This window comes from Brevibacillus sp. B_LB10_24 (assembly GCF_046036945.1).
Classification (GTDB): domain Bacteria; phylum Bacillota; class Bacilli; order Brevibacillales; family Brevibacillaceae; genus Brevibacillus_C.
Window position 1 is genome coordinate 1 of sequence record NZ_JBJQOQ010000020.1, and the last position, 90,960, is coordinate 90,960.

84 protein-coding genes, 2 pseudogenes and 2 riboswitches are annotated in these 90,960 nt (G+C 51.8%); of the genes and pseudogenes, 28 read left to right on the top strand and 58 right to left on the bottom strand.

Annotated features, from left to right (window positions below; all coding sequences use genetic code 11):
- Positions 1-113 precede the first annotated feature (113 nt).
- Complete coding sequence (locus tag ACI7RC_RS17365) at positions 114-452, bottom strand: ArsR/SmtB family transcription factor (RefSeq protein ID WP_408109475.1); 339 nt, start codon at positions 450-452, stop codon at positions 114-116.
- A gap of 176 nt (positions 453-628) precedes the next feature.
- Here ACI7RC_RS17365 and ACI7RC_RS17370 point away from each other — a divergent pair, with 176 nt between their 5' ends.
- On the top strand, positions 629-901 hold the full coding sequence (locus ACI7RC_RS17370) for a hypothetical protein (RefSeq protein WP_408109476.1): 273 nt from the start codon (positions 629-631) through the stop codon (positions 899-901).
- 30 nt (positions 902-931) lie between these two features.
- Here the strand turns inward: ACI7RC_RS17370 and ACI7RC_RS17375 are convergent, their stop codons facing one another.
- The 18 genes from ACI7RC_RS17375 to rnjA form a co-directional block, all read right to left on the bottom strand.
- Complete coding sequence (locus ACI7RC_RS17375; RefSeq protein WP_408109477.1) at positions 932-1,474, bottom strand: GerMN domain-containing protein; 543 nt, start codon at positions 1,472-1,474, stop codon at positions 932-934.
- 18 nt (positions 1,475-1,492) lie between these two features.
- Positions 1,493-3,157 (bottom strand): N-acetylmuramoyl-L-alanine amidase, encoded by a 1,665-nt coding sequence (locus ACI7RC_RS17380; RefSeq protein ID WP_408109478.1) that lies wholly within the window; start codon positions 3,155-3,157, stop codon positions 1,493-1,495.
- Positions 3,158-3,340: 183 nt separating this feature from the next.
- Complete coding sequence (locus tag ACI7RC_RS17385) at positions 3,341-3,907, bottom strand: hypothetical protein (protein WP_408109479.1); 567 nt, start codon at positions 3,905-3,907, stop codon at positions 3,341-3,343.
- Between the two features lie 4 nt (positions 3,908-3,911).
- On the bottom strand, positions 3,912-4,172 hold the full coding sequence (locus ACI7RC_RS17390) for a hypothetical protein (RefSeq protein WP_408109480.1): 261 nt from the start codon (positions 4,170-4,172) through the stop codon (positions 3,912-3,914).
- A 102-nt stretch (positions 4,173-4,274) separates the two neighbouring features.
- Positions 4,275-5,873, bottom strand: a complete 1,599-nt coding sequence (locus tag ACI7RC_RS17395; protein WP_408109481.1) for a peptide ABC transporter substrate-binding protein — start codon at positions 5,871-5,873, stop codon at positions 4,275-4,277.
- Positions 5,874-6,047: 174 nt separating this feature from the next.
- On the bottom strand, positions 6,048-6,899 hold the full coding sequence (locus ACI7RC_RS17400; RefSeq protein WP_408109482.1) for a MetQ/NlpA family ABC transporter substrate-binding protein: 852 nt from the start codon (positions 6,897-6,899) through the stop codon (positions 6,048-6,050).
- Positions 6,900-6,938: 39 nt separating this feature from the next.
- Entirely contained in the window at positions 6,939-7,613 is a 675-nt protein-coding gene (locus tag ACI7RC_RS17405; protein WP_408109483.1) for a methionine ABC transporter permease, read from the bottom strand.
- Between the two features lie 3 nt (positions 7,614-7,616).
- Positions 7,617-8,630 (bottom strand): methionine ABC transporter ATP-binding protein, encoded by a 1,014-nt coding sequence (locus ACI7RC_RS17410; protein ID WP_408109484.1) that lies wholly within the window; start codon positions 8,628-8,630, stop codon positions 7,617-7,619.
- Between the two features lie 72 nt (positions 8,631-8,702).
- Positions 8,703-8,817, bottom strand: a riboswitch (SAM riboswitch).
- A 98-nt stretch (positions 8,818-8,915) separates the two neighbouring features.
- Positions 8,916-9,821, bottom strand: coding sequence for an LCP family protein (locus ACI7RC_RS17415; protein ID WP_408109556.1), 906 nt, complete (start codon positions 9,819-9,821; stop codon positions 8,916-8,918).
- A gap of 209 nt (positions 9,822-10,030) precedes the next feature.
- The gene (locus tag ACI7RC_RS17420; RefSeq protein ID WP_408109485.1) at positions 10,031-10,282 is read right to left on the bottom strand and encodes a hypothetical protein; all 252 of its coding nucleotides are present in this window, start codon (positions 10,280-10,282) and stop codon (positions 10,031-10,033) included.
- Between the two features lie 70 nt (positions 10,283-10,352).
- A complete protein-coding gene (locus ACI7RC_RS17425; RefSeq protein WP_408109486.1) occupies positions 10,353-13,142 on the bottom strand; it encodes a calcium-translocating P-type ATPase, SERCA-type in 2,790 nt (929 codons plus the stop codon).
- A 116-nt stretch (positions 13,143-13,258) separates the two neighbouring features.
- Positions 13,259-13,525: a hypothetical protein gene (locus tag ACI7RC_RS17430; protein ID WP_408109487.1), complete on the bottom strand. Its 267-nt coding sequence runs from the start codon at positions 13,523-13,525 to the stop codon at positions 13,259-13,261.
- 7 nt (positions 13,526-13,532) lie between these two features.
- Positions 13,533-14,939: a radical SAM protein gene (locus ACI7RC_RS17435; RefSeq protein ID WP_408109488.1), complete on the bottom strand. Its 1,407-nt coding sequence runs from the start codon at positions 14,937-14,939 to the stop codon at positions 13,533-13,535.
- Entirely contained in the window at positions 14,932-15,693 is a 762-nt protein-coding gene (locus ACI7RC_RS17440) for a prolipoprotein diacylglyceryl transferase (protein ID WP_408109489.1), read from the bottom strand. Before ACI7RC_RS17440 ends, ACI7RC_RS17435 begins: the two co-directional genes overlap by 8 nt.
- A 122-nt stretch (positions 15,694-15,815) precedes the next feature.
- Positions 15,816-16,700 carry an aldo/keto reductase gene (locus ACI7RC_RS17445; RefSeq protein ID WP_408109490.1) on the bottom strand — a complete coding sequence of 295 codons (885 nt, stop codon included), beginning with the start codon at positions 16,698-16,700 and terminating at the stop codon, positions 15,816-15,818.
- A 68-nt stretch (positions 16,701-16,768) separates the two neighbouring features.
- Positions 16,769-19,360, bottom strand: a complete 2,592-nt coding sequence (locus tag ACI7RC_RS17450; protein WP_408109491.1) for an Ig-like domain-containing protein — start codon at positions 19,358-19,360, stop codon at positions 16,769-16,771.
- Positions 19,361-19,611: 251 nt separating this feature from the next.
- Positions 19,612-20,043, bottom strand: a complete 432-nt coding sequence (locus ACI7RC_RS17455) for a BrxA/BrxB family bacilliredoxin (RefSeq protein ID WP_408109492.1) — start codon at positions 20,041-20,043, stop codon at positions 19,612-19,614.
- 81 nt (positions 20,044-20,124) lie between these two features.
- The gene (gene rnjA, locus ACI7RC_RS17460) at positions 20,125-21,777 is read right to left on the bottom strand and encodes a ribonuclease J1 (RefSeq protein ID WP_408109493.1); all 1,653 of its coding nucleotides are present in this window, start codon (positions 21,775-21,777) and stop codon (positions 20,125-20,127) included.
- 240 nt (positions 21,778-22,017) lie between these two features.
- Here rnjA and ACI7RC_RS17465 point away from each other — a divergent pair, with 240 nt between their 5' ends.
- Complete coding sequence (locus ACI7RC_RS17465; protein WP_408109494.1) at positions 22,018-24,042, top strand: methyl-accepting chemotaxis protein; 2,025 nt, start codon at positions 22,018-22,020, stop codon at positions 24,040-24,042.
- Between the two features lie 70 nt (positions 24,043-24,112).
- On the opposite strand, the gene pstB is transcribed toward ACI7RC_RS17465, so the two are convergent.
- From pstB to ACI7RC_RS17485, 4 genes are all read right to left on the bottom strand, one after another.
- The gene (gene pstB, locus ACI7RC_RS17470) at positions 24,113-24,880 is read right to left on the bottom strand and encodes a phosphate ABC transporter ATP-binding protein PstB (protein ID WP_408109495.1); all 768 of its coding nucleotides are present in this window, start codon (positions 24,878-24,880) and stop codon (positions 24,113-24,115) included.
- Positions 24,881-24,893: 13 nt separating this feature from the next.
- Positions 24,894-25,784 carry a phosphate ABC transporter permease PstA gene (gene pstA, locus ACI7RC_RS17475; RefSeq protein ID WP_408109496.1) on the bottom strand — a complete coding sequence of 297 codons (891 nt, stop codon included), beginning with the start codon at positions 25,782-25,784 and terminating at the stop codon, positions 24,894-24,896.
- A complete protein-coding gene (pstC, locus tag ACI7RC_RS17480; protein ID WP_408109557.1) occupies positions 25,781-26,683 on the bottom strand; it encodes a phosphate ABC transporter permease subunit PstC in 903 nt (300 codons plus the stop codon). The genes pstA and pstC overlap by 4 nt, the downstream gene beginning before the upstream one ends.
- Positions 26,684-26,919: 236 nt before the next feature.
- Positions 26,920-27,858, bottom strand: coding sequence for a phosphate ABC transporter substrate-binding protein (locus tag ACI7RC_RS17485; protein ID WP_408109497.1), 939 nt, complete (start codon positions 27,856-27,858; stop codon positions 26,920-26,922).
- A gap of 198 nt (positions 27,859-28,056) precedes the next feature.
- Between ACI7RC_RS17485 and ACI7RC_RS17490 the strand changes: the two genes are divergently transcribed.
- A complete protein-coding gene (locus ACI7RC_RS17490; RefSeq protein ID WP_408109498.1) occupies positions 28,057-28,398 on the top strand; it encodes a YmaF family protein in 342 nt (113 codons plus the stop codon).
- Between the two features lie 94 nt (positions 28,399-28,492).
- Entirely contained in the window at positions 28,493-29,698 is a 1,206-nt protein-coding gene (locus ACI7RC_RS17495) for a chromate transporter (RefSeq protein WP_408109499.1), read from the top strand.
- A 44-nt stretch (positions 29,699-29,742) separates the two neighbouring features.
- Here ACI7RC_RS17495 and ACI7RC_RS17500 read toward each other — a convergent pair whose 3' ends face one another.
- From ACI7RC_RS17500 to ACI7RC_RS17515, 4 genes are all read right to left on the bottom strand, one after another.
- Entirely contained in the window at positions 29,743-30,801 is a 1,059-nt protein-coding gene (locus ACI7RC_RS17500; RefSeq protein ID WP_408109500.1) for a YheC/YheD family endospore coat-associated protein, read from the bottom strand.
- A gap of 179 nt (positions 30,802-30,980) precedes the next feature.
- Positions 30,981-31,292, bottom strand: a complete 312-nt coding sequence (locus ACI7RC_RS17505; protein WP_408109501.1) for a rhodanese-like domain-containing protein — start codon at positions 31,290-31,292, stop codon at positions 30,981-30,983.
- Positions 31,293-31,374: 82 nt separating this feature from the next.
- The gene (locus tag ACI7RC_RS17510) at positions 31,375-32,382 is read right to left on the bottom strand and encodes a cytochrome d ubiquinol oxidase subunit II (protein ID WP_408109502.1); all 1,008 of its coding nucleotides are present in this window, start codon (positions 32,380-32,382) and stop codon (positions 31,375-31,377) included.
- Between the two features lie 16 nt (positions 32,383-32,398).
- Entirely contained in the window at positions 32,399-33,736 is a 1,338-nt protein-coding gene (locus ACI7RC_RS17515) for a cytochrome ubiquinol oxidase subunit I (protein ID WP_408109503.1), read from the bottom strand.
- A 202-nt stretch (positions 33,737-33,938) separates the two neighbouring features.
- Positions 33,939-34,047, top strand: a riboswitch (SAM riboswitch).
- Positions 34,048-34,137: 90 nt separating this feature from the next.
- On the opposite strand from ACI7RC_RS17515, the gene ACI7RC_RS17520 reads away from it, so the two are divergent.
- Complete coding sequence (locus ACI7RC_RS17520; protein WP_408109504.1) at positions 34,138-35,424, top strand: homocysteine synthase; 1,287 nt, start codon at positions 34,138-34,140, stop codon at positions 35,422-35,424.
- Between the two features lie 57 nt (positions 35,425-35,481).
- On the opposite strand, the gene ACI7RC_RS17525 is transcribed toward ACI7RC_RS17520, so the two are convergent.
- From ACI7RC_RS17525 to ACI7RC_RS17565, 9 genes are all read right to left on the bottom strand, one after another.
- Positions 35,482-36,273, bottom strand: a complete 792-nt coding sequence (locus ACI7RC_RS17525; RefSeq protein ID WP_408109505.1) for a hypothetical protein — start codon at positions 36,271-36,273, stop codon at positions 35,482-35,484.
- Positions 36,274-36,362: 89 nt separating this feature from the next.
- The gene (locus tag ACI7RC_RS17530) at positions 36,363-37,058 is read right to left on the bottom strand and encodes a TasA family protein (protein ID WP_408109506.1); all 696 of its coding nucleotides are present in this window, start codon (positions 37,056-37,058) and stop codon (positions 36,363-36,365) included.
- A 105-nt stretch (positions 37,059-37,163) separates the two neighbouring features.
- Positions 37,164-37,721, bottom strand: coding sequence for a signal peptidase I SipW (gene sipW, locus ACI7RC_RS17535; protein WP_408109507.1), 558 nt, complete (start codon positions 37,719-37,721; stop codon positions 37,164-37,166).
- A 1,870-nt stretch (positions 37,722-39,591) separates the two neighbouring features.
- Positions 39,592-40,743 (bottom strand): HD-GYP domain-containing protein, encoded by a 1,152-nt coding sequence (locus tag ACI7RC_RS17540; RefSeq protein WP_408109508.1) that lies wholly within the window; start codon positions 40,741-40,743, stop codon positions 39,592-39,594.
- 34 nt (positions 40,744-40,777) lie between these two features.
- Entirely contained in the window at positions 40,778-41,404 is a 627-nt protein-coding gene (locus ACI7RC_RS17545) for a response regulator (protein WP_408109509.1), read from the bottom strand.
- Positions 41,397-42,956 carry a sensor histidine kinase gene (locus ACI7RC_RS17550; protein WP_408109510.1) on the bottom strand — a complete coding sequence of 520 codons (1,560 nt, stop codon included), beginning with the start codon at positions 42,954-42,956 and terminating at the stop codon, positions 41,397-41,399. The genes ACI7RC_RS17545 and ACI7RC_RS17550 overlap by 8 nt, the downstream gene beginning before the upstream one ends.
- Before the next feature lie 337 nt (positions 42,957-43,293).
- Complete coding sequence (locus tag ACI7RC_RS17555) at positions 43,294-44,394, bottom strand: citrate synthase (RefSeq protein WP_408109511.1); 1,101 nt, start codon at positions 44,392-44,394, stop codon at positions 43,294-43,296.
- 103 nt (positions 44,395-44,497) lie between these two features.
- Complete coding sequence (locus tag ACI7RC_RS17560) at positions 44,498-45,403, bottom strand: LysR family transcriptional regulator (protein ID WP_408109558.1); 906 nt, start codon at positions 45,401-45,403, stop codon at positions 44,498-44,500.
- Positions 45,404-45,417: 14 nt separating this feature from the next.
- Positions 45,418-46,518 (bottom strand): NAD(P)H-dependent flavin oxidoreductase, encoded by a 1,101-nt coding sequence (locus ACI7RC_RS17565; RefSeq protein WP_408109512.1) that lies wholly within the window; start codon positions 46,516-46,518, stop codon positions 45,418-45,420.
- A 140-nt stretch (positions 46,519-46,658) separates the two neighbouring features.
- On the opposite strand from ACI7RC_RS17565, the gene ACI7RC_RS17570 reads away from it, so the two are divergent.
- Positions 46,659-47,246: a hypothetical protein gene (locus ACI7RC_RS17570; protein WP_408109513.1), complete on the top strand. Its 588-nt coding sequence runs from the start codon at positions 46,659-46,661 to the stop codon at positions 47,244-47,246.
- Positions 47,247-47,892: 646 nt separating this feature from the next.
- Entirely contained in the window at positions 47,893-49,005 is a 1,113-nt protein-coding gene (locus ACI7RC_RS17575) for a copper amine oxidase N-terminal domain-containing protein (RefSeq protein ID WP_408109514.1), read from the top strand.
- Between the two features lie 62 nt (positions 49,006-49,067).
- Here ACI7RC_RS17575 and ACI7RC_RS17580 read toward each other — a convergent pair whose 3' ends face one another.
- Together ACI7RC_RS17580 and ACI7RC_RS17585 are read right to left on the bottom strand one after the other, a co-directional pair.
- A complete protein-coding gene (locus tag ACI7RC_RS17580) occupies positions 49,068-51,281 on the bottom strand; it encodes a M56 family metallopeptidase (protein ID WP_408109515.1) in 2,214 nt (737 codons plus the stop codon).
- 34 nt (positions 51,282-51,315) lie between these two features.
- Entirely contained in the window at positions 51,316-51,717 is a 402-nt protein-coding gene (locus ACI7RC_RS17585) for a BlaI/MecI/CopY family transcriptional regulator (protein WP_408109516.1), read from the bottom strand.
- A 188-nt stretch (positions 51,718-51,905) separates the two neighbouring features.
- Here ACI7RC_RS17585 and ACI7RC_RS17590 point away from each other — a divergent pair, with 188 nt between their 5' ends.
- The 3 genes and pseudogenes from ACI7RC_RS17590 to ACI7RC_RS17600 form a co-directional block, all read left to right on the top strand.
- Positions 51,906-52,112 (top strand): helix-turn-helix domain-containing protein, encoded by a 207-nt coding sequence (locus ACI7RC_RS17590; RefSeq protein ID WP_408109517.1) that lies wholly within the window; start codon positions 51,906-51,908, stop codon positions 52,110-52,112.
- 241 nt (positions 52,113-52,353) lie between these two features.
- Positions 52,354-53,844 carry an Ig-like domain-containing protein gene (locus ACI7RC_RS17595; protein WP_408109518.1) on the top strand — a complete coding sequence of 497 codons (1,491 nt, stop codon included), beginning with the start codon at positions 52,354-52,356 and terminating at the stop codon, positions 53,842-53,844.
- Between the two features lie 187 nt (positions 53,845-54,031).
- Positions 54,032-54,175: pseudogene (locus tag ACI7RC_RS17600) on the top strand (Tn3 family transposase); the annotation flags it as partial.
- Positions 54,176-54,225: 50 nt separating this feature from the next.
- Here the strand turns inward: ACI7RC_RS17600 and ACI7RC_RS27820 are convergent.
- From ACI7RC_RS27820 to ACI7RC_RS17615, 4 genes and pseudogenes are all read right to left on the bottom strand, one after another.
- Positions 54,226-54,402 (bottom strand): annotated as a pseudogene (locus ACI7RC_RS27820) (IS91 family transposase); the annotation flags it as partial.
- Positions 54,403-54,614: 212 nt separating this feature from the next.
- The gene (gene clpP / locus ACI7RC_RS17605; protein WP_408109519.1) at positions 54,615-55,202 is read right to left on the bottom strand and encodes an ATP-dependent Clp endopeptidase proteolytic subunit ClpP; all 588 of its coding nucleotides are present in this window, start codon (positions 55,200-55,202) and stop codon (positions 54,615-54,617) included.
- Between the two features lie 35 nt (positions 55,203-55,237).
- Complete coding sequence (locus ACI7RC_RS17610) at positions 55,238-55,531, bottom strand: hypothetical protein (RefSeq protein ID WP_408109520.1); 294 nt, start codon at positions 55,529-55,531, stop codon at positions 55,238-55,240.
- Positions 55,532-56,125 carry a winged helix-turn-helix domain-containing protein gene (locus ACI7RC_RS17615; RefSeq protein ID WP_408109521.1) on the bottom strand — a complete coding sequence of 198 codons (594 nt, stop codon included), beginning with the start codon at positions 56,123-56,125 and terminating at the stop codon, positions 55,532-55,534. It abuts the gene before it with no gap.
- Positions 56,126-56,371: 246 nt separating this feature from the next.
- Between ACI7RC_RS17615 and ACI7RC_RS17620 the strand changes: the two genes are divergently transcribed.
- Positions 56,372-57,958 (top strand): acetate--CoA ligase, encoded by a 1,587-nt coding sequence (locus ACI7RC_RS17620; RefSeq protein WP_408109522.1) that lies wholly within the window; start codon positions 56,372-56,374, stop codon positions 57,956-57,958.
- 374 nt (positions 57,959-58,332) lie between these two features.
- Here the strand turns inward: ACI7RC_RS17620 and ACI7RC_RS17625 are convergent, their stop codons facing one another.
- The 8 genes from ACI7RC_RS17625 to ACI7RC_RS17660 all read right to left on the bottom strand — a co-directional run bounded on the left by ACI7RC_RS17625 (position 58,333) and on the right by ACI7RC_RS17660 (position 65,654).
- Positions 58,333-59,085 (bottom strand): fumarylacetoacetate hydrolase family protein, encoded by a 753-nt coding sequence (locus tag ACI7RC_RS17625; protein ID WP_408109523.1) that lies wholly within the window; start codon positions 59,083-59,085, stop codon positions 58,333-58,335.
- A gap of 98 nt (positions 59,086-59,183) precedes the next feature.
- A complete protein-coding gene (locus ACI7RC_RS17630; protein ID WP_408109524.1) occupies positions 59,184-59,990 on the bottom strand; it encodes a sugar phosphate isomerase/epimerase family protein in 807 nt (268 codons plus the stop codon).
- Positions 59,987-61,195: a UxaA family hydrolase gene (locus ACI7RC_RS17635; RefSeq protein WP_408109525.1), complete on the bottom strand. Its 1,209-nt coding sequence runs from the start codon at positions 61,193-61,195 to the stop codon at positions 59,987-59,989. Before ACI7RC_RS17635 ends, ACI7RC_RS17630 begins: the two co-directional genes overlap by 4 nt.
- A gap of 2 nt (positions 61,196-61,197) precedes the next feature.
- The gene (locus ACI7RC_RS17640) at positions 61,198-61,506 is read right to left on the bottom strand and encodes a UxaA family hydrolase (RefSeq protein ID WP_408109526.1); all 309 of its coding nucleotides are present in this window, start codon (positions 61,504-61,506) and stop codon (positions 61,198-61,200) included.
- A gap of 52 nt (positions 61,507-61,558) precedes the next feature.
- Entirely contained in the window at positions 61,559-62,833 is a 1,275-nt protein-coding gene (locus ACI7RC_RS17645) for a TRAP transporter large permease (protein WP_408109527.1), read from the bottom strand.
- The gene (locus ACI7RC_RS17650; RefSeq protein WP_408109528.1) at positions 62,830-63,318 is read right to left on the bottom strand and encodes a TRAP transporter small permease; all 489 of its coding nucleotides are present in this window, start codon (positions 63,316-63,318) and stop codon (positions 62,830-62,832) included. The genes ACI7RC_RS17645 and ACI7RC_RS17650 overlap by 4 nt, the downstream gene beginning before the upstream one ends.
- A 93-nt stretch (positions 63,319-63,411) precedes the next feature.
- Entirely contained in the window at positions 63,412-64,455 is a 1,044-nt protein-coding gene (locus tag ACI7RC_RS17655) for a TRAP transporter substrate-binding protein (protein ID WP_408109529.1), read from the bottom strand.
- Between the two features lie 23 nt (positions 64,456-64,478).
- Positions 64,479-65,654, bottom strand: coding sequence for a M20 family metallopeptidase (locus ACI7RC_RS17660; protein WP_408109530.1), 1,176 nt, complete (start codon positions 65,652-65,654; stop codon positions 64,479-64,481).
- Positions 65,655-65,848: 194 nt separating this feature from the next.
- On the opposite strand from ACI7RC_RS17660, the gene ACI7RC_RS17665 reads away from it, so the two are divergent.
- The 6 genes from ACI7RC_RS17665 to ACI7RC_RS17690 all read left to right on the top strand — a co-directional run bounded on the left by ACI7RC_RS17665 (position 65,849) and on the right by ACI7RC_RS17690 (position 72,367).
- A complete protein-coding gene (locus ACI7RC_RS17665) occupies positions 65,849-67,459 on the top strand; it encodes a PucR family transcriptional regulator (protein WP_408109531.1) in 1,611 nt (536 codons plus the stop codon).
- A gap of 240 nt (positions 67,460-67,699) precedes the next feature.
- The gene (locus ACI7RC_RS17670; protein ID WP_408109532.1) at positions 67,700-68,410 is read left to right on the top strand and encodes a FadR/GntR family transcriptional regulator; all 711 of its coding nucleotides are present in this window, start codon (positions 67,700-67,702) and stop codon (positions 68,408-68,410) included.
- 20 nt (positions 68,411-68,430) lie between these two features.
- Positions 68,431-69,546 (top strand): polyamine ABC transporter substrate-binding protein, encoded by a 1,116-nt coding sequence (locus ACI7RC_RS17675; protein ID WP_408109533.1) that lies wholly within the window; start codon positions 68,431-68,433, stop codon positions 69,544-69,546.
- A 19-nt stretch (positions 69,547-69,565) separates the two neighbouring features.
- Positions 69,566-70,666, top strand: a complete 1,101-nt coding sequence (locus tag ACI7RC_RS17680; protein WP_408109534.1) for an ABC transporter ATP-binding protein — start codon at positions 69,566-69,568, stop codon at positions 70,664-70,666.
- Entirely contained in the window at positions 70,633-71,571 is a 939-nt protein-coding gene (locus ACI7RC_RS17685; RefSeq protein WP_408109535.1) for an ABC transporter permease, read from the top strand. Before ACI7RC_RS17680 ends, ACI7RC_RS17685 begins: the two co-directional genes overlap by 34 nt.
- Before the next feature lies 1 nt (position 71,572).
- Positions 71,573-72,367 carry an ABC transporter permease gene (locus ACI7RC_RS17690; protein ID WP_408109536.1) on the top strand — a complete coding sequence of 265 codons (795 nt, stop codon included), beginning with the start codon at positions 71,573-71,575 and terminating at the stop codon, positions 72,365-72,367.
- Positions 72,368-72,494: 127 nt separating this feature from the next.
- Here ACI7RC_RS17690 and ACI7RC_RS17695 read toward each other — a convergent pair whose 3' ends face one another.
- The 4 genes from ACI7RC_RS17695 to ACI7RC_RS17710 are packed head-to-tail and all read right to left on the bottom strand — an operon-like array spanning position 72,495 to position 76,462.
- Positions 72,495-74,108 carry a DHA2 family efflux MFS transporter permease subunit gene (locus ACI7RC_RS17695; protein ID WP_408109537.1) on the bottom strand — a complete coding sequence of 538 codons (1,614 nt, stop codon included), beginning with the start codon at positions 74,106-74,108 and terminating at the stop codon, positions 72,495-72,497.
- An 11-nt stretch (positions 74,109-74,119) separates the two neighbouring features.
- Positions 74,120-75,358, bottom strand: a complete 1,239-nt coding sequence (locus tag ACI7RC_RS17700) for an efflux RND transporter periplasmic adaptor subunit (RefSeq protein WP_408109538.1) — start codon at positions 75,356-75,358, stop codon at positions 74,120-74,122.
- A gap of 10 nt (positions 75,359-75,368) precedes the next feature.
- Positions 75,369-76,028, bottom strand: a complete 660-nt coding sequence (locus ACI7RC_RS17705) for an efflux RND transporter periplasmic adaptor subunit (RefSeq protein WP_408109539.1) — start codon at positions 76,026-76,028, stop codon at positions 75,369-75,371.
- On the bottom strand, positions 76,025-76,462 hold the full coding sequence (locus tag ACI7RC_RS17710; protein WP_408109540.1) for a MarR family transcriptional regulator: 438 nt from the start codon (positions 76,460-76,462) through the stop codon (positions 76,025-76,027). Before ACI7RC_RS17710 ends, ACI7RC_RS17705 begins: the two co-directional genes overlap by 4 nt.
- A gap of 191 nt (positions 76,463-76,653) precedes the next feature.
- Between ACI7RC_RS17710 and ACI7RC_RS17715 the strand changes: the two genes are divergently transcribed.
- From ACI7RC_RS17715 to ACI7RC_RS17735, 5 genes are all read left to right on the top strand, one after another.
- Complete coding sequence (locus tag ACI7RC_RS17715) at positions 76,654-77,295, top strand: GDSL-type esterase/lipase family protein (protein ID WP_408109541.1); 642 nt, start codon at positions 76,654-76,656, stop codon at positions 77,293-77,295.
- A 119-nt stretch (positions 77,296-77,414) separates the two neighbouring features.
- The gene (locus ACI7RC_RS17720) at positions 77,415-78,206 is read left to right on the top strand and encodes a DUF4931 domain-containing protein (RefSeq protein ID WP_408109542.1); all 792 of its coding nucleotides are present in this window, start codon (positions 77,415-77,417) and stop codon (positions 78,204-78,206) included.
- Between the two features lie 75 nt (positions 78,207-78,281).
- Positions 78,282-78,971 carry a metal-dependent hydrolase gene (locus ACI7RC_RS17725; protein ID WP_408109543.1) on the top strand — a complete coding sequence of 230 codons (690 nt, stop codon included), beginning with the start codon at positions 78,282-78,284 and terminating at the stop codon, positions 78,969-78,971.
- Between the two features lie 214 nt (positions 78,972-79,185).
- Positions 79,186-79,887: a response regulator transcription factor gene (locus ACI7RC_RS17730; protein ID WP_408109544.1), complete on the top strand. Its 702-nt coding sequence runs from the start codon at positions 79,186-79,188 to the stop codon at positions 79,885-79,887.
- Entirely contained in the window at positions 79,868-81,262 is a 1,395-nt protein-coding gene (locus tag ACI7RC_RS17735; RefSeq protein ID WP_408109545.1) for a sensor histidine kinase, read from the top strand. The genes ACI7RC_RS17730 and ACI7RC_RS17735 overlap by 20 nt, the downstream gene beginning before the upstream one ends.
- 43 nt (positions 81,263-81,305) lie before the next feature.
- Here ACI7RC_RS17735 and ACI7RC_RS17740 read toward each other — a convergent pair whose 3' ends face one another.
- Positions 81,306-82,103, bottom strand: coding sequence for a sensor histidine kinase (locus ACI7RC_RS17740; protein WP_408109546.1), 798 nt, complete (start codon positions 82,101-82,103; stop codon positions 81,306-81,308).
- A 179-nt stretch (positions 82,104-82,282) separates the two neighbouring features.
- Between ACI7RC_RS17740 and ACI7RC_RS17745 the strand changes: the two genes are divergently transcribed.
- The 5 genes from ACI7RC_RS17745 (at position 82,283) to ACI7RC_RS17765 (ending at position 85,518) form a co-directional block, all read left to right on the top strand.
- Positions 82,283-82,909 carry an SCO family protein gene (locus ACI7RC_RS17745; RefSeq protein WP_408109547.1) on the top strand — a complete coding sequence of 209 codons (627 nt, stop codon included), beginning with the start codon at positions 82,283-82,285 and terminating at the stop codon, positions 82,907-82,909.
- Between the two features lie 45 nt (positions 82,910-82,954).
- Positions 82,955-83,854 (top strand): cytochrome c oxidase assembly protein, encoded by a 900-nt coding sequence (locus ACI7RC_RS17750; protein ID WP_408109548.1) that lies wholly within the window; start codon positions 82,955-82,957, stop codon positions 83,852-83,854.
- A gap of 29 nt (positions 83,855-83,883) precedes the next feature.
- Positions 83,884-84,504 (top strand): SCO family protein, encoded by a 621-nt coding sequence (locus tag ACI7RC_RS17755; protein ID WP_408109549.1) that lies wholly within the window; start codon positions 83,884-83,886, stop codon positions 84,502-84,504.
- Positions 84,505-84,506: 2 nt separating this feature from the next.
- Entirely contained in the window at positions 84,507-85,016 is a 510-nt protein-coding gene (locus ACI7RC_RS17760) for a FixH family protein (protein WP_408109550.1), read from the top strand.
- 88 nt (positions 85,017-85,104) lie between these two features.
- Positions 85,105-85,518, top strand: a complete 414-nt coding sequence (locus ACI7RC_RS17765) for a thioredoxin family protein (protein WP_408109551.1) — start codon at positions 85,105-85,107, stop codon at positions 85,516-85,518.
- A gap of 77 nt (positions 85,519-85,595) precedes the next feature.
- Here the strand turns inward: ACI7RC_RS17765 and ACI7RC_RS17770 are convergent, their stop codons facing one another.
- Positions 85,596-86,333: a gamma-glutamyl-gamma-aminobutyrate hydrolase family protein gene (locus tag ACI7RC_RS17770; protein WP_408109552.1), complete on the bottom strand. Its 738-nt coding sequence runs from the start codon at positions 86,331-86,333 to the stop codon at positions 85,596-85,598.
- A 98-nt stretch (positions 86,334-86,431) separates the two neighbouring features.
- Complete coding sequence (gene ytaF / locus ACI7RC_RS17775) at positions 86,432-87,064, bottom strand: sporulation membrane protein YtaF (RefSeq protein ID WP_408109553.1); 633 nt, start codon at positions 87,062-87,064, stop codon at positions 86,432-86,434.
- 130 nt (positions 87,065-87,194) lie between these two features.
- On the opposite strand from ytaF, the gene ACI7RC_RS17780 reads away from it, so the two are divergent.
- The gene (locus ACI7RC_RS17780) at positions 87,195-87,878 is read left to right on the top strand and encodes a DUF1232 domain-containing protein (protein WP_408109554.1); all 684 of its coding nucleotides are present in this window, start codon (positions 87,195-87,197) and stop codon (positions 87,876-87,878) included.
- A 98-nt stretch (positions 87,879-87,976) separates the two neighbouring features.
- On the opposite strand, the gene mgtA is transcribed toward ACI7RC_RS17780, so the two are convergent.
- Positions 87,977-90,634 carry a magnesium-translocating P-type ATPase gene (gene mgtA, locus ACI7RC_RS17785; RefSeq protein WP_408109555.1) on the bottom strand — a complete coding sequence of 886 codons (2,658 nt, stop codon included), beginning with the start codon at positions 90,632-90,634 and terminating at the stop codon, positions 87,977-87,979.
- Positions 90,635-90,960: the final 326 nt, after the last annotated feature.

Genomic DNA, 90,960 nt, shown 5'->3' on the forward strand with positions numbered 1-90,960 from the left:
TACACGTTTTATATTCAACAAAAAAGCCTGTAGCTCCTGTTCCTTACGGAACTTTGTCTACAGGCTGAGGTGAAGCTAGCGCTTCACCTTTCTGCTTCTTTCTGCTTTTACCTTTAATACACTACACTGACATTATGGCGTTCCGCATTTGCCACTACGTGTTTCAAATCAGGAAGTTGCTCTAATATCAGTTCCATCATCGGTTGACACTCGTTGCTGACAGAATAAAATACCCAAGGCCCTTTTCGCGTTTCCTTCACTAATCCCTGCATTCTCAATTTTGCCAAATGTTGGGAAACAGATGGCTGAGAAGCTTGCAAAATCTCTACCAAGTCACGCACACAAAGCGATTTAGCATGCAATAGCGCCATAATCGTAAGTCGGGTCTTATCTCCAAGGAGTTTAAACAATTCTGCCATCAACAGTATTTGCATCATGTCCGTGGAATCCATATTCCTCCCCGCCTTTATTTCATATTTCTGCTACCCATTATTCTATACGAAAAACCTGGATCGGAACAAGGCCTTTCCAAGATACTCCGGCACTGCCTGTATATTACGCATCAGGCAAATGGATTTCCGGGTAACGGATGCCCCCTTGGGGAAAACTTTACGAAAGGAGTGATCGGATGCTGAAAATTGTCGTGGTAGAACCAGGTCAGACAGCGGTCGTACGGGAAGTGGAGCACGGAGTCGACTCGTTGAAAGAGATTGTTGGCGACTTCAAGTCAGAGAGGTTTGGCCATTATCATCTGCTCCGGAACCCGAGTCCCGGCGCTTCCGGCCCATTTGTCATCACCAAAATAGAAACCGACGGAGACGGCGAGGCTGGGGCATTCAGTTCCTTGACAAACGAGGATGTGAGAAACATTCGCAGGCAGCTTGAAGAGACAAGCGGCTAGCCGAAAAGCAGGCTAACCGCTTGTTTTTGCTTAGTCGCGTGTTATAGGGTCATCAATACTGACATGGCCCATCAGCGATTCCGCAGGTTTTCCATCCACCAGAATGCGGATTTTCTCCACCTCGGAAAACTGGAACAGCGTCTGTTTTAACGCGTCGATCGCAAATGCTTCTCCTCCAGAACCGAGATTGTACTGGTTGTCCCCTTTAGCGTCGATCGTCAGCACTCCGTCCTTAAAGGAAAGGGAATGGTAAGCGAAATTTTTCCAAAGCGGAAAATGGCCTTCTTCATCCGACTCCCCGAGCAATGCAATGGCGGCCTCGTACTTCTCCGTATCATCACTGTAATTGACCACTCGCTCTTCCGTCACCAGCTTGGTTAGATCGCTGTCCGAATAGTAGACGGTCAGCTTGGTAGAAGCGCCCTGTATCTCCTGTACCGGCGAATTAGGATTGCTTGGCTCCTGCTCCACCTGATTCGTCTCAGAAGGAGGAACAGCCTGTTTTCCCGATCCGCAAGCAGTCAGCAGAAGGGCTAGAGCAAACAGGAAAAAGAAACTGCTTAAGCGTCTCATAACAACCTCCAACTACTCCTATTTATTTTTTTCGTAATATTCTCGGATTGCCGCAGCCAGTGCCCGTGCCACTTGATCCTGAAACTTCGGATCCATTAACTTTGCGTTTTCCACGCTATTGGTCAAAAATCCGGTTTCGGTCAGTACTGCAGGCATTTTCGTATTTTTGATCACGTAGAATCCCGACGTCTGAACGCCGCGGTTAGGAAACTGGGTTGCCCCGATCAGGTGGCGGTGAACGATTTCAGCCAGCTGCTTGCTGTTGGCATTGTAGTAATACGTCTCCGTTCCCCTCGTTTGCGGCTGGAACGAGTTGGCGTGAATCGACAGGAAAACGTCGGCATCGTAGTCATTTGCAATCTGAACGCGCTCGCTCAGTTCCAAGAAGACGTCTGTTGAACGCGTAGCGACAACCTGAAACTCGGGATACTGTTTCAGCAGTTCCACGACCCGGTTCGCCACGGCGAGGTTGTAATCCTTCTCCTTATTTCCGGCTATGCCCAATGCACCCGAATCGTGTCCGCCGTGGCCGGCGTCGACGACGATGAGGAAGCCTGATTTTCCGAAGAGGGAGATGCCGAGTCCGTTATCATTCTGCTCAAGCTTGTAGGTGGCTTTCCGGTCCAGTTCGATGACTACCCTGACCGTGTAAGGGGCGTCGCTGTATTGGCTGTAGCGAATGCTTTTAATCAGAGGCGGCAGCGCCGGTTCGGCTGAAGTGCCAGCGGTCTGTTGAACCTCCTGTTCTGCCTCGTAGCCGGGATCATCTGTTGTTTCTGCAGAATCCGCTGCCGGCGCTGCATCGTCTTTTCCTGCCTGGTAGGCTACTCCCACCCCGTCTGCCTGCAATTCTTCCTCCAACTCGTCGGACAGGATAGCATTAGGCAAATCGATCACAATCCTGCGCGGATCCGTCAAGGTAAGGGTTTTGGGGGTGCCGGATTTAGCGATGTCGAGCCGCACTTTCTCGCCATCCACGGCAATCGCGTCGAGGCGGCTCAACCGTTCTACCTTTACCGAATTCCGCTCTTCATCCCAGTCTATTTTTGCTCCAAGCAGCCCTTGGACCTCGGATAGAGAGGCTGTGACGACAGAATCGATCGTCTTGCGGGACGAGAGTTTTTTTACATCCGGCACGATACCCAACTGTTGGGCTATCTTCTCTACCGGCAGATACAGTTGTCCGTCCCATTTGAATGACTTCATCGTATTCGTTACATTCAATCCGTTGATCTGCAGCGAAATCGGCTGATTGACCACAACGGTCTGCGATTCGTTGTCCCATCCAACGGTTGAACCGAGTGCTTCGCCGACAAATCGCAGCGGCAGCAGCATCCGGTCCTTATGTAAAAGTGGCGGGGCATCCAATTGTACGGTTTTTCCATTGACGGTTGCTTGCTTTTGGTTGAGCCTGAGAACCAACTGATTGTTTCCCTTGTTGACGGTAGCGGTAAAGCTCTCTTGGTCCCAGTCGACCTCTGCTCCCAAACCCTCGGCAATCACCCGGATCGGCACCAGCGTCCTGTCGTTTTGCATGATCGGCGGGACCTCGGGTTGTACCAGATTCCCTTCGATCATCAGGCGAATCTGATCCGCCCCTGAGTTGGCAGCCGCAGCGGTCACACCGGGGATGATGAACAACAAGCTGAGAAATACAAACAGCGGCGCAACATACTTCCTCATTCCTGTCCTCCCTTATTTCTTGATGATCTATACTCAACACGCATAAGCGGGATTACCAGTCGTCGGATTTTGTCAGTTACATAACATTAGACGCCGCTTGTCCAAAAAAGTTTTCTAGTAGTTTAGGACTAAAAATAACGAAAAAAGAAGACCTGCTGCGGTGAGCGGTCCTCTTATCAGGGTTCAGGCCCTTCTGCGCCGGCTTTCGGCGGGTTCTGGCAGCGCTTTGGTTTTCAGCAGTTTCAGCCCGCCATTGGCGATGAACTGCTGAATCATGTTCATCACCACCGGATTGGAGAGAAGCTTCATTGATTCTGCTACTTTCATTTTTTTCAGCTGTGGGACCGTCTCGACCAACTGCGGCAAAAGCGGCAGCAGGTCTTGAATCGGCAGAGCTGTTTTTGGCGGTTCCTCCACCGTTATCGGAGTCTTTTTTCTGCGCCCTAACGAGCCCCGCCCGCCAGACTGCACCGGTTTGAACCTGGAGACAATCTCTTTTACCTCTCCGAGCTCCTGACGCAGCGAGCTCATCTCCGCACTCAGCTGCTCCTGGCGGCTTGACTGAACCTCGTTCATCTGCTGCAGCGTATTCATAATCTCTTCATACGTGGGCTTCGGCCTGTTTGCCGCCATTTTTGGCTGCTTTGCCTTTGCTGCGGGCTGCTTTGCCTTTGCTGCAGGCGGTTTTACTTTTGCTGCAGGCGGTTTTACTTTTGCTGTGAGGGGTTTTGTCTGTGCCGTGGTGTTCACCCCCCTATTTGCGGAACCCTTTTTTAATCCGGTTCAAAACGCCCGACTGGATGCCGCGCTTGGTCAACTTATCCATCATGCTGTTGGCATCTTCCGTACGCGCCATTTTGCGAAACTGAGCGACGTAGTCATTCAGTTGCTGATCTGTAAATGTCTTGCCCGACTTTTGGCCGATTTCCCTGAGCAACTCCTTCAGACCGGCGTCCGTCCGCAGCTTTTCCTTGGGAACGGACTTTACGATCTTTAACAATTGATCGATGTCCAAATTCTCTCCTCCTTCAGCATCCCTCTCCATTACTCTATGTCAGCACATGTCAGCAGGATTGGTCATCTGTCCATAAGAGGAGCACCTATTTGTATGATCGCCCTAGTTCATTTTCGCCCATTTGTAGTCGACAAAGCCTAGTCCGTCGACAATCACGCCGCTCACCCGCTCGTTCATGACGTAGGTGTCGGTGTAAAAGTAAACGGGAGCCACCGGCATCTCCTCCATGAGGATTTGTTCCGCTTGGGCCAACAGATTCCTGCGCTTATCAGGGTCGCGTTCCACCACTGATTGGCTTAAGAGGGACTTATAGGCAGCATTTTCCCATTTTGAATAATTGGTCCCGGTACCCTTTTCCTTGAACAGCTCCAGGAAATTGACCGGATCGTTAAAGTCGCCGACCCAGCCTACCCGGCCAATTTGGTAGTTTCCTTGATGCAGGTCGCGAATAAACGTATTCCAGTCCTTTTCCTCCAATTTGACATCGACCCCCAGCACCTGTTTCCACTGCTCCTGTACCGCTTTCGCGATTTTGGCGTGAGTCTCCGACATGTTGTACATCAGCGTCACTGGCGGAAGCTGCGTAATTCCCGCCTCTTTCAAGCCTTCCGCGAGCAGTTTTCTGGCAGTCTCGGCGTCGTTGTCCCGGAAGTAGCCCTGCGGATGAAGCGCCATCGAGGACGGCACTACTCCTGTCGCCGGCCGGTTCCCAGGTGCCACTTCGGCGATGAGCTTCTGCCGATTGATGGCATGGACAAAAGCCTGGCGAATTTTTTTGTTGTCAAACGGAAAACGTTCTGTGTTAAAGGAATACCAGTACGTCCCCGCAATCGGTTTGGAGATCAGCTTGCCGGAGCTCCGCAGCCCGGGCAGCGCATCGAGCGGCAGGGAACTGAGCGGCGCTCCGGCCCAATCGAGCTCGTTTTTTTCGAACATGGACAGCTCTTTGCGTTCATTGCCCTCCATAGAAAACTGAATTCCGTCAAGCTTGACGGCATCTTTATCCCAGTAGTACGGATTTTTGCTCAAAACCAGCTTTTCCCCGTGCTTCCACGATTCGACCTTGAATGGACCGTTGCTGACAAAGGTGGCGGCATCCAAAGCCCACTGCGGGTTGGCTTCCACTACCTTGTGATTGACCGGATAGTAGGTGTAGAAAGCCGTCAACTCCAAAAAGTACGGAGCCGGGTGTTCCAGCGTCACCTGCAGCCGTTTGTCGTCCAGGGCCTTGACTCCCACCTCGTCCATGCCGATTTTGCCCTTGTTGGCCTTCTCTGCGTTTTTCAGATGGTAAAGCTGGTAGGCGTAACTGGCTCCAAACGGCGGGTTAAGAACGCGTTTCCAGGCGTACTCAAAGTCATAGGCGGTCACCGGATCCCCGTTGCTCCACCGCGAATCCCGCAAGGTAAACGTATACGTCAAGCGATCCGGCGATATATCAATCTTCTCCGCCATTGACGGGTGCGGCTTGCCGTCTGCTCCGATACGCGTCAGGCCGTCGAAGGCTGCCCGGGCGATGGAGCCCGATATGAGGTCCTCTGCCACTCCGGGGTCTATCGTAGCCGGTTCATTGTGGAGATTGAGCCTGAGTTCGTTTTGTGCCGCTACCTGTCGCTTGTTAAAAATGATATTCCCGCAACCAAGTACAACCACCATAGCGATTACGGTGGCAAGTACAATCCAAACAGCTTTCTTATTCATTATGAGAAAATCTCCTCTGTTTCCTTTCTGCTTTCACTATACTGCTTTTCATCCAAAAATCATATATTGTCGAATCAGGTTTCATACTCTTTTACATCTAGATAAAAGTGTATAAATGAAAAAACCCGTTTGCAACTGTCGCAAACGGGTTTCCTAGCGGTCAGCCGGGCCGTATTAAAACGCCGGTACAATCTCGCCTTTAAATTGCTCTTCGATATATTTCTTTACTTCTGGTGTATTCAACGCTTCTGCAAGCTTCTTGATGGCGTCAGAATCTTTGTTGTCAGGACGAGCCACCAGGTAGTTGGCATATGGAGAATCCTTGTCTTCCACTGCCAGTGCGTCTTTCGTCGGGCTCAAATTGGCTTCCAGGGCGTAGTTGGTGTTGATCAGGGCCAGATCTACTTCATCCAGGACGCGCGGCAGCATGGCTGCTTCTACTTCCTTAAACTTGACGTTTTTCTTGTTTTCCACGACGTCTTTGGCCGTTCCGGAAATGCCAACGCCTTCTTTCAATTTGATTACGCCGTTTTTCTCCAACAGAGCCAGTGCGCGTCCGTTGTTGGTCGGATCGTTGGGAAGAGCGATGGTTGCGCCTTCCGGCAGTTCGTCCAGGGACTTGTATTTTTTCGAATAGGCGCCAAACGGCTCGATGTGTACAGCTACGACCGGTTGAAGGTCCATGTTTTTGTCTTTATTGAACTGCTCCAGGTACGGGAGGTGTTGGAAGTAGTTCGCGTCCAACTGCTTTTCGTCCAACTGCACATTAGGCTGGACGTAATCCGTAAACTCTTTGATCTCCAGATTGATGCCTTCTTCCTTCAGCTTCGGCTGGATAAACTTCAGAATCTCCGCGTGCGGGGTCGGGGAAGCACCTACTTTCAGAGTTACCTCCTGTTGTTTTTCCCCTCCGGCATCGCCACCAGACGAGGCATTCGAGGCCGGTGCAGATTCGTTTTTGCTGCCGCAAGCGGACAGCGAGAGTGCCAGCGTTAAAGCAAGCGCGGATACGATCCATTTTTTCATGATTTCTTTTCCCCCTTAAGGATTTATATATTGTGACTCCTACTTTCGGCTGAAACGGATCACCAGTCGATCCCCCAGCATCTGCAGGATTTGAACCAACACCAATAAAATTACGACAGTGACAATCATGACGGTTGTTTGAAACCTCTGATAACCGAAGCGAATGGCCAAATCTCCCAGTCCGCCGCCGCCAATCACACCTGACATCGCCGTGTAGGAGACCAGCGTTACAGTTGTGATCGTGATTCCTGCGATCAGGCCGGGACGCGACTCCGGCAGCAGGACCCTCCGGATGATCTGCCAGTTGGACGCTCCCATGGATTGTGCCGCTTCGATCACTCCGCGGTCCACTTCGCGCAGCGAGGTCTCCACGAGCCGGGCGAAAAAGGGCGCGGCTCCGATGACCAACGGCGGTATGGTGCCTTTTACCCCCAGCGATGTGCCCACGATAAACTTGGTCACAGGAATCAGAAGGATCATCAAGATGATAAACGGAACAGAACGAAGGACGTTGACGATAAAGGATACAATGGCATAAAAAAACCGGTTTTGCAGCAGCTGCCCCTTCGAGCTGAGGAACAGCAGAATGCCCAGCGGCAGGCCGATTACGACAGTGAACAGTGTGGAGAAGCCGAGCATGGCCAAGGTGTCAATCGTCGCCTGGCTGATGTCTTCCCAGTCAATGTCTGCCAATAACTGCCAAAGCTGCTCCATTTTTTAGATCACCTCCACTTCAAGCCCGCGCCCTCGCAGCGATTCAATCGTCCGTCTGCCGCGTTCGGCGTCGCCTTCCAGCTCAACGACAAGCTGACCGTACGGGGTCTCTTTCATGCGGGATATCGTTCCCTGCAGGATGTTGAAGGAAGTCCCCGTCTCCTGCATCGTTTGGAATAAAATCGGCTGATAGGTCTGTTCACCCAAGAAGGTGATGCGAATGATCGTGCGGTCATTCGCCGACTTTTCGTGGGAAACTGCTTCTTTCAGCTCGACAGAATCGGCAACCTGCTCGACAAACTCTCTGGTTACGCGATGCTGCGGCTTCAGGAAGACATCGACCACCTTGCCGGACTCGACGATCTTCCCCCCGTCGATCACTCCTACCCGATCGCATATCGACCGGATGACGTGCATTTCGTGCGTAATCAGTACGACGGTAATCCCCAGTTTGCGGTTGATATCCAGCAAAAGCGCGAGAATCGAATTCGTCGTTTGCGGATCGAGCGCCGAAGTGGCTTCGTCGCAGAGCAGCACCTTGGGGTCGTTCGCCAGTGCCCTGGCAATTCCCACACGCTGTTTCTGCCCGCCGGACAATTGGGATGGGTATTTGTTCCGATGCTCCTGCAGTCCGACGAGGGCCAACAGATCAGTCACCTTCTGCTCGATTGCGGCCTTCGGTGTTTTTGCCAGCTTCAGCGGGAAAGCGATGTTGTCTGCCACGGTTGCGGATGACAGCAAATTGAAGTGTTGGAAAATCATTCCAATCTGCCGCCGCTGCTGCTGCAGTTTCCCGTCGTCCAGCGCAGTAAGCTCGACTCCATCTATCAGGACGCGGCCGGAAGTGGGCTTCTCCAACAGATTGATGCAGCGAATCAGTGTGCTTTTTCCGGCGCCGGAGTGTCCGATGACCCCGTATATCTCGCCTTTTTTTATGGAAAGATCAATACCGCGCAGCGCCGGCACCATTTTTCCGTCTACTCTATAATCCTTGTGAAGATTCTCTAAACGAATCAACCACATCACCTCCTGTCACGAAAAAAACCCCTTTTTCCAAAATGAAAAAGGGGTTGTATGCAAATCCGCCCCTTCTCATCTCTCAAGATTCGTCATCTTGTAGGAATTGGCACCGCGACACCCATCCGTTGAATGGGCCGGCTGCCGGGCTTCATAGGGCCTGTCCCTCCGCCTCTCTTGATAAGAAGAATTCCGTTATCATGTTAAGAATTCACGTTTAAATACAAAATGGATTATATTCGAAATGCCCGGAAAAAGTCAATGGAAATCTATTTTCCACTGACTCTACGAAGGATCAGCCGACTGATGCTGCAATTTCTCCCGAACGAAAGCCTGCACATCCGGGATCGACGGCAGCAGCACAGAACCGCCGCGGTTCACTTCCTGGAAAGCATTCGGCTGGGGCAGCTGATACCCTTCCGCTTCTGCTTTGTGTAAGGTGAGGCACAGGCCGGCCAGTTTGATCATATCCATGGACGTCAGGTTGGTCTGGACGTACGGACTCACCTTTTCCAAAATGTTAGGCAGCTGGATGACGGACATGCCGCTCTGCAATTGATCGGCAAGGGCAGTCAGCAGTTTGCGCTGTCTTTCCGTCCGGGTGTAGTCGGACGTCGCATCATGGCGGAACCGTGCATACTGGAGCGCCTTGTCCCCGTCCAGATGCTGCAGTCCCTTTTTCAGATTGATGTCGTACTTCCCTTTGTCTCCCGGATCCCGGTAGTACATGTTCTTCTCGACATCGATATCGACACCGCCGACGGCGTCGATCAAACTCTTAAACCCTTCAAAGTCGGTAATCACGTAGTAGTTGACGGGAATTCCCGTAAACTGGCTTACCGTCTCCATCGCCAGCGACGGCCCGCCATGTCCCAGCGCCGCATTGATCCGCGATTCTCCGTAGCCGGGTATGTCGACATACGTATCCCTCAGGATGGAAAAGATATCATACGTCTTGCCGACAGGATCGATGCTGACCAGCAGCATGCTGTCGGAGCGCGGCACTTCATTGCGGTCCCTCGCATCAACCCCCATCATCAGGATGTTGACGCGTTCTTTCCCGCCCCAGAGAGGAATTTGCTCTTTATTCGGCTTCTTGCCCGAATCCGGGTCTTTCACAATGTTGGGCTGTTGAATATCTTTTGCAAACGTGTAGAAGCTGTATCCGTAATAGCCCCCAATGGCTATCATCACCAAAAGCAGCACGGCAAATATGCGTTTTAGTTTTCGTCTCAAAAGTACCACCTGTCTTTTTTGGCGCTCACATCATGACCGCATCATATGTCGCAATTTGTCACTTTATCCACTTAGTATACTATATGAGTTTGAAATGACACACCCATAATTTTAGGAAAAAAAAGATACCTTTGAGGTATCCAAATGACTTTTATCCTGCTTCTTTACTTGAATAAGGAGCTCTTCAGCTTATCCTGCGCCGGCACCTTCAACAAATAAACGGTTTGCAATGCGTCTCCATTCAGCGTCTTGTAAATCCTCGTCTTGTATTCAATCCCGGCCTCGTCCAGATAAGCCTTCCAAGCCAGGAATACGAGTTTGTCTGTCGTGCGAAGCAGCGTCACCCACCATTTCTGCTCCAGATAGTACGCGATGATCGAGCAAGCTAGCGCAAGCGTGAATGCGAATAGTTCCATCGCATCCCCTCCTTTGTGCTAACCTATGCCGAATGCAGTGCCGCGTCCCCTTGTTTTCTCTTCGTTTCCGTCAACGGGCCATGCCTTGCCGCTTTGCCGTTGATGCGTCCGCGTAATTGGACCGCAGCGCACCCCCGATTCCGGCTACAAAGGTCGGCACCCCTGCCGCCACCAGCACCAATGCCCAATCGCGGAAAGAAAGCGGCATCGTCTTAAAGATCGGCTGGAACAGGTCAATGTAAATGACACACAGGACAAGCGCCAAGGAAGATATGACAGCCCAAACGAGGTACTTGTTTTCGAACGGATTGCGGTGGAAGACAGAATGCTCGCTGCGGCAGTCAAACACATGGATCAACTGCGCCATCACCAGGGTCGTAAACGCCACTGTCTGGGCGTGGGTGAGGTTGCTTGAATCCTCATTCAGCGTCAGCCAAAAGGCAACCAGTGTCATGACCCCGATCAAAAAGCCGCGGCTGATGATCTTCCAGCCCAATCGCCTGCCAAAGATATTTTCATGCCTGCTGCGGGGCTGGTGATACATCGTATCTCTTTCCGCCGGATCGATCCCCAGCGCCATGGCCGGCAATCCGTCTGTGACGAGGTTGACCCAGAGAATCTGGATCGGCACGAGCGGCAAGGGCATCCCCATCATCATCGCAAAGAACATGACGAGAATCTCACCGACGTTGGATGCCAAGAGGTAACGGATAAACTTGCGGATGTTGTCGTAGATGTTGCGGCCTTCCTCCACAGCGGCGACAATCGTGGTAAAGTTGTCATCGCGCAGGACCAGATCGGCCGCTTCCTTGGTCACATCCGTGCCGGTAATTCCCATGGCAATGCCGATATCGGCGCTCTTGATCGCCGGAGCGTCATTGACCCCGTCGCCGGTCATCGCCACTACGTGCCCGCGGCTTTGCAAAGCGCGGATGATTCGCAGTTTATGCTCGGGAGAAACGCGGGCGTAGACGGATATTTGGTCGGCACAGGCTGCCAGCTCTTCATCGCTCATCTCATTTAACTCGCGCCCCTCCAGTACGCCGGTCAGCCCGCGCAAAAGGCCGATACGCCGGGCAATCGCCTCTGCCGTAATCTTGTGGTCACCCGTGATCATGACGGTTTTGATCCCCGCTTGACGGCAGAGGGCAATCGCTGGCGCCACTTCATCACGCGGCGGGTCGATCATCCCGGTCATTCCGACGAAAATCAACCCGTTCTCAAGCGTCAAGTGCGGCTGTCCCTTCTGGTACTCCTTCAGCGGTTTATAAGCGAATCCCAAAACCCGCAGGGCCTGTCTGGCCATTTCTTCTGTCTTGTCCAAAACCGTGTTTCGCAAGCGGGTGGTCAGGGGAATCACTTCCCCCTTCCACAAAATGTGGGTGCAGCGATGGATGAGAGCTTCCGTAGCCCCTTTGGTCAACAGGTACAGCTGCCCTTCCGCACTGCGGTCAATCACAGACATCATTTTTCGCTCGGAGTCAAACGGCAGCTCATCGACACGCTCCAATCCAGAAAATGGATTCTGCTTTCCGGCAAGCTGATTTTTCCCCTTTGCCGCCAATACCAGCAGCGCCCCTTCGGTCGGATCGCCCAAGACCCTCCAATTACCGGCTGACTTGGTCGAAACCATACGCGTTTGTCCGCTCTCTTGCTCACTGACTAACTGTGCATTGTTGCAGCGCTCAGAGATTTGCAGCAGCCGGCAGAGGACACTGTCGCTGCCGATCTGTACTTCTTTCCCGTGAGCCTTTACTTGTCCCACCGGTTGATAACCGCTTCCCGTCACTTCAAACACCGTGTCGCTGTGCCACAGATGCGTTACCGTCATCTTGTTTTGAGTCAACGTGCCCGTCTTGTCGGAGCAGATGACAGAGGCACAGCCAAGCGTCTCGACGGAGGGAAGCTTGCGGACGATCGCATTTCGCCTGATCATCCGCTGCACTCCGAGTGCCAAAGCAATCGTCACAATCGCCGGCAGCCCTTCCGGAATGGCGGCAACGGCGAGACTGACCCCGGCGAGGAACATGGTCATAAGCTCCTGGCCATGCATGACCCCTGCTACGATGACGACGATGGTGATCGCGAGGGCGACGATGACAAGAATTTTCCCCAGCTGCTCCAAGCGCGTCTGCAGCGGCGTTTGCATTTCATCCGCCTCGTTGATCAAGTGGGCAATTTTCCCGATTTCCGTTGCCATCCCTGTCGTGGTGACGATCCCGCGTCCTGTGCCGCCGGTCACCATCGTGCCCATGAACCCCAAGTTTTTTTGATCCCCGAGGGGAATCGGTTTCCCGTTCGAAGTAATCGTTTTGTCTGTCTTGGCTACCGGGACTGACTCCCCGGTAAGGGCGGATTCCTCCACTTCCAACCGATTGGACTCGATCACCCGCAAGTCGGCCGGGACCCGATCACCCGCTTCCAACAGGACAAGATCGCCGGGCACGAGCTGGGACGCAGGAATCATGTCCAGCTTGCCGTCGCGAAGAACCCGGGCCATCGGGGAAGCCAATTCCTTCAATGCCTGCAGAGAACGCTCCGCCCTGGCTTCCTGGATAAAGCCGAGGATCCCATTGATAAAGATAATGGCAATGATCGTAATTGCGTCCAGATACTCTCCCAGAAAGAAAGAGATTATGGTGGCAATCAACAAAATGGCTACCATGAAATCTTTAAACTGATTGAAGAAGACGGCAAACAGCGGAACCTTCTTTCCCTCAGCCAATTGATTTTTGCCCGTATGATCCAGCCGCTTCATCGCCTCTTTTTGCGTCAAACCGCGTTTCGTATCCGTGCCGAGCAGGTGGGAAACTTCTTCGAGCGGGATCTGATACCAAGGTCTGGTCGATTTCGTTGACACGTCCATCTCCTCCATCGTTCATTCTCTTTTCCATGTTTATGCAGACAGGCTGTCGCCTATGAAAAAAAGAACAACCCTACCCGTAAAGGGCAGGGTAAGTGAGATGGGATGAGAATCTAGCGCCACATCATTCCTCCCATGACAAGGCCGTAACAGGTGGCGTTGATCAAAAAAGTGACGCCGGCGCCGATCAGCATGCCTGCCGCCATCTTCTTTTTTCCCTTGTACAGGGCGATGATGAGGGCCGGAATCAGGTAGATCAACTGTGATACCCCGATAAAAAAGAACGCCAATGGAAAGAGAAAGTTCAACAGATGCAAGGCCATCAAGATGAAGATGCCCAGCCAGATTTCCCAGCTGCTCTCGCGCTCGTTTTCTTCCATCGCTTGCTCACCTCACAGGTGCGAACTGCTGCTGCAGCTCTTGTAAACGCCGTTCCTTGTCATCGCGGTAAAAGAGGTTGTACGTGTCAAACGGAATGATCCGCCCGTCGGGATGGACGATGTGCACACACGATTTTTTCACCGACCGGATATCAAAGTTGTAAGCGTCGAGGAACTGCATGATGATGACGCGGAACACATTGTCGTAGCTGATCGCCGGCGGCACCTGGACGAGCGGCAGACAGCAGAGCAGTTGCTTGAGCGAGAGCGCCGAAGACTCCGGTGAGTGGTTGGTGGAAAACAGCGAAAAGACTTTTTCCCGCAGCGTCTCATCCTGTTCGTAGACGATCGTGTTTCGTCCGCCTTCCAGCAGCACCTGCGGGTCGATCAAGCCTGTCAGCGGAATTACCTGTTCGCCCATTTTCAAAGCGTACCCCATCGCCAGGCAATCGGGATGGCAGGGGACGGGAATGATGTCATCTGCGGAAAACACCTCTGACTGGTCAATGATCATCTGCCTTACTTCGGACAAGGTCAGGCGATCAGTGGCGGGATCGTACCGATCCAGCCTGCCCGCCGCCTGGATCGGCTGAAACGTCACGCCGCGAACCGCGCGCTGCTGCAGTCCGTATTGGATGATTTTGCCGATTTCCCCGTCGTTCAGCCCTTTTTTCAGGGTGACGACCAGCGTGGTCGAGATGTTGAATTCGTTCAAATGCTCGATCGCTTTACGCCGGATGTCCGCCAGGTTTGCTCCTCGGAGCTCTTTTAACACCTCGTCCTCAAAGCTGTCGAACTGCAGGTAGATTTCAAAGCCGGGCGAGTATTCGCTCAATCGGCGGGCAAACTCCCGATCCCCGGCGATGCGGATCCCGTTGGTATTCACCATAATGTGCTTGATCGGCCTGCGCTTGGCGGCGTCCAAAATGTCAAAAAACTGCGGATGGATCGTCGGCTCGCCTCCGCTGATTTGGACGATGTCCGGTTCCCCCTCATTGCGGACAACGGCATCCAGCATCGCTTCGATATGTTCCAGTGTACGGAACGTCTGCCGCTTTGGCGACGATTCAGCATAGCAGATCGGGCACTGCAGGTTGCAGGAATCCGTCACTTCCACCAGCGTCAAGCAGCTGTGCTGCTCATGATCGGGACAGAGGCCGCAGTCGTACGGGCAGCCGTATTTGATCGGCGTGTTGAAGCGGAGCGGCATTTCCGCCGGCTTAAGGAATTCGCGCGTTTTTTTATAGTACGCGATGTCGTTCGACAGCAGAACCTTCTCGGGTCCGTGCACGGGGCAGCGCTTCGTCAGATACACCTTGTCATCCTGCAAAATAACCTTCGCTTCCACCTTCACGTAACAGACGGAACAAATGCTGTTCGTCAGTTCATAAAAAATATATGGACGATTAGGCATTCCATTCTCTCCTTTGCGAAAACGTAAACAGCCGCAGCAATGACTTTCGGTAGTAGAGGATTCCAGCCAGGCAGGCGAGCTGAATCTGGGTCAAGCCCAGGTAGACGCCGGGATACGGTTTGATGAAGTCAACGAGGAAGCGAAACGCAAGATACCCAACCATGAACAGCTTAAACAGGTCCCCCTGTTCGTAAGCGAAGCGTTTGCGCATGTGAATGACCGCTGCCAACCCGATGAGGAAGGCAATCTCGTACAGCTGTGCGGGGTGGCGCGGTATCCCGTCTCCAAAGTCGACGCCCCAAGGGAGGCTGGTGGCAATCCCGTGCGTATTGTCTTCCAAACCGGTTAAAAAGCAGCCGATCCTCCCGATCGCCATGCCTGTGATCAGCGGATAGACAAAGCTGTCCCCGGTAGAGCGGCTGTGACCGACGAGTTTTTTGGCCAATTCCACTCCGATCAGCCCGCCCAGGAGCCCGCCGACGATCGTCTTGCCGCTCATCAGGTAGGCGATGCTGCCGAGATTGTCAAACAACTGGAGCGGGTCAGCCAGCCAAGCCAGGATTTTCGAACCGAGCGCTGCCCCGAGGATAGCCCCGGCGACCACCCATATCCCTTTGTCCAGCGGCAGAGCATCCTTGTCTTGTCTGCGCAGCCACAGGTAGAGCCGAAACCCGATGAAATAGGACAGCGTCTCAAACAACAGATGGGGGTGAACGCTAAAAAAGCCGAATGAAATCATGTAGGGAAATGTCATGCAGGCAAACCTCGCGTCTGATTTCGAAATTTTTACACCCTTTAATATTCGGCGCTTTCCTCCTATTTCCTGTATGCAAAAAGCGGAGGGTGATGTACCTCCGCTTTTTCGGTTCGATGAAGCTATCTGCCTTTGCCAAACGTTATCTCCGGGAGTTGGTACCACTCGCCCGACATCCATTCGCTCGCCTTCCAGCGAAGCACGTCGGCCCGGACATGCGGCATGATTTGCCCGAAAAAGTCGACCCGCTCGATGTCGTTCATGGGCACAAAGCGCTCGGCCGCTGCGATATCCGCTTCCAGTTCGTCCATGCTGCTGACCCCGAGGATCGCGGTCGCTACCGGCAGGCTCCACGTGTAGCGCAAAGCCTGCTCGTACCAGGGCGCCAGCTTGCCTACCGCCATGACTTTCATGCCGATCACCGCGACACCCTGCTCCACCGCCTGCGGCACGAACTCGTGGGCAAAGCTGTAGATAAAATGATCGAGAGCCGACAGCGCTACCAGTGCACTGTCAAACGGAAAGCGGCGAATCGCCTCCGCCAACAGCCGCGGATCGGTGTGCCCGCTGATGCTCAGCTTGCGCACCAGGCCTTGCTCGCGCGCTTCCAGCAAGGCCTCGAGTGCCCCTCCCTTGGCAAACACGCTCTCCAGTTCGTGCGGTCGCATGATATTGTGCAACCGCCATTCGTCTACATAATCAGTCTGCAGCCGCTTCAGGCTGCCCTCCAGATCCCGCAGGGCAGCGTCACGGGTGCGTTCCGCGGTCTTGGTGGCGATCCACACCTTGTCGCGCAGCCCTTGCAGGCCCAGCCCGACACGGGTTTCGGACTGCCCGTCGCTGTAGCTGGGGGCCGTATCGAAGTAGTTGACGCCGCGCTCTGCCGCGTGCCGAATAATTGCAATCGCCTGCTCCTCCGTACAATCATGCTCATCGACGATTCGCTGGGCGCCAAACCCCAGCAGCGACAACTGGTGCGGGTCCCGTCCAAATGATCTTGTTTGCAAGATGGTTCATCCCTTTCATGCTTTCATGCATTCTAGTTTGTATTGTAACAGAAAGGGGAGCAAAACCATTAGCGAACCGTTACCTTCACATTGGTTTTCTTGCCGGCATACGAAACCGTGACGTTCACTGTACCTTTTCCGGTCGCTTTTATCACGCCGTCTTTCACATCAGCGATCATGATGTTGGAGGATGTCCACAGCGCCGGTTTGGTCACGTCTGCTTCAGAACCGTCAACGTACGTCGCCACGGCTTTCACCTGCTTGGTTGAACCCTTGGACAGTTCGACTTGTACCACGTCCGTCTTCAAATACTTCAGGATATCGACTTCTACCGGGATCGATACCGATTTTCCTTCGTATCTGGCCGTAACCTTCGTTTTCCCATAGCCGGTAGCCGTCACAAGGCCGTCTTTTACCTCGGCGATCTTGTATGCGGCAGTCTTCCAGTCGGCATATGGGGTTACATCCTTTTTCGTCCCGTCAGACAGCGTGGCCGTCAAATTGATCTGTACTTTTTGTCCGGTCTTGGTGTTGATGAACACCTTGTCCGCCTCCAATTTTTGGATGACGCCCACTTCCACAGGGATCGAAACCGTTTTACCGCCGTACTTTGCCGTGATCGTCACTTTCCCGTTGGCGATCGGCGTTACCATTCCGTTGCTCACTTGGGCAATTTTCACATTGCTCGTCGACCATTCAGCATTATTGGTTACATTGCGGCTCGCTCCGCCGAGGTCTGTAGCCAAAAGCGAGATTTGCTTCGTCTCGCCAAGACTGATCACCATGAACACTGGATCGGCTTTCAGGGTTGAAGCCATGTCCACCTGAACCGTAATCTTCACCGTCTTGTTGTCGAAGGCAGCTGTAATCGTCGTTTCGCCCGAGCCGACCGCTGTAATCTTGCCGGCTTCGACAGTGGCCGCTTGCGGATTGGAGCTTGTCCAGGCGGCGTCCTCCGCTACATCCTTCGATTTGCCATCAGCGTACTTGGCAGTCAAGACAATCGTTTGCGAATCGCCCTTCTTCAGTACCAACTGATTTTTATCTGCAGTCAAACTCAGCAGAACTCCTACCGATACCTTGATCGTGGCAGTCCTCGTCCCGTACTTGGCCGTGATCGTCGTCGAACCTGTACCAACGCCCGTAATCAATCCGTTGCGCACTTCCGCTACAGATGCGGAAGCAGTCGACCACTCCGCCTTGTCGGTAATCACATCCTCTTTGCCGTCCGGGTATACCGCTGTCAACCCGATTTGCTCCGTGTCGCCTATCTGCAAGCCAACACTGCTGTTGTTTGGCACGATCTTGCTTGGGATGTCAACCGATACTTTTGCGGTAACCGTCTTGCCGGCGTACTTGGCCGTAATCGTGGCTTCGCCCGCTTTGTATGCGGTGATTTTTCCTTTTGATACATACGCGACCGCTTCGTTATCCGACGACCATTCCGCCTGTTTCGTTACCTCTTCTTTGGTGTTGTTGGCGTAAAACGCTGTTAGTTCCAAGTCACCGCCTTTGCCGGTTTGCAGGGAGACGAGGTCCTTATTTAGTTCCAATCTCCTCGGCACTTCCACATCTACGGTCATCGAGACGGTTTTATCCCCGTATTTTGCCGTTATGACAGCTTCTCCGACCGCATTGGCGCTAAGCTTCCCTTGATAAACGCTGACGATCTTTTCGTCACTTGTGGACCATTCTGCCCTGGTGGTGATATTCTCAAACGTCTCATCTGGGTAGGTAGCTGACAATCTGACATCTTTTGTCTCATTTTTCTTCATGAACAGCTCGTGCGGTTCCAGCTCCAGCCTGATCGCATGATCTACGTCTACCTTGATTGTCGCTGTCTTTGTTCCGTACTTGGCGGTAATAATCGCCTGACCGGGACCGTATGCAGTAATGGTTCCCTTCAGGGCGTCTGCTACCGTTTCCTTGTCCGTGGTCCACTCTGCTTTATCCGCTACATCCTCTACCGTTCCGTTCGGATAGGTAGCGTTTAGCTTAATCTTTAGCGGCTTTCCTTTTAAAAGCAGCGAAACTTGCGACATTTCCGGATCGAGCCGCTTCACGATCTCCACGCTGACTGGAATCGTCACCGTCTGATTGCCGAATCGGGCGGTCACATTGGCCTCTCCGGAGCTGTGTCCGGTGATCAAGCCATTGGTTACCGTGGCAACCGTACTGTTGTCACTGCTCCAATCCGCTTTTTTGGTGACCTTCTCATCTTTACCGTCCTGGTAGATGGCAGTCAGTTCAACCTGTTCGGATTTGCCCAAACGCAGATCGACGGTTTGCTTGTCCTTGGTCAACGCTTTTACCTTTTTGGTGACGTTTACGTTGACGATGACCGCTTGTCCCATATAGGATGCGGTGAGGACAGCCGTTCCCTCTGCCTTGGCCGATACGGAACCGGAATAGACCGTGGCCACATCGGGCGTTTCTGATTTCCAGTCCGTCTTGATGGTTACGTCTTCGGTTTTTCCGCTTACGTACACCGCAGTAGCCGTAATCGACTGGGTACCTCCCACTTCCATGGAAAGCTCGTTCTTATTGAGCACTAATCGACTGATTTCTTCTGCAAATACGTTCATATTCCCCAGACCGGTTGTTCCGAGCACGATGACAAGCAGTAGGGAAATGATTCTCGCCAGCCCTGTTACTTTCACTTTTCCAGCTCCTTTGCAAAAACTTCTACATTACTCTTTTCGGAGAAAACGGGGTTTTGTTGAAGGATAAACGGTCTTTTTTTAAAAAACACGTCCTTTTTAGGTTGGTGAACATTGTCCATGGAATCCGAAAAAAATGAGCTCGCTTCGTTCGTGGCACGCCAGCGGGGAAGCGGGAATAAAAAAAGCGAAGCGGATGTTTTCCGCTTCGCCTTTAAGCGTGTCTGTTAGATATTCCGTTTGCTTCAGACTTACTGGCAGTACTGATCGTACGCGTCGGTGAGCAGCTTGGAGATCGTGGCAAGATCGTTGTTTTCGATCTGATGGCGTTCGATCATGGTAACCAATTTGCCGTCTTTCATCAGGGCAAACGACGGGGAGGAAGGCGGATAGCCTTCGAAGTACTCGCGGGCTTTTGCTGTCGCTTCCTTGTCCTGTCCGGCAAATACGGTGTAAAGATGATCCGGCTTCACCGAGTGGCGGAGCGAATGAGCTACGGCCGGGCGGGCCAAGCCGGCGGCGCAGCCGCACACGGAGTTGACGACGACAAGTGCCGTTCCCTTCGCGCCGGGCAGCGTCTGTTCAACCTCTTCCGGGGTACGCAGCTCGGTAAATCCAACGTTGGTCAACTCGTCGCGCATCGGCTGGATGACTTGTTGCATATATGCCTCATATGACATCATAACGAACTCTCTCCTTTACATGACAGCTTTCTTACTTCTATTATACCCTTTCAAACCGGGAAGGGAAGTCGGCCGAGCACACTAGACTTCCATTAGGATCGTCAAGATCATCGGATTCCGTCCCGTTTTTTCGAACACAAACGGCTTTAACACCTGATTGATCTGCGCTTTTAGTTCAGACCACTCTTTGATCTTCTTGTTCAGCGTCTCGGCCAGCTTTTGCTTGACCAGGACGGTTGCCTCCTGGATCAGCGCCTCCGACCCGCGGACGTAGACAAAGCCGCGGCTGACGATATCCGGTCCGGTCAGAATCTTGAAGTTCTTCATGTCAATGCTGACCACGACGACCATCAAGCCGTCTTCGGCCAGGTGTTTGCGATCCCTCAGGACGATGTTCCCCACGTCGCCTATGCCGCTTCCGTCGATCAGGACGACGCCGGCAGGCACTTTTCCCGTTATTTCAGCCCTTTCCCTTGAACAGCTCAACACCTCGCCGTTGTCCATCACAAAGATGTTTTCCTCCGGGATCCCTACCTGCGTCGCCAATTTGGCGTGCGTCTTCAGCATCCGGTACTCCCCGTGGATCGGCATGAAGTAGCGCGGCCGAACCAGGTTGAGCATCAGCTTCAGCTCCTCGCTGCTGCCGTGGCCGGAAGTGTGGATGTCAAATACCGAACCGTACACCACGTTGGCACCGGCGCGGAACAACTTGTCGATCGTCCGGCTTACATTGATCGTATTCCCGGGAATCGGCGAGGCGGAGATGATCACCGTGTCCTCCGGATAGATTTGGACGGTACGGTGGGAGCCGGAAGCAATGCGCGTCAATGCGGCCATCGGTTCGCCCTGGCTGCCCGTACAAATGATCAGGACCTGATTGTCGGCGTAATTGTCGATCGTCTTGATATCGATCAGCATGCCCTCTGGCACCTGTATGTATCCCAGTTCCTGGCCGATTAGGAAGACCTTTTCCATGCTGCGTCCGATCACGGCAATTTTGCGGTTTTCCGCCATCGCGGCCTCCACCACTTGCTGCAGCCGATGGACGTTGGAAGCAAAGGTAGCGAGGATAATACGCCCTTTTGCCTTTGCGATGACATCCATAATCCCTTCGCCTACCGTACGTTCGGACATGGTGTGGCCGGGCCGCTCGCTGTTGGTGCTGTCGGACAGCATCACGAGCACGTTTCCGTCGCCAATTTTAGCGATTTTGGCAAAATCGGTGGACGGCCCGACTGGCGTCATATCCACCTTAAAGTCCCCGGTGTGCACCACGGTTCCCTCCGGTGTATCGATCGCGATGCCAAAACAGTCAGGAATACTGTGATTGGTCCGGAAAAACGAAACCTGCAGCTGGTCAAAGGAAATGACCCGATCGCCGTCGATGTCGATCAACTCTACATCGTTTTGCATGTGGTGTTCCTCGAGCTTTGACTTTACCAAGCCCAAAGTAAGCCGGCCGCCATAAATCGGCATCTTGACCTGCTTCAACACATAGGGAATCGCACCAATGTGGTCTTCGTGCCCATGAGTTAAAAACATCCCCTTGATCTTATGTTGATTTTCTATCAAATGCGCAATGTCGGGAATAACCAGGTCGACACCGAACATCTCGTCTTCGGGAAATTTTACACCGCAGTCGATGACGATAATCTCGTCCTCGTATTCTACGCAATACATGTTTTTACCGATTTCAGCAAGACCGCCCAAGGCGTAAATCTTTACATCGCTCAATCAGATTCCTCCTAAACCAGCATCAAATACATATAGCCGTCCAATCGCTACCAGTCTATTGTATCACAGTTGAATGCTTTATTTTCTATAGTCTTGACAAATTAAACGGGAAACCTAACCCGCTCGGCCGAACGAATGTAAAGCTTGTTAAATTGTTGTTAAATTTGCCCATTATGGCTCGACCATCCTTCAAGCGGTTTTTACAATGAGGGTGTACCGATATGGCAGGAGGAGTCGAATATGAGGAACAAAGCGGCAAAATGGATCAACTGGCGTTTTGTATCGGTGAACCAGAGCACTATTTTACGAAAATTACTCATCGGCATCTCCTTTCTGTTCCTTGCGACGATGACAGCTACAGGCATTATCATCAATGTGCAGGCCAATTCCCTGCTGACCGACCAAGCGACTGAACTGCTCCGCCTGACTACCCAGTCAACCCGGCAAGCGATCGACGAAAAGGTGGGCAATATCGTCTCGACACTGCAGACTTTTGCCGCCGTCAGCAAAGCTTCCGAGCTGAAAGGCAGCCAGACCTTCGACATCTTCACGGAGATCACCTCCAATGAGCCGACCATCAGCGGTCTGCAGCTGGCGACGCCGGACGGACGGCACTTGTCCTATCCCGGTTCTCCTACGGACAGCTCCTATGATCCGCGGCAGACTGACTGGTATCAGGGCGCTTTAAAAGCCAAGGGACCGTATATCTCGGATGTCTTTCAGTATTCAGAAACTGAGTTTCCCAAAATCGCCATCTCACTGCCGCTGCTTAACGAAGCGGGCAGCGCAGACGGCGTCGTGGTGGCGTTCGCCACTGTTTATCAATTGAGTGGTCTGGTGGAAACGATCAGGCTCGGAGAGAGCGGATACGCCTTTCTCGTGGACCACCAGGGCAATTTGCTTGCCCACCCGGACAAGCGTTTGGCGCTGACCCGCCCCTCGATGCGGGAAAATCCCGTCGTCCAGCAGGTGATCGGCGAAAACTCGGGAATTGGGTCATTTGCCGGGGAGAACGCCCGATACGTGTCTGCCTATCTGTACGATCCCGAGCTTCGGTGGGGAATTGTCGTCGCACAGACGGAATCGGAGATCAGGCATAATGCGGCCAAAATCAGGAATATCATCTTCGGCATCACAATTATTAGCCTGGTTGCCATGATCTTCGCCTTGTACTTTTACGTCCGCCGCATCGTCCAGCCGATCAAGGAAGTTCAGGCCAAGATGACAAGGTTTGGCGAAGGCGATCTGACGCAAACTATCCAACTGTCGACAAATGACGAAACTCAGCTCCTCGGCAGCTGCTTCAATCTCATGACCGGGACGCTTCGGCAAATCATTTTGAAAATATCACAGGTCACCTCCGGAGTAAAAGAGATTGCCGGGCGAGTGTCGTCTGGCTCAGAACACTCGAAAGTTCTGCAGGCGGACGTAGCGAAACAGATGGAAGCTCTGGCCGTCGAGATGGAGGAAGGAAACAGGCAGGTACAGCAAATGCTGGCAGCTGTTGACCAGATTGCTGCCGAGTTGGAGACGATACACGCGGAGATGGACGTGGCTTCTCTACGCAGCGACGAGGTTCGCCAGCAGGCCAGCGAGGCCGCACAAACGGTCGACGCCCTGCAGTCTGACGCCGGGCACATTACCGACGACATGAAGTCCTCTCGCCGGGCTTTTGCCGAGCTTCAAGAGAGTGTCGAAGATATCTTGAAAATCCTGGTATGGATTCGCGATATCTCCAAAAGAACCAAGCTGCTCTCGCTTAATGCGCGGATCGAAGCCTCTCGGGCCGGCCAAGCAGGACTCGGCTTTGGGGTGGTAGCGGATGAAATCCACCAGCTGTCGGTGCAGACAGAAACCGCCACCCGGGATATCAGTGAGTTGTTGCAGCGCTCCTGGGGCAAACTGGAAATGGTCTCAGCCCATTTGGCGAAGACGGATGGGACGGCCCAAAGCAGCATGAATACCCTGGGCGCAACGGCAGGCATATTCCGTGGCATCACAGAGCAGATCGCCAGTGTGAATGAACATTTTTCCGCTGTTCATCACTCGGCTGCGGCCATTAAAAAACGAAGCCAGGCCCTCCAAACCGGCATTCGCCAGCTCTCCGCTTCCGTCCATCACGTCGTGGCCGGCATGCAGCATGCAGTCGCAGGTTCGCAAGAGAGCGCCGGTATCTCCGAAGAGTTTTTCACCCAATCGGAAGAACTGATTCGCTTAGTAGATGGACTGGGACGGGAAGTAGGCTACTTTCGCACCCATCCCTAAAAAAATCCCCCCAAGGTACCCGCTTACAGGGTGCTCCTTGGGGGGAGTCTTATTATGCCTATCTTTCTCCTTATCCGAAGCGGCCGTTGATATAATCCTCGGTTTGCTGGCACTCGGGCTGTGAAAAAATCTTCTCCGTCCGGTCCATCTCCACCAGCTCACCCATCAGGAAAAAGGCCGTGTTGTCGGAGATGCGGGCGGCCTGCTGCATGTTGTGCGTGACGATCACGACTGTATACTCCGCCTTCAACTCCACAATCAACTCTTCGATCTTCTTGGTAGAGATTGGGTCGAGCGCGGACGCCGGCTCATCCAGCAGCAAGACAGACGGGCGGAGTGCAATCGCACGGGCGATGCAGAGCCTTTGCTGCTGGCCCCCGGACAGAGAGAGCGCTGATGTATGCAGCCTGTCTTTTACCTCGTCCCATAACGCTGCCTTGCGCAGGCTCTCCTCGACGATCTCGTCAAGCTTCTTCTTCTCCCGGATTCCGTGCAGGCGCGGCGCGAAGGCGATATTGTCATAAATCGATTTTTGAAACGGATTGGGCCGCTGAAACACCATGCCTACAGACTTGCGCAGCCCTTCTATATTAATTTTCTCGTCCGTGATGTCAATGTCCTCAATCGTGATTTTTCCCGTCACCCGGCAGGCGGGGATCAGGTCATTCATCCGGTTGAGACTGCGCAAAAAGGTAGATTTTCCGCACCCGGACGGACCGATAAAGGCTGTGACGGCATTCCGTTCGATTTCCATCTCAATATTCGACACCGCTTGGCGGTCTCCGTAGTATACCGACAACTGCTTCGTTCTGATAATCACATCGTCTGCCTGTTTCATTTTTGCTTCCTCCTTACGCTTCTCCGGATGTCGTGCGTCGGAATATCCATCTGCTAAACCATCTGGCACATATGTTAAACACCAGTACCGTTAGCACGAGTATTGCCGCAGATCCATCTGCTACCGCCCGGGCATCGGGAATCATTCCCTCGCTGTTCACCTTCCAGATATGAACAGCCAGTGTCTCCGCAGGCCGGAATGGATTGAGCGGTGAAGTAGCGCTGCTGACGTCAAAATTGGTAAACACCAGATCAGGTGACGACATGCCCGCTGTAAAGAGCAAAGCCGCCGCCTCGCCAAAAACGCGCCCCGAAGCTAATATTGCTCCCGTGACTATTCCGGGAACCGCTGCAGGCAGAATAACCGATACAATCGTCCGCCATTTGGTCACTCCCAAAGCGAGACTGGCTTCTTTCTGATCTTGAGGTACCGAGCGAATCGCGTCCTCGGTCACGCGGACCAGAAGCGGCAGATTAAATACTGTCAGTGCCAGTGCACCGGATAGTAACGAATAGCCCAAACCGGTCATTTGCACAAACACAACCAAGCCGAACAAACCGACCACAATCGAGGGAAGGGACGACAGAACCTCCATACTCAGACGAATAAACCGGGTAAACCGGTTGTCAGGCGCATACTCCGACATATAAATGCCCGCCCCCAGACCCAATGGCAGAGCGATCAACATGGTTAGCACCAAGAGGTAAAGAGAGTTAAACAACTGCGGTCCGACGCCTCCGCCCGCTTTGACGATCTGGGGCGGCGAACTGATAAAGTCCCAATTCAGCTTGTGCCATCCCTTCGATAGGATGAACCCGACCAATCCGAGAAGCAGACCGATAATCAGCACCGCAAACAGAGTCAACACAACCGTAGCGAGACGATCCAGTGCTCTTGCCCTCATTTCACCAACTTCTTTCTGCCCAGGATGCGAATCACCAGGATAAAGAAAAACGACATGCCCAAAAGCAGCAGCGCCATCGACCACAGGGCATTGTGGTAAGGTGTTCCCGGTATCGTGTTACCCATGTTAAGCGTAATTCCACTGGTGAGCGTACTGATCGGTCCAAGCAGGCTGGCCGGTAAATTTGACGTGTTTCCAATCACCATCTGAACAGCCAAGGCTTCTCCAAAAGCACGCGCCATACCTAGTACCACGGCCGTCAGACACCCTGGCAGCGCGCTCTGCAAAACAATGTGCCAGATCGTTTGCCAACGGGTGGCCCCCAGCGCCAGTGACGCGCTCCGAACATCCTGCGGAACAGCCGCAATCGCATCTGTAGCGACACTTGTCACAGTAGGCAAGATCATCACGGCTAAAACAATGCCGCCTGCAAGCAGGCTAAATCCCAGCGTGTCAAACTGGGCGCGGAGCAGAGGAACCAGCAGGGTCAAACCGATGTAGCCGTAGACCACGGACGGAATCCCCACAAGCAGTTCAATGACGGGCTTTAGCACTTTTTTGCCGAAAGACGGAGCGATTTCTGTCATGTAAATGGCAGTTCCGATACCGAGCGGAGCGGCGATGCAAGCTGCTAACGCCGTTACCGCGAACGATCCCATGAGAAATGGCAGGACGCCAAAGCTCGCTGGTTTCCCTTCCGGATCCCAAAGCCGGCCCAGCAAAAAGTCAGTGACACTGACCTTGTTGACAAAGAAAGTAGCTAACCCCTTTGAAGCAATGAAGTAGGTAATCGACAAAGTCATGACAATCAATAAAGCAGCGCAAATCCGCGTAATCAATTTGCCAGAGGCATTTTCGATCCGTTGTTTTCGATTGTGTGTCAAAAGTCTTTGCCGCATATCTGATTGGGAAGCCTCATGCTCCTGGCCTTTACGGTGGGACCGTTCCGATTTGGGCAGAACTGCTCCCTCTATCGTTGGATACTCCATCTCCAACCTACCTTTCCTCTTCGAAAACTTGGCTGCGCCAGAACTTTGGCGGAGCTATAGATTCCTACTGTATAAAAAATCAAGTTACGGGAAGCAGAAGGGAGGGGTAGATATACCCCTCTCGGACGACTGCTATTGCCGGTTTCTTATTTTTTCGTAACGTTGCCGCTGGCGTCACGTACGACCTTCATCTCTGTAGCGGGGATGAAACCCAGCTCGGTTACGACGCCTTTCTGTACTTCATCGCTCACCATATACTCGAGAAACGCTTTGACATTGCCGGTCGGTTCCCCTTTGGTGTACATGTGTTCATACGCCCAGACAGGATACTCATTCGTTACGATCGTCTCCTGCTTCGCTTCGACACCGTCGAGCTTCAGGGCTTTTACGGAATCATTGAGGTAAGATAGAGCCAGGTAACCGACAGCTCCCGGTGTTTCAGCAATAATTTTTTGAACGTTACCGGACGAGTCGTCTGTAATACCCTCGGCTTCGTCATGTCCATCAAGTGCAAATTTTACGAAGGTAGCTCGCGTACCGGAGCTCTTCGGGCGATTGACCAGCGTAATTTTTTGGTCAGCGCCGCCTACGTCCTTCCAGTTGGTGATCTTTCCTGTAAAGATATCGATTAATTGCTGTTTGGTCAGATTGTCAACACCCACTCCCGGATTAGCCACAGCAGCCATGCCGACCACGCTGACAATGTGATCCTTCAGCTCTGCTGCCGGAACTCCTTCCTTCTCTTCGGCAAAAATGTCGGAGTTACCGATCGTTGCCGCTCCGGTGGCTACCTGGCTCAGACCAGTTCCGCTTCCTCCGCCTTGCACCTGGATTTGGACGCCGGCATTCTTAGCCATGAAGTCTTTCGCACCTTGCTCTACTAACTTTTGAATGGCAGTAGATCCGACAGCAAGAATCGGTGTATTGTCTGTTGTTGTTGCCGGAGGTTGCTCAGAAGTCGCGGCAGGCGGAGTATTTTGATTGTTGTCGCTGCTCTGAGTTGTCGGCGAAGCGCTTTGGCCGCAGCCCGTCAATAGCAATCCCGCCGTCAATATTCCTGCAAAAATCGATACTAGCTTTTTCAAGGAAATAGCCCCCTGTTCGCAAAATGTTGTTTCTCTTTACGGTTATCATCATACTGCAGGGGCATGAAGCAGGGATTAAGCTATTATTAAGCGATTGTTAAGATTTCGGACAGTACAATAGTCCAATCACCCATGTCAGAATTCCCGGTCAGTGTATATGCTGACAGTGATTACATCCTAGCAAAAGGGGAGATTTGCATGGCCAAAGGACACAAACACGAGGTTGAGTTTGTCAGTTGGTATCATCGGAACCCTGTTCACATCCACGATTACGCCGCCCGGACGAGCGTAAATTTCGGGCATCGGCACTGGATGGGCGGTAACACTACCCCTGCCGACGGGGGAATGGATCACGTTCATTTTTACGAGGGTACCACTTCCTATGACAGCGGGCACGTTCACCACTTTCGCGGCTGCACCGGCCCAGCCATACCTCTGCCGGACGGCTCGCACTACCACGATTTTGGTGGGGAGACATCGTACGACAAAGGCCACTCGCACTGCTACCAAGGACGAACAAGTCCGGCTATCGAATGTTAAATGAATAGGAAATGAAACGATCCGTGACAGGATCGTTTTTCTCTTTTATAGAAGTTATAGGGGAATCGGTCTGTACAAAAAGGGGAGTTGCCGCATGGCAAGAAGTGATCAGCCTGCTCCGTCCAAAGCAAGGAGCAGGCGGTATGGGGTACTGGAGGTGCTGCGAGTATCGTTTAAGCTGGGACTTACTTCGTTCGGCGGACCCGCAGCCCATCTTGGCTATTTTTATGAAGAGTACGTCCGTAAAAGAAAATGGATAGATGACAGGAGTTACGCAGACCTCGTCGCCCTGTGCCAGTTTCTGCCGGGGCCGGCAAGCAGCCAGGCGGGCATCGGGATCGGGGTCATCCGGGCCGGAGTGCTTGGCGGAATTGCAGCATGGCTGGGCTTCACTCTTCCTTCCTTGATTGCCTTAACCTTGTTTGCCCTGTTGATCAATGGGTTTGACATCAGCAGCGCAGGCTGGATTCACGGACTAAAGCTTGTCGCCGTAGCAATTGTCGCTCAAGCCGTGTGGGGAATGGGACAAAAACTGGCGGCTGACCGGACGCGTGCCAGCATCGCCGTCGTCACGGCGGCCATTACGTTGATCTGGCAATCGGTGGTGAGCCAGGTCTTACTCATTGCTGCGGCAGGAGTGCTCGGTTTTTGGCTGTATAGAAGTGCCGCCGACGAGCACGCTCCATCGCTGCATGTAGCCGTCAGCCGCAAAACGGCAGCGGGTTGTCTGGCGCTGTTTTTTGCCTTGTTGATCGGTTTGCCTCTATTGCGTCAGGTCACACAGTTGGAGTGGGTTGCTGTATTAGACAGTTTTTACCGTGCAGGTTCACTGGTGTTCGGAGGCGGCCATGTGGTGCTGCCGCTGCTTGAGAGGGAGGTCGTTCCGGCCGGTTGGGTGGACAAACAGGATTTTTTGGCCGGTTACGGCGCCGCTCAGGCCGTCCCTGGGCCTCTGTTTACTTTCGCCGGGTATGTAGGAGCCGTTTGGGGCGGGGTCTTTGGCGCTGCGCTGGCCACAGCAGCCATCTTTTTGCCGGCGTTTTTGCTCGTTCTCGGGGCGCTTCCCTTCTGGAACACCTTGCGCAGCAGTCCGAAAGCGCAGGGGGCGATGACAGGAATCAACGCAGCCGTCGTCGGCATCCTGCTGGCCGCTTTGTATCAACCGCTTTGGACCACTTCCATACTCGCGCCGTCCGACTTTGCTTTTTCATCTGTTCTGTTTGTATTGCTGGTGTTCTGGAAGACGCCCCCGTGGGTTGTCGTAGCAGCGGGTGCCTTAGGCGGCGGACTGTTGTGGTAATCCCGCGTGCTGACAAAAGTGTGGGGTGCGACGGTCTCGCACCCCTATCTGCCGGCTGGCAAGCCCTTGATCAAGCCGCTGGCAAATTGAATCGGAAGCCGGATCCTGTCTTCTGCCGTTTTCAACTGATAGATATCCCTGCCCTGCGTCTTTCCCGGCTTGATATTTACCTCGATGATCCAAATGTGCCCGTCCCTGTCTACTCCCAGGTCCAAACCGAGCTCCACCAGTCTTTTACACTTTACTTCCTCCAATCCCGTACAGACCCGGCTGGAAATCTCCCGCAGCTTTTGTTCAATCTCCCCGGCCCGCTCAGGACCATAGTTTTTTTCCAGATAGGGAAACACCTGATGAGCGCTTCCCCCGCCAGAGAGATTAGATGTAAATTTTCCGGCCCCGCCTTCTCGTACGCAGAAACCCATAAGCTGCCACTCTCCCTGCCGGCCTTTCTGCATCAACGAGCGAATATCGTAGACACGCCCTTCCTGGCTGCGAATGTCCAGCCACTGTTGAACGATGTACTTTCCATTGCGGCATATGGCATGGAGCGCCTTACCGATCGCTCGTCGGGTGCAGCGGCGCATCGGCTCCCCGCCCCCCTCCAATAGGTATCCGTCTCCCCCGCTGCTCAGCCGATAGATTCCCTCTCCGCCTAGCCCGTTGAGCGGCTTCAGCATGACTGTTTCGTGCTTTTTGAGCATGTTGACCACATCCGTTTTTTCCCGATATCGCACAGTCTCAGGCAAATGGGGCTGCAACACGGGAATGTTGAGCAGCGCCTTGTGAATGCTCCACTTGCTGCCCAGCCCATATCCAATAAATGGCATCTTTTCTTGACGCTTTAAAGCTTTTACTTTTTGAATCGTTTCCGGCTTGCGATAGTATCCCACGTCATGGGAAATGAGAGGAAACGGCACATCTTTCCTCTTCCAGCGGCCCTTGTCGCGGATCCAGCCTGCTATCGTTTCCTTCTGCAGATCCGCGTCATGCGGCGTAAAGACAATAATCCCACCAAACCCCTCCTGCGCTGCTACGTGAAAGAAGGGTTCAAACCGCTCCGGCTTCGTTACGCGATGCGTCATAATCCCAAGCATGTTCCCCATCTTGATCACCCGCTCTAAAAAATGGTGGCTATCCTCAAACTATTCGCCGCCATGGAAAGCGTAGCCAACCAACAGGAGATATCCGCAGATATCCATAGATCCCGCCTACAAAGACCCGCCAATTCATTGGAACACACAAAAAAACAGCTTGAGGCATTTGCCCCTCGCTGTTTTTCCCCTTATGAGATCACTTCACCCGGCCACGCCAGCATGCCGCCAGCCATGTTTTCTACCTTGTAGCCGTAATACTGTGCGAATTCCGTCGCCCGCCAGCTGCGTGCGCCGCTGCGGCAGACCATCACGATCGGCGTCTCCTTATCAAGCGCCGGCAGTTTTTCGGGAAGGGTCCCGAGCGGTATGTGAATCGCTTGGGGAATGTGTCCATCGTCCCATTCATGCTGCTCGCGAACGTCGATGACCTGAATTTTTTCCCCTTGCTCCAGCCGCTTGATCAATTCCTCAGGGAGAATCTCTTTAACCTCGGTTTCCACCGTTTTCGCCCTCCTGTACGCTGCGTAGCTGTTTCCATGCATTTATCTTAACATAAACCTTCAGCCGCGCGCCAATGGGCCTTTACTTTCCTTGCACGTACTTGGAGTCAAACAGGAACAGGCGCATTAGCAGAATCAAGGACGGAACCAGCAGACACAAACCGGCGACAAACCCGATCACCAGCGCCAATCCCATCTGCGGACTGGTGACGCTGTCCGAGATCGTAATGTACGGGTACAACAGGTAAGGCAGATGGGAAGCGCCGTAGCCGAAGAAGGCGAAGGCGAACTGCAGCATGACAAACACAAACGCCCACCCGTAATACCGCTTTTTCAAAAGCAGCGCCAGCGCAATCAGAAAGCAGCCGAGCGACAGCAAAAACATCCAGCTCATGTCCAGCATGTTGTCAAAGTGCTCCGGGTTATGCGTTCTGATCGAGAAAAAGACGAGAAAGCTGGCAAAAATGGTCGGCAGGCTCCAACCGATCGCAAACGACCTGAGCAGCTTCGCCGCGGCGGCATCCCTGGCTTTATCGGCGTAGCAGGTCAGGAAGCTGGCGCTGATAAACAACACGCTGACCAGCGCCAGAATCACGACCGCCCAGGAATAAGGACTGGCCAGCAGTTTATCCATCAGCAGGGTGATGCGCTCCCCCTCGACCGAAATAAACCCGCCTTCAGAGATCGTCAATATCGTTGCCAGCGAGGCGGGAATCAACAGCCCTGTCACGCCGTAGACAAACTGGTACACCGTGTTCTCCCGCGCTCCATAGTGGGCAAAGGCGTAAAACGATCCGCGCAGCGAAATCAGGACGAGCGCGATGCTCCCCGGCACCAGGAGTGCCGTACCGTAGTAGTAGGCGGTATCAGGAAAAAAACCGATCAAGCCGACCACGAAAAAGATCAAAAAGACATTGGTCACTTCCCATACGGGCGACAGATAGCGTTCGATCACCCCATTGATGAGGTGATCCTGCCGGCGCATTTTGCTGTAAAAGGAGAAGAAGCCGGCGCCAAAATCGATGGACGCGACGATGATATAGCCGTACAAAAAGGTCCACAGCACGGTAATTCCCAGCATTTCCAGCATGTTGCTTCTCCTCCTTTCAATTCCTCTCTTGTGCTCTGGCCAGGTCGTGTTCGACCGGGTTCTTTTTAAACATTCTCCGCAAGACTAATGTACAGACAATCCCTAAGAAGAGGTACAAGCAGCCGAACAGGACCAGCATCTCGCCGACGTTGTCCGCTGTCGTCGCGGCGTGCTGTGTCTTCATATAGCCGTACAGGATCCACGGCTGCCGGCCGATTTCGGAAAAGATCCAGCCGAGCTCAATCGCCAGAAAAGAGAGCGGTGCCCCAAGCAGAATCGCCCACAGCATCGGCCGCGAAACGGCGCTTGGCTTCTTTCTCCAGCGCAGAAAGATGTACAGCAGAGGGACGATGACCAGGTAACCGCCAATCGCCACCATTCCATCAAACAGGTAGTGAATAAACAGCGGGGGTCTCAACTCCTCGGGAATTTCATTCAGCCCCTTCACTTCCCCTGTCGGATTCCCTGTTGCCAGAATGCTCAGCGCATAGGGAAGCTTGATCGCATACTTCACTTCATTCGTCTCTTTATCCAGCATACCGCCAAAGATCAGCTCAGCATTCGGCTTGGTTTCAAAATGCCATTCGGCTGCCGCCAGTTTTTCCGGCTGGTGTTTGGCCAGGTACTTCCCGGCGATATCACCCCAGACCGCTGTTCCGACAGAGAAGATCAAGGCCAGCACCACCGTAAAATGAAGCGATTTGCGGTAGTACTCGTGATCTCTCCCCCTTTTGAGCAACGAATAGGCGGCAATGGCTGCCAAGGCAAAGGCGGACGCGGCGTAGGCGGACAGAATCATGTGCCCCGCTTTCGAAGGCGTCGCCGGGTTAAACATCGCGACGAGCGGCTGGATGTCGACGATCTTCCCGTCGGCCAGCGTAAAGCCTTGCGGTGCATTCATAAAGGCGTTTACCGTCATGATGAAAAAGGCGGACGCCGTAGAACCGATGATCACCGGGATAGAGAAGAGCCAGTGTACGTACGGGTTCTTAAACCGATCCCAGGTGTAGAGATAAATCCCTAAAAAAATCGCTTCAAAAAAGAAGGCAAATGTCTCTAAAAACAACGGCAGGGAAATCGCCTCGCCTGCTATCTTCATAAAGCTTGGCCACAACAAGCTGAGCTGCAGCCCGATGCAGGTACCTGTCACGACTCCGACCGCCACGGTGACGGTAAAGCCTCTCAGCCAACGCTTGGCCATGACCAGGTAAAGCGGATTTTTCTTGCGGATGCCAATCCATTCCGCAATCGAGATGGCGACGGGAATGCCCACCCCTAAAGCAGCAAAGATGATGTGAAAGCCCAGTGTTAACGACGTCAGGATACGGGCGAGCATGGTATTATCCAGTTCCATATCTGTCTCTCCCTTCCGCAGGCAGATCATTGTTGCCCTTACTATTACTTTACGCCAAAATGTGGCAGCGAATGGAAGAGGTTGTGAACAACGGACGGCGAATTCATTACAGATTTGCAACACCGTTCGTCTGCGAAAAAGTTTTCGAAACTGGTTGACAATTATCTCTTCTATCTTTTACAATACGAGAAACAACTACATATCCTCATCAAGAGAGGTGGAGGGACTGGCCCGATGAAACCCGGCAACCGGCACAGATAATGTGCAAGGTGCTAATTCCTGCAGAATCTGCTGATTCTGAGAGATGAAACCGGTGACACAATTGTGTAACGAGCCTTCTTCCCCTCAGAAGAAGGCTTTTCTTCTTCCTTTAAAAATAGTGAAAACAGGAGAGATGCAAAATGGCTGATCAAGAGTGGAAATTGGAAACTATCGCCCTGCACGGCGGACAAGAGGCCGATCCTACTACCGGTTCGCTGGCTGTCCCTATCTATCAGACCTCATCATACGTATTTCGCGATGCGGAGCATGCCGCCAACCTGTTCGCTTTAAAAGAGTTTGGCAACATCTACACACGCATCATGAATCCGACACAAGATGTGTTTGAAAAGCGTGTCGCCCTGCTCGAAGGGGGCGTGGGAGCGCTGGCTACCGCTTCCGGCCAGGCTGCCATCACGTTTTCGATCCTCAACATCGCCGGGGCAGGCGACGAGATCGTTTCATCCAGCAGCTTATACGGCGGAACTTACAACCTGTTTGCCCACACGCTGCCGAAGATGGGGGTAAAATTCCACTTTGTCGATCAATCCAACCCTGAGAACTTCCGGGCCAAGATCAACGAGAAAACCAAAGCCCTGTTCTGCGAAACGATCGGCAACCCCCGGATCGACGTCGCTGATCTGGAAGCCATCGCCAAGATCGCCCACGAGCACGGAATCCCGCTGATCGTCGACAACACATTTGCTTCTCCGATCCTCTGCCGGCCATTTGAACACGGCGCTGACATCGTCGTCCATTCCACGACAAAGTTTATCGGCGGACACGGCACATCCATCGGAGGCATCATCGTCGACTCCGGCAAGTTTGATTGGAATAACGGAAAGTTTCCCGGCTTGACCACTCCCGACCCAAGCTATCACGGCGTCGTCTATACGGAAGCAGTCGGCAATCTGGCCTACATCATCAAAGCCCGCGTCCAGCTTCAGCGCGACATTGGCGCAACGCTTTCGCCGTTCAACTCCTTCCTGTTCCTGCAAGGTCTGGAAACCCTGCACCTGCGGATGGAGCGGCACAGCCAAAACGCGCTGGCGGTAGCCAAGTTCCTCTCCGACCACCCGCTGGTCAGCTGGGTGAATTACCCTGGTCTGGAGACAGACTCACAGCATCAACTGGCGAGGAAATACCTGCCGAAAGGACAAGGAGCCATCCTGACGTTCGGGATCAAGGGCGGAGTTGCCCAGGGCAGCAAGCTGATCGAATCTGTCAAGCTGTTCTCCCACCTGGCCAACGTCGGTGATTCCAAGTCGCTAATCATCCATCCGGCCAGCACTACCCATCAACAGCTCACGGAAGAAGAACAGCGCCAATCCGGAGTATTGCCCGAGATGATCCGCTTGTCGATCGGCACAGAGGCGATTGAGGACATCCTGGCTGATCTGGATCAGGCTTTGAAGACGGCAGTAAGGTAAAGAACGCTTACTCGTAAAAACAGTCCGTCTAACCGACAATGGTTAAACGGACTGTTTTCACTTTCCTGTGTTCGAGCGGCTCCCCTTTGCCGCCACTCGAAAAGTTTTTTTACCCAGAACCCTGTCCCCATCATAGATGACCGCTGCATACTCTCCCGCCGGATATGAACCGCTAAATTCTGCCTTGTAGTAATTCCCTTCCTTTTTCAGCGTTCCATCGTTTAACTGAAAGAGATATGTTTGCGTCTGTTCTCCCTCCGCAGGTCCTGTTACCTTTAACATGATGTTGGTTCCGTTCACAGAAAAAGAAATTGGTGTGGTCGAACCCTGTTGGTGACTAAACTGATCGTTTCCAAACGGCGGCAAGAACAGGTTCTCTTTCGGCAATAATGGTTCAGCCTGAAAAACCAACGCTGCCTTTGTCATTAGCCCTTGATATTCATTTCCCATCTCGGCAGGAAGTGTGGCAGTGAAAACGAGTGAATCGCTTTTAAACACGTCAATTTCACCAATTGGCAGCTGTTTCAAATCTGTCAATAATCCTTGATAACGTATGCCGGACTGATCAGCTATCGTCAACTGCAACAGGTTATAAAGCGCCTTTGAACCATTTTCCCAGTTAGCGGTTACCGTATAGGCAAATTCCGTATTGCTGTCGTTGTTCACATGAATGGTTGACTTTACACTGTCCCCGGGTTTTAGATCCTTTACGCTTAAAAAGCCGTTCCCCGGATTCGTTGAAATGTCTATCCGGTATTCCGCAGGTGTCGCGCTTGTCTCCCCGAATGGCAAATAAACGGCTGCCATACAACATAAACAAATAGCGATCAGCAAACCATCCCATTTCATGACTTCTCCCTCGCATTCCGGATGTGCCTTTCATCCAGCATTGACAGGAAGGCGGAGGAAAATCCCTCCGCCCCTATACTCTTCTTTTTTTAGTTAGTCGGCTCCCAGTTGCCGCCACCGCTGCCGGGGGTGCCGTTCGACAGGTTGTCTTTGTTATACAACGTGCCGTCTTCTTGCACGGCGGTGAATTTCACGTCGAAAGGTGCCTGGGCTCCTTGCAAGTAGTTTTGGTCTTCACCGTTGTCGCGGAACACGATCTTATATGTCACATTCCGGGTGCTGCTGACAGGGATATTGCCGATCATATATCCATCCAGCGTAGTAGTAACGTTCCCCTCCGCATCTTTGATTTGATGTGATTTGGAGGCTGTTTTCTCTGCCAGATCTTTTAGGCTGATCTCAGTTCCACCGTTTAGGCCAGCGATTAAGTCTTGGCCGTTAAACTTCAGTTCCGTAAAGATCAGGTGTTCGTCAAAACCCTTTCCATCCGATTCGTTAGATGTCACTTCCATCAACACATTGAACGGAAGCGTTCCGTGGTTGTTGAGCGACCAGGCGGGCTCCTGGTTTACGAAAGTCGCATTCAGCAGGTCACCAGGCTTGAAGTTGTTAATTGTAAATCTTTCGAGGTAGGCGGTACCCGGTCTCAGTACAACAGTGCCATTCGTAAACTCGTTATGAGAGGTCGAGTCTGAACTGAAGTAAGCAAATGTACCTCCCAGTGCAGCGGTTGCGCCGACAGCCATAGTGGCCATGGCCAAGGTTAATTTTGTTTTAATGCTCATGTGTGACATCCTCCTTATTTTCCCTCTTTTGGGGTTTGTTTATTTTTTGAACTTCCCTTCAAAATCAGATGATAATGGCAGAGAAGTGATCAAATAGATTGGTTATTACGAATTTTTTGTTAATGATTTTTCCTGTTCCCAGCGGGACAACGTACGCCAGATGACGAATATTTGCGAAATGACCAGAAACAGACCAGGCACGATCAGCATGAGCGCAATGCCTTCTTTTGACTGTAGAAAGGAAAGCGCATAACCTGCGTAAGGAATCGTGATATCTTCATATTTGGCTACTACATTGTTGGCCGGGATCGGTCTGGGGTCTGGAGAGGTGTTGTTGTCACCTTTGGTGATGTATTCAAGCTGTGCTCCCGTCTGCCTGACCTCTTTAATCCGGTGGGTTATTAACATCCCCGGTTTAAACGGCGATTCATACGTTACAACATCACCCACTTTCAAATTTGTTGGATCTTGGATGGGTTTGACTGCTATGATTGATCCGGTTTGAATGATGGGTTCCATCGACCCCGACAGGACCGTCATCAACTGATAGCCAAACAGCTTCGGCGTACCCCCGGAAATCCTGGATGATACCGTAAAGAACGTGGACACAATCAGAAGCAATGTCAATACAATCGTGACGGCCCGGCTGATCGTTTTCTTCATCGAAAACCCTCTTTTCTAAAAGTTTCTTATGAGTCTAGGTCAGCATCGTTATGGTCGGCGTCATCTCCACCATCATTACTTGATGACTCAGAGTCATCGGACTCTTCTGATGCCGATTGATCTTTCTCATTGGATGTTGCTTCCTCTGTCGTCTCCTTTTCGGAAGGCTTTTCCTTTTCTTCCTTCAGGGAATCTCCTGAATTTGGCGAAGCTGTTTCCTTATCTGATGACGGCTCTTCAATGGACGGCGCCTCTTCCTCTACGGCTGGCGGATGTTCTTCGGCAGGTGAAGTCGGCTCTTCCTCTACTGGCGGCTGTTCCTCGGCAGGTATAGTCGGCTCTTCCTCTACTGGCGGCTGTTCCTCGGCAGGTATAGTCGGCTCTTCCTTTGCTGGCGAATGTCCTTCAGCAGGTACAGTCGGCTCTTCCTCCGCTGGCGGCTGTTCCTCAGCAGGTACAGTAGTCGGCTCTTCCTCCGCTGGCGGCTGTTCCTCAGCAGGTACAGTCGGCTCTTCCTCTGCCGNTTGCTGGCGAATGTCCTTCAGCAGGTACAGTCGGCTCTTCCTCCGCTGGCGGCTGTTCCTCAGCAGGTACAGTAGTCGGCTCTTCCTCCGCTGGCGGCTGTTCCTCAGCAGGTACAGTCGGCTCTTCCTCTGCCGGTTGTTGTTCCTCAGCAGGTACAGTCGGTTCTTCTTCTGCCGGCTGTTGTTCCTCGGTGGGCACAGGCTGCTGCAGCTTTAGAGCTTCTTCTGCAGCTTTGATTGCCTCTCGCAATTCTTCCTTGTAATCCTTGACTCTTTCAACCGCTTCCGCCGCGCTGTCGGCGTACCCTTGTGCTTTTTCGGCGGAATCTTTTGCCCTTTCATATGCTGCTTGTATATAGTCCAGCATTTCTTCAGCTAAACTCACGTTGTACTTTGCCAGGTTCAGTTGAATGTCTAGAACAACCGATCCTTCTTGAAGCTGATCCAACTCATTCCTTTTGGCGTCCACTTCACGTTCTGCTTGCCGGACGTACTCTTCCAGCCTAGATACGATGTCGGATGCCAATTCTGCTTCCATAGCTGCTTTTTTGGCGATCAGAGATATGCCGCTCGAAGCATCTGCAAATTCTTCAAGGGTCGTTGCCCGCTTGCTGTCTCTTACTATTTCCTGGGCTGTCTCATCGAGATCTCTAGCCCTTTCACATGCTGCAGAAGCATCATCGGTTAAATCATTCACTCTTCCTGGAAAGACAAACGCTGCAGAAAACGATCCTTGCATTTGAGTTTGATCGATAAACAATGCGTGAGTCGGTGTATTAATCTGCATGGCTGCAACCGAGATAATCATCGAGGCCAAACTCGTTATATGAGCGACACGATATGCGATTATTCGTCGTCTGTGTTTCTTGATTCGCGCTGAACGTTTACGTCGCATTTATGTGCCCCCTTTTACTGAATGCCGCTGTAAAATCCCTTGACGATTGTTATTGTACATTGTTCGCAATGTTCTAACTTCCACTGCTGGAATGAAATCAGGGTGCTATGAATCTGATAGGCCCTCCTACTTGAGTAGGAGAGAATCGTCATGCTAACGGTAAGACCCTGCCTTATTTGGCAGGGTCTTCGAAATGTATAGCCTTTCTTTTGGAAAACATTATAACCGGCTTGAGGAGTAACCACCTTTACATGCGTAATGTCTTTTCGGCAGTACGGACAAATCCAGCGGTTCGCAGGATTGCTCCCAAATGAAGTCCTGCGGCAGCGGTCGCATCTCTTTTGAAACACCCTATTTTCCTCCCGTTCCGACTTTATCTGCTAGCATATCAAATGGGAGGGAAAGCCACATCACCTGGGAGTCTGGCATTTCTCCTCCCCGGGAGTGATTTTCAACCGACCAGCGGAGAGGCTTTCGTCCTGGTTTGGCTTTTATCGTACAGTTCAAGTGCATCTCGCAGCGATTCTACCACTTTTGGATCAAATGCAGTTCCTGCCATCGATTCAATTTCCGACATTGCCTTATCAAAAGAAAAAGCTTCACGGTAAGCACGCGGACTCGTCATCGCGATGAAACATTCTACGACCCCGAGTATCTGGGCCAGTCGCGGAATCTCCTCCCCTTTTAGCTGACAGGGATAGCCGGTTCCATCATACCTTTCGTGGTGGGCCTGAAGCGCTTCCCTCACACGCTTGAGGGATGAGTCGCTTCCCAACAGACTCCGTCCAATATAGCAATGTTCTTTCACCAGCTGGTATTCGTAGAGGGTCAGTTTGTCTGGCTTGTCAAATACATAGTCGGGCCACTCAATTCGGCTGATGAAGTGAAGCAAGGAGAGAAGTTGAATTTCCCAATACTCCACCCGATCATTGGGAAAATAACTCATCATCCGTTTCATCAGACCTGTCGACAGAACGATTTCCTTGCTGGAAATTCGGGACTTTCGTTCCACGATCGGAATCAGCGTTTGCAGCAGTCTGATCAAATACTCCTTGTTTTGCTCTTCCCCTTTCTGTAAGAAGCTTTTTTTTAGGGAAGCGCTGTACGTCATGATGATCCAGCCAAGCAATAAACTTCCGGCATAGAGAAACAAACGGCTGATTAACAGAGCATACATGCTGTCGCCCGGTCCCATTTGCGAGAAATCAACGATAATAAAAAGTCCGGCCAATAAAAAGGCGAATATTCCCCAAATGGTAAATAATTGCCTGTTTTGAAACAAACTGATCATAATAGGATAAAAGAGCAGGATGATCCAGACCTCCTGATAGTCCATCGGATTGTAAATGACGAAAAAAGTGTCTCCAAGCAGAATGAAAAAAGCTGTAATATGCGGTGAATATAGCTGACCTATGGAAAAAAAACGATGCATCAGATATAGTGTCCACAGAACGATTGCACTTAGGCTAATGCCAACGGTTTTTTCCGGAACTCCGTTATCACTGTATGCCGCATAAATGAATACTGACAAAAGATGGATGGATACAACAATCCCCACCCAAAAAATAAAACGATCCGCCAGATGTTTTAACGTCCTATTCACCAAAATTTCCATCCTCCGCGCTTGTTTGTTGTTCTCAGGTTCTCACCTGAACAAACCCCTTTTTGAGGGCATACAAAACAGCTTGTGAACGATTTGGTTGTCCGGTTTTACGCAAAATGCTGCTCACGTGGGTCTTCACGGTGGCTTCGGAAATATACAGTTTTTGGGCGATCTCCTGATTGCTGTAATTCTCTACGATCAATTGAAAAATCTCTTGTTCCCGCTCAGTCAGCATGAGCCTCTCTTCCGCCTCGTGCTTTTTTCGATCCAGCTTGGGTTGGAAGCAGGAATACCCCATGGCGACCATCTCCATGGCACCCAAAATTTGCTCCGGGAGAGTATCTTTCATAATGTAGCCGTCGATGCCGGATTCGAGTGCGCGAAATTTGTCTTCACTCTCATCGAACGCCGTCAATATCACAATTTTTACGTCCGGCAAACGTTCTTTTAGCTGTTCGCAGCTGTCGATAATCGACGGGCCGGGCATCTTCAAATCGGAGAGGATGATATCCGGCTTCTCCTTCCACGCCTGGCTCAGCAATTCATCTCCATTTGACGCCTCGCCTACGACTGTAAATCGCGATGAGCCTTCCACAATCATTTTCATGCCCTCTCTGACGATCTGGTGGTCATCTGCAAGCAACAAACGAACGTTAGACATACACATCTCTACTCCCTCTCGGTATGATCGCGGATACCACAGTACCCTTCCCGAGTTCTGAACGGATCGTCAACGCCCCGCCCGCCCGGTTGATTCTCTCTTCCATCCCTACAAGCCCGAAGCTTCCTGATTTTCGCTGTTCCTTCTCCGAATCAAAGCCGATACCGTCATCTCTGATCTTGACCGTCCACTGAACGGATGAGACCTCCAGATCGACATGAATTTCTTTCGCCTGCGCGTGTTTCAACACATTGGAGACCGCCTCTTCGACAAAGCGGTAAATCGCTTCCTCGACAGCGATATTCTCCGCAACGGCCCGCCCCTTGGGGTCATAATGCAGCCTGATTTCGCTTCCGTCAGTCAGTCTGTCCAAAAGCTGCCTGACCGCATCGAATAAATGGCTGTCCTCGCGGTTATAGCGAAGATGCTGAATGTACCGCCTCACTTCCAAATGACAATCCTGCACCTTTCTCTCCACCTGCCTGATCAACCCTGTTATCTGCTCACTGTCGCTTCGGGAGAGTTGCTGCTTGATTCGAAAGATTTGCGTAGACAGGAAGAACAGCTGTTGTGCCAAACCGTCGTGCATATCCTGAGCCATTCTTTTTCGCATGTCTGCATCCAGCGCTGCGGCTATTTCACGGCGCAGCCTCAGCTGATGCCCCTGATTCAACACAGCGCTTGCCAGCAGCTGCAAGAACAGTTGGGAAAATCGATGCGGCGCTGTTCCCCCTTTCACCTCGAACAGAATAACCGCCTGCGTGATTCCTCTGCTTACAAGCGGAAACAGGAACATCGTCTTTACACATCCTGTATAATCAGTCAATGGCAAGGCACACGGCCGCCTGATGGACATCTTACCGTCTGCAAGCAAGCATGTTAGGTAGTGTTGCTTTAAGAAATCTCTTTTTTCTTCAATTTCCCCTGTCCAACAGAGATAAGCCCGGTCTACAGCGTATATTCTCTCTACCGTTCTTTCCGTCAGGGAACTTAATTCGGACAGGCTGTCTACAAGCGGAAGTCTCTTTTGAATTTGCAAAATCATGACCAATCTGCGATATATCGTATGGCCGTACTTCACCAGGTAACCGGAAACAAGAAACAGGGCGACACAAATCGATAACTGGAAGATAAAGTAGAGCAGCTGAAGCGAAGCAGATGACAATTCGTAACGGCTGACGAATACGTGGGGAATAATCAGGCAGCTGATAAAATAAGCAGCGATGATGAGTAAGTAGGCCTTTCCCCATACATACGTTCCCAACCAGCAGAGAGAAGTATAGGCATAAGGCAGAAACGGACTGAGCCACCGACCGGTTTGGGAAATCAACACGACATTGAAGGCCAGATCCGTCATGATGAGGAGAATTCTACTGCGTTTGGGAATTGGGTAAAACATCAGCAGCGTATAGATGACATTGATTCCGATCAAAACGAGAAGAAAGGGATACTCTTCTACAACCGTTCTGGTATAAAACAAAAATGCGGACAACAAGGCAAACCAGCGAAAAATGAAAATGTAAAACCGCACATCCTGTAAGATTCTCAGCATCCTTTCATCACCAGGACTCTACAAATATTCGGAAATTACCAACCATACTACCCTATTGGCAAAACTATGACAATAGATGCATTTTGTCGAATAACGCCGCGGTTTTTCGGGTCATTTGCACTAGATTTCATCGCGTAAAACCTACCATTTCATCATACCAAAGAACGACAAAGGGTCTATACCCCAAACGGGTGATTCTTCCCTCCCAGGGGGATGAGGTATTGAAATAAACCAGCAGAACACGAAAGCAGACACAGATGCGAAAAGCAAATGCCTCTCTGTCTGTGTCTGCCGTCTCATCAAGCGGACGTCCGCCTATTTTGCATTTTCTTGGGTTTTAATCCGGCATTTTGCCAGTGTATGCCGATTGCGGACGAATAATCCGGTTGTTCGCCGCCTGCTCCAGGACGTGGGCCGACCAGCCGACGACCCGGCTGACGGCAAATGTCGGGGTGAACAGCGTATCAGCCAATCCTACCGCCCGCATGACTGCTGCGGCGTAGAACTCGACATTGGTGTTGAGCTTGCGTCCCGGTTTGTACTCCTCCAGCAATTGCAAACCCACTTTCTCCACATGAACCGCCAGATCAAACCACGGGTCATCTCCAGCCAGGGCGGAAGCTACCGTACGAAGGGCGGTCGCCCGCGGATCGGTAGTCTTGTAGACGCGGTGGCCGAAGCCCATCAGGCGCTCTCCTGCTTCCAAAGCCCTCCGCAGCCACGGCTCGGCGTTTTCCTTGCTGCCGATTTGCTCCATCATCTCTGTGACCTCCGACGGCGCACCGCCGTGCAGCGGTCCCTTCAAAGCGCCGATGGCCGCCGTGATGGATGAAATCAAGTCCGAACGTGTCGAGGCGACTACCCTTGCGGCAAATGTAGACGCGTTCATGCCGTGCTCCTGTGTCAGGATCAAATAGGCATCCAGTGCCCGCACATGCGCGCTGCTCGGCTCCTTGCCCTGCAGCATATACAGGTAATTAGCCGTATGCCCGAGGTCTTTTCGCGGTTCCGGCAGCTCCCGCCCTTCCAGACGGGCCTGGCGGTAAGCGACAATCGTCGGCAGCTTCGCGGTCAGCGAGATGACCTGCTCCAGAGTCGGCGGCCAGCTGTGAGACGGTTGGCCGAGCAGCGAAACCGCAGTCCGCAGTACGCTCATCATGTCTACATCGGCGGGAATCAGGTCGATTGCCGCCTTTACATGCCCGGGAAGTTGGCGATTGTCCGCCAGGGCCGCCTGCAGATTGTCTCTCTCCTGCTGACTGGGCAGATGTCCGTACCACAACAGATGCGCCACTTCTTCGAACGTGTTGTTTACCGCCAGATCGCGCGCCCAGTGATTGCGATAGACTAAATGACCGTTTATTCCGTCGACCAGACTCAGGTCGGTTTCAGCGACGACGATGCCTTCCAGGCCTATGGCTACAATTTGTTCCGCCATACCATTCCACCCCTTTTTTCTTTCACTATAGCAAGAGAAAATCAACAGGTGAAATAGAATAATACAACATGATCAATTACATTTTATAATCAATCATGGCCGGCTACATCGACCGGATCAGCGGCAGCGGCGGGTACAGGGAGCCGAGAATATCAATCATCTGTTTGGCCGTTTGCGAACAGCCGGTTTTGGATACGACCAGATACGAAGCGGCCTGGGGCAGGACAAGCCCTGGCGTCTCCAGCTCGATAAAGCGATTTTCAAACAGCTCCCGGGCAATGGCCGACCTGGGCAGAAAAGAAACCCCCAACCCTTCTTCGATAAACCGTTTGGTAATATCCACATGGGTGATCGTCATGGTTCGAAAGGAGAGTCCCCGCTGACGGAGCGCCAGCAGAAGGTCTTCCCAATAGCCCGGATGGTTGTGCGTCAGCAGCAGATTCCCCGTCAGCTCCTGCTCCCAGTCGGGCAGGGGCGCTTCGATATCTCCCCCGTTCAGCGGAACGGCAAACACGACGGGATCAGTCTGGATCAAATGGGCGTCCAATTGGAACTCTCCCGGCACCATCCGGGACAAGCCGAGATCGACCTGCCCGCTTTGCACCAACCTGCCGATCTCGAGGGAATCGGCAATTCGAATCGAGATATCCACCTCGGGATACCGTTTGGTGTAATGGCGAATCAAGCCGGGCAATGAACTGCGGGCGATCACCGGGGAGACGGCGATGTGAAGATTTTCGCTGTAACCCTGCTGCCACGCCAGCAGATCCTCTGTCCCTGCCTGCCACCCTGCCAGCAAGGCGCTGGCATGCGGCAGGAAACGCTTGCCGGCAGGAGTGAGCTTGACGAATTTCCCTACCCGGTCGAACAACTCAATCCCCAGTTCTTTCTCCAGCAGGCGAATATGCTGGGTGACCGTCGGTTGAGCGATAAACAGCGCTTCTGCTGTCTGCCGGAAGTTCTCAAACTTCGCGGCCACGACGAACGTCTGAAGGATACGCAAATCGATGAGGATTCACCCCGCTACCCAAGCCTGCCGACCCGGTTCAATACCTGCCGGGCTTCGGCAAACAGGCTCTCGACGATTTGCCCGGCTGTTTCACTGCGCTTGTTTGCCAGCTGCGGGACTCCTTGCCCTGCCCAAAGCGACATGTAATTGGCCTGGTTGTTCTTCGCCGCCGCGTTGCGGATCTCACGGGTCAAGGTGTTTTGCAGCGGATAGGGCAGAGATGCCAACTGCCGCTGGGCAAAGCTCTCCATCAGCCGGTTCGACAGCCCCCGCGCCGGCCGTCCGGAAAAAGCCCGGGTGATCTGCGGCTCGGTCTCTTTCGCCTGGGCCAGTTTTTCCTTGTAGGCCCGGTGAGCAAGGCTTTCCTCACAGGCCAAAAACCGCGTTCCCAGCTGCACCGCATCTGCTCCCAGCGCAAAGGCCGCAACCACTCCACGCCCATCCATGATTCCGCCTGCTGCGATGACCGGGGTATCAGGCAACGCGTCCGCCATCAACGGCAGCAGGGCCATCGTCCCTACCGTTTCGCCATTTCCGCCCGGTCTGACGGAAAAAGTTCCGCGGTGTCCTCCCGCTTCTCCTCCCTGGGCGACCACTGCGTCCACCCCTTCGGCCTGCAGTGCGAGCCCTTCGGCCACAGTCGTGGCCATGCCGATCAGCTTCATACCAGCCTGCTTGGCCGCTTGGCCGTATCGCCCAGGCAATTGGAAAGCCACGCTGAACACCGGCACTTTCTCGTCGAGGATGACCGAAAAACACTCGTCCAGGTCGTTAACGTAGTCCGGTACTTCCCCCGACCAGGCTTCCAAGCCTACCTCCTTGCGCATCTGGTTGATCCAGTCCGTGAGCTCCGGGCTGACTGTTGCCTGCGGCGGTTCATCGGAGATGAGCAGATTGACGCTAAACGGTTTTTTAGTCAGTTCTTTCACCTGGCGAATCGCCTGACGCAGCGCATCCGGCTTCATATAGGCTCCGCCGAGCGTTCCCAGCCCGCCGGCTTCCGATACCGCCGCTACCATTTGCGGCGAGGTGATATTCCCCGCCATGCCCGCCTGCACCAACGGCAATCTGATCGAAAAGAGATCACAGAACCGGGTGTGAAATAGCTCCTCCATCACTGTTCCTCCTTATGTGCTGGCAATTTCTCACTTTCAGCGTATCTCAATTCTTCCCGATTCGCCATACGTATCTATTTTCAATTGATATCTAAAACACGATACCGCGTTCCTGCCTTATGTATCAAAAAGGGACCAAGTTGTTAAACTATGGTAGCAATGTGAAAGGGGCGGCTATCATCATTCGGTTAAACTCTTTATATTGTATATTGGCAATTTACCTTTTGTTTGCCGCAGATAATGTGGTGTTTGCGGAAATACCTACAGATTCTACTGTGACTTCTACTGTTGAATTTCGTGTGTTAGGTCCTGGCGTCATGGTCCCAAACACGCGAATACTAATCGTTGACAACAAGGGGCATTTAATAAGTTCAGGACTAACTGATAAGAATGGAATTTGGAAAGTCCTATTGACTGTTGACATTGATCCACGGTTTTCTATGGTCGAGAAAATGGGGACGGTAACAGCAATAAGCATTGCGAATGGATATAAAGAAGACATTATTTTCGATGTTCCTGTAAGAAAGGATGCTGTTCAAATTGTATCGCTAAGCCCTCTGGTTAAAAATACACGAAATGAGCCCACGTATTCACTAGGCATGCTGCATCGACTTACTGTGTTTCCTTTGATAGACATCTATGCAAAACAGGAAGGGCTTGCAAGAGAAAATTCAATTGAAGGTGACCTAGATTCACCACATTGGAGTCCAAACATTGTAAACCCGTAAAGAATAAATCCTACCCTTATACACAAGGTACCGCCGACAAGTGCCGGAAAAGCAAAGATATCGAATTCTGGAAGAGCCTTTGAATTTGCCGGCCCTCGGCATTTGGACCGGCCCCCGCTGTGAAAAGCTGCATATCTGTACAAGCCGGTTTTTCAAGGTGTGATTCCATTCGGCTTGCGAACGGAACCAGCTACAGATTTTTGCCAAAGAGATCAGGGCGGCGAATACCAGCAGATTTTTCGTCTACTGCCGGGGACGGAGCTGGACCAGGTACATCTGGCGTTTGTAACGCCTAGTTGCGGCACATTCATGGACGACCTCTTTCTCTGCTTCTAAAAAAAGGACCACTCAATACCTGAGTGGCCGCATGGGAAGAGGAATCACACATGAAAAACAAGAAGTTACATTCTTAACGAATACGACTGCACAATAGTTGCGGAAAATGAAGAAAACACGAAAATCGCCCTAATGATCTCCCCACTGTCGCTGGGGCAAATGCTGCAACCTGCCTATTTTGCTGCGGATGAAATGACAAAAGCTTCAGGATTTTTTCGTTCTATTCTATCATTTGCCTCAACTAGAAACATTGGTAAAATGGCGGTGTCTTTGAAAGACAACATTTGATTTGCGAGAAGGAGGAACATGAATGAAGAGGATCTTACCGGTATCACTTGCGGCAGCACTGATTTTCTCAGCGGTTCCCTCAGCATTTGCCGAAACCAATGTCAACGTTGACGGGAATACCTCATTAGACGGCAACGGGCAAGGCGACAGTTACTCCGAATCAGAAACAATGGACGATTCGACATCAGACCAAACATCGGATCCAACATTCGACACGACATCCGATCCAACGTCAGATCCAACATCCGACACGGCAACCGACCCGACGTCAGATCCAACATCCGACACGGCAACTGACCCGACGTCAGATCCAACATCCGACATGAATAACGAATCTTCGCCGGAAGCGGAAACCGATGCCCCGGCCGAGGAGAATACTGCCCCGGATGCGGCAGATCAGCCCGCTGACGATCAGGGTGACGAGGACTCCGCAAAAACGGCGGAACAACTGTCCGAACTACGTGAGCAGCTAAAAAACGCGCCGGAAGTGACAGAAGAGGTGGAAGCCGCCTATGACCAATTGGTCACCGATCTCACCGATGCGTCTGATCTTCCCCAAGCAATTGAAGTTCAAAAAGAACTGCTCGAGCGAACCTACCAGCCTGGTGAGCATGAGCAGTTCACGAGATTGGGCGACCTGTTCACCCAGGCCGAAGTGCTGGGCGTAAAGGCGTTCGTTAACGGCCAAGATCAACAAATGGACCAGGCTCCGTATATTCAGGATGGGAGGACGCTGGTGACCGAGCAGACGATCACAGCGGCATTGAAAGCAGAGGTAAACCGGGATGTCACCGGTTTGGTGACGATTACCCGCGACAACAAGACGATCACCCTGTATCTTGACAAAAAAGAGGCTGCAATAGGTGAAGAGACGGTAGCGCTGGAGACTGCGCCAACGATTCAAAACGGAGTGCTCTATTTGCCGCTTCGCTTCATCTGTGAACAGCTGGGCGCAAACGTCGACTGGCAGCAAGCCGGACAGATCATCATCATTGACGATCAACGGGCCGACATACCTGCACCGCCAACCGTAGAATTCGGACAATCCGGTGCCGAAACAGCAGATCCGAGCGCTCCGGAACAGAATGACTCTGCCGATACCGACAACTCTGACGAAGCTTCGGCACAAGACTAAGATCCTGGCGTCTATACGAAAAAGGGTTGAGAAGGCAGCTTCTTAACCCTTTTCCTCCATCCCTATGGCAATTTGGTCAACTCCGCTAACGGTTCGTTCATCAGGTACTTGACGATCTCCTTTTGCTCTGACTCGTCTTCTTGTGCCGTAAACGTCACTTGGTAGCATACATCGTTTTCCTTCCAGAGATAACTCACCAAATCCGCTTCATTCGGACCACTGAGCGATCCATCGATTTTATATTTGGCCGTTTTGACCACTTCCTTGCCGCCTATATCCAATGGCTTGGCTTCGACGACATTTTTCTCACCGTCGATCTGATAGTAAGCGATATGTCCGGTCTTTTTGATATTCTCATAGAGGTTGTTATTCTTGATTTGCTGAAATGTTACTCCCGGCTTGTTCCCATCCGTTCCTCGATACGCAATGCAGAGCACCCTGGTCTTTTTATCTGCCTCATCATCCGGATAACTGAAATTAATCTTCTGGGTTTCATAGGCGTGCTTGGCTTGAAGGGACCCAGGCAGCTGCAAAGGGAATTTGGGAGCAAACCCGACAGATTCCGGCACTTTCCGCACATCTCCCGTATCGTAAATGTCTTCTATCAACAGATCATGGTTTACATATCGCCTGTACATGTCTTGATCGGGATACTTCATCGAGGCGATCAATGTCACCAGTTCCTGATCCGTCAACGCGTAGCCGTCAATTTGATACTGAATCCCCTGATCCTGCCAGATATAATACAGTTTGTCCCGATTTTTAGCCTGCACGGTTACTTTTAAAGCTTCCTTCCCTTTGACATTGACGGTCTCCTTCTTGATCCTGCTTTCTTCTCCCTGGGTTCTCTCTGCTATTTCAATAGCCGCATAGGCCGCTTCCACCCCGGCTCCTTCCGCGCTTGCGGAGATCGCAAAGGATCCATAATAGGCATTTTCTTTTCGCTTTTCAAAATATAGCCTCGCTTTGCCCCGTTTGCCGTCTGCTGTTGATATCAATTCGCCTTGTTGAAATCGGTATCCGTCAGGAAGTGCCGCCGGAACCATAAAAGCAAAATCGGAAATCTCTGCAGTCTTTTCCAAATTGCCGTAGGCCCGATTCGGTGACTCAAACAAAACCCGATCATCTGCTGCTTTCACAGAACCTGCAGAACCTGCCAATATCGGCTCGCCGGCATTGGTTAGAGTTACAGCCCCCAGTATTCCCACACATAGGACGGCAACCGCAGATAGTTTATACGATCCCTTTTTAAACGATTTGATCATGCAAATTCTCCTCATCATCTCATTTTGATTGCTCGCTCCATTAAAAGACACCAGGTTCGGCTGATTGCGCTCCGAAGCGAAGCGCTTCAGGCATTCAACGATCGTCAGTCCGTAGGGGATGGTCTCCGCTTCACCGAGAACCTCTAACGCACAGGCATCACAGGCGAGCTCTCTGTCCGCTTTCATCTGTCTGACCGCGATCCACACCAGTGGATTCATCCAGTGGACCGCCAGTACAAAACTTCCGACCGCATTCCAGGCGATATCCTTTCGCTTCAAGTGCGCCAGCTCATGTGAGAAGATATGGGTGAGTGAAGAAGTACCCAGCTCTTTGCTCATCTTTTCGGGAAGATAGACCCACGGGTGAAACAGCCCTGAAATATATGGGCTTTCAAGGCGGTTTCCCGTATACACGGGGATCGGTTTTTCGATGCCGAACTTCTTCAGACAATCAGCCATGACAGCCCTGATCCGAGGATCTGTTGCCAACCGGAACGTTACGCGCTGCTGCCTTATTTTTATCAGATAAGCGGTGTAGTACCAAATAAAGGAAACCACTCCTGCAAGCCATACAACCGAAGCGATTTGCAAGGCGACGGGATACGTTTGTGTAAAAATCGATACCCCATCTTGAGTCTCCTGCAGCGATAGGCCTGTCGGAATGCGCTGATTTTCCAGAAGCATCTGATTTATCGAGCTCTGTTGAGGGATCTGATCTTGTCCGACCTTAGCTAGTGACTGGAGATACTGGTTATCTGTAAAAGGATTCATCCAGGCAACCGCTTGTTTGAGCTCTGAACCCAATTGCAGCAGATGAAAGACGCTGACCGGGCTGTCCGGAAAAACCGGCACCAACAGGCGCACCAGCACGATCAGCCATAAAACATGCAGCATGTGAGCACTTATGTAACGGCGAAACAGCTTCTTCAAGGCGATCACCAACAGTACGACGACACTCGCCGCTGCTGTGGAATCCAAAAACCATAGAAAAATACTGCATAGACTATCCATGTTTCACCCTCTTTAACATGACTTTGGCGGCTGGCTACTCCATGCGCGCTGTTTTGGTTTTATCCTGCTTCTCCGTCAGAATCTTTTGCAGGTGTTCGATCTCTTTTTCGGATAGTTCGGCATCCTCCAGAAAGTTGGTTACCATCATATGCGCCGCCCCGCCAAACACCCTTTTGAGAAAGGATCGGCTCTCCGATTTTACACATTCCTTTTCAGATACCAACGGGTAGTAATGGTAACTCCTGCCCTCTTTCTCGAAACTGATGGCCCCTTTTTTCAAAAGCCGGGTGACGAAGGTGCGAACGGTTTGCTCGCTCCAATCGATCCCCTCCGGCAATTGGAGCGCAATTTGCTCAGCAGTGATCGGGGCGTCGTTCCTCCAGATTATTTTCATGATTTCCCACTCGGATTCTGATATTTTTGGCGTGCCGGACATCTGCTAACCTCCAACTTTTTCAGATTTACATTTGTAAACCAAAGCTATGGCTTAAATATTACACTTGTAGATCAAAATTTGTCAACGGTCTATGTAAAATATCGCACGAGAGTACATTAATAAGACAGAAGTATTTTCTATTCTCGATTTCCTTTGTCGCTTTAGGCTGATTTCAGTAAGGTGAAAAATTGAAAGGATTGACGCAAGAGCAACTTGCGGATTTGGCCGGAACGAGCTTTTCCTATCTCGGGAAAATTGAACGTGGCTGCAGTTTAGCTACCTTACTTTCCGACAGTGTTTTTAAAGACGTGGAAATGACTGAACCAGTATTAGAAGCTGCCGCTATACTTCTCCGCTTCATCTTCCCAACCGAACAAAAAAAACTGCCGGTATAGACATACGTCCATACCAGCAGTGCTTTCGTTTTCAATTGCAAACTGAATTACAGCTTTTTTCCGCCACCGCTTTTTCTTTGCAGACACCTTCCGTTCTTCATCTCGATATTTTCTACCATTTTTCACTAGGAATATAGTTACTGTACAAACATATCATCGTCTGCTAATAAATAGTATAAGCCATCCAAATGTTTATAAGCAGACGTATTGCACGGAAAAAAATAAAAAGGAGCTGGATAACGTGGGTTCAAAAGGAGACAAACAAAGCTGTTTTCGAACGTTTTTCCTTTCGACGGTGATAGTTGTCTTGTTGGGAACACACTGTTTCGGACACGCTTTTGCAGCCGATGAGGAGCTTCAGGAAAAGTGGAAAAACCGGTATATTACAGAGGAAACTCGGGAATTGGTTCAAACGGTCATCTCAGCTGCCGACGGTGGAGCGGTCGTCTGGGCAAACCAAACGGATTACCAATGGAACTCCATGCCCGCCACGCTTTTGAAAGCTGATGCAGACGGCCAAAAGGTATGGACAACGACAGTGCCCCAAGGTTTTTGGATTTCAAATGTCAAGCGGGCAAAAGAAGGCGGGTACCTGATCATGGGAGCGCTAGAGTCTAAACCGGAAAAGCTTCAGTTGATTAAACTGACGGAAGCGGGCAAAATGGAGTGGACAAAAGCGATTTCAGTAGAAGGCGGGGCGATGACTGAAAACCGCTTGTTCAATTACAAGGATTTCGCCCAAACCATTGACGGCGGATTCGTAGTAGTGGGGCGAAAATTTACTGACGGTTGCTGCCAAGGTGGTGACCCAACAACCGTCTATATCGTGAAAATCAGTCAATCAGGAACAATCGAATGGGACAAGCAGTTGGGTAAACCAGCCTATAACACCGGCGAACGTGTATTTGTTACGGATCGTGGAGATGTTTATATTCAAGGCCTTCTTTCCTATGGGGATGCCTATCTTTACATGGCGAAATTGAATAAGAAAGGCAAGGTGATTTGGGAAAACACTTACAGCGGAACGGGAACGGTCTACTCGATTAATTCCACCAGTGACGATGGTGTTGTCATAACAGGAAACACCAACCGTACCAGACCTTACCCTGTGTTCGACGACATATTTGCTTTAAAAATAGATTCGAAAGGTGACTTGGAGTGGCAAAAGCGTTACGGTGAAGAAAAAAGGGGAGAAGTCGGCGTTTCCCTCTCTGAGACGGATAACGGGAGCTATATGCTGATTGGACGGATACAGACTGAAACGAATGATGCCAGTTATTGGTCTTTTATGAAACTAGACCACTCCGGCAACATGCTTTGGGATAAACCGTTAGAATTCCCTAATGTGAGAAGTGTTTTTGCCGCTCCCACGGAAAATGGTGACTATCTTCTGCTTGGTGAATACTGGGAAAGAAACAGTATTGGCATGGCTGACAAACGGGATATCCACCTGGTGAAATTCGGCAAGTCAAAAGCCGTTCTCTCTCTTGTGGCAAGTAAGCACGAAATAAAGCTGTCCAAGGACGAAACCAGGCAGCTTGAATTACAGGCAACCTATGACGACGGCACTCACGAAACTGTCACGGACAAAGTCAACTGGAGTTCATCTGACGAACTGATTGCCGTCGTGGATGACAATGGGCAAGTAACCGGTAAACAAAAAGGGAAAGCAATCATTACCGCAACCTACCAAGGAAAAAGCGCAGCTTTCTCGGTCAAAGTGTCTAAATAACCGTATAATAACAACAAGTAACCATCATCTGCCTTGCTATTCCCATGAGTCAAGAAAGATAGCCTTGCTTGGATAAATTCATGCCCGCCATTTCATTCACCATCTATCTGAACTAGCACAACAGAACAATTAGATATAGATCCCGCTCTCTGGTCTCAGTACGCAAAACGGCCTGAAACAAGACGTGAACAAAATTCTTCGACTAGCAGCATTGATCAAACAGGGTACCGTTATCGCCTCTCTTATGTTAAGAAAATTAGGGAGCTATCCACGCCAGAACGGGCTGGCTGTGGCACTTCGGGAATTAGGACGTATCGAACGTGGCGCATTCAGACCGCTACGTTCAGATAATAACCATTAATAAGAAAACCCGGAGCGAAGCTCCGGGCCTTTTTCTTTTTTGACGCCTGTGAGATCTTCAATCATCCTTTCCAAACTATGCCTAGAAAGATCGCAAACACCAAATGCCACTGTAAGTTGTCCACCTTTTAGGCAGACTTCTCCCTTGTATTCATAGTAACATTCGCATTTTGGACAGACCATAGGATCCTTGCCAGTGTGGAAATCAGTTTTTCTCTCCAATTCCTACACAGTTTCGCTTTCATGTACAAAAGTATCCAAATGCTTATATTCATCGAAGAAAATTCGTTTAAGAATATTCGTCTCCATAACCTAACATTACCTCAAAACAAAAAATGGGGAAGCCCTAAGGAATCCCCAAAACTTATAAATTCTTATCTGTTGTAAAAAAAGGCTGAGAAGACAGCTTCTCAACCCTTTAGCGTTTGAATCACTTTGTCAACGAGCCCATAGGACTTTGCTTCCTCCGCCGACATGTAGTAGTCCCGTTCAAAATCCTGCAAAACCTTATCCATCGGCTGCCCTGAGCTCTCTGATATGATCTTCGCCAGCATCTCCCGGGTTTTTATGATGCGTTCGGCCTGTATCTTTATATCGGAGGCCTGGCCTTGCGCTCCGCCCCAAGGCTGGTGAATCATGACCTCGGCATTGGGCAGGGCATAACGCTTGCCCGCCGCGCCCGCTGTCAGCAGAACTGCTCCCGCGGAAGCGGCCATGCCGACACAGATCGTCGAGACATCCGGCTTGATGTGCCGCATCGTATCGTAGATCGCCATCCCTGCCGTGGTCGATCCACCCGGGGAATTGATGTAGAGATGGATGTCCTTTTCCGGATCTTCCGAGGCTAAAAACAGCAGTTGGGCTACCACGGCATTGGCTACGTTGTCATCGATGGCACTGCCGAGAAAGATAATCCGATCCTTTAACAATCGGGAGTAAATATCGTAGGAACGCTCTCCAAGACTAGTCTGCTCCACGACAATTGGCGTGATATTCATCGAACACCCTCCTTCGTTTTTTTGCTGCGCATCCATTATGCTGCACAGGCGCGGATTCCGCCTCCGGCACCAGCTGCGGCGCCAAATCCCGAAGATACCTGAGTCAGCTTCACCGGCTGCTCGTCTGAGTGGCTTCCAACCTCCCAGACTCTCACTGTCGCCTCCTGCTCAAAACGCTGAGGCGCGGCCTGCTCGCGAAAAGGAATCACCTTGCCGTTTGCATCATCTGCGGCGGGCAGACTCTTTTGCCGCTCCTGCTTTGTCGATTCCCAGAGCACGATAGAAGTGTATGCTGCCGTATGTTTGCGTGCAACTTGTTTTTGACTCATTTAATCCTCACCCCGTTTTGGTTCTGGATAGACGGCCAGCACAGCGCTGTACGCCTCTGCTCCCGCTTGCTTGGACTGGTACTTTTTCACCAACTGCTTGACCAGTGCAACATATTCCTCGACAAATGCCTGCCTTTGATTTTCATCGCCCAGGTGCAGCACCGTCTGGAGACTGGCGCTGGGAACTTCCTCCTGTTCGTCGACGCACTCCATCAGATACAGGGCATCCTGTTTTAACCGTTCCGATGTCGTGATCAGATGCGCCAGAGAACTGTTATCCTTTGCACGCTGCATCGTCTCCTGACTCCAACCGAGCGACTCGGACAGAATGAACGTTTTCGCGATGGCTTGATAGAGCACCTCGACCAAATTCCTCACCTGACGCGAACCCACCCTGCGGACCAACCCGACCTTCTCCAAGGCTTTCAAATGGTAGTTGACCCGCTGCGGCGTCTCCTTGATGCTTCGGGCCACTTCTGCAGCCGATGCGGGAGCTGTCAAGCTGCTGAGAATCTCGGCGCGGAGCGGATTTAACAGCGCAACTGCCTGTTCCGGTGATTCGACGATATACGTTTCACGCAATTCCTGTGTCAACTGACCACCTCATAATACATTATGCTAACGTAAAAACATTTTATTACGTAATATCATTGTTGTCAAATCCCAAAAAAGATGACTCATCCGATGGGCGTTCAAAAAATATTCGGCTGCCCAAAAAGGAATTTTGCCGTTGAACTTCAGGGAGCGGACAGGAATGAACGAATGTCGCAACGAATAAGAATAGGAGTTCACGTTCACATACTTTCAGCCTAATTCTTTAGCTACAGGAGGTTGGGTTTTATGTCAACGGCATCAACATTCCCTCTAGAAATACCTGAATATTACAACTTCGCGGAGCAGGTGGACAATTACGCCGCCGAGCACCCGGACAAACAAGCGCTGGTAGTCGTAAACGAGTCGGGAGAATCCGCTTCCCTGACCTACCGGGAACTGGCTTGCTACGCCAACCGGGTCGTCAATGTTTGCGCTGTTCTGGGCATCGAACGCGGGGACAAAGTGATCGTCCTGGTGCCGCGCGGGGTCGAATCCTACGGCATTTATCTGGGGCTGATCAAGCTGGGTGCTGTCGTCATGCCGGGATCAGAAATGCTGCGGAGCAAGGACATCGAGTATCGGGCCAAACACTCCGGTGCGAAGGCAGTGATCGCTTTTTCCGGTATTTCCCAGGAAGTAGACAGGATTCGCCCACTGTGTCCATCTATCCAGCATTATGTCTTGATCGGCGAGCAAAAGCCGGGCTGGTTGGCATTTGACGAGCTGCTGGCCGATGTATCCGATGAAGCCCCTGCGGCCAAAACACGCTCCGATGAATTGGCCTTTCTCTCCTACACCTCAGGCACCACCGGTGGACCAAAAGGCGTCATGCACGTCCACGGCTGGCCCTATGCCCACCTCGCCGTAGCGGCAACGCAATGGCTCGACGTTCGCGAAGACGACCTCGTCTGGGCGACTGCAGGGCCGGGCTGGGCCAAGTGGGTATGGAGCCCGTTTGTCTCCGTGCTGGGAAGGGGGGCTACAGCATTTGTTTACAAGGGCAGATTTGTCCCTGAAAAGTACTTCGAATTACTGCAGAACTATTCCATCTCCGTGCTCTGTGCCACACCGACGGAGTATCGGCTGATGGCCAAAGTGCCAGACATCGAATCATACCGGCTGCCTGCGCTGCGCTCGGCATGCTCTGCCGGGGAGCCGCTCAACCGGGAAGTCATCGACACCTTCAGGAGAGTATTCGGCATCACCGTCCGCGACGGTTACGGCCAGACGGAAAACACCCTTATGATCGGCACGTTTGTCGGCATGGAACCGCGCCCCGGATCCATGGGCCGGCCCTCCCCGCTGGTGAAGGCCGCCATTATCGACGAGCAAGGGGCAGAGCTTCCCATCGGACAGGTAGGGGATATCGCCATCGACAAGAGCATGGTCGCCCTGTTTAAAGGATATCTGAACGACCCTGAACGGACGGCGCGCGCTTTTCGCGGAGACTGGTATGTAACCGGCGACCAGGGGCGGATGGATGAGGACGGCTACATCTGGTTTGAAGGGCGTTCCGACGACATCATCATCTCCGCGGGCTACACGATCGGCCCATTCGAGGTGGAAGACGCCCTGGTCAAACACCCGTCTGTTGCCGAATGCGCCGTGGTGGCCAGTCCCGACCCGGACCGGGGCCATATCGTCAAAGCGTTTGTCGTTTTGAAAAAGGGCTGCGAGCCATCCGAGCAGTTGGTCGTTGAGCTGCAGGAGCACACCAAACAGCTTACCGCGCCATACAAGTATCCGCGCCAGATCGAGTTCGTCAGCGACCTGCCGAAAACCACTTCAGGCAAAATTCGCCGTATTGAACTGCGCCAGCAGGAACAGAAGTGATTTCCGGGACAATTCAGCAAGCATTGGATTTGACGAATCAGTACCGTGGCAGACAGCGCCTGCCGGTGGATCGAGCAGGTAGCTTCTAATATGGGTCCCAATTATACGCATTATGCAAACAAGCGTCCGAAAGTCCAAATTCGGGCGTTTTTTGCCGTTATAAACGATTATGGTCTAAACGGCAAGGTATAATTGTCCTTCCCAAGTAGACAAACCAGCAAAATTGTTCTGCAACTAAATGTCTGTAAAAAAATCCCCTTCAAAAGTAACTTAAAGGGGATTGAACTGTTGGATTTAGTTGTTTCTTCAAATATTGAAAAATTGGCTGGCACAGAGGGCCTATCTGTTCCTTAACGCAAAGCCGCGTTCCGTTCTTACTGCACCTTGTTGGTCAAGTGTCCTATGCCCTCGATTTCGATCTCGATCACGTCACCCGACTGCATCGGCCCAACCCCTGACGGCGTTCCCGTCAAAATGACATCTCCCGGCTCCAAAGTCATAACGTGGGAGACGAATTCAAAAATCTGCTCTACGGAAAAAATCATGTCGTTGGTATTGGACGACTGTTTTACCACCCCATTCTGACGTAATGAGATGTTCAGGTTGTTGGGATCAATATCGGTTTCCACCCAAGGTCCGAGCGGTTTATACGTGTCAAACGACTTGGCCCGGGTAAACTGACCGTCTTTTCGCTGCAAGTCCCGATTGGATACGTCATTGGCGCAGGTATATCCGAGGATGTACTGCTTGGCCTCCGCCGCTGTGCGATTTTTTGCCTGCTTTTTGATAATAAAGGCAATCTCTGCCTCAAAGTCAATGCGTTGCTCACTGCTGTCGAGCACGATGCTCTCGCCGTCGCCGATGATGGCCGCCGTAGAACACATGAAGATCATTGGCTCTTCCGGTATCTGCGCATTTGATTCTTTGGCGTGCAGAGCGTAGTTTAAGCCAACGCAAATCAGTTTGCGCGGCTCCACTGGAGGCAGCAGCTTTACTGCGTGCAATGGCAGCTTCTCGGACGAGACCTCGAACTCTCCGTAGATGCTGCCCGACACGGGAGAAATCGTCTCTGCCTCGACTACCCCATACTGACGGCTTCCCTGATATTCATACCTGGCTATTTTCATCTTGAATACCTATTCCTTTCGCTTCGCTCCAGGCACAAAACGAAAAATCTGTGCTTGGAGCGGACTTTTTATAATTTAAATTAGTGTGACTTGTAAACTCAGCGGAAAAAGGGGGTGAGTGCCTCATAACTTTGTCTCATTGACTGTACAGCATCCTCCTGTTGAAAACTCTCTACCGTGACATACCGCTCAAAGCCGACGCTATGCAAGGCTTGGAAGACAGGCACGATATCATAAGTACCCAATCCGACCGGCAAGCGGTCAGAATCGCAGATGTGGAAGTGCCAGAAGTAGGGTTTCGCCTCACGCATCGATTCGGCCGGCTCCTCCTGCTCAACTTGCATGTGCACCAAATCGAGCATGATGCCGACGTTTGGCAAATTGATCTCGCTGATAAATTGCAAGGTTTCCGGCGTATTGAGCAGGCAGTTGGCGTATTGCCGGTTGACTGGTTCGATCACAATCGGCACCGCCGGGTAGCGTTGTGCGCACTGGACGATTGCCGTTCGCATCCAGTCCAGCGTTTGCGTCGACGGTACTTCCGGTGTAAACCGGCCGCGCAACCGGCCGACGTTGACCATCGCTCCAAACTGCTCTGCCAATTCCATACAGGCAATCATCCGGTCAATCGCTTCCTGGCGAATCTGCGCATTCGGATCAGCGAAAGAGACCTGATCTTCACCGTATACCTCACCTGTACAGATAGCTGGTACGTCAAGTCCGATGTCGGCAACCAGTCGGACAAGCCGGGACTGGTCAAACTGGCGCGGATCGCGGACCAGTAATTCTACCCCTGTGTAACCGCAATCCTTGATTCGCTGCAGGGTAGCTGACATCTCTCCCTGAATGGCGGTTACATGTGAATGGGTGACGTCAGGGGTGGCATACATATAGGCGAGCTTCATGAGAGAAACCTCCTGTCGTTCATTTCCAGCAGTTGGTTGTGAATCACCTCTTTTTTCACCACACTGACGTTAGGGATAGCGAACTCCTGGATTTTGTAGTACTCGGCCTTCGCCTCTTTGCCGTTGGCCACGTCCAGCACCAGCTCGACAATCTCCTGTCCCACCTGTTTCAATGTCTTTTTGCCCTCAATCACATCGCCAGCACTCATGTCGATATCTTCGCGCAAATTGTGATACGTCCGGTTGTTTGAGCTGATTTTCAAAACTGGTGCAATACATGAGCCGGTTGGCGTTCCTTTACCTGTCGTAAACAGCACCATGTGGGCCCCACCAGCCACCTTGCCGGTGACAGAGGCGATATCAAATCCAGGCGTATCCATAATGACGACACCCTTTTCACTTGGCTTTTCCCCGTACTTGACGATCTGTACAATCGGCTTCGTCCCTGCCTTGTAGATACAGCCAAGCGACTTTTCTTCGATCGTCGTCAGACCGCCTGCGACATTGCCCGGGGCGATAAAGATCCCGCTGTCGTCTTCGGTAGTCAGTGACAGTTCAATTTCGTACTTTTTAATCAGCGTCAGCAACTGCTCGCGAATCTGCTCGTTGCTTGCCCGCCGAGCCAAGACGTTTTCCGCCCCGACCATCTCTGTCACCTCGGACAGCACGACAGTTCCGCCCATCGAGACAAGCAGGTCAGCCGCTTCACCGACTGCCGGATTGGCTGACAATCCGGAAAATGCGTCTGACGAACCACATTCCAAGGCAATGATCAATTCGGACAAGTCCCCTTCATCGACCGGTTCTTTCGCCAGGTTTGCTTGCAGCGACCGCACCTTGCTGATGCCAAGACTGGTAGTCGTCCGCGATCCCCCTTCTTTTTGCACAATCAGCATTTCGACCGGCTTGCCGCTGGCGGCAATACCGCTCGCCACCTTTTCGGCCGAGGCCGTCTCACAGCCTAAGCTGATCACCAATACGGCCCCGACATTGGGATGCTTTCCATGTCCGATAAACGTCTCCTCGGTAATAGAGTTTTCCTCTGCGTCAAAGGTACAGCCATATGGATGCAAAAACGTAACCGCACCAGTCTGATTGGCAATCTCCATCGCCACCCGGTTGACACACGACACGGTCGGGATAAGCAAAACATGGTTGCGGATGCCGATTTGTCCGTCCTGTCGCCGATAACCTTTAAATTTCATCGTCATTCACCTCGCTCGTTCATGTCGGAGAACCGTCTTGCTTTTATGCCCCAGCAGTTGTGTACGTGAACCCACTGCCCTGGCAAAATCTCCTTAGTGGCAATTCCGATCACTTCACCGTATTTGTAAATCTCCGTATGAGCGTCTATTTTGGTTATTGCTGTTTTGTGACCGACAGGAATCCTCTCTTGAACCTGTAGTGTCGTGCCGGTTGTGACCCCGGTGATGATCACCTCGTCCCCAGGGTACAGATCGTCAGTGGCTGTAGCTACCTGATCGATCTCTTTAATTTGAATCGCTGTTTTTGCCAACGTAAATCCCTCCTTTTTCAAGTAGATCAGTCATTACTTCGTTTGCGTGCCATTAATGAAACAGACTGGGCAGGAACGTTGACAGCGGCGGAAAGGCAATAGTCAAGGCCAGGACAGCGATCATCGCCAGCAAAAACGGAATGACTGCAATTGAGGCTTCAGAGAACTTCACCTCGGCAATTCGCGACGCGGTCATTAACGTCACACCCAGCGGTGGTGTGTTTGCCCCAATGCACAAGTTGACCACAAACATTACCCCGAAGTAAATCGGGTCGATCCCATACTGTTGAACAACCGGCATTAAAATCGGAATCAGGATGATAATCAGCGCGTTGCTTTCCATAAATGTGCCCAGCAGCAACAGCAGCAGGTTCAACAGAATCAAAAACACCCATGCATTAGGAGCAATGTTGACAAAAAACTCAGTCAGAAACTGGGGAATACGCTGGGTCGTAACAATCCAGGCAAACAGGCTGGAGATGGCGACGATCAATTGTACCGGTACGGAGATCCGAATCACCTGCATGACAATCTCCGCAATCTGGCCAATCCGAACTTCCTTATAGACGAAGGCCGACAGGATAAAGGCGTAAACCACGGCCAGTACGGCCGCTTCGGTCACTGTGACGATCCCCCCAAGAATCCCGCCTAGGATGATTACAGGGAGCATCAGCGGCGGCAACGCATCCAGGAATGACAGCACCAGTTCCTTAAGCGAGGCCCGGTCGCCTTTGCCGTAGCCGTTTCGTTTGCTTATGATAATCGAGATGACGATCAACGCTAGTGCCATCAGCACCCCCGGGATCAAGCCACCAATCAGTAAACCGCCAATCGAGATGTTCCCGGTTGCTCCCAAGATGACCATCGTCAAACTTGGCGGAATCAGCGAGGCCAAGATGCCGCAGCAGCCCTGCAGCGCAGCGGCGAACTTGGCCGAGTACTGTTTGGCTTTCATCGCCGGGATCATAATTGAACCAATTGCCGCAGTATCGCCGATAGCCGAGCCAGACAACGCCCCGAACAGCGTACTGCCGACGACGGTAACCGAGGCCAGCCCACCGGACACGTGACCAATCAACGCGTTGGCAAACCGCATCAGCCTTTGGGTAATACCGCCGTGTTCCATCAACACGCCGGCAAATACGAACATCGGCAATGCTAGAAACGAGAAGCTATTGATTCCCTGGGTAGCGCGTTGAGCGACCAGTGCGATGCTAAGATCATTGGCGACGAGGAATAACAGACATGACAGACCAATCGCGAAGGCAATCGGGATGTTAAACAAGATAAACAAAAACAAGCTGCCAAACAGCAGAAGACTCATCATGATTTATTCCCCCTTGCTTGCCACAGCGCTTGCACGGAAGTGTACATCTGCCCAAGCGACACAAGGGCAAGCAACAGACCGCCGACCATAATTCCCGCGTATTGCCAAGCGACGGAAATTTTCATCCCCGATGTCGTTGAACCCAGGGAAGTATTGACGATCAGAACACCGCCGTATGTCACCGTACAATTAAAGATAAATATGAATGCGGACCCTACCAACCTGACGTACTCCTGCCCCCGTTCAGGAAACCGCTCCACCAGCACGTCTATGCCGATGTGCTCCTGACGCTCCAACACCAGCACCGATCCCAGGAAGGTAATCCAGATCAGCAACAATAAAGATAGTTCCTCGGACCATACCAGCGGATAGTGTAAAAAATAACGGGAGATAACTTGTGCGAATATAACCAAGGTCATGGTCAGCAACATCGCCGTAAGCAACCATTTTAATAATCGTTGACAGAACTGTCTGATCAATCTCACTGATTCTCCCCCTCTAACCTGATAACAACGTGGCTTCACCAAGCCATCAGCCGGGGGAAGCCGTCGTCGTTGCGCTGCTTGGCAACGCAGTTGCTATTTAGAATATTGGCGCACGATGTCGATTAAATCTTTTCCGAACACGGATTCATACTTGGTCCAGACCGGCTGTACTTTTTCCCGGAACTCCTTGACGTCAGGTCTGGTTATCTTCATCCCGGCTTGCTCCAATTCGGCCAGCAGTTTTTCATCATCCTGGCGGATCATCTCCCGCTCTTTCTCTTTCCAAATCGCCGCTTTTTCCATAATCACTTTTTGGTAGTCCTCAGGAATCTGTCCCCATTTTTTGTCAGATATAGCCAGTACGGCTGAACCCCAGATATGGCCGGTCAGCGCCAGATGGCTTTGCACTTCCTGGAACTTGGAGGAATAAATCGTCGACAGCGGATTTTCCTGTCCGTCTACGATTCCTTGCTGCAACGAGGTGAACACTTCTGACAGCGGCATCGGCGTTGGCAAGGTGCCTAATTCCTTAAAAGTATCGATGCGCAGATCAGCATCAGGAACACGCAATTTCAATCCTTTCAAATCTTCTGATTTTTCTATCGGATTTTTCGAGTTGGTAATGTGCCGATAACCGCTCTCCCACCAGCTTAGCGCAAACAGCCCTTTTTCTTTCATCACTTCACCCAGTGCTTCTCCGAGTTTGCCGTCAACTGCCGCATATGCTTGCTCCCGTGTCGGCCAAGCGTACGGCAATTCTTCCACGATCATCCGCTTGTCCAGCGTCTGCAGTGCACCTGTACCGAACAGCCCCATTTCAATCGTGCCTAGCTGCATACCCTCGGCAACTTCCCGGTCACCACCTAATTGCGAGCTAGGGAATACTTGAATTTCCACCATTCCGTTCGTCGCTTCGGCGACATCTTTGGCCATTCCTTCTAGGGACTTTTGCCACGCGTGGTCGGCGGAGAAGACATGTCCAACCTTGAGAATGATTTTCTTGCCTGCTTCTGTCGAGCTGGCATTGGCCGAATTGCCCCCGGCTGCTGGTTGCGACGAGTTGGAGCAGCCGATCAAGGCGGCCGCCAAAACGAAGTGGAAGAGTAGTGCGGCCATTCGTGCAATACGTTTGTTCATGTTATATCCCCCTTGTTGTCTGTCTACTTTAAATAGCGTTTGGCAATCTCCACATACAAGTGAACTGCTTGCAGATAAGTATCTACTTCTACGTATTCATTGGTTTGATGGGCCAGTTCCGGTTTTCCCGGGCCGATAATGATGATCTCACCGTCCCCATATTGCGAGAACACAGACGCATCCGTAAAGTAATTTGCCCCCCGCTCCGCAACATTTGAAATCCCGTGGTCGGCCAGTGAGGCTTTGGCGACGTTGACCAACTCTGCATCACCAGACGTCATCACCGGCGGCAAATCGAGCAACAGTTGTACATCTACTGTCATTTCCGGATAACTGCGCATGATATCGGCGGCAATCGTTTGCATTGACTGCACAATCTGCTGGTGGTCCTGGCCGGGGATCGTGCGAATGTCGATTGTCATTTCGCCGTAGTCTGGAATGACATTGGTTTTCTTCCCACTGTTGATGGTCGTCACGGTCATTGTTGGCTCCGTCAGCAGGGGATGCTGGCCGCTGTGCCAGCCAATTTGCTGCAAGCGGTTTAAAAACAGATGTAACCCTTCAATGGCATTTACCCCTTCTTTCGGCATCGACGCGTGGGCAGTCCTTCCTTTGCTCTCAATTTGAACCCACATCACTCCTTTATGTGCAGTGATGAGTTGATTGTCGGTCGGCTCGGCAATGATCATCGCATCGAAGTGGGTGAGCTGGTTCTGTTCAATCATGACCTTGGCTCCTTCACTTCCTGTCTCTTCTCCAAAGGTTGCCGCAAATACTAACTCACCTTGCCAGTCACTTACCCCCTGCGGAAAATAAATAAACGCATATAACAGGGCTAACAGGCCACTTTTCATATCGCTTGAACCGCGTCCATACAATCGGCCATCGCGAATTTCGCCGGAAAAGGCAGGATGGCTCCACGCACTGTTGCCAATTGGCACAGTGTCCAGATGCCCGCAAAAGACCAGGCACTTTCCCGGCTTCTGCCCCATCCTCCGGGCGATCAGGTTAGCTCGTCCATCCGCTTGTTCATACAGTTCACAGGAGATCTGATGGGCTTGCAGCAATTCCTGGATTTGGCGGGCCAAGCGCAGTTCATTTCCCGGCGGATTAACCGTTTCACAGCGCACTGCCGTTTGTAGCCGGGCAACAACCTTCTGCTCTACTAACCAATCTGTCAGCAATTTGTTCATAATCATCTGAATTCTCCTACTGGTTTGATTTACGGACATAATACCAGTCGCGAGGCTGTGTTTGCTATTGACCAAAGAAATAAAAGTTGTCTCACTGATTTGTACCTTACATACAATTGACCATGTATATCAAGGAAAATCCTGGCTGGTGACGAACTATTTCGAATCATGTCATTAAATTGAAAAGAGGTTGATCGGTTTTGTACATAACGATTCGTGACATCTTGTGCCTGCAGGAGTTTAAGGAAGCAACTGTATTAGCTGGCCAAGGCGGATTGGAGCGGCTGGTGACGTCCGCTACTGTATTGGATGCGCCCGATGGCGTTAAATGGTTGAAAGGCAGCGAATTTGTCCTGACCACAACCTATCCGTTACAGCATTCATTTACACAATTGGACCAGTGGGTAAACGACCTGGCCGAGCGTAATGTAGCCGGACTCGGAGTAAAGCTCAATCGCTATCTGGCGGAAATTCCCCAACACATTATTCAATTAGCCGACAAGCTCAATTTCCCAATCATTTCGCTGCCGATCGAAAAGGCATGGGTCGAGTACCTCAACCCGATTATGTCCGAAATCCTCAATCATCGTACGAATAGATTGATGCGCTCCGAGGAGGTACACAGCAGGTTTACCCAGTTATTGCTTGCCAATGCGGGACTGCCTGATTTAGCTCAATTACTGCATCATTACGTAGACAATCCGCTCAGTATCGTCATCCGGCGGGATGCTGCCATGACAAGTGTTCCGGCAGATTTTCAACCCGGATGGCCAGTACTGGTTGAACGTCTGTCTGCCGGTTCCGACGAGATGCATACGTTCGATTCCAATCATCTACTGCTGCGGGTCAGCGGGGATGAAGGCAATTTTATTGTATTGCCATTTCATAACATGGGCGATCCAGAAGGATATATCGTGATCAAAGAAGAGCGGCCGATAGATCACGAAGATGTTGACTGTCTGCTGCACGCCAAAAACGCTGTGTCGCTTAAGGTTTTGCAGATGCAGACAGAGAAGGAGAATAAGAAACGATACCACAACGATTTTCTGCTCCGGCTGATCCATCAATCGATACGGGAGAGCAATTTTCTAGAATGGCAGCAAAAAGGATGGGAATTGGGGGTTGCGTTAGGGAAGGAGTACAGACTGGTTGCGATAAAACCAAACGTGTCACATGTCGAACAGTTGCACGATACAGTTGACTTGATTCAACGCCAGTTTGACGGACAAAAAAACGTGATGATCGGACTTGATCAAAATAATCACGTGATTGTCATGCTGCCAGTAGTCCAATCGACCGAAAGTGATACACATCCCTACAATTTATCGGCGCTGGCCCACTCCTTACAAAACAGTCTGCAAAATGCTACTTCACTGGGCATTAGCCGCCAACTGAGTGTGTTTGCCTTGCCGGAAGCGTACGAGCAGGCACTTAAAGCGCTGTACCACGGAATTCGGATTGCCGGTGAAGGCCATGTTCAGTATTACGATGAAATGGGAATCTATCGCCTGTTTTCCCATCCCGCGATGCAGGATGAACTGCGCCAGTACATCAGTGAACTGCTGCTTCCGCTGTTGCGATACGATCGAAGCAACCAATCCCATCTCGTAGAGACTCTGCGGATATTCCTGGAAAATGGTGGAAACTATCGCGAAACGGCAAAAGCGCTGTATATCCACCACAACACCGTCCGCTACCGGCTGGAACTGATCCAGAAACTAACTCGCTGCGATATTCTGCAGCCCAGTATCCGCCTGCAGTACCAATTGGCCTTGTTGTTATTGCCTTTGCACAAAGATCAACTTAGCTAGCTGCAAAATAGACTTGGTCGGCCTACTCTTGCCGCCCAAAAGGATAAGCAGACTCCAAACCGTTTTTTTCTTGCGATGATTTGTAACGGTACCAGCATAAACGATTCCGAATGAAATAATTGTTTGAACTATTGATAACATTTTGGTAGAATGGTCATCAGACAAGCCGATAAGCGGACAAGTCAATCACTTAACAATGTAAAGGGGGATTTATGAGTTTGCCGGGGAAAGGTGATGTGTATGCTTGAAATTAACCGCATTCAGAAGCGAAAAGTATCCGAAGAAATCGTAGGCGAAATAAAGCGTTTAATCAGCAAGGGCGTTTTTTTGACCGATCAAAAGCTCCCTTCCGAAACGGAACTGGCACACCAGTTCGGGGTGAGCCGATCCAGTATACGTGAGGCTCTCAGTATGCTGGCTTCAGCGGAAATCATCGAAACACGGCAAGGAGAAGGTACATACGTTCGAAAGGTTCAGATTGGGGACTATATTCATCCTCTCGTTTTGTCCATGGTGACGGAAAAGGAACAAGCGCTGCATTTACTGGAGATGCGGCAAATATTTGAAATAGGCACTGTTGAAATCGCTGCTGCCAGGAGAAATGAAAACGATCTCGCCGAATTGAAGCAGACCATTTTGGAGTTGGAAATGCAGCTCAAGCTGGGAGAGTCGGGAATGGAAGCAGATTTTCACTTTCATCGGGCGATTGCGGAGGCGACGAAAAATCCGCTGCTCATACAGACGATGGAGAACCTGACGCATGTCATGAAACAGAGCCTGGAATACACGCATTCCCACAATGTAGGCAATACGGAGAGGCGCTGGCGTGTTTTGAAGGAGCATCAAGAGATTTTTGCCTGTATCGAAAAAGGAGATTCACACGGCGCCGTTGCTGCTTTGAAGGAGCATTTGGAAAATGTAAGGAACAAGCTAAAAGCTTTAGATCATTAAAATGAATGGGGGACAAGCACTTGAAAAAAATTCTGAGCACTTTTTTGATACTGGGAATGATAGCGCTTACAGGCTGTGGGGTTCCAGCAGCGAAACCGCCTGGATCATCGGAAACGTCAAATCCGCCAGCCGCCTCATCTTCAGGCGAAGCAAAGGAAATCACTGTCGCAGGAAACGGCGGCAATATCGAAAAGACGATCCGCGATGTGGTAGCGCCTAAATTTACAGAGAAGACGGGAATCAAAGTGAACTTCATTGCCGGGCTCTCCGGTGAAATCTTGTCGAAAGTGGAACTGCAGAAGAATTCGCCAGAGATCGATATCGCGATGTATGTGCCGCTCGATGTTCAACGTGCGGAGAAAAAGGGACTGACGGAATCACTGGAGGAAAGCGCCATTCCCAATATGTCAAAACTGGATGACCGCTATATCTCAGTAGACAAGGTAGGGGTGCCCATCTTTGGGTATGTCATCGCACCGGCATACAATACAAAATCATTTGAAACCAACAACATTCCCCCGATTGAATCGTGGAATGACCTGATTCGCCCCGAGTATAAAGGAAAAACAGCTTTTACAGACATAGCCAATGACTGGGGCTTCACCATTCTCTACAACCTGGCTCAGGCGAATGGCGGAAGCTTGGACAACATGGAGCCGGGGCTGGAAAAAGCAAAAGAACTGGCCGCCTACTCTGATACCTTCTACAAAAACTCGACGCAAATGGTACCTGCCGTTCAACAAGGTTCAGCCGATGTAACCGTCATGGGCAGTTACACGATCGCTCAGATAGCGGGTTCAGGCGTTCCGTTAAAAATGGTCGTTCCGAAAGAAGGAGTGCCGCTCCAAGCATTTAGCGCCACAATTGTAAAAAATGCCCCGCACAAAAAAGCAGCGGAAGAGTTCGTGAACTACCTGATCAGTGAAGAAGGACAGCAGATGATCTCGGAAGGCGGTTTCTATCCTACCATCAAAGGGTTAAAACTTCCGGAAAAATTGGAACCCTTCATCGGAATCAAAGAGAATGACCCTGTGTTTAAGCCAGACATTGCAAAGCTTTCGGAAATCCGCGCCACATGGACTGACAGATGGGCGAAGGAAGTGACGCCGCTACTTGGAAAGAAAGTGAAAAAGTAACTTGAGTGGGAGGATTGCGATGCAAACGACAATTGCAAAAGACGTAGAGATCCGCAACGCCTACAAGTCGTATGGAGCAAACGTGATTTTAAACGGAATTGATCTGGAGGTGAAGCAAGGTGAGCTCCTCACCTTGCTCGGCCCTTCGGGGTGCGGAAAAACCACTACGCTGAACGTCATTGCCGGTTTTATCGACCTCGACCAGGGGGATGTTTTTATTAAAGGGAAGAAGATGAACAAGGTTCCTCCCTACAAGCGTGACCTGGGAATGGTCTTTCAGACGTACTCTTTGTTTCCGCATATGACGGTGTATGAAAATCTGGATTTTGGCCTTTCCCTGCACAAGGTGGCAAAGTCGGAGAAAAAACAGCGCATAGAAAGAGCGCTGGAACTGGTTAAGATGGTGGGCTTGGACGGCCGCTATCCACGCGAGTTGTCTGGCGGTCAGCGGCAGCGTGTCGCTATCGCCCGCGCACTTGTCGTTCAGCCGAAGCTGCTATTGCTTGATGAGCCGCTGAGCAATCTGGATGCGAAACTGCGCCACGAGCTGCGCGCCGAGATTAAACGGCTGCAGAAAGAGATAGGGGTAACGACGATCTTTGTCACGCATGATCAAGAAGAAGCATTATCCATGTCAGATCGGATTATCGTGATGAATCAAGGGAAGATTGAACAGGCAGGGACACCTACAGAGATTTATGAACACCCGGAGTCCGAATTTGTCTTCCAATTTATAGGGAAGTCAAATTCCTTGCAAGGGAAAATCAAATCTTTGGATCAGCAAGCGGTTCAGGTGCAGTTGAAGGACGGTTCGCTCGTGATGGTGGATGCGGCAAACAAGATGCGGAGTGAGTCCGGCTATCAGGCAGGAGATGAAGTAAAACTCTACATACGCCCCGAAAAAATAGAGATCGTTGCAGGCGGCTCATCATCGCCACTGCAGAATCAACATAAGGCAAGGGTAAGTCAGATGAATTACCTGGGTACTTCCTGGGAGATCGAGGTCGCTTGGCAGGATCATCTGTTTCAAGTGTTGTGTTCCGCTATTGATCCGAATTGGACCAAAGGGAGCGAGGTGACAATCGGATGGAAGTCATCAGACATGATGCTGATCAAATAACAGAGGCCGACTTGTCATCCGCCGCGGTGCAGAAGAAGCGCAGAAATTGGCGGAAGTTCATTCCTGCTTTTCTGCTCATGTCTCCTCTGATGTTGTTCATTATCGGTTTTTTTCTTGTACCAATGCTCTATATCCTCTACCTGAGCTTTATAAAGACAGAGGGATTGGATACCGCTAATGCCGTTTACAGCATAGAAAACTACATCCTGTTTTTTACCGACGCTTACTATCTATCCTCACTCTGGCTAACGGTTAAGATAAGCCTTTACACCGTAATTGTCTCTTTGTTAATCGGGTATCCTGTCGCCCTCACCTTGTCGAAATGCTCTCCTCGGGTAAGAGGATGGTTGACCCTGCTGATCGCATCGCCGCTCTTGGTAAGCATTGTCGTTCGCAACTTTGGCTGGTTTTTGCTGTTGTCGCCAAACGGAACGGTTAACCAGCTGTTGATGGCGACGGGACTTGTCGATTCGCCAGTGAAATTACTGTTTTCAGAAACAGGTGTCGTCATTGGCTTATCCAACGCCTATTTGCCTTTCATGATCCTGGCCATTGCAACGAACCTCTATAATATTGACCCCTCTCTCGTCAAAGCAGGTTCCATTCTCGGAGCAGGTCCTGTTCGTTCTTTTTTAAAGATCACATTGCCACTAAGCCTTCCGGGAATCGTTTCAGGCAGTGTACTCGTCTTCAGTATGTCGATGAGCGCTTATGTTACGCCGGCGCTGATGGGAGGGGCCAATGTGCCGATGCTGCCGGTTGTGGCCTACGATCAGATCCTTAATTTGCTCCGCTGGACATACGGCTCGGCCATTTCTTATGTCCTGCTTGGCGTCACCCTGATTTCGGTGACCGTGGTTACCCGCATGTTCGAAAGAGGCAAGTTCAGGGAGGTGTTCCGCTAAAATGAAGCTGGCTGCCAAACTGAGAATCGTCATTACCGGACTTGCCATTCTGTACATCATTATTCCGCTTTTGGTGACCATTCCGGCGTCATTCACGGAAGCGAGCTTCCCCAGCTTTCCGCCGCAAGGATTTTCGCTTGAATGGTATGCCAAATTGTTAAACAGACCGGAATTTGTCAGCGCCTTTCTCAATAGTGTTCAGTTCGCCTTGATCACCGCCGTCATCTCGGTGGTCCTGGGGACGATGAGTGCAGTGGCCATTGCCAAATACGATTTACCGGGGAAGTCGTACATCATCTCATTCTTAACCTCGCCATTGACCGTACCGCAGTTGGTACTGGGGGTAGCTCTCCTGATTTATTTCACCCCGATGATGCTGGCAGGTACATCGACAGGGCTGCTCATCGCGCACATCATTATCAGTGTTCCGTACGTCATGCGTTACGTGCTGACTGGATTGAACGGCTTTGACTATACGCTGGAGCGGGCGGCGATGATTTTGGGGGCAAATCCTGCCAAAGTATTTTGGAAGGTGACCATGCCTATCATTCGTCCGGCCATTTTGTCAGGTGCGCTTTTTGCCTTCTTGACGTCGTTTGACAACGTAACGGTGTCGCTCTTCATGGTTTCCACGGATACCAGAACCCTGCCCATCGAGATCTTTTCGCACATGCAGGATGCCTACGATCCGTTGGTTGCCACCGTTTCAAGTGTAGTGATTTTCATCTCTGTTCTGTTCATTGTCATCCTGGAAAAGCTGCACGGGGTAGGGCGTTTTTTCGGAGGCACTCAGTGAATGTAAACCAAAAGGGCATGTTTCGCACATGCCCTTCGTTTTTTGCCGTAACTGATATTGAAACACCGTTCACATCGGATAGAAGGTCAGCCCGCTTTTCCTTACTCGCAATCTAATCTATGCAAGTTTAGTTGCCCGGAGCTGCTTCAAGCGGCTTCTGAGCCGGCACGGATGCCGGCGCCGGCGCCGGAACCGGTGCAGAAGGTGCCTTCTTTTTTCTTAAATAGAAGAGCACAAGCGGGATGCAGGCAAACACTGGCATCGCAGAGATGAAGAAGGTATCGCCAATGGCCCTGACCATCGCCTCCTGCTGAATCACGCCTCCCAGCGTAGACATCGCCGCCGCCTGCGCCGAAGCCGCGTCAAGCCCGCCTTGGGCCAGCATCGCCGAGAGCCCTTGCAGCGTTTGATTGGCGGTATCGTTCGTCACCGAGACGCCTTCTGCGATCACGGCTCCGTGCCAGGTCGCACGAGTCGTCATGATCGCCGTCAGGATGGCAATGGACAGCGAGCCCAGCACCTGCCGGATCACGTTGGACAGCGGAGATGCCCTCCCGACGAGGTGCTTCGGCACCGCGTTCATCCCGACGGTAGACAGCGGCATCATACACAGCCCGATCCCGATACCGCGAATCGTCACCAGGATGTTCAGCCAGTGGGTTGGCGTGTTGACTTCCAGAAGGTGCAGATCATAAGTGGTAATCCCGACAATCGTCAATCCGACGATTCCCAGTGGAACCACGCCCACCTTGTCAAACAGCCTCCCGCTAAGCGGCATCATCAATGCCATCGCAATCGATTGCGGCATCAACAGAAGACCTGTCTGGATCGCCGACATCCCCAGGATGTTCTGCAGGTAGATCGGCATCAGGAAGATCCCCCCGAACATCCCCATCGTGACAAGTCCCGAGGAGATGACGCTCAGGCTGAATTCGGGAATCTTGAACAAGCGCAAATCCATCAACGGCTGTTCCTGGCCGAGTTCCACCCAGATGAACAAAATCAGGCTGAAAAACCCGGTAAACAGCAAGCTGACAATGTACAGGGAGGTCCATCCCTCTGACTGGCCTTTGCTCAGTGCCAACAGAATCGTCCCAAAGGCGATCATTGACAACACCGTACCCAGTTTGTCAAAGAACGCATTTGGCTTTTTCGGCGTCTCCTTGAGCAGGATCGAGATCATCACAATCGCCACGATTCCCAGCGGCACGCTTAAGAAGAAAAGCAGGCGCCAACTGAAGTACTGGACGAGGTAACCGCTGAGGGTAGGCCCGATGGCAGGCGCGGACATGGAGGAAATCCCCCATAGTCCCAGCGCCATCCCGATCTTTTCGCGAGGAATAATCATGTAGATGATCGACATCCCCACCGGCATGATCAGCCCGCCGGCAAGTCCTGTGAGAATCCGGAAGGCGATCATGCTGCTATCGCTCCAGGCAAATCCGCACAAGAAAGAGCCTGCCGTAAACCCGGTGATGGACAACAGCAAAATCCTCTTATAGCCAAATTTGTCGCCAAGGTAACCGCTCAGGGGAATGACCACAGCCGAAGCCAGCATGTATCCGGTCAAGACCCACTGCATGGTATCCGTGGTCGAGCCGAACACCGTGACCAGCTTGGGCAGAGCGACGTTGAGCAGACTGCTGTTAAGAACGGCGACAAACGTACCAATGATGATTGCCACAAGCGCTAACCACTGTTCTGAACCTACCTGACTGCTGTTTTCTTTCGCTTGAGACACGCGATCGCCTCCTACTGAACCCGGACGCTGCTGCCGTCAGTCAACTGGTCGCCAGGGTTAAGTACGATTTGTTCGCCATTTTGTACTCCGCTTTTTACGTATACCCAATCCGCATTTTTCGGTTCGGTAGACACTTCAGCTTGGTGCACAACACCGGCGTCCACCTTGAAAATGTAGGTTTTCCCATCTTTGGTCAACAGTGCTGAAGCAGGCAGCTCAATGCGCTGCTCTTCCGGTTTGTCGGTGAAGTAGACTTGCGCCACCATCCCCGCCTTGAGCAAGCCATCCGGGTTGTCAACAATCACTTTAACCGGGAAAGTGCTGCTGTTTTGATCGGAGACCGGGCTGATAAAATCGACAGTCCCCTGGAACGTCTTGTCAGGCAATCCATCCACCTTCACACTTACATGGGAACCTTTTTTGACTTGATTGATCTGCTCCTGGGGAACACTTGCCTCGACTTTTACCTTGTTCATGCTGACCACTGTCATCAGCGCTACTCCCGGCTGGGCCATTTCCCCCGGATCGACTGCCCGGCTGACGACTTCTCCGTCAATCGGCGCTTTGATCGCGGTGTTGGCCAGTGCCGTCTCCGCTATGTTCAGACTCGTACGGGAGCGTTCCACCTCTGCGGCAAGCGCCTGGATCGAAGCTGGCGTCGCTCCTTCCTGTGCCAGGTCGAGCTGCGCTTTCGCCTGGTCGTAACCGGCCTTGGCACGCTCCAAATCAAGCGCCACCTTATCCAGGTCGGCCTGGGAAATCGCTCCGGAATCAAACAGCGATTTCATCCGGTCGTATGTTTTTTGCGCGGTGTCGAGACTTGCTTTCGCCTGGTCCACGCCGCTTTGCAGTTGGGCGATCTGCTGGGAACGGGAGCCCGCCTTCAAATCGGCCAAACGCGCCTCGGCTCCGGAGATTCCCGCCCTTGCTTGCTGCACCTGCTGGACGTAATCATCCGATTCCAGTTGTATCACTGTCTGCCCCTTGGTTACTTTCGACCCTTCGTCTACCTTCACTTCGGCGATTTTGCCGGCGATTTTCGATACGACTTGAACAGACTGAAAAGGGGCGACCTTCCCGCTTGCCATCAGGCCGCTGCTTCCGGCACTGGCCACCTTGATTACTTGTACCGCCGGCAGGTCCTGCTGGCTGGCGCTTGCACTGGGATCACTGCAACCAGTAAAAATCAACGCAGAAGCGGAAAGGAGCGTAAACACGACAAACGAATTGAAATAAGTTTTCTTTATCATGTACGTCACCTTAATTTCCTTTCAAATGGATTTTGATCACAGCATTCGCACCCGCGAACAGGTGGGCATCTGGATTCGCATCAATCGAGATTTTAATCGGAACGCGCTGCGTTACCTTGGTGAAGTTGCCGCTAGTGCTTGTCGCCGGCAACAGCGAAAAGGTGGAGTTGGTCGCTTGGCCGATCTCCATTACCTTGCCGTGGAACTTCTGTCCCGGGAAGGCGTCAACCGTAAAGTCTACATTTTGTCCGAGACGAATCTTGTGCATTTCCGTCTCTTCAAGGTTGGCTTGAATGTACAGCTTGCTCTCATCGACGACCATGGCTACCGCCTGGCCCGGGGAAACGACTTCCCCTACTTTGGCGTTTGTCTTAATCACTTTTCCGCTAATTGGAGCGCGCAGAGTGGCGTTTTCCAATTGGTTCGTCGGCAGATTGGTTGTGTCTTGCTGACCGACGATCTGATCAGCGACTACAGTGTCACCTTCGGAAATCGACAGGCTGGTCAATTTTCCGGAGATTCTCGGCATCACGCGGTAGATGTCACCCGAGATGCGGGCGTCTTCTGTAGAAACGTAGTTGGCACCTTGATACCAGTAGTAGTAGCCGATCCCACCTCCCGCCAGGACCATCACGATCAGGATCACGAAAAGTACGATCTTTCTCTTCATGGTTTCTCCTCTACTTTCTTCTCCAATTGAATTGTCAACATTTGCAGTGTTGTAATGGTGTTGTCTAGCTGGCTATCTGTGAGACCCAGCAGCATTTGTGAGTAGTACTCTTCCTGAAAAAGCGGAACTTGTTTCTTTATTTGGGCAAATTTATCTGTTTTGGTAATCCACACTACCCGCCGGTCCTCATGGTCCCTCGACCTTTGCACGAAATTATCCCTCTCCAGACGATCGATAATCCCTGAGACCGTGCTGTAGGAGAGCTGAACCTCGCAGCTGATCTGACCGATCGTCTTCCGCTCATTCATAACGCAGCGCAAAACCATCATTTGCGGCATCGTCAAGCCGAACTCGGCCAATTCTTTCGAAACAATCAGCCCCATCAATTTATTCAAATTCCGCAGTAGATCCCGGATGATTGCCGCTTTTCCCAACGTTCCTCCCTCCTCTTGATTTATTTCGGAGCAGAAAATTTCTTACACGAAACAATATTATAGTGGAAAATCTGGCCTATGCAAGTATTTTTTTTGCCGAAATGCGCATTCACCTGTGTCCAATTTCACCAATCCTCATACGATGGCAACAGGACGAAGCAAACTTTAACGGAAAAAACGGGGTGATTATTTTGCCAACACCTCCCATTCATTACACCGCCATCGGCGACTCCATCACAGTCGGGATCGGGGCCTTGTTCAACTACGGATTTGCCTATCAGTTCAGGGATGCCCTGAAAAAGGACCTTCAGGCCCGCATCGTCTTCCAAAACGTCGGGAAGTCAGGAATTACCAGCAGGGAGCTCTTGCAGCTCCTGCGGAAAAAAACCGAGATGCAAAAAGCAATCGCCTCCGCGCAGATCATCACCTGTTCCATCGGGGGAAACGATTTGCTGCAGGCGAGCAGCCACTTTTTTACAAGGTCCCAGGATGCTGTATTTGAACGGGTATTTCATAACTTCAGAATCAATCTGGAAGCCATTCACGGTACGATCAAGAAAATAAAAAACGACGCTTCCTCCCCGTACATGATTCGCTACCTGGAACTGTACAATCCGTTTCCTGATATGAAGTTTGCCGTGAAGTGGGTGAAGCGCTTCAATGGGGCATTTGACGGATTGGTTGACAAACAGACCGCAATCGCGCCGGTCTATGCGGCGTTTTTGGGGCAGGAGTCGCACCTCTTGTTCCTCGATCACAAGCATCCCAATATGGAGGGACACCGTGTGATCGCCCACGCGGTGCAGCAGCTGGGCTACCAGCCGATCAGATAAGCTGCACAGCAAAACAGGACATGCCTGCAGGCACCCGACTCATTCCTCTTGGCACGAATTTGCGCTATAATTATCATAATTTCGTCACATCCTTTCATTACACAAAGCAGGGTGAAAACATGTCCTCTTCATTTACACATCTTCTCTTTGACACCCGGATCGGTTCGCAAAAACCGGAGAGCATTCGCAATCGAGACACCAAATGCCCTTTTTGCGACCGGACCCAGTTGGATGAGATATTGGCGGAACACGGACCGATTCTGCTCGTTAAGAACAAGTACCCTGTCCTGCAGGACTCCTTTCAAACCGTCTTGATCGAGACTGACGAATGCGAATCAGAGCTGTCCATCTATAAAAAGGAACATTTGCACAAGCTGATCCGCTTCGGCGTAGAGAAATGGCTGGAAATGGAGCGCAGCGGACAGTACGCCTCCGTTCTTTTCTTCAAAAACCACGGGCCGTATTCGGGCGGCACCATCCGCCATCCGCATATGCAGATCGTCGGCCTGAAGCATATCGACTACAGAAATCAGCTTGATTCATCCCAGTTCGAAGGGCTGGTCATCGACCGGATGCCGGGGGTGGAGTTTAACCTTTCGACCAGGCCCCGGGTGGGATTTTTCGAGTTTAACGTGATCTTGTCCCAGCTTGAAAGACTGGATCAGATGGCGGATTATATTCAGACGGCAGCCCACTACGCATTAACTGATTTTCATAAAAACTGCAACAGCTACAATCTCTTTTTTTATCAGTTCGAGGGTCAGATCGTGGCAAAAGTGGTTCCCCGTTTTATCACATCTCCGCTTTTTATCGGTTTTGCCATTCCACAGGTGGCTACACGGGGCGAGGAAGTCGTCGCCGAGATCCGCAGCAAGTACTACCGCGACAAAAACCTGCCTGCAGCCACTTAACGAAAGTTGACAGGATTTTTTTCCCATCTATAATCAAGGTTAGGTGTAAACGCGTAAAAAGAAGGAGGAAGCGGAATGAAAATCACTTACCACGGTCACTCGTGTGTACAAATCACCCATCAGGAGACTTCCCTCATCATCGATCCTTTTCTTTCCCCGAACCCGCAAGCCAAGGCAAAGCCGGAAGACATTCAGGTCCAGTACGTGCTGCTCACGCACGGCCACGCCGACCACATCGCCGATGCCGCCGAGATTGCCAAGCGCAACAACGCGACGGTCATCGCCACCTTCGAGCTGGCAAACTACATGAGTTGGCAGGGCGCCTCCACCTTTGCGCTCAATTTAGGCGGATCCTACACCTTTGATTTCGGACGTGTCGAAATGACCCAGGCATTCCACAGCTCCGGAGTCGTCCTGGACGATCAGAAAAACATCATTTATATGGGCATGCCGGGTGGATTCGTCCTCACGCTCGGCGACAAGACCTTGTACCACGCCGGGGATACCGGATTGTTCGGCGACATGAAGCTGATCGGCGAAAAACACAGCATCGATCTGGCCTTTCTCCCGATTGGGGACACCTTCACCATGGGACCTGGCGACGCATTGAAGGCAGCCGAATGGGTCCGGGCCAAAGCAGTCATCCCGATCCATTACAACACGTTCCCGGTGATCGAACAAAACCCGCAGCAATTCGTCTCAGACCTTGAGGCCAAAGGAATCAAGGGTGCTGCGCTCGCTCCTGGAGACACATACGAACTGTAAGACGTCTATGGGCACTTCCCGGCGAACGGGAGTGCCCTTTCTTGTGCCCGCAAACGGCACGGCCCGCCGATTCCGCGAATTTCCAAGGTTTCTCCCTTTTGGCGGGGCTCTGTTCTATGTTACGCTTCCCATGTTTCCGATTTGTAACGACTTTTGCAATCCCGCAGTCTACAATGAAAAGAACGGCTGTTGAACTGAAATAAAGGTGATGGAAATGAAGGTTCTTTTGCTTGAAGATGAAAAATCAATCCGCGATTTTGTCAAGATCAACCTGAAGCGGCACGGCTTTGCCGTAACCGAGGCCTCGACCGGAGAGGAAGCGCTGGAGCTTGCCAGGCTGGACAGCGGGATCCGGATCGCCATCCTCGACGTCATGCTCCCCGGCATTAGCGGGTTTGAAGTGTGCGAGACCTTGCGCAAGAACGATCCGCGCATGGGGATTATCATGCTGACGGCTAAGGGACAGGAGCTGGACAAAGTACACGGACTGGAAGCCGGAGCCGATGATTACGTCGTCAAGCCGTTCAGTCCCGCCGAGTTGGTCGCCCGGGTCAAGGCTCTCCTGCGCAGGATGGATCCGGAAGGCAGCAAAGAGGGAGGCATCAAGGTCGAACCATTTACCCTCTACCCGGACGAGCGGAAGCTGCTCAAAGGGTATCAGGAGATTGAGCTGACGCCAAAGGAATTTGCCATCCTGACGCTGCTGGCGAAAAACCTGAACAAAGCGGTGAACCGCGACGATATTTTAAACACTGTGTGGGGGCAGTTTTACGTGGGGGATTTGAAGATCGTCGATGTGAATATCAGGCGGATCCGGCAAAAGATCGAAGACGATCCGTCTCATCCGAAATACATCGAAACTGTGTGGGGATACGGCTACCTCTGGAGGAAACAGCATGCGGATGAAAGGGATTAAGGGAAAGCTGGTATTTAATTTCAGCATGATTATCCTCACCATCGTGCTGATTCTCGAGGGGCTGTTTATCTTTACCGTCCGGCAGTACTATTACGGGGTTGCTACGCAGGCACTGGCCAACCGGGCGACCACTTCGACCTCTTTTTACAACCACTACGTAGAGGATTACCGGCTCAAGGACAGGGCCAAATCCATTCTGGAGAACATCTCCCAAAACGAAATCGCCAAGGTAGAGATCATCGACCCGCAGAAGAATCTGCTGTTGGATTCTTACGGATTCGCCTCCTTAAAACAGGTCGACACTCCTGACGTCACGGCTGCCTTGTCGGGAAAGACAGGAATCTGGACTGGCAGAAACAAAGAGACCGGAGAGCGGATCATCGCCGTATCCAATCCGCTGAAAGCCGGGGAAAAGGTAGTCGGTGCGCTGCGGTACACCGTGTCGGCGGAAGCACTGGATGAAGTGGTCGGAAAAGTCACGTTGGCTGCCATCCTGATCGGTCTTCTGGTCGTCATCATCTTTTTTGCCGTCAGCCTGATGCTGGCCAACAGGATCATCAATCCGATCCGGGAGCTGACCGAGATCGTGGGGCAGATGGCAAAGGGCTCCTTTACCAGGCGGGCCGTCAAGCGCAGCGACGACGAGATCGGGACGCTGGCCGAGACGTTTAATTACATGGCCGACGAGCTGGGCGAAACGGAAAAGCTAAAAAACGATTTTATCTCGACGATCTCCCACGAGCTGCGAACTCCGCTCACCTCGATAAAAGGCTGGAGCGAAACCCTTCTCTCCGGCAGCCTGGACGACCATGAGGAGACCATTCAGGGCCTGGAGGTCATCGCCAAGGAGACAGAGCGCCTGGGCGGCCTGGTCGAGGAGCTGCTCGATTTTTCCAAGTTCCACACAGGCAAAATGGCGATTCACCGCCAGCCGATCGACATAAAACCCCTGCTGGAAGACATTCGTCATCAGTACAGTTCTCATGCGAGACGAAGAAACATCGCCCTCTACTTCCGCCTGCAGCAGGGAGCGCTTATGGTAAATGGAGACGAAAACCGGTTGAAACAGGTATTTGTCAACCTGTTGGACAACGCCTTCAAATTTACGCCGGAACACGGAGAGATACAGGTCGCCACGGAGCATCGTAACAGGGAAATCCGCATCGTCATCGCGGACAACGGCGAGGGCATCCCCCCGGAGAACCTGCCGAAGGTGACGGAGAAGTTTTACAAGGGCAGCTCCAAACGGCCAGGCAGCGGACTCGGCCTGGCGATTTGCCAGGAAATCATCCAGCTGCACGGAGGCGGGCTGATCATCGAGAGCTCTCCGGGACTAGGCACCCGGGTTGCGGTTGCACTGCCGTCTTTGGACTGATCCTGGCGGCAGCGGCGTCATCTAAGCTCGTGACAGCTTCGTGCTAGCTTTTTATGCCGCCGGTCAGGATCAGTTCCGTGCCGCCTGCTTTGGCCTTGTCCAGCCTGAAAGCCGCCCCCAGCTTTTCCGCCCGCTCCCTGATCATCGTCAGGCCGTACCGCTGCCTGTCCGCATCTTCCAGGCGAATGCCGCGGCCATTGTCCGTAATCGCCAGCTGCCAGCCCTCACGTCCGATCTCCAGCCGGATGGCTGCCTGACTAGCCCGCGAATGCTTTTGGATATTGGTAAACGCCTCTTGTATCACCCCGAATAACTGCACTTCCTCATTCGGCGAAAAAAAGCCGTCTACTTCATCCAGCGCTTGTTTCACCTCAATCCCGGTTACGAGACTCCATTCGGAAAGCCACGTGTTGATGCGGGCAGCAAGCGACGCCCCCTCATCAGGGGATGAACGCAGGTTAAAGATTGCCTGCCTCAGGTTGTTGTCGATTTCCGTAATCGCCGCTTTGGCTTCTTCAAGACGCCCCTGCTTCACTTTTACATTCAGCAAAAACAGCGTCTGCGCGATGTTGTCGTGCAGTTCGCGGGCCAGCCTTTCCCGCTCCTCGTAGACGGCCCTCCTGGCCTGCAGCTCAGCCAGCCGCTTGTTCATCCGTTCGATGGTTTGAAACATCTTGGTGGCAAAGATATACGATAGCAATAGGGTAAGAAGAGTAATATAATAGTTCCCAGCTTCCATCGACAGGTAATTCAGCAGAATACCGTGCCGAATGAATTCAAATCCGCCAATAATCAGCGGCGGCAAAAGGATAGTCCGGATTTTCCATTTCCGGTATGTCATGGCAGCCACCTCCCCAGGGCTATGATAATACGCAAATTTGCAAGGCCGCAGACGGCAAGTTAGACGTTTTTGTGAACACCGCACATTATTCGGGGCAAATAGCCCAAAAGAGTCATCGGTCTGCACCGGCTTACTTTTATAATATAGGTAGCACGGATCTATTAGGAGAGGAGATCACCATGTCGAAAACCAATACAGCCAAACCGACTGTACTCATCTTCATCGGCGTGCTGCTGCTCATCGGGGCAGCCTGCCTGGTATTTGTCCTCACAGGGGCAAATTCATCCTCGTCGTCCGATTCCAGCGACCTGTCCAAGCTGGACTGGTATGTCCCGGACTTCACCTATACGAATCAAGACGGCAGTCCATTCGGTCTCTCCGACCTGAAGGGTCGTGTCTGGATTACCGATATGATCTTTACAAACTGCCGAACCGTTTGCCCGCCCATGACGGCCAACATGGCTCAACTGCAGCAGAAGCTGAAGGAAAAAGGGGTTGAGGCCGACATCGTCTCGTTCAGTGTCGACCCGGAAAATGACACTCCGGATGCGCTCAAGGCCTACGGCGAAAAATTCTCAGCCGATTTTAACCAGTGGCACTTCTTGACGGGATACACGCCCGAGCAGATCGAAGAGCTCTCCTACAACGCCTTTAAAGCCACGCTGCAAAAAGAGCCCGACTCCGATCAGGTGATTCACGTGACTACCTTCTATTTAGTGGATAAAACGGGGAAAATAGTAAGAAAATACGACGGTCTTAACCCTCCGTATGATACCATTGTCAAGGACATCAAAGCATTCAAGTAACACTGGACCTTTCTATCAGCCAATTTTAGAAATGGGGTCTTGCTTATGGCGTTAAAAGATTTCTTATCCTACTACGGCTTTCAGGTCGTTTGGAGTCCCGATGTCATCCTGATCACGCTGTTTATCGCGACCGCCTACGTGCTGGTGATCACCCGGTTTCGAGATTACTTCCCAGACTCGGCTCCAGTTAAACTGTATCAAAAAGTATTGTTTTTCCTGGGGCTGCTGCTCTTCTACATCGGGATGGGCAGTCCGCTTCACCTGATCGGGCATTACATGTTCAGCGTTCACATGGCTCAGCAATCCCTTTTGTATTTCATCATGCCGCCTTTGATCTATTTCGGCACCCCCGTCTGGGTGTTCCGCGCCGCGTTTCGGCCCAGTATAGTCAGAAAGGCTGCTGCTGTGCTGACCAATCCGATCTTTACCGTTCTGTTTTTCAATATGACGTTCTCGTTCTATCATTATCCCGGCATCTTCGATAAGGTCATGGAAAACTACCTGCTGAACAATTTCTTTCACTTTACCCTGATCGCCGCCGCATTCTTGATGTGGTTCCCGGTGCTCTGCCCTGTTCCGGAAATGAACAGACTTTCCGAACTCCGCAAAATGGCCTACATCTTTATCAACGGCGCATTGCTGCTGCCGGCTTGCGGGTTGATCGTCTTCGCCGGTACGCCCGTTTACTCCACCTATATAAACGGCCCGCTGATGCTGTGCTCGCCGTTTTTTACCGCGAACCTGGACGGCGGCCCCAAACTGTTGACCTCGCTTTCTATCATCAACGACCAGCAGTTGGGCGGCGTGCTGATGAAGCTCATTCAGGAGGCGGCCTACAGCTCGGCTCTGGCCTACAACTTCTTCAAGTGGTTTAACAAAGAGAAGACGACCGATACGATCGATTCGCCAATCGATATTGATTCTCCTGATCCGCAAAGGACATAGACAAACAAAGGGAAAGGAGGAGACGGCAAATGGTCGTCCGACAGACCGGTTGGAATAAAAAGAAAGCCGACCTGCTGATCGTGATCCTGATCGTCCTGGTATTCGCCGGGCTCTTCTTCTGGGTCTGGTGGGGAAATACCAGATCCGCGGGCAATCAACTGCCCGACGTGACGATGAACACAATCCAGGGGCAAGCTTATCCGCTGCAGGAAACGAACGGCCGCGTGCGATTGCTGGAATTCATCTATACGCATTGTCCTGACGTGTGCCCGGTCACTACCATGAAGATGGTAGAGCTGCAGGAACAGCTGAAAAAACAGGGCATCTTCGGAAATAAAGTAGAGTTCGTCACGATCACGATCGACCCTGAAAACGACACACCGGAGATACTGGAAGAGTACGCCCGGCGCCTCAAGATGGATCAAAGCGGTTGGACGATCCTGAGAGGGACGGAGGGCCAAACCAAGGAGGTTACGCAAGCTCTCCAGTTTTACTCGGAAAAGGCGGATGGCGGACTGATCTCCCACTCCACCATCACTTACCTCGTAGACGAAAACAACAACATCCGCGAAAAATTCGGAATGGGAGCAAGCCTTGATACAAATGAAATCCTGTCGGCGATCGACAAGTTAGTCGGGAAAGGAAGTTGAAAATGAAAAAGGCATTCATGCTAATGTTGTCTGCTCTTGTACTTTTGACAGCTTGTTCCAAAGCGGAATCGATCCAGCCCCCCGCTCCTCTGAAGGCGGAGTTAAAGCTCACCCCTGAGACCCCCAAAGCAGGCGACACGGTTACCTTCTCCGTAACCGTGACCCAGGCTGACGAGTTCGTAGACGATGCGACCGACGTGCAATTTGAAGTCTGGCAAAAAGGACAGGACCAGCATGAATTCCTCGCCGCGCAAAGAAGGGGATCAGGCGTTTACACAGCCGATAAACAACTGCCGCAAGCGGGAACTTACTTCGTCATGTATCACGTGACAGCCCGGGAAATGCACACGATGAAGCAGCAGGAGTTTGCGGTCCAGGGCGACCACGCCGATCACGGAACATCTGCAACACCGGAGCAGCAGCATAGCGAAGAACAACCCGGCGAAAGTCTGCACAGCGACGATTCGCAAAGCAATTCCGGCTCGGCTCATGAGCACCAGGGCCACCATTAAACGTCAAAAATACCTATGCCATCAAACGTCCCTTGTGGAAGCGCAAGGGACGTTTGAAGCCATTGCTGCATAAGAGGAGGGAAACCCGTTGCGGGCAAAGACGAAAAATGCTGTCATCGGTATGGGCGTGCTCGTCGTCATCGTCGCCGTCATTGCCAGCCTGATGGCGGTTCAGTTTAACCGGAGCACGGACTTGTACAAAAATCAGATTTCGCTGTCTGAACTGCAAGAAAAACTGAATAAGAATGAAGATACGTTCGTTTACTTTTATCAGCCCAATTGCGAATATTGCCAAAACGTCGCGCCGTACATGATTCCCCTGGCTGAAAAAACAAACACGCCGCTGTTTCCGCTGAACATTCAAAAGTACAGCGACGGCTGGGATCTCTACAACATCGAGGGAACCCCCACTGTCGTCCACTACCGGGGCGACAAGGAAGTAAAGCGTATCGTAGGCGAGCACCCAAAAGAGGATTATGAAGCGTTTTTCACTCAGGAGTGACAGCTTCATCCTGCTGCAGGCCGTCAATTCAGGCGTTCTCTTGTACTCGGCTTACGGAAAAATAACGACCGTCCCGATCACAGACAGTCCCCCTTGTTTTTCATCACTTTTTCCACAAACGCCTTGGCAATGCACAGCATCCTGTCATCATGTGCCCACATCCGCTCCGGATGCCATTGCACCCCTACGATCATGGCGTCGTCGCTCTCAATCGCCTCGATCACCCCGTCCGGTGCCGTCCCGGTGACGCGAAGTCCCGGCGCAGCCGCTTTTACCGCTTGGTGATGGGAGGTGTTGACCAGCACCTCCGTCTGCCCGAGTGCGTCCAGAATAAATCCCGGGCTGAGGTGAACGCTGTGGGCTCCATACTGGCGGGAGCCTTTTTGCGCATGCTGCAGCGCTCCGCCCACCTGGGTCGGTATATCCTGCAGCAGCGTGCCGCCGAGTGCCACATTGAGGATTTGCATCCCCCTGCAGATCCCCAGCAGCGGCTTTTTCAATGCGACAGCCTCCTTGATCAAAGCCAGTTCGGCCAAGTCCCGTTCGTAATCGACTTCCCCCAATCCCGGCAGCGGCTGTTCGCCGTACAGATGCGGCGCCGGATCCTCCCCGCCGCTGAGGATGATGCCGTCCACCGCTGCCGCCATTTCGCGGACAGGGGCGTCCGGGCGATTCATGAGCGGCAGCAGGACCGGTATTCCGCCGGTCCTCGCGATTCCCTCGATGTAGCCTGTAGACACGTACATATACTGATCCAACGTGTTTCCCGGGAAAAACTTTTTCGAAGTCACAATCCCGATTACGGGTGGTCGCAACCGATTCACTCCCTATCTCGGGCGGATGCCCTTCTCATTGTCATAGGAACCATATGTCCATAGTAATATGTAGAGACGAGGAGTAAAACCCCCCATCTCTAGAACAGGGCATTGAACGCGATCACGAGCAGGATGACACCGCTTAAGAGGGTTCCGAATTGGCCGAGCGTGAAGGAACCGATCCGCACAGATGCCACTTTGGAACCTAATACCACTCCTGCCCAAACTGTAACGAAACTCCCGATAGCAGCCATTAACGATATGGCCAAGGGGGACAATCCGAGCAGCCCCGCACCCAGTCCGTTGGTAAGGGCATTGGCGGAGAGGGCGATCCCGAGAACAATCGCCTCGCCAAATCCGATCTCCCCGGATTTGTCTGCATCGGCGATTTCCGGATTTTTCAGTATGGCCTTAAACCCCTTGGCTGGTGCTTCCTCAGCGCCGCCTTCTGTCGAAGCCTGTTTTTTGCGCGGAACGGCTAATAAAATGATGCGTAGCCCGATGATGAACAGCAGGAAGGCTCCGGCCAGGGCAGGAAATATGCCGGGAAGAACCTTCGACAGCCACAGTCCAAAGGTGATGCCTGCTTCACTAAAGAGAAAACAGATGACCGCAATCAATAGATTGGACAGCAAACCGATGCGGATGCCCCTGATGCCGTAAGAAATCCCTACCCCTAAATTGTCAATGCTTGATGAAATGGTAAAACCCAAAATGAGCAGCCAAGCCATTTGAAATACCACTCCCAACACTTTTTAGCCATTGTATTGCGAGTGTTGAGAAAATGTGCTTATCCCTCCCTAAACTGTTGAGAAAAATTCAACGCTCTTGTTCATCAATATCCGTAAGGAGTGACCAGAGATGTCTTTCGAAAAAACAGATGTCGATCTTGGTACGATGTTAAAGACATTGCTGAAAGAACGCTCGCTCTCGATGCGTAAATTAAGCGCGCTTACGGGTATCGATACGGCGACCATCTCGCGAATCGCCAACGGCAAACAGCAAGCGAAGCCGGATCACCTGCAGCAATTCGCCCGCCATCTCGGCGTGCCGACGCAGCGGCTGTTTCAAGCAGCCGGTTTTGACGTGGGCAGGCAAAACAGCGGAAAACCCTCCGACATTCACGAATCGGTGGACACCATTCAGGAGGTCCTCGTTTCCTCCAATTTATTAGACCAGCAGTTCACCACGGAACGGGTTCGGCAAGAACTGATCAAATACGAAAAGTACGCGTTGACTGAGGAAGGACAGCGAATCATTCTCGAGGACTTTCGGCCAAAAGTAGAACAGGTAAGCGGAGCCGGACCGTTCATAGACCAGTTGAAGCACATGTTCGAGCTCTTTTGCTCAAAGAGCGTAACGCCAACGGAGCGTGCCCTGATCGGCAGCGCCTTGCTCTACTTCATCTTGTCAACCGACATCATCCCCGACTACGTCTTTCCGATCGGCTATCTCGATGACGCGATTGCGGTGCAGTTAGTCCTGGACCGGCTTGCGCAGCTGGATGAAAGTGCTGGCCGCTCGCAAAAAGACGGGGAGTCATAGCTCTTCCTGTGACAAGCCTCCATCGGCGATCATCTCGGTCATACAATGCCCCCAACCCCTACGGGTCGAGGGCATTCCTTCATAGACATGGATTCTCTTTACAACCAAGAATGAAACTTTTTCATATAGATCTTTTTAAAGAACTGTGTCAATAATGCATATCCAAGCAAAATGCCGGCCAGCCACGGGAAATAGCTCAGCGGCAGCGGCGGCAAGCCGACAGCTTCACCCAGCGGCGAAAACGGGATGTAGATGCCCACAGCCATAATGACCGCTGTCAGCAACAGGACTGGAGCCGCTGCCACACTCTGCATGAACGGGATTTTTTCTGTGCGAATCATATGCACGATCAAGGTTTGCGTCAGCAAACCGACGACAAACCATCCGGAGTGAAACAGCGCTTGCTGTTCAACAGTATTGGCCTGAAAAACGTTCCACATGACAATAAATGTAATAATGTCAAAAACAGAACTGATCGGTCCAATCCAGATAATGAAATGGCGCAGGTTGGATACATCCCATTTGCGGGGTTTGACTAAAAATTCCTTGTCCATCTTATCCCACGGAATGGAAAGCTGAGATAAATCGTACAGTAAATTTTGAATCAGCAAGTGCAAGGCCAGCATCGGAAGAAACGGAATAAATGCGCTGGCTGCCAAAATACTAAAGACGTTTCCAAAGTTGGAACTGGCCGTCATCTTCATGTATTTCAAGATGTTGCCAAACGTCGTGCGTCCCTCAATAATTCCTTCTTCCAATACCGCCAGGCTCTTCTCCAGCAGGATGATTTCTGATGATTCTTTGGCGATGTCGGCAGCCGAATCCACAGAAATACCGACGTCGGCAACGCGCAGCGCCGCGGCGTCATTGATGCCATCCCCCATGTACCCGACCGTATGCCCTTTCGATTGAAGAATCTTGATCACACGTGATTTTTGCAATGGGCTTAGCTTCGCAAATACGGTTGTCTGTTCAGCCAATTCGGCCAACTGGGCGTCATTCAAGCTCTCAATCTCATGGCCCAGGACCGGCCGCCCCGGGTCGATCCCGACTTCCTTGCACACCTTGCGAGTTACTACCTCGTTGTCGCCCGTCAGGATTTTCACCTCGACGCCATGCTCTTTCATCGTTTGGATGGCAGCAGCGGCTGAAGGTTTCGGCGGATCGAGAAATCCGATGTAACCTGCCAGCACCAGGTCGCTCTCATCGTCCACCGTATACTCCGCCCGTTCCCGCCGGCCTTCCTTGTAGGCGACGGCAATGACACGCATTCCTTCCTCGTTTAGTTCCTTGCTCAGCCGGAGCACTTCCGTGCGAATTGCTTCGGTGATCGGCTCCAGCCGTCCGTCTTTTTCCACTGTCGTGCAAATAGCCAGCATTTCCTCTACGGCCCCTTTGCAGACGAGCAGATGCTTGTTTGCCTCATCTGCGACTACGACGGACATTCTGCGGCGGCCAAAGTCAAACGGGATTTCATCGATCTTTTCGAAGCGTTTTTCTCCCATGGCCAATTGGCCGTCTTCCCTGCGTTCAATCACAGCCTGATCGATCAAGTTTTTCAATCCCGTTTGATGGCAGCTGTTCAAGTAGGCCAAGTCCAATACCCGGTCACACTCTTTCCCGTCTGCATTCAGATGGCGAACCAGCACGACTTTATCTTCTGTCAGCGTCCCGGTCTTGTCGGTGCAGAGTATGTTCATGGCACCCATATTTTGGATAGCGTTAAGCCGCTTCACAATGACTTTCTTCTTCGACATTTTTACAGCGCCTTTTGCCAGGTTTGCCGTGACGATCATCGGCAGCATTTCCGGCGTAAGCCCCACCGCCACTGCGATCGCAAAGAAGAAAGCCTCCGTCCAATCTCCTTTGGTGAATCCGTTAAGCAGGAAAATCACCGGGGCCATGACGAGCATGAATTTTATCAACAGCCAGGTTACCTGGTTCACCCCTCTGTCGAAGCTGGTCTCTTCCCGTTTGCCCAAAATCCCTTTCGCCAGCGCTCCCAAATGTGTTCTTTCGCCTGTGGCCACCACTACGGCAGTTGCCGTTCCGCTGACGATATTCGTTCCCATGAAACAGAGATTTTGCATCTCCAAAGGGGTGTACTCTACTCCTTGCTTGCGGGCTTTGGAGGATTTATCGCCGATCGCCATATAATCATCGTATTTTTCTACCGGCAGCGCTTCCCCTGTTAATGCCGACTGGCTGACAAACAGGTCTTTGGAGGAGAGCAGACGGACATCGGCCGGAACCATGTCTCCTGCCGACAACAAGACGATATCTCCAGGGACGATTTCCTCGATGGGCAATTCCCGTTTGCCATTTCCGTCACCCTCGGAATCCCTTCGCAAAACCGCTGCTGTTGTTCTCACCATGGCCTTCAGCTTTTCTGCAGCAGCTTGGGAACGAAACTCCTGCCAGAAACGGATCACCGCGCTGAGCCCGACCATCACAGACACCACAATCGCCGCTTCCCTATCGCCGGTGACGAGGGATATGATGCCAAGGGCCAGCAGCACGTAGATAAATGGATTGTGAAAGGCTAACAAAAACTGCCAATACCAAGCCGGCACCTTTTCGTGTGCGACTTCATTTCTTCCGTATTTCGCAAGCCTGTTCTGCGCCTCACATTCAAGCAGTCCGCCCATATCCGTTCCCAAGATATCCGCAGCAGTTGCCGGATCGCTTTTCGCGATCTCCATCAACAGTTGGGTGCTTTGGTAAGGCGCTTTGAGTTTATCGCGTTTTTTCAACATGTTGGGTTCCTCCTCGCTTTGGCAGGAGGGAACCTTTATTCCTCTTTCGTATCGCTATGAGGGAGGAACAAACGACTTCCCTCCTGTTTTTTCATCCTGCAACATCGATCCTCACTTATCGGGACAGGGTCTTCCGTACGCATGTTCCTCACCTCCCTGCAGCATCATATTCCGGCGCAAACAAAACGGCATGGCCGTTTTGTTGACCGCACGCGGTCACATCCAAGTTTTATGAAAAACGTCTTGACGTTTTTCATAAAAAAAGACCTGGTTCCTCAACACTGAACTGTGACCCATAAGAAGGACACTTTGAAAAAAGTGACCCT

Excerpts from the sequence above, each read along its gene's own strand:
- ACI7RC_RS17365 (WP_408109475.1), bottom strand. The coding sequence starts at position 452 with ATGGATTCCACGGACATGATGCAAATACTGTTGATGGCAGAATTGTTT.
- ACI7RC_RS17370 (WP_408109476.1), top strand. The coding sequence starts at position 629 with ATGCTGAAAATTGTCGTGGTAGAACCAGGTCAGACAGCGGTCGTACGG.
- ACI7RC_RS17375 (WP_408109477.1), bottom strand. The coding sequence starts at position 1,474 with ATGAGACGCTTAAGCAGTTTCTTTTTCCTGTTTGCTCTAGCCCTTCTG.
- ACI7RC_RS17380 (WP_408109478.1), bottom strand. The coding sequence starts at position 3,157 with ATGAGGAAGTATGTTGCGCCGCTGTTTGTATTTCTCAGCTTGTTGTTC.
- ACI7RC_RS17395 (WP_408109481.1), bottom strand. The coding sequence starts at position 5,873 with ATGAATAAGAAAGCTGTTTGGATTGTACTTGCCACCGTAATCGCTATG.
- ACI7RC_RS17400 (WP_408109482.1), bottom strand. The coding sequence starts at position 6,899 with ATGAAAAAATGGATCGTATCCGCGCTTGCTTTAACGCTGGCACTCTCG.
- ACI7RC_RS17405 (WP_408109483.1), bottom strand. The coding sequence starts at position 7,613 with ATGGAGCAGCTTTGGCAGTTATTGGCAGACATTGACTGGGAAGACATC.
- ACI7RC_RS17415 (WP_408109556.1), bottom strand. The coding sequence starts at position 9,821 with ATGATAGCCATTGGGGGCTATTACGGATACAGCTTCTACACGTTTGCA.
- ACI7RC_RS17420 (WP_408109485.1), bottom strand. The coding sequence starts at position 10,282 with ATGGAACTATTCGCATTCACGCTTGCGCTAGCTTGCTCGATCATCGCG.
- ACI7RC_RS17430 (WP_408109487.1), bottom strand. The coding sequence starts at position 13,525 with ATGGAAGAAAACGAGCGCGAGAGCAGCTGGGAAATCTGGCTGGGCATC.
- ACI7RC_RS17435 (WP_408109488.1), bottom strand. The coding sequence starts at position 14,939 with ATGCCTAATCGTCCATATATTTTTTATGAACTGACGAACAGCATTTGT.
- ACI7RC_RS17440 (WP_408109489.1), bottom strand. The coding sequence starts at position 15,693 with ATGACATTTCCCTACATGATTTCATTCGGCTTTTTTAGCGTTCACCCC.
- ACI7RC_RS17455 (WP_408109492.1), bottom strand. The coding sequence starts at position 20,043 with ATGATGTCATATGAGGCATATATGCAACAAGTCATCCAGCCGATGCGC.
- ACI7RC_RS17465 (WP_408109494.1), top strand. The coding sequence starts at position 22,018 with ATGAGGAACAAAGCGGCAAAATGGATCAACTGGCGTTTTGTATCGGTG.
- pstB (WP_408109495.1), bottom strand. The coding sequence starts at position 24,880 with ATGAAACAGGCAGACGATGTGATTATCAGAACGAAGCAGTTGTCGGTA.
- pstA (WP_408109496.1), bottom strand. The coding sequence starts at position 25,784 with ATGAGGGCAAGAGCACTGGATCGTCTCGCTACGGTTGTGTTGACTCTG.
- pstC (WP_408109557.1), bottom strand. The coding sequence starts at position 26,683 with ATGCGGCAAAGACTTTTGACACACAATCGAAAACAACGGATCGAAAAT.
- ACI7RC_RS17490 (WP_408109498.1), top strand. The coding sequence starts at position 28,057 with ATGGCCAAAGGACACAAACACGAGGTTGAGTTTGTCAGTTGGTATCAT.
- ACI7RC_RS17495 (WP_408109499.1), top strand. The coding sequence starts at position 28,493 with ATGGCAAGAAGTGATCAGCCTGCTCCGTCCAAAGCAAGGAGCAGGCGG.
- ACI7RC_RS17500 (WP_408109500.1), bottom strand. The coding sequence starts at position 30,801 with ATGGGGAACATGCTTGGGATTATGACGCATCGCGTAACGAAGCCGGAG.
- ACI7RC_RS17510 (WP_408109502.1), bottom strand. The coding sequence starts at position 32,382 with ATGCTGGAAATGCTGGGAATTACCGTGCTGTGGACCTTTTTGTACGGC.
- ACI7RC_RS17515 (WP_408109503.1), bottom strand. The coding sequence starts at position 33,736 with ATGGAACTGGATAATACCATGCTCGCCCGTATCCTGACGTCGTTAACA.
- ACI7RC_RS17520 (WP_408109504.1), top strand. The coding sequence starts at position 34,138 with ATGGCTGATCAAGAGTGGAAATTGGAAACTATCGCCCTGCACGGCGGA.
- ACI7RC_RS17525 (WP_408109505.1), bottom strand. The coding sequence starts at position 36,273 with ATGAAATGGGATGGTTTGCTGATCGCTATTTGTTTATGTTGTATGGCA.
- ACI7RC_RS17530 (WP_408109506.1), bottom strand. The coding sequence starts at position 37,058 with ATGAGCATTAAAACAAAATTAACCTTGGCCATGGCCACTATGGCTGTC.
- sipW (WP_408109507.1), bottom strand. The coding sequence starts at position 37,721 with ATGAAGAAAACGATCAGCCGGGCCGTCACGATTGTATTGACATTGCTT.
- ACI7RC_RS17545 (WP_408109509.1), bottom strand. The coding sequence starts at position 41,404 with ATGTCTAACGTTCGTTTGTTGCTTGCAGATGACCACCAGATCGTCAGA.
- ACI7RC_RS17550 (WP_408109510.1), bottom strand. The coding sequence starts at position 42,956 with ATGCTGAGAATCTTACAGGATGTGCGGTTTTACATTTTCATTTTTCGC.
- ACI7RC_RS17555 (WP_408109511.1), bottom strand. The coding sequence starts at position 44,394 with ATGGCGGAACAAATTGTAGCCATAGGCCTGGAAGGCATCGTCGTCGCT.
- ACI7RC_RS17565 (WP_408109512.1), bottom strand. The coding sequence starts at position 46,518 with ATGGAGGAGCTATTTCACACCCGGTTCTGTGATCTCTTTTCGATCAGA.
- ACI7RC_RS17575 (WP_408109514.1), top strand. The coding sequence starts at position 47,893 with ATGAAGAGGATCTTACCGGTATCACTTGCGGCAGCACTGATTTTCTCA.
- ACI7RC_RS17580 (WP_408109515.1), bottom strand. The coding sequence starts at position 51,281 with ATGGATAGTCTATGCAGTATTTTTCTATGGTTTTTGGATTCCACAGCA.
- ACI7RC_RS17585 (WP_408109516.1), bottom strand. The coding sequence starts at position 51,717 with ATGTCCGGCACGCCAAAAATATCAGAATCCGAGTGGGAAATCATGAAA.
- clpP (WP_408109519.1), bottom strand. The coding sequence starts at position 55,202 with ATGAATATCACGCCAATTGTCGTGGAGCAGACTAGTCTTGGAGAGCGT.
- ACI7RC_RS17610 (WP_408109520.1), bottom strand. The coding sequence starts at position 55,531 with ATGAGTCAAAAACAAGTTGCACGCAAACATACGGCAGCATACACTTCT.
- ACI7RC_RS17620 (WP_408109522.1), top strand. The coding sequence starts at position 56,372 with ATGTCAACGGCATCAACATTCCCTCTAGAAATACCTGAATATTACAAC.
- ACI7RC_RS17625 (WP_408109523.1), bottom strand. The coding sequence starts at position 59,085 with ATGAAAATAGCCAGGTATGAATATCAGGGAAGCCGTCAGTATGGGGTA.
- ACI7RC_RS17630 (WP_408109524.1), bottom strand. The coding sequence starts at position 59,990 with ATGAAGCTCGCCTATATGTATGCCACCCCTGACGTCACCCATTCACAT.
- ACI7RC_RS17635 (WP_408109525.1), bottom strand. The coding sequence starts at position 61,195 with ATGAAATTTAAAGGTTATCGGCGACAGGACGGACAAATCGGCATCCGC.
- ACI7RC_RS17645 (WP_408109527.1), bottom strand. The coding sequence starts at position 62,833 with ATGATGAGTCTTCTGCTGTTTGGCAGCTTGTTTTTGTTTATCTTGTTT.
- ACI7RC_RS17655 (WP_408109529.1), bottom strand. The coding sequence starts at position 64,455 with ATGAACAAACGTATTGCACGAATGGCCGCACTACTCTTCCACTTCGTT.
- ACI7RC_RS17660 (WP_408109530.1), bottom strand. The coding sequence starts at position 65,654 with ATGATTATGAACAAATTGCTGACAGATTGGTTAGTAGAGCAGAAGGTT.
- ACI7RC_RS17670 (WP_408109532.1), top strand. The coding sequence starts at position 67,700 with ATGCTTGAAATTAACCGCATTCAGAAGCGAAAAGTATCCGAAGAAATC.
- ACI7RC_RS17680 (WP_408109534.1), top strand. The coding sequence starts at position 69,566 with ATGCAAACGACAATTGCAAAAGACGTAGAGATCCGCAACGCCTACAAG.
- ACI7RC_RS17685 (WP_408109535.1), top strand. The coding sequence starts at position 70,633 with ATGGAAGTCATCAGACATGATGCTGATCAAATAACAGAGGCCGACTTG.
- ACI7RC_RS17690 (WP_408109536.1), top strand. The coding sequence starts at position 71,573 with ATGAAGCTGGCTGCCAAACTGAGAATCGTCATTACCGGACTTGCCATT.
- ACI7RC_RS17700 (WP_408109538.1), bottom strand. The coding sequence starts at position 75,358 with ATGATAAAGAAAACTTATTTCAATTCGTTTGTCGTGTTTACGCTCCTT.
- ACI7RC_RS17705 (WP_408109539.1), bottom strand. The coding sequence starts at position 76,028 with ATGAAGAGAAAGATCGTACTTTTCGTGATCCTGATCGTGATGGTCCTG.
- ACI7RC_RS17720 (WP_408109542.1), top strand. The coding sequence starts at position 77,415 with ATGTCCTCTTCATTTACACATCTTCTCTTTGACACCCGGATCGGTTCG.
- ACI7RC_RS17725 (WP_408109543.1), top strand. The coding sequence starts at position 78,282 with ATGAAAATCACTTACCACGGTCACTCGTGTGTACAAATCACCCATCAG.
- ACI7RC_RS17730 (WP_408109544.1), top strand. The coding sequence starts at position 79,186 with ATGAAGGTTCTTTTGCTTGAAGATGAAAAATCAATCCGCGATTTTGTC.
- ACI7RC_RS17735 (WP_408109545.1), top strand. The coding sequence starts at position 79,868 with ATGCGGATGAAAGGGATTAAGGGAAAGCTGGTATTTAATTTCAGCATG.
- ACI7RC_RS17740 (WP_408109546.1), bottom strand. The coding sequence starts at position 82,103 with ATGACATACCGGAAATGGAAAATCCGGACTATCCTTTTGCCGCCGCTG.
- ACI7RC_RS17745 (WP_408109547.1), top strand. The coding sequence starts at position 82,283 with ATGTCGAAAACCAATACAGCCAAACCGACTGTACTCATCTTCATCGGC.
- ACI7RC_RS17750 (WP_408109548.1), top strand. The coding sequence starts at position 82,955 with ATGGCGTTAAAAGATTTCTTATCCTACTACGGCTTTCAGGTCGTTTGG.
- ACI7RC_RS17755 (WP_408109549.1), top strand. The coding sequence starts at position 83,884 with ATGGTCGTCCGACAGACCGGTTGGAATAAAAAGAAAGCCGACCTGCTG.
- ACI7RC_RS17760 (WP_408109550.1), top strand. The coding sequence starts at position 84,507 with ATGAAAAAGGCATTCATGCTAATGTTGTCTGCTCTTGTACTTTTGACA.
- ytaF (WP_408109553.1), bottom strand. The coding sequence starts at position 87,064 with ATGGCTTGGCTGCTCATTTTGGGTTTTACCATTTCATCAAGCATTGAC.
- ACI7RC_RS17780 (WP_408109554.1), top strand. The coding sequence starts at position 87,195 with ATGTCTTTCGAAAAAACAGATGTCGATCTTGGTACGATGTTAAAGACA.
- mgtA (WP_408109555.1), bottom strand. The coding sequence starts at position 90,634 with ATGTTGAAAAAACGCGATAAACTCAAAGCGCCTTACCAAAGCACCCAA.